Raw genomic sequence first — 115,343 nt, 5'->3', positions numbered from 1 at the left:
GTCAACTGTGGATGGGTCGTATTGGCTGGGGGAAAGGTAGATGGGGGGGGATGAGAAGACATCAAGCCAGACAGGGAAATGAGGAGAACATCCGCAAAGGAAGTGTATCGAGCATCCTGTCGTCTGTCCTTAGCGGAGAAGCACTATGGGTCATCTTGGGGTTCACCATGACGTCGGACCATGTCCTCGAGGGTGTGGGGGAAAGACGTTTCTTCAATCGGTTGAGTTGGAAAATCATTATCGGACCCTAACGTATCGCGATCTCTCCAAAACACCGGTTCTTTTTGCATATATACGACCAATAACTTCGCAATGGCCTCGAGTCCACTCAGATGAGTTCGCTCATAGCCATGGGAAGAATCGACCCCAAATGTGAGAAGAGCGGTCCGAATGTCGTTCCCGGCCTCTACGGCCGACGCACTATCACTTCTATAGTCGCAAAAAATGTCGCGCTGAAACGGAATGTCATGTTCCACACATAAGGCGATGAGGCGCCTGACCAGGTGATAATCAAAAGGCCCGGCTGAATCGGCCATGGCAATTGTCGCACCAAATTCGCTCGAGGCCTGAAAGGGCGCGGGAGTGCCGTTATCAATCGTGATCATTTCTGCAACATCTCCATGTAAGATCGCCGAGGCCCCTGACCCAACCTCTTCGGATATCGTAAACAGTAAATGGCAATCCACAGGAAGCGTGGCCCCTGACTCAAGAATGGATTTGGCAGCAGCCAGGATGGTGGCCACTCCGGCTTTATCGTCCAAATGCCGCGAATTAATAAATCCATTGGGGCCAATTTCAGGCGAGGGGTCAACGGCAATGAAATCACCAATATGAATCCCGAGACGATGGAGATCCTGATCGGTCGATAAGGGTTGGATACGTCCATTGACGTCCGTCACAGTTTCATCGAGTCGAATTTCCAGATTCTTCCACGACACCGGTTGCGTATCAATTTCGTCACCATAGGTGTGCCCGGAGGCTTTCAGGGGCAGGATGGTGCCACGATGCATACTGGTATCGGAAAAGACGGTCACACGGGCACCTTCGGCAAATCGGCTGGACCAGGTTCCGATTGGCACGATCGCCAGCCGTCCGTTGGTTTTGAGCCATTTCACCAGAGCCCCCAACGTATCTAGATGGGCCACAATGGCTCGATCAGGCGTACTGACTTTTCCTGCCATGGTGGCTCGAATGGCTCCGCGCCGCGTAAGTTCGAAGGGAATCCCTAATTGTTTCAGTTCACCCGACACCGCATGGACAATTTGATCGGTATAGCCGGTCGGACTGGGAATCGCCAGTAGTTTTTGGAGAATATGAAGGAGGTACTGCGTGTCAATTTTTGAATGGATCATACAATCCCCTATTAACCCCAAAGGACTACTTCAATTTTGTGGGCGTCTTGGTTTGAGGAAACAACAGGTCAATAAATCGTTCCGCTGTCGGTTGCGGTTCATGATTGGCCAGACCAGGCCGTTCATTGGCTTCAATAATGACATAGTGAGGCTTGGAAACCGCCGTGACGATAAAGTCGAATCCCACCACCGGAATAGCCAGCGCCTTGGCACCAATCACCGCCGCGGTGGCTAAATCAGGATGAAGTTTTCCTGTCACGTCATGGATCGTACCTCCGGTATGCAGATTGGCCGTCTTACGCACCGTAATAGTTTTACCTTTGGGCAAAACCTCCTTGAGGGTATAGCCGCCTTCCTTTATGCACCGCTTGGTTTCTCTGTCCAGAGGAATACGACTCTCGCCGCCGGTCAATCGTGCCCGTCGCTGACTCTGCCGATCAATCAATTCGGCTATCGTATGATGTCCCGTTCCCGTGATCCGAGGTGGTCGTCGAACGGCAGCGGCAACCACTTCATAATTGATCAACACAATGCGTAAGTCCTCGCCCTTCACATATTGTTCCAGAATAACGTGATCACCACTTTTGCCGGCAAGGGCAATTGCGGACTCCACTTCCTTGACCTTTCGCACATCCACACTTACGCCAGCTCCTTGTTCCCCCGTCGCCGGTTTGACCACAATGGATCCGTACTGTCCAAGAAATTCACCATTGGGTTTCCGCCCATTGGCCACCACCTGCGCGGGAACGGATAAACCGGCTTCTTGTAACACGCGCCGGGTGAGCGCCTTATCCGCACAACGGCTCATCGCAATCGCTGTAGTCAATTCGGACAACGATTCTCGACAGGTAATGGACCGGCCCCCAAACGTCAAGCGGAAGTAGCCCTTCTCGGCATCCAACACATCGACGTCGATGCCTCGACGTCTGGCCTCATTAACAATAATGGTGGCATAGGGGTTGAGTCGTTGATCCGGTGAGGGGCCTGCAAACAGCTTTTCATTAATGGTATTTCGCGTTTTCACCGCAAACACAGGAATTCGTCCAAATCCCAGTTTCCGATACAGCGCGATGGCTTCATAGTTGTCATGCAGCACCGAGAGATCCACATAGTTGCACCCCCGGGCCTTCATCCGTTCGGCCGCATGACGAATCAACGCCTCCCCCACTCCGGGATGGTGCGCTTGAGGATCGACGGCCAGACTCCAGATGCTACTGCCTTTTTCGGGGTCGTCAAAAATCAGGCGATGATTCACAGCTAGAATGACCCCAATCACTTCATTCGTGGCCTGGTCTTTCGCGAGAAAATAGCAGAGTTTTTGGGAGCGGCGCTGCCTCATAAGGAGATCGGTGTCGGCCGTGACCATGCCCCGTGCCGCATAGATTCGATTCAACGCCGTGACATCGGCCTCCGACTGGATGGGAGTGATCACTATGCCTGATTGCTGATTGGCAACGGATTGATAATCACCCAACCACAATCGAAATGTATGCGATGGATCCAGAAACAGCTTGTGCGGGCGCAGGGCCAGGACCACGTGAGGATCCCGTAAATAAAAGGCAATATCCCGGTGCCCGGGACGTTCCTGCATCAGCGTGGAAGCCACCTCTTCGGGCCCTGTAAAGGTGTGGGCAAAAATGAGCCGCCCCCAACCGCAATCCAGGACCACTTTGGGCTTCACTCGCCGGCCCTGGTAGGTCGCCGGCCCGACTTCCCAGTTTTTAACCGTCGGCCCGATCGGTCGTTGGCGGGGGCTCGTCATGTGGAGAGCTTGCGGACCCTTCAAAACATCGCGATCCCTAGATGCCATGGGACTGAAGCCACAGTTCCAATAATCCAAGCTGCCAGAGCTTTGACCCACGTAAAGGCGTGAGATGATCATCCGGATTCTTCAACAATTCATCAATATAGTCCCGCTGAAAGATCTCGCGGTTCTGACTGGTTTGTGACAAAAGGGCCTCTTTCACCATGCCCAAATAAGGGCCCCGCAGATATTTTAGGGCGGGGACGGGAAAGTACCCTTTGGGCCGATCAATGACCTCTGAAGGGATCACCCGGCGGGCAACTTCCTTGAGGATACCTTTTCCCCCTTGCGCTATTTTCATTTCGGCCGGCACCCGTGCGGCTAATTCCACGACTTCATGATCTAAAAACGGCACTCGCGCTTCCAAGCTCCACGCCATCGTCATGTTGTCGACACGCTTAACCGGATCGTCGACTAACATAATGGTCGTATCAAGCCGTAAGGCCTTATCAATCGGTCGAGAGGCCCCCGGTTGGGAAAAATGCGTCTCCACAAAACGCTGACTATGATCGTCTCCGTGAAACCGTGGATGAATGACTCGAAGAAATTCCTTCTGGTCGCGATCAAAAAACACCTGGCGATATTCATCAACCGGATGTTGACTGTTCAACAGTGGGGGATACCAGTGATATCCTGCGAAAATTTCATCGGCTCCCTGCCCACTTTGGACCACCGTGACATGTTTGGACACTTCTTTGGAGAGCAAATAAAACCCGATGGCATCGTGACTGACCATTGGCTCGGACATGGCATGAATGCAACCCGGCAGGTTAGGCAGAACGTGCGTCGTATCAACGGGCAGCTTGTGGTGACGGGTGGAAAATTTGTTGGCAATGATATCGGAGTAGGAAAACTCGTCCCCCTTTTCCTCTGCCACCGTTTCAAACCCAATGGAAAAGGTATTCAGGCCCGTGGCACCTTCGGCCGCCAACAGGCCCACGATGAGGCTCGAGTCCAGTCCACCGGACAAGAGCACCCCGACGGGCACATCGGCAATCAGCCGTCGGCGGACAGCCGAACGCAGGACCTCATACAGCCGATCTTGCCAGTCCCGTTCTTTCCACCCCCTTTCATCATCACGCGGCCCGAAAGAGAGTTGCCAATAGTGATGATGTCGCCGTGCTCCTGTTGGTTCGATGACCATCATGGTGCCGGGCGCTAATTTCCGGATGCCTTGAAGCAAGGTATGAGGGGCAGGAACAACGGCGTGAAACATGAAATAGTGATGAAGCGCCACGGGATCCATCTCCGTGGAGACGTTTCCCCCCGCTAAGAGAGCCGGCAAGGTCGATGCGAATCGAAACTGCTGAGATGTCTCAGTAAAATAGAGCGGTTTAATTCCCAACCGATCACGCGCCAGCACAACCCGCTCTGAATCTCTTTCCCAAATGGCGAACGCAAACATACCATTTAAGCGGTGAATAAAGCCTTCTCCCCACGCATGGTAGGCCTTAAGAATGACTTCAGTATCTCCCTGGGAAAAGAAGGTATAGCCTTTCCCTTCCAGCTCATGCCGCAATTCCTTGTAGTTGTATATCGCCCCATTAAACACAATGCCAAGCCCCAGGGTGGAATCCACCATGGGTTGCTGGGACGCCTGGGTCAAGTCAATGACTTTGAGACGTCGATGCCCGAATCCCAATCGCCCTTGAACGTACAACCCCACGCCATCAGGGCCACGACTGCCCATGGTCGCATTCATGGCCATCAAGTCTTTGGGGTCTACAGGACACCCTGAGAAATTTATCTGTCCAAGAATTCCGCACATTTGCTCATCAACCTTTTAATCATCTTGAAATGCTTTTATCGCACATGTAATTGTTGACCATCACATATACATACAAGCATCTCTGGCTCATCCCCTTTGAAAAGGAAATTTTCACCAGGGATAATTTTTTTAAGAATTGGCCCATTGTGAACGGGAATAATGTCCAGAGGATGGGAAAACTTACCCTAATAATTAATCTCAGCTTTGTCAAACAAATCCAATAGAAATGCACTCATCAGAAGACTGAAAATACCCTATGCGAAAGAGGTCTTCTGCGTGATATTTTCAATCATTAAAGAAACATATTTGCGAGGCTCCCCATAGAACTCTTTTGAACAGAGATTTTTGTCGCACATACCTCGCAGGCTGTCGAAAAAAAACCCCAAATATTCTTCTGAGAACTTATCGGGTTCAAAAATTTTACGATGTTCAACGTAGTCAAGCAGGATATTCAAAAAGGCCCATAATGCGAGTCGGTTTAGAAATTCTGAGTTGGCCTACAACAGTGAGACGATTCGAGGCACCGATACCAAGCCAAATGAATGGCCTCCGATTAGATATACTGAATCATCCTCGTGTGTCATTAATGGGCAATCGCAGCGGTAAGGGGTTTTTGAAGTCTTTTTCGACAGCAATAAGGAGGTGGTACGATGAACATCACACAAATCCGGATCGATCCGGATCCCTACGAGCCCTATCGTCTTTCCCAGGGGTATCGGGTCGGTGATCTGCTCTTTATCTCAGGTCAGACTGCCATCGATACGAACGGCCGAATCGTCGGCGCAGGCAACTTTGATGTCCAGGCCAACCAAACTTTTGATAATCTCGAGCGGGTACTGCATGCGGGAGGATCAAGCCTAGGGAACGTCATCAAAGTGACGATCTTTCTGACCGACATGACCCATTTCGATAAAATCGTTGAACTTCGCGGTCAACGGTTTACGGCTCCATATCCGGCAGACACCATCGTGGAAGTCCGCTCACTATATTCTCCCGACGCGATGATTGAGATTGAAGCTATTGCCGTTGCCGACTCTGCGGCTGAGCGGAAGTAAGAGTCATTCGGGTAAAATAAACTATAAATGAAATCTTGAGACTAGAACCGGCGGCCCGCTTGGAAGAATCCGACCAGCTTCTTATGGAACCCCCAGGCGCCGGTACAATGAAAATATTGTCTGGCGGACACTTTCTTTAGACGAACCGCCACATATCGGGATGCACAAATTACACATCAATAAAAATTGCTCTGATGAGGAAAATACACGAGTACGGAAAACAGCGGCAAGCACTGCGAAATGAAGAGTGTAGTTGATGTGACATTATTTTGCTGTTTTTTGAAGATTCCAGCGGCAATCGTCTGGGAATCTGTTACCGCGAATGCGCATAAGTACCCGGATTCGTTTTCGATCGTCCAAGCACAGGGAAGTCGCCTCAACAAAAAAAATGATTGTCACGCTTTCGAAAGGGGTTGATCAATGTCTGAGCATAAGATCACGCTGGAATGGAAGAGGGGATCAGAGAACTTTTCGTACGAATCGTATAATCGAGACCATGAGTTGTTTTTTGAAGGTGGGGTTCGCGTTCCCGCCTCCGCCGCACCGGCCTATCGGGGGAATCCCGCTCATGTAAATCCTGAGGAAGCCTTTGTGGCGGCCTTGTCGAGCTGTCATATGCTGACTTTCCTGGCAATGGCAGCCAAGAAACGATTCGTTGTGGATCGCTATAGTGATCATGCTGTTGGATTGTTAGAAAAAAATCAAAACAACAAGCTGGCGATTACACGTGTCATCTTACATCCTCGAGTGATATTCGGTGGGCCGACTCTTCCGACTCAGGAACAGAGACACGCTCTCCATGAGCAGGCTCACAGCGAATGTTTTATTGCCAATTCGGTGACAACAGAGGTCACGGTTGAAGCAGAATAACGGACAACATTCTCTCTCATCCCACCTCAGCAGAGGCGATCGCTTCCCTGAACGCGCACGCCATACCTCGATGGTCTTTCCGTGCTTCTCAACGTGATGCCTTTCGATCATGAGTGAAAGACCGGCTAGAGAGGTGCGGGAGGTGGTGGAGGAAGTGTACCGCACTGAATCGCGCCGGATTCTCGCCACCTTGATCCGCCTGCTCGGCGACTTTGATGCGGCTGAAGAAGCGTTGCACGAGGCGTTTGCGGTCGCGGTCGAACAATGGACCAGGGATGGGATCCCGGCCAATCCGCGAGCCTGGCTCGTGTCGACCGGACGTTTCAAAGCGATCGATGGAATGCGGCGACGGACCAGATTCGACGCCTCGCTTGCAGAACTCGCCACGCAGTTGGAAGCCGGCATTCATGACACTCATGAAAATCCGGATGAAAGCATCGACGACGACCGGCTACGACTGATCTTTACCTGCTGCCACCCGGCTCTTTCATCTGAAGCCCAAGTAGCGATGACTCTCCGGGAGGTGTGTGGCCTGACGACGGAAGAAATCGCAAAAGCCTTTCTCACATCCCCGCCCACAGTGGCTCAGCGGATCGTTCGCGCCAAGACAAAGATTCGGAAAGCACGCATACCCTATGAGGTGCCTTCTGAGACCACCTTGCCCGACCGTCTGGATGCGGTGCTGCGGGTGATTTACCTCGTGTTTAACGAAGGATACTCTGCCTCTTCGGGGGAATCTCTCACACGTCATGACCTCTCGGCTGAAGCTATTCGACTGGGGCGATTATTGATGGAATTATTACCGGACGCGGAAGCGATGGGGCTCTTGGCATTAATGCTCCTTCATGACTCCCGCCGCGCCGCACGCATCTCCCAAACTGGAGATCTGATTCTGCTTGAGGACCAGGATCGTTCGTTGTGGAACCGGGATCAGATCGCAGAGGGGATTACCCTGGTAGGAAAGGCGTTTGCTTCACGTGAAATCGGCCCTTATACCATCCAGGCCGCGATTTCCGGATTACATTCCCAGGCAACACATCCCACAGCCACGGACTGGCCTCAAATCGTGTCACTCTACGATATGTTGATGCAGGCATCTCCTTCCCCTGTGGTGGAACTGAATCGCGCCGTCGCAGTGGCCATGCGTGACAGTCCCCTGGCAGGTCTTGCCCTCATCGACGCCATTTTCGCACGAGGGGATCTCACGAATTATTACCTGGCACATTCGGCGAAGGCGGAGCTCTGCCGACGATTGGGCCGAATTGCGGAAGCCAAGGCCGCATACAAACAGGCTCTCGGCCTCACGCAGCAGAAGCCCGAGCAGCGATTTCTTGAACAACGGCTGGCCGGGTTACAGGATCGCAATTAATCCTCCTCCCTTAACGGTACCAATAGGTACAACCAGAGTTTTTCCGATTTGTAGTGACCAGAGCAATGGTCACCCACAATATCTTGTTGAGAATTTTTTGAAGCTCTCTATTCCTAGAGTGCCAATGGCGCCCTCAGCATTCAGGATGACCATTGTCGAATTTGATCCTCCTGAACGACTACCTGACAACAATACCAACTCACCACCTAATCGGAGGTCGGAAATTATGAAATATCTTCTTTTTTGTTGCCACGAGGAAGAAAAGTTCGACAGCATGACCAAAGGCGAGGGCGATGCTCTCATGAACGAAACCTTGGCCTACTGCGAGAAACTCAAGAGAAGCGGCCACCTCATTGTTGCGGAACCCCTTGAGCCAATCCAGATGGCCGTAACCGTAAGGGCCCGGAACGGCAACGTGTCAATCACCGATGGCCCTTTCGCGGAAACAAAGGAACAAATCGGCGGATTCTTTCTGATCGAGGCCAGAGACATCAACCAGGCCGTTCAGATCACGTCCAAGTTTCCATCAGTGCGCCTCGGGAGTATGGAGGTTCGGCCGGTGAGGGACCTGCCCCAGCAAGGGATAGAAGCGAAATTTTATCAGGATGAGTAGATTTTTATGAGGAACAAAAAGATCAACACATGGTGACAGAGCTGCGACTACAGAGGTTTTTCAAATGTCGATTTCAGCAGCCCCGTTCGACAAAAAAAGAGAATCAGGATAAGGCTATTTTTTAATTTAGTTCAAGGTACTAAAGCCAAGGAGATTGGGCGATGAGATTCATGATAATTGTCAAAGCTACCAAAGACTCGGAAGCCGGTGTGATGCCGAGCGAGCACCTTCTTTCTGAGATGGGAAAATTCAACGAAGAACTGATAAAAGCCGGCGTCATGCTGGCAGGAGATGGGCTCCACCCGAGTTCAAAAGGTGCGCGGGTGCAGTTTTCAGGAAACAAGCGAACGGTTACCGACGGACCCTTTGCCGAGACCAAGGAACTGATCGCCGGGTATTGGGTTTGGCAGGTGAATTCGAAAGAAGAGGCGATCGACTGGGTCAAGCGTTGTCCGAATCCTGCAGGTGATGACAAAGAAGGCGAGATTGAGATTCGCCAACTCTTCGAGGCGGAGGACTTCGGGCCAGAGTTCACGCCTGAGCTGAGGGAGCAAGAGGAGCACCTACGCAAAAAATTGTCTTCATGAAAGTACCCTCTGAACAGTCACTCACAGCATGACATACTGATCTCAACCGTGTTCATTATCTCATCACAAGGAGGCATCTATGCGTTTTCCTATCATCACATTCACCTGTCTCTGTATTGCCCTGACCGCCAATCCAGTGATCGCCACAGGCACAGACAAAGAAAAGCAGATGGACCCACAAGCCATGATGGAGATGTACAAGAAGCTGGCCGCTCCCGGCGAACCGCACAAGTTGTTTGCCAGCCTAGCCGGGAGCTGGACGACCACATCCAAAGAATGGATGGAACCAGGCAAACCTCCCACAGAATCGACCGGCACCGCAGAAATGAAAATGTTGCTGGACGGACGCTACCTCTACCAAGCCTACACTGGCCAAATGATGGGACAACCCTTCTCCGGGATTGGAATCGACGCCTACGACAACATTACCAAGAAATATGTCACGGCCTGGATGGATACGATGGGGACGGGGATTTTCATCATGGAAGGAACGGCGAGCGACGATGGCAAGACCATTACGCTGAATGGATCGCATCCTGAGCCGGGCGGAGGGCAGATGACGCATCGAGCGGTCTGGAAGATCGTCGACAACAATACCCAGACGTTTGATATGTATGGGACTCATCACGGCGGCAAGGAAATGAGGATCATGGAGATCACCTATACCAGAAAACAGTAGCGGAACCCATAGCGGAAAAAAACCTTCCGTTGCAATCTGTCGCATCGGTCGCCCTTTTGTCCAGCAATGTTTAGGGCTCATTGGGGCATTGGCGTTCGTTCGTTCTAGTGGAGGAATTCATATGAAATACATGCTGTTGATTTACGGAACTGATCAGGCATGGGACGAGGCCGGACGTGAAAAGTGTTACAAAGAATCCACGGAGCTTGCACACCGGCTTAAAGCTGAAGGGAATTATCTGGCGGCCGCTCCTTTGCATCCTGTCACTATGGCGACCAGCATCCGTATACGAGACGGCAAACGGCTCATCACCGATGGTCCGTTTGCTGAAACACGAGAACAACTGGGCGGCTACTTTCTTATTGAAGCCAAGGACCTGGATGAGGCAATGGACATCGCCGCACAAATCCCGGCGGCCCGGGTGGGCACGGTCGAAATTCGACCGGTTTTAGAGATCGGGGGCTTGCCAACGGAATAGGGACATTCCGCTATGAGTACAATGGCATCCGGAAGGTCGCGAAGTTGACAAACAGATCATATTTACACTCAGCGAAGGCGCACAACATGATGCAGAAAATCAGCCCGTGTTTGTGGTTCGATAATCAGGCTGAAGAGGCAGTGAATTTTTATGTGTCGATTTTCAAGAATACCAAGATAGGGAATATCACCCATTATGGAGAGGAAGGCGCAAAGGTTTCCGGTAGACCCAAGGGATCAGTGATGACCGTCACATTCCAGCTCGACGGACAAGAATTTATGGCCTTAAATGGAGGACCGCATTTCCGATTTACGGAAGCCGTATCGTTTATCATACATTGCGCATCCCAGGAAGAGGTAGACGAGCTATGGGAAAAACTCTCAGATGGTGGTGAAAAAGGTCAATGCGGTTGGCTGAAAGACAAGTATGGGTTGTCATGGCAAATTGTTCCAACTGTGCTAAGCGAAATGATGCAAAGCCACGATCATAAAAAAACCAATAGAGTCATGAGTACCCTCCTTCAAATGAAGAAACTTGACATCAAACGCCTACAAGAGGCTTACGAACAATAGTAGGTCACGACGCCTCGATCACAACGGCCAACACGATTGATAGATGGACGGAATAGGCTCTCACTAGTTGTGAAAACTTTATACGATGATCGGCCTAATTTTCAGAAAGGAGTGAGGTATGAGTGGAGTACGAGTGCTTGTTGGAACGCGCAAAGGTGCGTTCGTGCTGACATCGGACGGCAAACGCAAGAAGTGGGACGTTAACGGTCCATTTTTTGGTGGATGGGAGTTGTTTCACGTGAAGGGATCTCCAGCCGACCCGAATCGGTTGTATGCCTCGCAGTCAAGCAGCTGGTTTGGGCAAATCATCCAACGATCCGATGATGGCGGCAAAACCTGGTTTCAACCGGGAACACCACCCGGCGAGCCGACCACGGCACCGGACGATACGCCCAAGGGGGAGAGCAACAAGTTCGTGTATGACAGCTCAACGGAAACGGGACAACCTCTCACCACCCATCAGTGGTACGATGGCACGCAGCACCCTTGGGAGTTCAAGCGTGTCTGGCATCTGGAGCCATCGCTGACCGACCCGGACACGATTTACGCGGGGGTTGAGGATGCAGCCATTTTCCGTTCCACCGATGGCGGACAGACATGGCAGGAGCTTCCCGGCCTGCGCAGCGCTAAAGGGCACCTTTGGCAACCGGGCGCCGGGGGAATGTGCCTGCATACCATCCTTCTGGATCCCGGCAATCCGGAAAGGATATTCGTCGCCATTTCGGCAGCCGGCACGTTTCGAACCGAGGACGGAGGCAAGACATGGCAGCCGGTCAACCGCGGACTGAAATCGCCATATGAACTTCCCGACCCCACTGCAGAAGTCGGCCACTGTGTGCACTGCATCGCCAAACACCCGTCGCGCCCGGATGTGCTCTTCATGCAGAAGCACTGGGATGTGATGCGGAGCGATGACGCAGGCGAGTCGTGGCATGAAATCAGTGGAGACTTGCCCTCCGATTTCGGATTCCCCATTGCCGTGCATGCCCATGAGCCCGAAACCATCTATGTGGTACCGATCAAGAGCGACTCTGAACATTATCCGCCGGAGGGGAAATTGCGCGTCTACCGCAGCCAGACAGGCGGAAACGAATGGGAAGCACTGACAAATGGATTGCCGCAACAGGACTGCTACGTCAATGTCTTGCGTGACGCCATGGCTGTCGACTCGCTCGAACCCTGCGGGATCTATGTCGGCACCACCGGCGGACAGGTGTATGCCTCGGCCGATTCGGGAGATAGCTGGATGGGCATCGTTCGCGATCTTCCACCCGTCTTATCAGTCGAAGTCCAGGCGTTACCGTGAGCACGATTCGAGTTATCCTTCCAGCCCATTTGCGGACACTTGCACGTATCGACGGCGAGGTGAACCTGGAGATGGAGGGTCCTGTCACCCCACACGCAATCCTCAACGCGCTCGAATCCCGTTACCCGATGTTGCGGGGGACAATTCGTGACCAGGCGACACAACAGCGCCGACCGTTTATCAGGTTCTTTGCCTGCGGGCAGGATCTGTCCCATGAACCACCGGACGCCCCGTTACCCGACGCGATCACAACCGGTGAAGAACCGTTTCTAATTGTCGGAGCCATGGCCGGCGGCTAAGAATCGCAAGGGTATTCCTTGTCCCGGCCACAGAATTCCGTTTCGAAGGAGATTCTTCATCCGGTTTACTTGGCGTCGTGGAATATGATCCCGACCGTATAGCGCTGCCCTGAGCGAACGCGGCTGACCCCATGCCGGAGGTTCACACGATACCAGCCCCTTCCCCCTCGCACAGGACGATGATGAACCGCGAAAATGACGCCATCGCCTTGTCGGATCGGTACCACAATGGGCCGGGATTGCATACGTGGCCGCTGCTCGGTCATGACAAATTCACCACCCGCGAAGTCTTTCTGAGGGTCAGATAAAAGAATGGCAAGCTGGAGCGGAAACACGTGTTCGCCGTAGAGGTCCTGATGCAGGCAGTTGTAATCGTCAGCTTCATATTTGAGCATCAATGGGGTGGGCTTATCCTGCCCGGCTTGATGACAGCGGGCCAGAAAATCTTCATGCCTCTTTGGAAAGCGAACCTCAATGCCCATGGCCGCATTCCACCGGTTCGCAACCGGCACAAGATGGGGATATATCGCATTCCGAAGTTGTTCGATGAGATCAGGAAGCGGATATCGGAAGTACTGATATTCTCCACGGCCAAAGTTATGGCGACTCATCACGATGCGGCTACGGAACATTTCATCGCAAGAGTACAACGAAGCCAAGGACTGACATTCTTTCGGAGAGAGCAGGCGTTCGGTCACGGCGTGTCCTTGAGCTTCGACATCACTTGATACCTGCTCCCAATCAATCGCTCTCACTCGCGTGGTTATATTGTTGTGCGATGGAATGGGAGATGTTGATGGCCCGACCATGTTCATGTGTGGGCCTCACGTTCAAGCAACGCTCGTTTCCGTTCGATGCCCCAACGATAGCCCGACAGGTCGCCATTCGTACGCACCACACGATGACAAGGAATCGCCACAGCTATGGCATTGGTGCCGCAGGCCCTGGCGACCGCTCGAATCGCTTTCGGCGCACCGATGCAGGAGGCGATGTCAGCATAGCTTACCGTCGAGCCGGCGGGAATGTTTTGCAATGCTTTCCAGACCCGATGTTGAAACGCCGTACCTTGCACGTCCAACGGCAGGTCCAACCCCCGCTCCGGCGTTTCGACAAAACCGATCACAGTCGCAACCAGGTGTTCGAAGTCACCATCACCCCCGATGAGATGAGCCTGAGAGAACTGCTTCTGCAAATCGCGCGTCAATTGCTCAGGGTCGTCCCCCAGAAGAATCGCACACACTCCGCGCTCACTTCTGGCAACGAGGATTGACCCGAGAGAACATTCCCCCACGGCGAATCGGATGTCTATCCCGGAACCACCGGCACGATATGAGGAAGGTGTCATACCCAGAACAGCATCGGATGTTTCATAAAACCTTCCGTTGGAATTGAACCCGGCTTCGTAAATTGCCTCCATCACGGTGCCTGTATGATTGAGGTGCGACCTCACCCGTTTTGCCAGATGCGCCGCCGTGTATCCTTTCGGTGTCAATCCCGTTACCGCCTTGAACACCCGATGAAAGTGATACCGGCTTAGTCCTGCATGATTTGATAACTCCTTGAGGCCGGGCACATGATCCGAATTCTCGATGAGCCGGCAAGCTGCTGCGACTTTTTCCGCATATCGTTCCTCTAATCCGGGCTGGTTAGGCGTGCAACGCTTGCAGGGACGAAATCCAGCCTTCTCGGCAACTTCCCGTGAAGCATGGAACCGGACGTTTTCAGGCCGCGGCAACCGAGATGGGCAGGACGGGCGGCAGTACACTCCGGTGGTGTTGACGGAATAATAAAATGTACCGTCGGCTGTTGGGTCACGGGAAACCACAATTGTCCACCGTGGATCATGGCGCGTTGCAACGGAACATTTTTCCTGGGTAGCTATATTTCTCATGACACTAGCTGTGACAGACTGCTAAAACTGCACGCATAATTACCAAGAAAAGTCCCCTCCTGACTCCTCTTTTCCGGATGCCAATCTTTTTATACAACAGTCGGGGACAGAGTGCACTCCGTTTCTTGCTTTCCAATTCTTTCCCTGCCGGTTCCAGGGTTCTTACCAGTTCACGTGTGTGAAGGAACAAGATTATTCTTCGATCAAGAAATTGAGGTTTCATTATTTTCGGTGAATAATCATCGGTCATTGACCGGAAAGGAAACAGCGGATGGACATTTTTCAAATTTTAAAAAAGGATCACCAAAAAGCAAAGGACCTATTTAAAAAATTGGAAACCACCGGTCCACGTGCGATGAAAAGCCGTGAAAAATTATTTTCTCAGTTAAAAGATGACCTTGAAGCTCACTCCCATGGGGAGGAGGCCGTCTTCTATCCTGCCCTCAGAGAAAATGCAGAGATGGTAGACCTGATTAATGAAGCCACGGAAGAGCATGCCGAAGTCGCAAACCTTCTGGAAGACCTTGAGGCGTTGGGGGCAGAATCCGAGGAATGGGGCTCAAAACTTGCCGAGCTGAAAAAAAATGTTCTGCATCATGTGAAGGAGGAAGAAGGCGAAATCTTTAAAAAGGCCAAAGAGATCCTGGATAAGGATGAAATACAGAAGATGGGAAAAGAGTTTCAGGAAGCAAAAAAGCAGGCTACGGCAGGCTAACCTTTGCCAAGATCAAATGCCCAAGGGGACCTTTAGATCGGGAGGCTGTTCTTGCATCAGGCAGATCAGCCTCCCGATCGGAGAATGAACTTGATTGAGGTTCAATTATTTATTCTCGATCGATTCCCCTGTGACTGCTTTATGGCCAATCCTAGTGAAAGAAGACATCCGACGCCCGCCACCGCCAACCACGCCCGGTTCATGGAAGCCCACAATTGAAAACTGGTTGATTGGGCCTGATTATCAAAATCGCCATGCGCCCCTCTATCCTGCGGAACAGGCGCAAATAAATTATCGGCGCGATCAGGCTTGATGGGAATATTCGTCTGTTGGCCCGTATAGGCGACTTCGGCCAGATAATGGTCCAATAAACCCGGAATGAATTTTTCTCCGACGATGGTTTTAACTGTCGGCATTCCGACCCACAACTCACGACGATCGTGATCAGCCGCCCAGACGATCGCCCGCGCCATCACCTCCGGCTGATAAATGGGAGGGACCGGCTGAGGCTCATAGGGAAGGCGGCTTTTAATCCAACCAAATTGAGTCGTATTGACTCCCGGCAAATGCACCATGGAAAGTCGGACCTGACTTCCATCGTGAATCAGCTCCGATCGGAGCGACTCCGTGAATCCTTTGATAGCATGTTTAGCACCACAGTAAGCCGATTGAAGTGGAATCGCACGATAGGTCAACGCGCTGCCGACTTGAATAATGACACCCCGATCCCGTGGAAGCATCCGACGAAGCGCTGAAAGGGTTCCATAGACATATCCGAGATAGGTGACGTTGGTCACACGCTGGAATTCTGCAGCCGTCATGTCTTTCACCGGCGAGAGCACGGAAACCATGGCATTATTTATCCAAATGTCGATCGGGCCAAACGCCTTCTCTACCGTGACTGCGGCTGATTCCACCTGCTCGGGATCGGCCACGTCAGTGGGAACCACGATAGCTTGCGCTCCTAGCTTTTCCACCTCCCGACGAGCTCCTTCCAATCCCTCCTGCCCACGGGCCAGCAAACCAATAGATGCCCCCCGGCGAGCATAAGCCCGAACGGTGGCTCGACCGATACCTGCAGAAGCCCCTGTGATGACTACCACCTCTGATTGCCGATTTTTTTTCATATCTTTTCCTCTTGTGTTTCACGCGTTATGGAATGGAGAACGGGGGCGGTGTAGGAATTTCTCCAGCCAGGGTGACGAATAGAATGCCCTTCGAAACTCAAATCTATGATTTCAATAAATCCCTTTCCTTATTATCCGCTCGATCTTTCGAAATTTGCTCAACTATATGATTGTCTTTGGTGACATCGGCTTGGGAATCTGATTGCGCAGCGGGTGATGGAGCATCCTGTGTATGGTCGGTCCGGTCAAAAACGGCCTGGGCATCAAGGGGGGAATACCCCTGCATCTTCAGACGATAGATGGGTTCTGGCATTTCATAATTGGCCAGATCAAAGGCCTCTTTCACCGCACGAATCGCTTCACTTTTTACCTTTCCGAAGTCGTATTGATCCTGGGTCGTCCATGCAAACATTTTCAGGATCACATTCGAATCGCCTAATTTCTCGACCGCGCATCGGACCGGAGGATCAGCAATCACCCCGCGGGTTTCCTCTAAAGTTTTGATAGCCAATTGCAACGCCGACTCGATATTGACAGCGGTGTCGATACCGACCTCAAAGGAGAAACGCCGTTTGGGGTTCCGGGAATAGTTGAGAATAATGCCTTTGTACACCGTCGCATTGGGTATGCGTACATGATTTCCATCTAGCGTCATGAGAATGGTCTCCCGCGAGGTTAGTTTCATGACCAGGCCTTCATAATTTTCCAGAACAATTTGGTCCAGTGGCCGAAAGGGTTGCCTGATACTCAGCAGAATGCTGGCAATGTAGTTTTCCACCGTGTCTCGGAGGGCAAAACCTATGGCCAGGCCCATGACTCCGGCTACACCAACAATAGTTCCCAAAAGAGCCGTGGCGTCCAGGATTTCGAGCATGACGACAAAGCCAATAAATATGACGGCCCCTTGGACGATTTGTTTGGCTAATGATTGTAAAAACGCATGTGGAGTAATTTTTTCATACAGGTTATCCCATTTGGTCATAAAGGATGCGAGGAACCAGAAGAGAAGAAATACGGTGAAGCCGATGATGAGGAGGGGAAGATAGGAGATAAAATTATTGAGTTGGTCAACCATTTTTTCCTGCACGACGGTCAACCGTTCACGGACTTCCCGTTTCTGTGTGATTTCATCTGTCACGCTGACCACACCATCCACGCGTCCGGCAAGCTCAAGAGCCTGTTCGTGGGCTTCTTTGGTGGAAGTATGCCCCGACAGACGTACCACCCCCGCCTTCACCGCGATGTCGACATCGGCAAGCTCCGGCAAATTCTGGAAAACTTCCCTAAGTCGTTGTGTGATAAGCCTGTCTTCAACTTTGTCCACTCCAACCGCAATTTCCTGGGGTTTATCGGTGGGTCGTGAATCCGTCGGGGCCTCTGAATTATCCACGGGTTCCTGGGACCACACTGGTGCACCCCGCGCACTCCAAACGACAATGATGAGGATTACGAGGATTACTGAATAGAGTCTATAGTACATAGCATTACATCCTGTTTTTATTACCATCATTGTCTGCTTCGAAGGACCGACCAACAGATTGCCGGATCTCTCCGGAAAATAGGATCACCGTCTCAGGCAATACCCGATTTAATCCAGCGACGAGAAAAAGCGGTGCTCCTCGCGGTGCTCCCCTTGGAATAGAAATTTGACACTGCGGCAGTTGAGGACACAAGCAAAATCTCATCAGGAGATACATGACGCGACTGGAGAAAGGACATCCATGAAGTTCAAAATAATCTTAAAAGAATCGGCAAATGGCAAAAGGATAAGTAAATCAAGGCTTGTGGAGATTCTTTTTCATAGTTCACTAAGTGCTATGAATGTTTCAACAGACAAATTCAGGCCGTACTATCTGAAAACATCCGTCAAAACCGATCTCTTAATGCGATGGGATTCCAGGTGTAGGGAAGTGGATACTTTAGAGGTTCCGCTTAATGATTTGTCTATAATAAATGAACGGGCCGGTTCCTATCATAAATAAGAGTAAAATTTGCCTGACTACATTTCAACCTAAGAAGTTTTCTAAAATGCAAATACTAGGCGAACGGGAAGTGTTACACTGCAGAAGTAAAACATTCAGGTACTCCTAATGATGATCATTGTTTCCTACTCATCGACCAAGCGGACGGCTTCAGATATGTCGCTACCCTCACCCTTTGCGGCGTCAACATAAATGTCTCCACAAGTTCTTTCAGCGGCCTTCCTTCTGTTGTGTTCCCTCCTGCTGTACGTGTTGGCCCTAATTTTTGCCCCCTTCATGACACCTATTTTGTGGGCCATGATATTGGTTCGTCTCTTCTATCCTCTCTATCAGTGGCTAACCCGTAAGCTGGGAGACAGGACAGCTTCGGCGGCTCTCAGCACACTCAGTGTCATGTTACTTGCAGTCTTGCCCGTGGCGTATCTGGTCTTCCTCGTGGTGACAGAGACCATTAACGCCTATCAGCTTGCCATGACATGGGTGCAGGAGGGTGGACTGGAAAGACTGCCCGAACTTGTCGCCAGACTGCCTCTGATCGGAAATGTGTCTCAAGAATTGTTGGGCCGACTTATTCTGGCCTATGGGGACGTTCAGGGGCACCTGGTTGAAGGAGGGAAAGCCGTCAGCGGGGTCTTGCTGTCCAGTGTCGGTGGGTTGGCCACAAACGCCATTGATCTCGTGATGGATTTCTTTGTGATCCTGTTTACTCTGTTCTTCCTGTTTCGCGATGGGCATCATCTCTATCGTGCATTTTACGAAGCGCTCCCGATCGAAGAAAGCTATAAAGCCGTCATCATGGAGCGCCTTGACAATGTGATGGTCGCCGTCGTTCAAGGAACCCTTCTCACGGCTCTGGCACAGGGTTTCACGGCAGGGCTTGCCTATTGGGCCTTGGGCGTCCCGTTTTCCATATTTTTGGGAGCCCTGAGCGCGATTCTTTCTCTGGTACCTTTTGGCGGCACGGCATTAGTCTGGGCCCCGGTCGCCGCGTATCTGTTATGGACCGGTCCTATTTGGAAAGGCATTGTCATGATCGCAATCGGGGTTGGATTAGTCGGTCTCATGGATAATTTACTAAAACCTTTCCTCGTCGGATCCAAAGCGGACCTACCCGTTCTGTTTCTCTTCTTCGCCTCATTAGGGGGCCTCGCGTATTTCGGCTTCATCGGATTGTTTCTGGGTCCCATTCTGCTTGGGATCGCGCTCGCGGTCTTCCAAATTTACCGAGAAAACTATCAGGAACAGGTCGGTCTTTTGGTTAAAGCAGAGACGGGACACCCAAAAGAACCGGTGAACCCAATCATTAAATAGGAGGGTTGAAGTATGAGTGTCATCGGTTGGATCGTCTTTGGGTTAATTGTGGGAGTGGTTGGAAAACTCTTAATGCCCGGAAAAGATCCTGGAGGGTTTTTCGCCACTGTCGCTATCGGAATCATTGGGGCGCTCTTCGGTGGAATGCTCGGGCGAATGATCGGCATGTATGGACAGGACGACCCCGTCGGGTTTGTGATGGCCGTTATCGGGGCCATCCTGTTTCTCTGGCTCTATCGGGTGATTACCCGACGCGGGGACACATGACGTCAGCAATTATCCCCGGATCGTTGGGAACAGGTTTTTCCCTCGCTGACTCGTCATGTTTTCAGCTACCACGTGAGCAGAATGACCAAAGATGGGATTTCGTCCGGAATCCGGTTGCAGTTAAACACCTATCCCAGAAAGGCCTTCCTTCCTATCTCGCTTCAAAATTAGTGGGAAACCCGGATGCCAGAAGCTCTGCACAATCCTGGTATACAGCCACCGCCCCAGCCGCATGGAGTTCCTCTCGACTAAAGGCTCCTCCGGTTCTAACCGCAATCGTCTGAAGTCCGCAGCCTTGAGCGGATTGAATATCCCAAATCGTGTCACCGATCACAATGCTCTCCTTCGGGGAACATCCCGCCCGCTCCAGAGTGAGTTGAAAAATATCCGGTGCGGGCTTCGCACTCTCTACATCCGCCGAGGACACCAGCCCGGCCAGCTTATCCTTTGCCCCCAGTGCTTGAACATGATGTTCCAATTCTTCTGACTTTGCACTCGTCGCCAGCCAGATGGCGATATCTTGCGATGAGAGAGTTGCAAGGATTTCTTTGGCTCCAGGCAAAGGATAGGTATGATCTTTCAACTCGTCAAAAAATTGACTGTGTAATTCATTGGCCCGTTCGTGTAAAGCCTCATCCGTAAGAAGCGCACCCAGCATCAGGTCCGATCCCTTACCAATCTGCCGATGGATTGCGGCACGTGGTACTGGATGCTTGACGACCGAAAAGGCACGGGCCCAGGCCTCCACATGTAAATAATTCGTATCCATAGGCGTGCCATCAACATCAAAAATTACCGCTTGTATCATTTAGTCAATCTCCTCATCCTTTAATAATTTTGATCTATCGGGCCCTGGGGTTTCCCGTTCGGGAATGTACACATACGGACAACCAGTGGGGGTTGCGTTACATCTTTCCGTTCCTGGATGTATTCTTGTTTGGCCGTTTTTCAGACTTTAATTGCTGTTGAAGCAACGTCAACACAGCCGCTTCCTCCGCAGGTAACCCACGAAGCGATTGAGAAAGTTCCCGATTCACCCGTTTGCGAAGTGTTTGGAGGAGAGTGCCTTCCATATACGCGTTCAGCACATGAGGGTGGACATAACATTTCTGACAGACCGCTTTCGTATTACCCAGTCGTTTGGCCACAGACTCGATGGCCCGTACCACATTTCGTTTTGCCTGAGCTTGAGAGTCAAACGATTGAAACTCCTGAAGGGCTCTGGCCGCCAGGACTGTCCCGGCCCACGTGCGAAAATCCTTGGCGGTAAAATCCTGTCCGGTAATTTCCCTGAGATACGCGTTCACATCCGTGGATTCGATGGATTGCTTGGCACCATTCTCATCGAGATATTGAAAGAGTTCATAGCCGGGTAGCTCTTGCGATTGCCTGACGATTTTCGCTAACCGTGGATCGGTAAGATCGACGGCGTGATCGATGCCACTTTTCCCTTTAAATTGAAATGTGAGGGTGGAGCCCTTCACCTTGACATGCCGGTCCCTCATGGTTGTTAACCCGAAGGACTCATTGTCACGCGCATAGGCTACGTTTCCGACTCGAATCAAAGAAGTTTCAAGAAGCCGGACGATCGTCGCCAGAATTTTGGTTCGCGGTAACCCTTTTTGAGAAAGATCCCTTTTAACGATCCTCCGAATACGAGGCAATGCTTGGGCAAAAGCCGTCAGATGTTCATATTTAGCCTCATCCCGAATTCTCCTCCACTGCGGATGATACCGATATTGCTTACGGCCTTTCGAATCCCGTCCCGTAGCCTGTAGGTGTCCGTCCGGGTTCGAACAAATCCACACATCCTGCCACGCAGGCGGAATGGCCAAAGCTTTAATGCGCCCTAGTACGTGAGGATTACGGACTTGTCGGCCGTTATGTCCAACATAACGAAATCCTTTTCCTGCTCGCTTCCGTACTAGGCCCGGGCATTCATCCGTGACATAGCGTAGTCCGGCAGCTTTCGCCGAAATATTCGGATTGTCTAAAGGCGCAGGTGATGCCTTCACGGTCACACGATTTTAACCTTCTCTGCTCAATTAATCTTTAAGTGGTAATGGACGAGCTAAACGTTTAGAACACGTTGCCCAACTTTCACATTATAAGGTGACGTTCTCATGAGATTGAAATGGATACTTTTCTATTTTCATCAGAAAATTCGTCTGTTCCGGTACCATTCATCAGCCAATATGCCGGCCTCAAGAAACTCTCAAATTATCGCTCGTGCAATGCAAGGAGAGATTACTGCACTGAAACGGCTACGAAACTGCATGGTCTCCTTTATAATGCATGGCGAATTGGAATTCAGACCGTGGAAAATTTAGAGAACTTCCAAGATAGATCCTGGATGTTCGGAATCCGTTAACGAACGATGGTGCGCTGGCCACCATGCTCGCGCATGAAGCCATTTTCACTTTCCTCTCAACCTGGAATCCTCAATGTCATTGGCTTCACGATGTAGGAGCTAAACTCACCACAAGCTGGCGTTCCCGTGGGCCATCTAGTTCAACTAATAAGACTGATTGCCAGGTACCCAAACGCAGTTCACCGTCCATCACTGGCAAGGTCAACGACGCTCCGATTAAAGATCCCGCCATATGAGACCAGGCATGGGAGGGATCATGGGCATGACGAAAGTTGATTTGTGGAATGATTTTTTCGGCCACTTCGAGAAGATCTTCCTCCGTGCCCTCTCCTATTTCACCGGTTGTGAGCGCAGCCGTGGTATGCGGCAAAAAGACGTGGCACAAGCCATTTTGAAAATCCGCATTTTGTATGATCCTATTCAATTTCGGGGTGAGATTCACAATATCTTTAAGGTTCTTTGTTTTCACCTGTAACGTATCCATAATTACCTTTTCGCTGGAGCCAATGAACTTGCCGGGTTCATGGCATATTCTTGAAATAATTTCAGAATTCTTTAATTTCCTCTCAATACCCCACAACTTCATGAAGAGTCATCTATATTCGTCTCCCATTTCCTCGTTCCGGGGGACTAACATGATTTTTGATCTCTACCCTTAAAGGGCTTGCTTGGTTGCATTTCCTCCTTGAAAACCATGACCGAATTCACTCGACCTATCATAGCCATGGGTGGCGACTATCTCGTGACCTGGGTAGATATGATTGCGCCTTACTGTGATGATTTCATGGTAAGTGCCTCTCGCCGCGTGGCCTCTGCTTTCCAACGTGGCTGGGTGGTTCCGTCCTTGGGTGCAGGCCATCCTTCCCGCTGCGCGGCGCGATCACCGTCCCGACTTTCCGTTTGATCATGAAATAGCTGGACCTGCGTTTCGTACGGCATATCGATGCCGGCCTTGTCTAACGCATTTTTGATGGCCGTCAGGACCTCGGCCTGAACTTGTATCACGTCGGCTCGACGACTCTCAGTCCACCATCGCGCCCGGATGGTGACCCAGCTGGTGTCCAGAGCCCATACAAATGCTTCCGGGGGAGGATCACGCTGGACGTTCGCGACGCCTGCCACGGCTTCCCGTATCACGTCGAGAGCATCCTCAATACTATCCCCATATCCAATACCGACATCATATTGACTGCGCCGCTTCTCATGCGCCGTCTTGACCAGGACGGCATTGGTATAAATATCGCTGTTCGGTATGACAATCCGCTGTCCGTCATAGGTTTTGATGATCGTTGCCCTGGTTTCAATTCGTTCCACGGTTCCCTCGCGCCCCTTTACTTCGATCTGATCGTTAATTTCGAACGGTTGACGTAACAGAATGAGCATCCCCGCTAGCCAGTTTTGCAGAATATCCTTAAAAGCAAAACCGATCGCCACAGAACTTACGCCTAACCCAGCAATGAGATCGCCGGGCTTCAAGGTCGGAAGGACGATGGTCGCTGCCATGAGGAAACCCAGAATGACGAGCGCCCACTGCACAAAACTGCCGAGGACCTCGCCAAGATTGTCACGTGAATGACGAGCCATTTGTTTTCGAACGAGGTATCCGGCAAATGTTCCCAGCCCGTAAAATAGGAGGAGCACGACCAGCCCGACAGCGATATTGGGCAACATGCGGAACGCGCCATCGACCCAGCCATCAATGCGTTCCACCAGTACCCCGGGGTCCAGATCGATTGTTTGTGGGGCATCTCCCACGGATTTCGTCATATCAGTATTCTCAGCCATAGGTTCCTCCCGGAGAAAAAGTGGACTGTCGCCGTTCAGTAACCGACCGTTTATGCGTCTCCAGATACGGCGAGCAAGACTGATACCTTTCTCTCTCAAAGCGGTGGTTTTCGAACCATCCACCAGCGATTATCCCCACCGTCCCTCATGAATGGGGGCATGGCGGGTTGGCACTGTCCTCACTTTCCTTGGCCGGCAGAAGCATAAATCGGAGGAGGCCGGTGAGTAGCATCCATCTTAGGCGGTGCAGCTTTTAGTCAATCGACGAAAACCATGACATCTCAGGTATGAAAAACAATCAAAAACGTCAGAAAGTGTTTTCGATTCAGCAACATTCATAGATGAAGTGTGGGGTCCACGGCATTCTATAGGACTTATCCGGCCATCAGACCAAAATCCTTATTGTCCCCTTTCAGGTCAAAATCCTTTGCACTGACTGTTTACCGTCTTTCTCTTCCAGCAAATGCCTACGTGGGCAGGTCTGGTTACTCTGGTTGCTTACGCCACTAGTCTAAAAGTTCCTTCGGAATATTGCCGCCGTTATCGGCAAGTTTTTGCAACACGGTTTTATGCAACCACATATTCATCTGGGCGGAATCCCCCATTTTGTCAGCGGGGCATCCGAGCTCAGTTGCGAGTTCCTTACGAGCTGTGAAACTGCTATCGAGATCCAGGAGCTTCAGCAGATCCACAATCGACGTTTTCCAATTAAGCTTTTGGGGGTTCGAGGCTGCAAGGCCTTCAAGTTTCCCTTTGACATCCACCACCGTGGCTCCAGGTGAAGGAGCAGGAGATGCCGGGGCGGCCTGCGGAGCCGGGGTTTTTGGGGCAGGTGATTGCGGCGCCGGAGCAGCCTGTGCTTCGGAACCACTGAAACCGAGCTTATCAAGGATTTTGCTAAAAAAACTCATGGGAGATCCTCTCGATTAAAGGTGATAGTAATGATTGGCAAAAGAATGGCTGTATTCCGGCCTACTCAGATTTATCAATTAATTCATCGAAGCACCTGAGCGTTTATAAGACCTTGAACAAAACTTCTGTCATCATGAAACATAATCATTCTGAATGTAATGGATACTTTTCTCTTTTCGACCGGGGTTTCGTCTGGTCTCAGAAAACTCCGGGGAATCCCTTATGAACAAAATAAGTGGTTGGATTTTGTCCATTTGTGTCTGACCTGGCAGGAGAAGTCCCCGCCGACCTGTACGCGATCGTTCAAAAGATTATGTGAGGGGTATGGTTAAAAACTTAGAAAAGAGAATCGCCCGGGAACAAGACAATTTGATGAACCTGCCTCCGACGGAAGCAAACAATCGTATTGCATGACTTCATCTCAATAAGTATGGTAGGGGTTCCATGTCAGATGAATGATGAAAGGATGAGGCCAGCATGCCGATTTGTGAAGCTGATCCCTGGAGAATGCAATTTTTCGAGGGCATTCCATGCCCGCCGGAAGTCAACATCCCTACCGAAGACGGCGATGCCTGGGCATGGTACCCACAGTATAAGTGGATCTATAACAAACTGATGATTGCCGAGAGCCAGAACCTGCCGTGTGCTCCGCATGGGCTGGATCCATCCTTCTTTCCCGTGTTTTCCAAACCGATTTACAACATGCGCGGCATGGGTGCCGGGAGCCGCGTGTTGCGTTCATTAAAAGAATACAAACATTTGGAACGGCCGGGACACATGTGGATGCCGTTACTCCAAGGCGATCATGTGTCCAGCGACGTCGCGGTGGTTAAGGGCGAACCCCACTGGTGGCGACATGCCACGGGCAAACCGTTGGAAGGAGGAATGTTCGATTATTGGACGGTGTTGGCAACGCCAATTCCAACCATCGAAGCCTACTGTGACGACTGGCTGCGCCGGCATCTTGCCGGATACACCGGCATGATTAACTTCGAGACGATCGGTGGCAAAATCATCGAGGTACATTTACGATTTGCAGACCAATGGCCGGATTTGTACGGCGCCGGTTGGGTTGGGTCCCTCGTTCGGCTGTATGCGGAAGAACAATGGCAATTTGATGATTCCCATCGACAGGAAGGGTACAGTGTCGTCTTGTTTGGCGCCCATGGCGTCCATTATCAGCATCCACCCAAAGAGGTGATTGCCCAGTTGCGCCAAACACCACACGTCTCCAGCATTCAGATCACGTTCCATGAAGAGAAACCACCGAAGGACCACTCCATGCCGCCAGGCGGATTTCGTCTGGCTATCGTCAACTGCTGGGATCTTGAAACGGGATTTGAAGTCAGAAAAAAGCTGGCATTGAGTTTTTGGTCCACTCATCAGTTTCAACCCAATCGCCCCCCCGCTCCAAAAACTCTCCGCGACTCCGCTGCGGAACGCCATGAACAGACTGTCGAATAACTCAGAGAGTTTTGATGCTTATCGATTACACCATCCTCGACCGCATTACCGAAATCGAAAACACCTGGATTACGATGTCGGACGGATGCCGAATCGCCGCACGCATCTGGTTACCGAAGACCGCCGATACGGAGCCGGTTCCGGCCATTTTGGAATACATCCCCTATCGTAAACGGGACTTTATGCGATCACGGGACGAGCCCATCCACCGGTATTTTGCGGCGCATGGGTATGCCAGTATTCGCGTGGATATTCGAGGATCAGGGGATTCAGAAGGGATCCTGCATGATGAATACTCCCATCAGGAGCATGACGACGCCTTGGAAGTGATCACCTGGATCGCGAAACAACCCTGGTGTTCGGGCGCGATCGGGATGATGGGGATTTCGTGGGGCGGATTTAATGCCCTCCAGATCGCTGCCAGGAATCCGTCGAATTTGAAAGCCATCATGACCTTGTGTTCAACGGATGACCGGTACGCCGATGACGCGCATTATATGGGCGGCTGCCTCTTGAACGAAAATATGCAATGGGGTTCCATGCTGACCCTCTACTCGGCGCTGCCACCCGATCCGGAAATTGTCGGTGACCAATGGTGGGACATGTGGCAACAACGGTTAAACAATCTCGAACCGTTTCCTGTGGTCTGGATGCGGCACCAATCGCGGGACAATTATTGGAAACATGGCTCGGTGTGCGAAAATTACGACGCCATTCGCTGTCCCGTCTATGCCATTGGTGGCTGGGCCGATGGCTATACCAATGCCATTCCCCGATTGATGACCCATCTTTCCTGTCCGAAAAAATCGCTCATCGGTCCCTGGGCCCATGTCTTTCCACAGGACGGCGTCCCCGGCCCGGCCATCGGCTTTCTGCAGGAAGCGGTCCGGTGGTGGAACCACTGGTTGAAGGGCGAGGAAACAGGAATCATGGATGAACCCGCATTTCGAGTATGGATGCAAGAGAGTCAGACCCCACAACCCCAATACGCCGTCTGGCCCGGCAGATGGGTAGCGGAAGAGACCTGGCCGAGTCCTCGCATCAACGAGCAACGGTGGTTTTTGGAACCGGGACATCTCTCCCCTCTTCCTGAGAAACCCACGGAATTGTCGTTTTGCTCTCCCCAGACTACCGGGGTCCGGTCCGGAGAATGGTGCGGTTTCGGCGCGGATGGGGAAATGCCGCGCGATCAACGACCCGACGATGGCGGTTCGCTCGTCTTCGATAGCGATCCACTCACCGAACGACTTGAAGTCTTGGGCGCACCGGTCGTGGAACTGGATTTGTGCGTTAATCAACCGGTGGCAATGATCGCTGTCCGTCTGGGAGAAGTCGCTCCCGACGGATCGGTTCTGCGTGTCACATATGGACTATTGAATCTCACGCATCGGGAGAGTCATGAAACACCTCAACCGCTCGAACCGGGTAAATGGTATCAGGTACGGGTGCAACTCAACGACTTTGCCCATGCGTTCCCTCCGGGCTCCCGGATCAGGCTCTCACTGTCCACCAGTTATTGGCCGATTGCCTGGCCGCCACCTGTTCCCGTGACGTTGACCGTCCGCACTGGCATGAGCCATGTAACCCTTCCCGTGCGCCCTCCCCGCCAGGAAGACGAAGCGCTACGGCCGTTCGGGCCACCCGAAGCCGCGCCCGGCACCCCGCATAAAAAACTCCGGCAGCTCAGCATGCGGCGAACCATTGAAATCGATCTGGCAAGCAACGAAATGGTCTACACGTTACGAAGTGACGGGGGAGAATTTGACGGCGCCTCACACGCCAGGATTGAAGAGATTGATCTCGATGTGGGATACACCCTCTTTAAACGATATCGGATTCTTGAAAAGGATGCGCTGTCGGCTCAAACGGAACTCACACAGACCGCCCACTTGAAACGACGGGACTGGTCGATTTGGCTGGAATGTCGGACACGGCTCACCGCCACGACCGAAACCTTTCAGTTTGCGGGAGAATTGGAAGCCTATCACGGCGATCAACTGATCAAACGACATGACTGGGCACTGGCGATTCCACGGTCGCTTCTCTAATTGGTTGCGACTGATTGCCGGGTAATGGCCGCCTGGAGAATCTTGTGTAACATCTCTCCATATTTGATTCCCGCAAATCCCGCCATAAAGGCCAGCTTCCCGTCGTAAGCCCACGCGGGATTCGGATTCACCTCCATCAGTTTCGGCATATTGTCCGATCCGACACGAAAATCAAACCGTGCATAGTCACGCAACTGAAACCTCCGGAACAAGATCCGAACCCAGTCTTTCATTCGATCCTCAAGACCCGGATCGAGAACAGCCTGTTTGAATTTGATGTCTGTCCAGTAGGGCGAGTCCGGATAGGCCTTCGATTCAAAGGACAAGATCGGATCGAGGCCTGAGGGAAGCCGTGAGAAATCGACCTCAAGGGTGGGCAGGATACAGAAACCCGTTTCAAGATTGCCGATCACTCCGATGCCATATTCCGGGCCGGGGAGATATTCCTGCATCAGCGCATCACGACCTGGAAGTGTCGAGCGTAACCAGTCCAGATAAGTTCGCGCTTCCTCCGGCGACCGGACCACGGCATCCTTCGTAATACCCACACTCCCATCAGCCGCATTGGGTTTAATCAACGCAGGATAAAATTCGGGAAGGGCCTCAAGCGACGCTCCACCCTCGATAAAATACTCACGCGGAACCGGGATGCCATGCGATTGCGCCACGAGTCGGACAATGGCTTTATCAAAACAGATAACCATGGCCGACGGCGGCGCTCCGGTATACGGAATCCCCAGCATCTCCAGATAAGCCGGAATGTTGAGTTCCTGAGCGGGCACATTGCGAAAGCCCGTATCACAAAAATTGACGACTAGATCCGGACGATCCTGCTGAAGCTGCTCAAACAAACGGGCATGGTCGTCATAAAACAGAAACGTATAATCTGAAAGCTCCTGAAAGGCGGCCTTCATCGCATTGTGCGTCGCCGTATCCTCTTCATTATATTGCGCATTGCGTTTGGTCGGATCTGTCAGTCTAGGATCTCCGGTAATCACGCCAATGCGGTGGAAGGATTTCGCCATACGTTACAACCACCTATGCCTTGATTCTGAGAAACAGTTCCAGACACGGACAGTGTTCGGCCCCGCTCAGAGTATAAAACACTAATTTCTGGGATCTGATTCTGCCCAGTTTTTTGACTGTGAAGACTGAATTTTGCGCTGCAGGCCGTAGCTATTATCCTTGTGACCTTGATTGAGTCTGGCCTTCGGTGAATAAGACCAATGCTATTTTCACTGCCCCTTGTTCACTTTGTGCTGGCGTCTCTTTAAATTTCTTCAGATAGCGGTTTTGAACTTTACCCCAGAGCTTTGCTTTAGACCACACTCCCCCCCCCACCATGTTCACCACGCTTTCGTTCCAGCAGATCCAGCGCGAAGACTGCATAAGTCGCGTTCTTCCCTAGTTTTTCATTAATTCTTTCGAGTGTCCAGTTTTGAAAACCCTTCCCACTGTTGGAAATACGGCCTAATCGCCATAAACCATATGCGGCATACTTGGGACATTCTTTCGAACCTGAATTGTCACTATTGCCTCCTAAATCTTTGTATGTCTTTAACCAAAATTTACTCCATGTCTCCATGTCGTCGTTTCCCACGGCATTATTTCTTTCCATGGTTCCTCGCACCCAACGTGTAAGAGGGATTTTATATAATACTTCCGCCATTTTCATCTGATCCTTTACTTTTGAAGATGTGTTCCCAACTGACGGCGCTGGTGCTGGAAAAAGAGGCAAAGGTCTTAATTAATTGGACAGTGTGGCTTTTTGCGCGGGTTAGGTAAAGACTTTGTTAGGCGCTGAGCCTCCGAAAGAATCGGTAAATATAAAATAGTCATTATTATATATTTGGAAGTGCGTTAATGAAACTTCTGCGCAAAATTGCTTCCCGCCTTTAGGAACATACCATTTCATTGCCCTGATCGGTTCGAAGCAATTTCAGATAGAATCTTTCGCACTTCGGCAAGCCAGCTCTCAGGAGTGGCCCAGGCATTAGCTTTTCCCTCGATCTGGATTATGTGATAACGAAATTTGCTTTTTGTCAGATCTTTCTCCATGCGGGTTTTCAAAAACTGACAATGGTCAATCTGAATCCCGCCCATGTCTCCTATAATATGTATCAAAACAATTGGTCTTTCTTCGTGATGTTCTAAGCACCACCTCCAGTACTTGATTAGATTGTTGATCGCTCGGGGCGCATCGTCATCTTCTATAAATAGTTTTCCAGATTCTTCAAATTCGTAACAAAAGTCGGCTCGACCAATACAATCCGAGAGCCTAAGTGGGAACTCTCGTGGGCTCTTTTCCGGATCGCGGAAGAAACCGCTCCAGCAGTCATCCTTAACCAAATTGTGGATCTCATTTTTATAAGGATAACTCATACCTTTTTCCTTCTCTTTTTTTAAAATCGCATTTGAGTAGCGGGTCAAAAGCTCATCTGTTCGAACCGCACGTTCGGCTTCAGCAGACTACTGGAGATCTGCCCCTGCCGCGGGCTGATTTCAGCTGACCGCTCACCAATTTTCCCTCCATCCCACTTCAAGCAGGAACGGCCACCCTCATTCCTTTTTGCCTATGGTCCGCGGCCTGCGGTCCACTAAACGTTGTGATGTTAACAGCGCTTGACCACGACCAACCGGAACAGCAGCGCTGGAAGGGAGCGGACAAGCGTCCTGAACACACTGTTAGAAAACATTTTTTCAATCCTGCCCTACCCAATAAGGAATGAGGGTACCTTCCCGCTCAAAACGTCTCCGACAACGCGCATCTCTAACGCGAATTCCTTTTTCGACGCGTTCTACTGCCTCTGCGTCCCGCATAATTTCGACGTCGACAGCCTTTTTCAAAGCTTCTGCGTTGCCCAAGATCCCCCTAGGTTGGGTCTTCGAATCGCCATCTGCAGTTACAAGAATACTGCAATACTTCGCCGCATTAAATACGATTTCGACGTCATTGCGCTTGTTCTGATCATCTGCCCCTTCGGGGAATAGAATCCTCTCGATTGTCGCTAACATTTTTCGCTCTTGTGATGTAGAGGCTAACGTTTCGGAGTAAATAGAATTGAGCGCTTTCGCCGCCCGCCGTTCGTTTCCGCCTGCCATAGCTTCGGTTTGCGCAACCTCAGCCATCTCCAGCATTATCACATCATTGGCTGCCCACTGTTCCAGCCGATTCATATGCTCCAAATTTTGATTCGCATTAATCCGATTTGTGTCTATGTGAAATCTCAATCCGATAAATCTCTGATTCATTTCCGTGAGCTTCCGTTCTTGCAGTTCCTAACTAGCATTAGACGGACCCGCATAAGCTGCGAACCTGCGACTTCCGGTCTGTATACCTCACCATCGTTTTTCCTGAATACGCGATCTTCAGAGCCACCTCAGGCAATGGCTGTGCGTGTGCTCCTTAATTTCAGTGTCTTATGCGGATCAGCATAACCGCCCTCTTCGCTAGCCTCAACGCTCATTCACCGGGTTGAAATAAACAAGACAAATTCTTGATCAATCAACGAAATAAAGCAAGTTGTCGTTCTATAATTACAAAAACGGAATTGTCATCAGATATCGTCTTCTCACAACTGACGACAGGGTGTGAGTCGGCCTGTTCTTAATCAGCTACCTGCACCAGCACTTTTCCCATTGGCCCCTGGGCCAATCGGTCAAACCCCGTCTTCACCTCCTCGAAAGGGACAATGGTGTCCACCTGTGGCCGCTGCCCCATGGCATCCAATCGACCGACAATGTGTTCCCACGCCGCGAACGCTTCCTGAGCGGTAAAGTCTCCAACCGAGACCCCGCCTATTCGATTCCGGCGGAAAAACAGGGTCGCCGTGTTGAACTTCGGCACCATTCCTCCGCTCCGGCCGACGACGCTGATCCGCCCGCCGTGTCCAAGCAGAGCCACCACCTGAGGAAGCAGTACGCCTCCCACGTTATCCACCGCGAGATCGACTTTACGCGGGCTCAGTGCCGCCGTCACCATTTCAATGAGGTTGTTGTCCATGGGATCAAACACGAAATCAGCGCCTAGCTGCTTTAATTTGGCCCTCTTTTCCGCGCTACGCGACAGGGCCACTACCGTGAGATTCATCGATTTTCCTAGCAGCACGGAAGCCACACCGACACCACCGGAGGCGCCCGTCACAAGCAAGATAGTTTTTGAAGATGGCGGTGCCGGAGGATCGGCCCATTGAGTCAACGCTTGCCAAGCGGTCAAAAAGACCAACGGCGCCCCGGCCATCTCTTCATCCGACCAGCCAGTAGGGATACGCGCCACACTTTTGGCCGGAACAACCACCTTCTCAGCAAGCGTTCCCCACTGCTCTACACCCACCTCGCAACGCAAAATCCCAACGGTCTCGCCTACCCACACGCTTTCGACGCCGGTCCCTACCGCGATCACATCACCCACCCCATCACGCCCAAGAATGTGAGGCAGCGATGGATTGGCCGGGTACATCCTGCGCGCAAGGAAGGCATCAGCCGGGTTCAGTGCTGCAAATTTCACTCTCAGCAGCACTTGTGCCGGACCCGGCTGTGGATCCGGCACTTCACCGAGCCGCATTTTTTCAACACCTTCATAGCCATCCATCAACCACGCACGCATATGCTCACCTCCTCCTGTCACACACTTTCTTAACTATCGTGTTTTGCTAACTCATTTTTCCTATCATAATTTAAAATCATTGGCAGCCGGCAGTTATGGGTTAGTCTTTGTCTTATTTATAGCGTTCGTGATGGCTTCTTCCAGAGCTTTTTTCAAATCTGACTTTCGATCAACGAATGTCGTGGAAAGTACTTCAAAGGCAATACCAGGGTCCTCGCTGTCAGAAACAACAGCCGTAATATTAAAGGCCTCATTCTTTAACGCATTGTCATCAAGACTCGCACTTGCGCCGGTTCCCTTGAGCAGATCTTGGTCATAATGCTTCCCAATTTCCAACCGCCCCATATCATGATGAAAGACGGCAAACGCCTTGTCTTCCTCAATCTCCCCGGCCTTCTTCTGGGCCGTAGTACTTAAGGCGAGCGCGAGTCCTAAATGTTTTTCTCCCGATCCATGATTTTTCGCCACTGAATCGGCATAGCTGAGATACACTGGGGTTAGGGTAAGAGATCCAGATTTCTTTCCTCCATCATTTTTGATTTTTGATTCTACTTTCAGTTCCAGATAGAAGGCTGGGTAATCTTGGAAACCTAGTTTTGGGTAAAGAAAAACGAGTTTATCATCCGTGGGGGTAGGGATGTTTTCAGGTTCGCCTAGGAGACCACGTACGATTCCAATACACCTGATTTTTTCTGGTGTGATATTCGCCGTTCCGGCAGCACCAAAACTTCCTGATAGCCCTTTTTTATATTCATCTATTGCCGCATTGATGCTTTCTATAAAATAGGTTGCAGCAAATGAAACTCCCGCAACGATCAGCGGTGCGGCCAAGACTGCAGCGGCCAGATTCTTATTGCCATCCTTCTGCCCAAAAATTGCCTCAAGTTCCCCGTCGCTAAATTCGGTCAGGCAACCTCTGGATTTTTCGACGTTTGGTAAAGCGGCGTCAGGGATGGCAAATATGACGGTTCCAAATCTGGAATCAGCCGCCGTAGTTTTTAATCCGGTGTAGGTTCTTTTGTCGTAACTGGAACATCCGGTCAAAACCATAAACATGAGCAGACAAACAAGTTGACGCATCATACTTTCACCTGTGGTTGTGATTAGTTTCATTTGATATGACTCACGGCTACTGGTTGCCTTCATCGGAGCCACTCTCGAGTTCTTCCTCCGTGGGTACGACCCACCGCTAATCCAACTCTCTCGATATCCACAAATCGTTTAATCTGGATTCCTATTTCGTCCAATGCTTTCAGGAGACTGCACTCCCTTATTGGGACTTTTTAGCGACGGCAGATACCCAGGCTTGAGCAAACATGCCGGATGGGTCTTTGGCCCACCTCCGAAGAGTTGTCGCGTGACGACTAAACCCCTTTTTTTCAAGTTGAAGGGCAAGATACTCTCCGATGAATTCTAAGGATGGGTAACATTCGTATCGTGCCGCAAGATGTATTTCTGTAAACCCCGCATCCTGAAGAAGAACACCCAAATTCTTACCAATCCGTAGATTACCGCCATTCGCCTGCTGAAGATCAGCATAGGCTGTTACGGCACCCTCCAGCTCAGCCGAGGGAGGAGAAAGTAACCACCCATCGGAATCTGGACTGCAAACACCAAGCATTCCATCCATTTTTAATTTATGAAAAGCCTCCCTTAAGGCAGCCACTGGATCGGCAAGATGTTCCATCAGCGCATGACAAAATATCCGATCAAATGATTGTTCTGTGAATGGCAGTTCGTAGCATGACCCTATCTGAAAATCCACGTTCGACACACCGGCCTCTTCCGCATGCTTGCGCGCCTGCACCACCTGAGATTCGCTGTAATCAATTCCCGTGCCCTTCCCCGGAGCAACCAGTCTGGCAATATCAACACTGATTGTTCCGGGACCACACCCTAGATCCAACACATCGTGGTTCGCACTCAGAAAGGGGGCAAAAAACCGGCCGTGCGATTCCAGGCTTCGTGTTGCCATAAAGTTGATAGCGTTTCGTGTATGACCCGGAGTGTAGACCTCTGATTTCATCGTTTTCCCGACAATAATATACGCTTCCCGCTCTGTGGGTGGATAGATTGACTATCTTCCATCCGGTGACCCTTTCCTTACACTTACATTTTCAGCTGGGCTTTGATTGACAAAAAACCGTAGGTTTTTGGCATAGGTGATCTTCCAAAGGAAAAAATATATTCGTGTGTGTGATAGTACGTTGCACCCGGCCGCCCGAGTGAGATAGCGTCCTCGATCTATCGGTTTCATATCGAAGCCTGAATTCTGGTTATCCCGGGTGGGCATTTTTGCCTGAGTGATTTGAATAACTTGAAATCCCAATAGCACCCATCCACGTATTAACTTAGTTCTGCTATACCTCCACTTGGTTTGCGACGGTGACGCCGTTTTCCTTGAGAACCTCCAGCACCTTTGGAATGTCTGGAGGGCCCGGGGGTATTTCATTGTTGAATGCGGTGAACATTCGGGTGGCCATGCTGCCCTGGCCGGTGAGTTCGAACATCTCTCCGCCGCCTGGGCCGTAGCGAAAGCCGTGCACGGTACCGGCAGGTACATGCACCAGCGTGCCCGGCAGGCACATGACCGTTTTGTCGTCATAACTGAATTCGATCTGTCCTTTAAGGACATAGAAGGACTCGTCCCAGGCGTGACTATGCAGAGGCGGACCCATTCCTTCATCGCCTTGCTGCAGAGTGATCTCATAGCCTTGTGTTGCGTCGTTTGACGCAAGCACGGTCACCTTCGTGCCAATCACATTTAAAGCGGGGGCGTAGTTATCCGGTGAGACAATAAAGGGTTGGGGCTTCATGGCGTTATGACCTCCAGTGGATCAATTAAATGGTTAAAAATTGCAGTAGAAAAAATCAGCTGGGAATTCTTCGTCAACCGACAAAATAAGTCAAGATCCGGCGCTAAAAACAAGGAAGCGGGAGTTATTAGGGACTTGGATTCTGGATGGTTTCAAGAGCCAATAAGTGAATATTCTTAATTGCACGGTTAGGCCTGGCAGGCTGTTGAAACACGCAAAATTCTTCTGAGAGCTTATCGGGATTCAAAATTTTACTTTTCTGATGAGCGAAGCAGGATGTTCAAAAAGGCAGTCCTGTACTGAGTCTGCTCGAAGGAAAGGCCGTAGCGGCTTGGACGTCATGAGCCCGGCAAAGGCAGAAACGCGGCTTGCGGATTTTTTCAACACCCTTCTAGGTCTGGTCGGCAGCTTGCGGAAGCGGAGATGCCGGCAGATGGATCGTCACCGTTAAGCCCCCGCCCGGGAGGTTGGCCAAACTGATGTCCCCGCCATGATTGCGAACGATGGATCGGGCGATGGCCATGCCGAGGCCGATGCCTCCTGTTTGTTTATTGCGGGATTCCTCCAATCGCACAAACGGCTGAAAGACCCGTTCAAAATCCTGCTCCGGAATTCCCGGACCACTATCTTGAATCACAATCTGAAATTCCGTGTCATGCTGTCGAAGCTTGACCCCAACCCGTCCTCCATAGCTCACGGCATTTTCAATGAGATTTCTGAGGGCCCGTTTTAGGCTGATAGGGCGACAGGTGCATGGCGTTTTCTGCGCGCTCTCGAAATTCACATCCATGCCCATATCAGCCAGGTCCTGACAAAGACTATCAATTAGGGCACTGAGATCCACCGAACGCGATACCTCCGTCGAGGCCTCGTCCCGGGCGAAGGCCAGCGTGGCTTCGGTCATCCGTTGCATGTCATCCAATGTCTCCAACATCTTGCCTTTTGCTTCCTGATCCTTCATCAATTCCACTTGCAGTCGAAGAGAGGTAATGGGAGAGCGTAAATCGTGACTGATGGCCGCCAGCATTCTCGTGCGATCCTGGACAAACCGTTGCAGTCGTTCGTACATGCGGTTAAATGCCCGGATGGTCTGCTGAATATCGACGGGACCTTCTTCCGGGATGGGGGTGATGGATTCCCCGCGACCAACCCGCTCCGCAACTTCCGTGAGTTGTTGAAGCGGACGCGTGAGACGTTGCACCATGAACACCACAATCAGGCAGATACTGCCACCGGCAAGCCCCATCGAAATGAGAGTCGGCAGCGCCCAGCGGCCAAGGGATGGGGTGATCCCCATGCCGGCATTCAGCCATCGGCCATCCTGGAGACGCGCGGAAATCAGCAGCCCTGGGGCATCATATTCAGAGAGCGGTAGAGGAAAGGACGGGCCGGATGCCTTACTGCGTAAAATGGAAGGTTGAACACCTTTCGGCGCCTCCCCTATGGTCTTTTTCCAAGACCCGTCCTGTGGGGGAAGCATGAACCGCAGTTCAGACACATCATTCTTGCTGAGCAAATCCGTGAGACGACTGATCCACTCATGGTCGCCTTGTTGCATGGCTTGAGGAATCTGACTGGTATCCGACAACCAGTAGTACAATTTCCGTGAACTGGCGGCTTGGACCATGCGATCGTGCAAACCGGATGGACTGTGTTCAATGAGATCGATGAGAGAAGCGGTTCGTTCGAGAATTTGAGTCCGCTCGACAGATCGAATCGCCGCACGACGTTCATCGGTAAAAATAAGGAAGTTGGCCACTTGCGCAATGACGAGGGCCGCGAGCAGAAGGGCTATCATCTGGCTGGTCAGCCGTTTCGGCAACACCCGTCTGAAAATGTGCAGACCCGATTTCATTGTAATGTGACCTCTGCGGTAAATGTGTATCCCCCTCCCCACACGGTTTTAATCAGGGAAGGAAGCTTGGGATCGATTTCAATCTTTTTTCGCAACCGGCTGACCTGATTGTCGATACTGCGATCAAACACATCGCCCGCGCGATGGCGGGTGAGGTCGAGTAATTGATCACGAGTCAACACCATGCGTGGATGATTCAGGAACACCGTCAACAGCACGAATTCCCCGGTGCTGAGCGGAATGGCCACGCCATCCTCTCCGACGAGTTCTCGTTGCGAAACCTGTAAGACCCATCGGTCGAATTGAATGGTTTTTTCCGCAATGCGCCGTTCTTTCCATGGAAGACTATTCGCCCGCCGGAGCACGGACTTGATTCGTGCCAACAATTCCCTGGGATTAAACGGTTTGACGACATAATCATCCGCACCCATTTCCAACCCGATCACGCGGTCCGTTTCTTCCGCCATGGCCGTGAGTAAAATAATGGGAATGTCCTTTGTTTCACGTAAATGACGGCAAAGAGAGAGACCGTCTTCTCCCGGCATCATGATATCCAGCACAACGAGGTCGATGGCGCTGGTCTCGAGAATTTTCCGGGCCTCCGCCGCGCTTCCAGCCGTACTCAGCCGAAAGCCCTTTTGCGTGAGATAGTTTGAAAGCGGATTGCGGATATCCGGTTGATCGTCAACAACCAGGAGATGCGGTAACGAATCCATATGGCTCATCAAGATCACCCTTCTTCATTATTATGACGCCGGAACGGGGAGTGAGGGGAAAAAAATTGTATCAAAGTTTGTCAAAACAGAATTCTGTCAGGTTTTCTTACAAAAAAGAAGGATGGGGAAAAAATTCAGGGAAATATCCCGGGTATACTAACCGAACAGAGAAGTATGGGGGTGAAACGGTTGGATGGATCGTGTTCGTCCCCAGGACCCAATAAAAGGACGTTCTTCATCTTCGGTCCCATAACGTTCAGACAAGTATCATCCATAAAGGAATCAGAAATTATTTTCCCTCGTCATTCGCAACTTCGTATGAATACCCTCCAGTATTGTCGCGCTATCCTCACAGGAATTTTCCTGATGCTGTTAACCGGGTGTCTGTTCGACCCACAACCCATTGAATTGAAGATTCAGCCGCCCGATTCGTTTTCCCATTCCGGCCAGCATGCGTTACCGGACAAATGGTGGGAAGCCTTTGAAGACGAGGCCCTTGACCGGCTGATTGAACGCGCGCTGGAAGACAATCCGACGCTGTTGGCCACCTGGGACCGCCTGCGGCAGGCGGAAGCCATCGCCGTGCGTGATGGAGCTCCCCGGTTTCCATTCTTAAACGGAAACAGTACTGCCAGCCGGAGTCGCAGTGATTTAGGCACGCAGACCGATCGTTTCGCTGTAGGAGTATCGGTGGCCTATGAGCTGGACCTGTGGGGACGGGTACGAGCATTTGGAAGCGCGGCGAACTTCGACGCGCAAGCCAGTCAGGCCGACCTCACGGTTGCCGCGATCACCTTATCAAGTCAGATGGCGAAAACCTGGTATAACCTGCTTGAACAACGAGGCCAACTGGCTTTGCTGGAGAAACAGATCTCGACCAATGAGAAAGTTCTTCAATTGGTCACCTTGCGGTTCCGACAGGGCGTGGCCGCGGCGGCGGACGTTCTGCGACAGAAACAATTAGTGGAGCAAACACGTGGAAAAACCAAAGACGTCCACGCGCAAATCGGCACGCTGACCCATCAACTCGCCATTCTTCTTGGGAAACCTCCCAAATCTCTGGTTATCCCTGACGATCCTGTGCTGATAGACCTTCCCCCATTGCCGAGTACCGGCCTACCGGGAGAGCTCATTCAACGGCGTCCTGATGTGCAGGCCACGTTTTATCAGGTACAGGCGGCCGATGCGCGTGTCGCGGCCGCCATTGCCGAACGTTTCCCGCGCATTGATCTTGCCGGGTCGATAACCACAAATCTCACCCCAACCCTGACCAGCGGAGCCTTTGCCGTTGCTCCGGGAGGACTGTTTGCCAATTGGTTAGCCACCGTATCAGCACAAATCGTCGCACCGATCTTTAATGCGGGGGCGCGGGCAGCGCAGGTCGATCTCTCCAAAGCCGCTCGGTCCGAAGTCCTTCACAACTACGAATTCACGGTACTTCAAGCCTTCCAGGAGGTCGAAAATGCCTTGGTTGGTGAAACACAACAACGGGAAAAAACAAACAGTCTGGAAGATCAGTTCCACATCGCCACCCAGGTCATCGAACGCTTGCGAGCCCGTTATCTTAATGGTGCAACCGCCTACCTGGACGTACTCAATGCTCTGAACAGTCAACAGGAGCTTGAACGCGAGATCCTGACCGCCCGACGGACGCTCATCGATTTCCGCGTTGATCTGGCCAAGGCTCTGGCCGGTGGCTGGCCCATGACCAAACCTGAAATCCGGGGATTAACCATTTCCAACGGATAGGCTTTTTTCTCGAAACGCTACCAAACCATGTCATCCCCATCCTTTTCCAAAAAATGTCTGATGGTCTTGAAGGCTGTACTGCCGATTCTGATCCTGGTGCTGGCCGGAGGCATCGCCTTTTCGATCGTCAAGAGCGCCCCACAGCCTGAACGTCATCCCAAGCCCAGACAACCCCGGCTGGTAGAAACGATTGCAATCGATGTGACCAAACAGACTCTGACTATAGAGGCTTGGGGACAAGTCCAACCTGTGCATCAAATCACGCTCCGATCACAGGTGAACGGAAAAATCATCGCTGTCAACCCGGAACTCGTTCCTGGCGGTCGTTTCGCCGCACAGGAAACCATTCTTCGTTTGGAACCAGCAGATTATGTGCTGGCTGTCCGCCAGCGCCAATCCGATCTGGCGAAAGCCCGCGTGGCACTTCGCCTCGAGGAGGGCAACCAGGTCGTCGCCAAACAAGAGTTCGATTTATTGGGTGCCACGATCAACGACCAGGAAAAATCCCTGGTCCTTCGTTTGCCGCAGCTAGCCGCGATGAAAGCCGACGTGGATGCCGCCGCGGCTGCCCTTCAATCCGCGAAGCTCTCGCTGTCCCGCACCGTCATCAAAGCCCCGTTCGAGTCAACCGTCGTTAGCCGTCACATTGATTTGGGTACCTATGTGACGACCACCTCAGATCTCGTGACGATTGCAGGAACGAAAGAATATTGGGTCGAGTTAGCGGTCCCCATGGCTCAGTTACGTTGGATCACGATTCCTCGCACACCTGATGAACCAGGGTCCACAGTTAAACTCTTCCAAGAAAATGTGTGGGGAAAAGACAAATTCCGGACGGGCCGGGTGGTCCGGTTGCTGACCGATCTTGAACCCAACGGGCGAATGGCCAGGCTTCTGGTTGCCATACAAGATCCGCTGAATCTTGAAGAACGGCATGCGCAGTTGCCTCGCGTGCTGCTCGGCTCGTATCTTCGCGCGGAAATTCAAGGGCAGGAACTCACCAGGCTGGCCAAAGTCGATCGTCGCTGGATCCATGACCAGGACACCGTGTGGCTGATGAATACAGACAATACGCTGGCCATTCGTCAGGTAACGATCGCCTATCGTGGCCAACATGAGGTCTTTATTTCAGAAGGCCTGGAAACGGGAGACCGCTTAGTAGTCACCGACATTTCCGCTCCCACGGATGGGATGCCCATTCGCTTGAATAACAGTCGTTCCGACACACCAGTGACTCCCCATGGAACCTAACCCTTCCACGACTCCCCCTCACCGGGAATCCGGCCCTCTGGCCTGGATGGTGCACAACCGGATTACGCCCAACCTGCTCATGTTGACGTTACTGCTGGGTGGACTGTTTATGGCCTCCCACATTAAGCAGGAGGTCTTTCCCGAGTTTGAAGAAGACACCGTTACCATTACGGTCCCCTTTCCCGGCGCAAGTCCCGAAGAAGTCGAACAAGGGGTGATTCTGGCGATTGAAGAAGGGGTTCGCGGACTTGAAGGGGTGAACGAGATCCGGGCCACCGCCGGTGAAAACCAGGGAACGGTCATCGTCGAACTCCTCGCCAACTCCAACAATCAAAAAGTTTATCAGGACATTCAGCAGGCGATCAGCCGCATCGTGACGTTTCCCGAGGATACGGAAAAGCCGAGTGTCACATTGGATACCCGCCGTCGCGACGTCCTGACGCTTCAGTTGTATGGTGACGTTTCGGAATGGACCCTTCGTGAGGTCGCCGAACAGGTTCGGGATCGTCTCTTACAAGAACCCGGCATTACCCAAATCGACCTTGAAGGCGCGCGAGCGTATGAAATTCATGTGGAGGTGTCTCAAGAGGACCTCCGGGCCTATGGACTGACATTGGAGGACATCGCACAAACCATAGCCGCGACCGCGCTCGATCGATCGGGTGGAAGCGTGGAAACCTCCAGCGGAGAAATTTTGTTGCGCGTGCAGGAACGACGGGATTGGGCCTCGGACTTTGCCGACATCCCCATCATTGCCAACCAAACGGGAACGCTCTTGCGTCTCGGAGATATCGCCCACGTGTCGGAAGGATTCCAGGAAAGCGAAACGTATGCCACATTTAACGGGGTACGTGCCATTGGCATCGAAATCTTTCGAGTGGGAGATCAAACCCCGATCGGTGTGTCGGAAAGCGCACGCGCCGCGATGGACCGTATTATTCCTGATCTGCCGGCCTCCATCCATTACACCATTCTCAAAGACCGGTCGGAAATCTATTATCAACGGCTTACGCTTCTGCTGAAGAATGGATTTCTCGGATTGTTGCTGGTCCTGGCTATTCTCACCCTGTTTCTGGAATACAAACTGGCGTTCTGGGTGACGGTGGGGATCCCGACGTCATTTCTGGGGGCCATGCTCTTTCTGCCGGCCATGGACGTGTCTATCAATATGGTGTCCCTCTTTGCATTCATAATTGCGCTTGGGATTGTCGTGGATGATGCCATTATTGCGGGGGAAAACATTTATGAATACCGGCAACGCGGCAAATCCTTCAGCGAGGCAGCCATCCTGGGGGCACGGGATATTGCCATTCCCATCAGCTTCAGTATTTTGACGAATATCGTGGCCTTCCTGCCGCTGATGTTCATGCCCGGATCCTTCGGAAAAATCTGGGCCGTGATTCCCGTGGTGGTCTCGACCGCCTTCATTATTTCCTGGGTCGAAGCCTTATTCGTCCTTCCCGCTCACCTGGCACATTCGGGCGCCAAACCGACCGGCACCATCGGCAGAACCCTGCATCACACCCAACAACGGTTCAGTGCATGGTTTTCCCGATTCGTCGAACGGACCTATGGTCCTTTTCTCCGCCGGGCCATTACTCACCGCTACTTGACGATTGCCATCGGGTTCGGGATTTTTGCCATTGTGCTGGCCTATCCATTCAGCGGACGCATGGGCTTTATTCTCATGCCCACTGTTGAGGCTGATTTTGCCAAGGCCTCAGCCGCGCTTCCTTTTGGAAGTCCTCCCGAGGAAATGATCCGGGTCCGGGACGGGTTAATCCGTTCTGTGCAAGAGGTGATCGACCAGTATCCGGGACAACATATTACCAACGGCACCTTTGCGCTGGTGCTGGAAAACACCATCGACGTTCGCGCCTATTTGCCGGATGCGAACCATCGTCCCCTTAGCACCAGCGAATTGACCACCCTCTGGAGGGAACACACGCCGGATTTCCCGGGAGTGGAATATCTGCGATTTGAGGCGGATAGCGGGGGACCGGGGCGCGGGGCCGGGATCAGTGTTGAACTCAGCCATCGGAATATTGACATGCTCGATAAGGCGAGCACCGATTTGGCCGACCGTCTGGCTGAATTCGGCAGCGTCAAAGACGTGGACGACGGGTATTCTCCAGGGAAACCCCAACTGGACTTCCGCATCAAAGAGGAGGCCCGCAGCCTCGGTCTCACCGCCGGGGATATCGCCAGACAAGCCCGCAACGCGTTTTATGGATCGGAAGCCCTTCGCCAGCAACGAGGGCGGAACGAGATCAAAGTACTGGTGCGATTCCCGGAGTCGGAGCGCTCGAGCGAATACCACGTGGAAAATCTGGTGATTCGAACGCCTGCCGGTCCACACGTGCCGCTGTATCAGGTTGCGACGGTCGAAAAAGGCCGGGCGTTTCGGGAAATCACCCGTCGAGACGGACACCGCACCGTGACCGTCACCGCGAATGTCCAACCCGCAAAGGAAACCAACCTTGTCCTGAATAAACTGAAAAGCGACGTGCTTCCGGCCCTGCTTCGTGATTATCCCGGCCTCAGTTACAGCTTCGAAGGACGCCAGGCCGATATGCGAGATGCCCTTCAGAGTTTTCTCTATAGTTCGACACTGGCATTGATCCTGATTTATGTCCTGCTGGCCGTCCCGTTTCGTAGTTACCTTCAACCGGCCATTGTGATGACATCCATTCCGTTCGGGTTGGTTGGTGCGGTGATCGGGCATATGATTATGGGCTACAACATCAGCATCATCAGTATGATGGGGATCATTGCGCTTGGCGGAGTGGTGGTCAACGATTCGTTAATCATGATCGACTATGCCAATACCAAGCGGCGGGAAGGAAATAATGCCTTTGAGGCCATCTGCCAGGCGGGCATCCGCCGGTTCCGGCCCATTCTGTTAACCACCCTCACCACCTTCGGCGGATTGGGTCCCATGATTTTCGAAACATCCCGTCAGGCCCGGTTCATGATTCCCATGGCCATTTCACTGGGATTTGGAATTCTCTTTGCCACCGCCATCATGCTCGTGCTTATTCCCTGTCTCTATCTGGTCGTGGAGGATGTGTTGGGCATGTTCACCGCTACGGTCAACTCACCTTCCCCGGTCCAAGTTCCAAATGAACCGGAAGGCATCGTCGCGGAGTGAGGGAGGGTCTATTTTAGTAGCCAAAGCGCACTCCCTTTATCAGCAGATTTCTGAAACGGTAAATGTGGAACTGTTTTCGTGACTCAATCACGATTTCTCTGAGGTCCGCCCATGCCATCACGCCATCTTCATTCTGCTTCACTCATCGCCTTTCCTGCGAGACAATCCGCTGAATTAGCCACAAACCTGCCCCAGTTTTAACCTCAGATTTAGATGCCGGGTTTCGGCCCGGCAGCCGAGATCCTTTTCTTTCGGGGAAAGGATCCAAAACCATTGCCGCCCAGTTCGGCCATATCAGATTGGGCGGACGCGAGGAATGGAGGGCGCGCCAACTCGCGGAGCCTGTCCTGAGTCTGGCGAAGGGCTCAAACAAGGCCCGCCAATGCTTGAAGAGCGTCCGCCCACAGGACCGAACAGCAGGCGTCGATTCAAAGAAAAGTGTGGAAAAAATCTGTGAGGTCTTGTCTGGATATCACGAAATCTCCTTTGGGCTCCCCTTAACTATCCCAACGCGGGGCAATTCAATGTCCCATGGCAAGCTGATCCCAAGCATAACCCCAAACCACCTTTCTTCTCCCTGATGTTCTTTGCCTGTCTGATCATTTCCGAGTAGACTGAAGCACAGTCTAATATCAGAATGCTGTTGTGCGTGATTTGATGAGAAGAAGAGGTATTGAAACACCATGAAGTTTGCAAAATATCCCATTTCAGATGCTTTGAAAAACAACCTGTCCCGACTCGGGTTTGTAAAAACCACGGACATCCAATTTAAAGCCATGCCCTCGATCATGGCGGGGGAAGATGTTCTGGCCATCGCCCAAACCGGGACGGGGAAAACGGCAGCATTTGCCATCCCGATCATCAATCACCTTGACCAGTGGAAAAGGAGTCAACGCTCAAATGGTATCCAATGCATTGTCATGGTGCCGACGCACGAACTGGCGATGCAGATTGGAGAGGTCTTTGCCCAACTTTCCAAACAGACCAAGGTCAAAGCGTTTGCCATGTATGGCGGCGTTGAGCAGGACCCGCAGATACAAACACTTCAGAATGGTATCGATGTGCTCATAACGACACCAGGCCGGCTGTTTGATTTGATCAGTCAGGGGTATGTTCTGCTCAACCACGTCCAAACCCTTGTGTTAGATGAAGCTGATCACATGCTCGATCTCGGATTCATTGGAGATATTCATGCGATCAAAAAAAAGCTGCCACAGAAACATCAAACGCTCTTTTTCTCGGCAACCATCAATGCCGAGATCAAAAAACTGGCCTATTCTCAGGTGAGGCATTCGGCTATCCGGATTCAAATCTCGCCGGACAATCGTGTCTCCAAAAATGTCTCTCACTACGTGATGTTCGTTGAAATGGACGATAAACGGTTTTTCCTGGAGCGATTCCTGACCGATAATCCTGAGAGCCGTGTGATCGTGTTTGTCCGGACGCGAGTTCGCGCTGAACGGGTTGCCAAGGCGATGGGTCGTGTCGGAATAGCCACGCTGACAATTCATGGGGAAAAGGATCAGCGTGACCGGGCTGGGGTAATGAACGCTTTTAAAACAGGTGCCTGTCAGGTTTTAATCGCCACAGATGTCAGCGCACGCGGCATCGACATTCCCGATGTGCATTATGTGTTGAACTATGACCTCCCGGATAAGGCAGAAAACTATGTGCATCGTGTGGGAAGAACTGGGCGGGGTATCAAAAAGGGAATTGCGATTTCGTTCTGCAGCAGCGAAGAAAAGGGACGACTCGAGGAGATTCAAGTGTTTTTAGATCAAGAGATTGATGTCGTCAAAATCTCGAAAAAGGATTATGCCTTTACGGTGACACATCCCAGCGGGGAACCTACCTTGGAAGAGTTGCTTAAAGAAATAGAGGAGGAAGAGGAGGAGAAAAGGAAAAAAAGGAAAAAAATTAAACCGCAAAAGAAGAAAAAAAAGAATTAATGGCTCGTGAAAGAATACGAATCAATCGAAATTTTGGCGAACTGAGGACTCGTTTCCCGCTCAGGTGGCCATGAAATCAGGTACCAACCCTCAACCAGCCCCTTCACCACCACGTTGGCTGCTCGCACCCATTGTTTCTATCGCCGGGTTTCGGCCCGGCAGCCGAGGTCCTTTTGTTTCGGCAAAAGGACCCAAAACCATTGACGCCCAGTTCGGCCTCTTTAGATTAAGCGGACGCAGGAAACAGGAGGTCGGGCCAACTCGCCAGGCTCAAACAAGGCCCGCCAATGCTTAAAGAGCGTCCGCCAATAAGGCCGAACAGCAGGCGTCGGTTCGAATAAGAGGGGACAAAGAGGTCTCTGGGGGCTGGTCTTGCATTCGCACAATTCTCTTGCGGCTTAACTCAACATCAGAGAATTACCATAGAACTTTTGAAGCGAAGAGGCTCGACAACAAATCATCATATGAACATTTAACAAGATCAACCCCATTGATCATCGCATCAACGTGATACAGCTCGCCTTCGACGTACGTCTGGCAAAATTTAGCTTTGCCGATCACTATCTCGAGGGTATCATCCCCGCAGGCAGGCAAAAAACGAAAAATGGACCGATGAGGCGCTAGTGTCCCAACGGGGTGAACGGTCTCGCATGCCAGGTAGGCAATTGAATCAATGGGCAAATTGGAAAGGTTCTGAATCCTCAGCGTAGATGTGCCAAGCCAGAGGAGATTTGGTGCAAGCAGCAGGAAGAAAATTGCGAAAGCCCATACCAAATAGCGCATAATCTTGGTTTGACGGCTTCATATCCGGAAAAAAACGGCTTCTGCCACGGGGTTTCCAAGCCGATTTTCACTACAGACAAATAACTTATTCTGCAATCAATTGCTTAAACCTTGCCGGGTATTGGCCCGGCGGCCGAGATCCTTTTCTTTCGGGAAAAGGATCCAAAACCATTGACGCCCAGTTCGGCCTCTTTAGATTAAGCGGACGCAGGAAACAGGAGGGCGGGCCAACTCGCCGGGCTCAAACAAGGCCCGCCAATGCTTGAAGAGCGTCCGCCAAAAAGGCCGAACAGCAGGCGTCGGGTCATAGGAAAGGGAACGAAGAAATCTCATTTAGCCAAGAATAACTCCCGCCACCGTTACCGTATTAAGCCATTCCCGAACCAGAAATCGACTAAATTAAATCTGGTTAAATTTTCCTCCCCTTTATTCCTCGGTACGAAACTTTCAACAACAGACTTACCCCCCAGAACTTGTGGGTAGTGATTTTGAAGTTCTGTGACAGTCGCCCATCAGAAAAGTAGGTATCTGATTCGATACGACGTGTATCGTCATTGATACGCCAAGGCATGCGGATTTGAAAGCAACAGCATCAGCAAGGCTGTGAAGTCTCGTGCCGGTAGGAGCTATCAATCCGATACCGGACGGGTCTCTCTCGCACACCAGTATTGAGGGGAATGGGTTTTGCTTATCCGAGCAAAATAGAGAATATTTGGGAATGAGGAAATGAACGGAATGTTCGCAATGGGTAGGTAAGGTAAGAAAGGGATCACGCTATGAGAATGTCTCGTTTAATTTTCATGTCAACACTCTGCGGAATGTTCATCGCGGTGAGTTTCTGTGCGACAGTAGACGTTTGGGCTCAGTTGACGGGTTCAGAAAAACTGGTGCCGGTAGTATGGAACAACGGCAAGGTCTATTTCTTCCAGGGAAATGAGTATGCCCGATACGACATCGCCCAGGATAGGGCGGACAGTGACGATGGCAGTGGCAATCCGTACCCTCGCCCTATCCAGAATATCTGGCCTGGACTTTTTCAAGAGAACATAGATGCCGCAGTCTTCTGGCCAGCGCCGCCTCCGGGAGGTGCAGAACACAAGACGGTTGCTTACTTCTTCAAAGGCAATCAGTTCATGAGGTATGACGTGGATGCTGATCGGGCTGATGCGGCGGATGGCGCCGGCCGGGCCTACCCCCAGCCGATCTCGTTGAAGTGGCCTGGGATCTGGACAGATCGGGTGGATGCCGTTGTGGTATGGCCTGTGCCGAGAAGCGGCAGGACTGTCGCGTACTTTTTCCGGGATGATCAATACATCCGCTTTGATGTGAAGAGGCATCGGGCTGACCCGGGCTACCCGAAGCCCATTGCGGGCAATTGGCCAAATTTCAAGTTTCCCAATGGAATCGACGGTGCGGTGGCCTGGCCAACGACAATCGAGGGGAAGTCGGTTGTCTATTTCTTTAAAGGCAATCAGTATATGCGGTATGACGTTGTTGCTGATCGTGCCGACGATCAAACCGGTGGAGGGCTCGGCTATCCTGCCCCTGTTGCCGGGAATTGGCCAGGCCTCCTAACCACACCGGGAGGAACGGATGCCCTTGCAGCCTTTGCCCAGGAATGCGATCAGGCCATCGGCGTGTCTGTTCCCGATTTCGATGTCGATAGTCCTTTGGGGACAACGGTTCCAACCGATCATCTCACTCCGGCTACTGCGACCTATCCAGACGGCACCTGTGATCGTCCGAACGTGCTCAACGGAAAATGTGATCGTGGGAGCCGCTTCCGGGTGCTAGTCAATACGCCGGACGCCTATGTGGTGGCGCATGCCCGAAAGATGGGCCTACCCCAAGGGCAGTATGGCGACGTGGCCATCATCCAGCACAATAAAGTCAATGGCAAAACGTGTTTCTATCAGGGAGCACTGGAAGACTTTCACTTGAGTCATGACGGTAAGGTCAAGGCGCCTTCCAAGGGAGTGGGCAATCCAGCTTTCTGGATGACACCGTCACAAATTGTCAACAGCAAATTCCCCTGTGTGAGTTGCCATGACAATGGGCCAATCATCCGATCCCCGTATCTTGCCCAAATATCAGGCCCCAACCAGTTACCCGGTGCGGGTGATATCACCTTCAACAGCGACCCCGAGCCCTATTCCTTTGTCGGCGCTGATTTCGCCTCATGGAAAGCCTACAAGGTCGAAGTCAACGACAATCTATGCAACAACTGTCATCGCATGGGAGTCAACAACGTGAGTAACACCGGCATCGTGGGGAACAATGGCACGGCGCTCGATTTAGGTATCAAGGCCACAGACCATTCACAAGAGAGTAAGCACCCCCACTCAGCCACATCGCCGATTTGGATGACGCCCGGGCAGGTCACCTTTGACCAAGGGGCTGCTGATGCTGCACTGGCAATCAAGCAATGCGCCGAGCAGTTCCGTCCAGGAATGCCCTTTCTACCCGATTCACCAAGCTGTAAAATTACGCAGTTTACTACCCCGTAGAGGTCATATCGTTGACGATCGAACGGAGAGCAAGAGGAAAGTCGGGGAAGGTCTGAATAATTCTTTCGCAATCTGTCCAGTCAGGTAAGGGACAGCACCCGATCTACTCTTTGGACGGGATTTTAACCCGCTAGACATAATGCGGTTACTGCATTCGATCCGCTCCTTTTTTCTTTTCTACACATGAAGTTGTTTCGGTAGGTGGTGCCGAAGAGTGCTGGAAAAGACCGTCGGTAAACGGATGCCCTTCTCCATGGAAAGTTGAGCCGGTAACGGGAAGAGAAAACGATATCTGTATGAGCACGCCTGGATTCTAGTCAGAGCCTGGAGTCTTCCCGATAGACCACCCGAAAAACCACTCTAGACAAACTTTCTTTATGACTGTACAGTAATCTGTACATATAGGAGGAGCTAACTATGGATGCGGTGACATATACGACCGTTCGCGCAAATCTAGCCAGCGCCATGGACCGCGTGTGCAACGATCACGAACCCCTGATCATAACCCGCAACGGAGAGCAGTCTGTCGTGATGCTCTCGCTGGAAGATTATAAGGCGTTAGAGGAAACCGCCTACCTCTTGCGAACGCCTGCCAACGCCAAACGCCTCCTTTCGGCCGCGGCCCAATTGACCGCCGGCAAAGGTGTTGAGCGGAAATTGGCCAAGTGAAGCTGATTTTTGCAGACGAAGGATGGGAAGACTATCTCTATTGGCAGAAGCAGGACAAACGCATGCTCGAACGAATCAACAAATTGATACGGGAGACCCAACGCGAACCCTTCACAGGAATAGGTAAACCCGAACCATTGAAGCATGCACTTTCAGGATTCTGGTCACGCCGCATTACTGATGAGCATCGCATGGTCTATCGCATAGAGGGGGATGCCCTTCTCATTGCTCAGCTACGGTTTCATTACTGAGGCCAGCTCAGCCAACAACAGAAACACCACGCCGGTTAGCTGTATCTCCCATACATAACCAAACGAAGTAGAATTGCTCATATACCTAATTTTTCTCGACGCCTGCCGCCCGGCCCCATGGGCGGACGCTCTTATCACATGGCGGGCCTTGTTTGAGCCCTTCGCCAGACTCAGGACAGGCTCCGCGAGTTGGTCCGCCCTCCGTAATGTGCGTCCGTCCCATCCGATGAGGCCGGGCGGGGCGTCAATTTGTTTGTTGCATCTCGTAGAGTGCAACCGCTGTTTGGTCCTTTTGCCGAAACAAAAGGACCTCGGCTACCGGACGAACCCCGGCTTTACCGTGTGGACATGCGACGGAGGATGAGTTCTTTTTTCTTTTCCACGTATGCTGTGGTCTCCGTGGGCTGATGCCGAAGCGGGCTGGGAATGACCGCTGCCAGGCGGGCGCCCTCATCCATAGAAAGCCGGGAGGCCGGCTTGTGGAAATAGCGTTGGGCGGCGGCCTCAATGCCGAACACGCCCGGCCCCCATTCAATGATATTGAGATAGAGTTCCAGAATACGCTTTTTATTCAAGGTCGATTCCAACATCCAGGTAATGAGAAGTTCTTTGCCTTTGCGAATCGGATCCCGGGAGGTCGAGAGGTATAAGTTCTTCGCCAATTGCTGGGTAATGGTCGAGCCCCCCCGAACAATCCGTCCTTTCTCCAAATTGGTTTCAATAGATTCCAGGACCTCATGCCAATCCACGCCGGTATGAGAATAAAATGTTCCATCCTCGGATACCAGAATGGCCAGGCGAACGTGACGCGGAATGCTTGAGAGCGGCGTCCATCGGTAGTCGATTTTCAGCGTGGTGCCTTGAGCGTGTGCTTCGTCGATGCGTTGCCGCATAAGCGCGGATTCTGTGGGATTCTCCGTGGGCAACCGGGCGATCGAGAGAAACGGAAACGTGAGAATCTCAAATAGCACATAAAGGCCGAGGAGAATAAAAATTGTTTTGAATGGAATGATGCGAATCCACCTGAATCGCCGAACACGAGGCTTTCTATGCGAACCGATATTCCAGAGAGGTTTGGGGGGACGGGTTTTGGTGGCTTTCGGTCTTGATCGCTTCATGCTGGTATCTTGACTGCCCTTCACCTGTCCCGACGGATAGGCTATGATGAGGCCCTGGTGGACAGGGCCGACACGGTGATACCCGAAGTAAGTATCAATTTAGCGGAACCGTTGTCCAATGATTTTTCGATACAATGCGATCCCCTCTAAAACAAACACGAGTAAGGTTACACTCACACCGGATTGCGTTTTATGATATCGCGACTCCACCTGGGCACAGATTCTTCGCCACTGGCTCAGAATGATACCTTTGCCGTCAGCACCTGGTCGTTGGCCGGGATCTATCCTAAATAGGATCAAGATGAATTCCCGATCACGAATGTCCGGGACAACTATGATAGATGACAATGCTGGATGGATCGGCCTCACCTGATTGCTTGATACCTGAATGGGACAATCTACATTTTCACCGCATAGGAGTGAATGATGAATGCCATGATCCTCGAACAGGACGCCGATGTCGCGACGGGTCCTTTACGGGCTCGCGATATTCCCAAACCTGAACCGGGTCCCGGCCAAGTTCGCATCAGGGTTCATGTCTGCGGAGTGTGCCGCACTGATCTGCACGTCGTCGAAGGCGAACTGCCCCCGTCTACGCGTCCCATTGTCCCTGGACATGAAACCGTCGGCATCGTGGATCGAGTGGGGCAAGGAGTCAAACAGATCAAAGAAGGTGATCGAGTAGGAATCGCCTGGCTCCAGGGAACCTGCGGAGCCTGTGAATTCTGCAAGGCAGGGCGGGAGAATCTGTGCGCACAGGCCACCTTCACCGGTTATCACGTCAACGGTGGGTATGCCGAATACGCACTGGTCTCTGAACAATTCGCCTACCCTATTCCATCCGTGTTTACGGACGAAGCGGCCGCCCCGCTCTTGTGTGCCGGCATCATCGGCTTTCGTGCCTTACGCCGCAGTCAGGTGAAACCCGGACAGCGCCTGGGCTTGTACGGATTCGGTGGCTCCGCCCATATTACCATTCAAATTGCCCGGCATTGGGGTTGTGAAGTCTACGTGTGTTCCTTACGGGAAGAACATCGCACTTTGGCCCGTCAACTGGGAGCGGTGTGGGTAGGGTCGGCCTCAGAGATGCCACCAAATTCTCTTCACTCAGCGATCATGTTTGCCCCGGCGGGTGAACTGGTGCCTCCGGCACTTCGGGCATTGGAAAAAGGGGGCACACTCGCCCTGGCCGGCATCTACATGACACCTATTCCATCCTTGGACTATACACTCGATCTGTTTCAGGAGCGGACACTCCAAAGCGTCACCGCCAACACCCGCCAGGATGGATTGGACCTGATGGAGGCCGCGGCTGCCATTCCCATTCACACCCACACGGTCCCCTTTCAATTAGAGGAAGCCAATCTGGCACTCCAACAATTAAAGGCCGGAACCATCCAGGGCGCGGGAGTCTTACATGTGCTGTAAAGGCCTAGGAGTCTGTCGGACTTAGGGGATCGAAAGCGAAACAGCGGCTGAGGGAGGCCAGATTTTGACGATTTCGCAGGCCCATAGTGGGGACTATGGGCCAAGAAAGCGGTGAAATATGGACCGCTGAGACACTGTTGCAGCCGATTCTTCCTAAGTCCGACAGGCTCCTAACACCCTCGCTCGAAAAACAGGCCGCGATTGATATCGCCGATGCTGACCATTCCCATCAGTTTGCCGTTTTCCGCGACGGGGATTCTCCTGAAATTCTTCACACCCATATAGGAAGCGGCCTCTAATATCGGCGTGGAGGGCGAGACGGTCATTGGATTCCGGCTCATCACATCTTCAACCTTTTTTTTCAGAGCTTCCGGATATCCTTCCTCCATCTCGGCGAAATCACGGCTGTGAACATTGTCATGGATATAGTCACCAAAATTCGGGAAAAGCGGTAAGATAACGTCTCGAAGAGCCACCAACCCGATCAGATTTTCTTTTTGATCAATGACCGGGATCGCCCCGCAATGGCGGCTCAACATTTTGATCACCACCGTTCGAACCGAGTCCGTGGGAAACGCCGTCAACACTCCTGTGGACATCACTTCACGTACAAGCATACCCACCTCCTGCGTTGAGGGTGATTGAGATGAATTACTGTACTCCCCTCAAATTGGCATTGTCAGCTTAATACCCGGCGGCCAGGGAGTCGGGTTTGCGAGGATCAGATGCCCCATAGAACCCCTGCGGTCCCTTAAGGATGCTTTGAGCCCCACCCATGGTTTCCCCGACCATGATGGTGTGACCCCATTGTTCAAGAAGGGTCAAGGTGTCCGGACTCAATCCGCGTTCCACTCGCACTTGGTCGGGCATCCATTGATGATGGACACGGGGCGCTGCGGTGGCGGAGGCCAGGTTCATGTCATGATCAATGACATTTAAAATAAGTTGAAGCGTTGTGGTGATGATATGACTTCCTCCGGGGCTTCCCGTGGCCAGGAAGGGTTTTTCATTGCGTAAAACCAAGGTCGGAGTCATTGAGGAGAGAGGGCGTTTTCCGGGTTCAATCGCATTGGCCGCCGATCCCATCAGGCCATAGGCATTGGGCGTTCCAGGCTTCGCCACAAAATCATCCATTTCATTGTTCAACAGAATACCGGTTCCCTCAGCCACAATGCCGCTGCCAAAGCTGAAATTGATGGTAAAGGTGTTCGACACGACATTGCCGTCTTTATCCATGACCGAAAAGTGTGTGGTATCCCGCCCCTCGTAAGGCAAAGGGTTGGAGGGCCGAATACTTGATGAAGGACGAGCTTTCTGGGGATCAATGGAGGCATGTAAATGTTTCGCATATGCCTTGGAGATCAGACCTTGCACGGGCACCTCGACAAATTCAGGATCGCCCAGCCAACGGCTCCGGTCTGCATAAGCAAGCTTCATACTCTCAACCAGCCAGTGAACCGTCCTGGCGCTATTGTGGCCGAAAATCTTTAGTGGCTCGTGTTCCAGGATGTTCAGCATTTGAATCAAATGAACGCCCCCGGAACTGGGCGGAGGCATCGACACAATGTCATACCCGCAATACGTTCCCCTCAGCGGCTGACGCCAGACCGCACGATAGCGACCCAAATCTTCTTTAGTCATCAATCCTCCGTGGGCACGAATCTCGGCGCTCACACGGTCCGCGATTGGACCGTCATAAAAAGCACCGGCCCCCTGCTCGGAAATTTGTTGAAGCGACCACGCCAGATCGTTTTGGATCAACCGATCCCCGGACCGATACGTCCTCCCATCCGGCCGAGAAAAAATGCGGCGAGTGGAGGGCCACCGGGAAAGCTGTGTCGCATGCTCTTGCATCGCTGCGGCCAAATCAGCGGAGACGATGATTCCTTCCCTGGCAAGTTGAATTGCCGGAGCCAGCACGGCCTGTAGAGAAAGGGTGCCATAGGTTTCAAGCGCTTCCACCAAACCTGCGACCGTGCCGGGAACGCCCACAGATTGATGGCTGTAGCGAAGGCGTGACCGGTCTACCATGCCTTCCTCATCAAGAAACATCTGTGGGGATGAAGCAGCAGGAGCGACTTCGCGGTAGTCGAGGGCCATCGCGACAGGCTTCTCAGCTGCGTAAATCAGCATAAACCCGCCGCCGCCGAGATTCCCGGCCTGAGGAAGCGTGACAGCCAGCGCAAATCCCACTGCGACCGCGGCGTCAATCGCATTCCCTCCGGCTTTTAATATGTCTACACCCACACGAGTTGCCATGGTCTCTTGACTGACGACCATTCCATGTTCGGCATAGACGGGATGAAAGATTTCCCGGTGGGAAAAGATGGGCGTGTCTTGTGCCAACCCCTCATCCAAGACAGTTCCCACCAACACACAAGAACACACTATCCATGCCAGGGATGTTCTGCTGGCCAGTGTCCAATGAGGTGTAGTGTTCATGTGGGAAACCTTGGACTTCATCATGCCGGAAAGCCTTTTGATACCTTTCACAGACCCCACAAAAAACCATGTGAAGTAGTGGGTGGACCCATCTTTCTTTGAACCGTTAGGTCGGTGGAGGAACCGGATCTCAGAATACCTTGAAAAGTTCTGAAAACAAAACCGGGCCTTTCACCCGACCGGATACCATTTCATGGCCGCCGAAGCATTTTCTTTTTAGCCCGTTTCTTGCTTCTCGCATCATATTAAGTGAGTATTGGATGAACAACAAAGAGATGAAGATTCCTCATTCTGTTTCTTTGAACTTCCTGTTTTAATAAGATATGCCCGTGATGACTATTGAGGAATCTTTTCTCGGCTTTCTCGTAGCCCTTGCCGCAGGGGCATTGATTGGCTTGGAACGTCAGCAGGACCTGAGCGTAGAGCGCAAAACCGGCATCGGCGGCGTACGGACCTTTCCCGTAGCCCCTGCCGGAGCCCTGTCGGGGTACATCTCCCAAACCCTTGGCGTATGCCCTATTATTACCACTCTCCTGATTCTTTGCGTGCTCCTGGCTGTAGCATACTAAAATGAATGGGGTCGGAAGGAGCCACCGTGACCGTCTTTAGGTTCACACACCCTTAACGATATAGTTTCGAAACGAATGATCATGAATCCTCACAACGACGATCGTAAACATACTCTGCTCAAAGTTCTCGTGGGCTCCCATGCCCATGGCTTGGCATCCGACAAGAGCGACCGTGATTACCGGCGGGTCTATGTCATTCCAACGGAGGAGATGTTTCAGTTGGGATTTAAATTGCCCGGCGCGCTGTGGACCAAAGGTGATGGGGATGAAACGGCTTGGGAGATCGGCCAATTTCTTCTGCTGGGGACACAAGGCCATCCCCTGATTCTTGAAACGCTGTTGGCCCCCGTCATCACAGCTGATGCATGGGGAGAACAACTGCGCATGCTGCTGCCGGCACTTTGGTCCCCCCAAAAAGCCTTTGAGGCCTTTACCAACTATGCCAACAATCAACGCACCAAATTGCTGGATAAGAAAGATGGACGTCCGGCAAAGTATGCAGCTGCCTATATCCGGGTTCTTTACAACCTGTGTGAATTGCTCAAGTCAGGAAGCTTTCACATCCGCATTACGGACACATCGGCAGGAGAACGGCTGGCTCGCATCAAAAATGGACAATACCGATTAGGAGACGTGATGGATTGGGGGGAAGAGCTCACACAGAAGGCACAGGACTTAAAGGTTGTCCGACAGGATGAAAGTGATCTGCCACGCATTAATGAATTTCTGGTGGCCCTTCGCCGGGCCTTTCTGACCCCTTAGCCGTCGGATGTAACGCATGCCCTTGCCAACGATAATCTTTCAGCTTCTCAGGCCTTTCGACCATCCCTCATAAAAAGAGGGGATCAAATGATCCCCTCTTTCAATGCCCCTGTTCCTGACTCCAGATTGATGGTGACATAGGGACCCGTCATACCGCCATTCACTTTTTGCTCTTTTCATTATTACCGGATCCCGTGGGAACGGTCTTCTGCGTGTCATACACGATATTCGGTCGAGTCTCCTCCATGGGGTTGATGGCATGGGCATCATGAAACGCAGCGGCTTGTTTCAATGACTCTTCAAGCGATGGGGGACTCTGCCCCGGGTCATTTGCCGTCGGCATGCCTAAAACGGGGTCTTTGAAATTACCCATGGGATAGCCCGGATGCTTCGGGAGTAGACCGGGATTTCCAAATGCCAGTGACCCAATCAACACCAGATTTAACACTACTGTTGCAACAACGCTAAATTTTTTCATAATTGACATTCTCCTTTCTCTCTTGACCGAAGCAGGAACAGAAGCAAGGAAAAAATCAATTAAGGCCCGCCACTAAGCGGGCCTGAAGATCTCTGCGTTAGGCAGCAACCCGCTCATCACTGGGGAGAATGGTACGGGATTTCCGGTAAGACCCTTTCAGCTCTGATGAGCTTGGACCATCGCCAACTAACAAAGCCGTGAGGGCTACGATCACTCCCGCCAATAGTCCCACACTGGCAAGCACGCCTTCAATAATACCACCCATAACATTCACCTCCTCTCATCCTAGCTTTTCAAGCATTTCTAATTTTAATCCTTAAAATAATTTCAGGTCCAAAAAAGTCAAGAGGTATGAAGACCGCCTCGTCTTCCTCCCCAACCGGCCTGGTGTTCCTGCCGCCCTTCCCTCACCTCCATTCAGATGGCTTGACTTTGTCGAAACATGAATTAGCTCTGTTTTAAATAAAAAATATTTCGTCAGCGGATTTGGTGCGGCGGAGAAAATAGGTCATGCCGGGTTAATTAGCACAAGGTTGCCATCTCCGGTGTGCCAGGCATGAACAATCTTCTTATTCAAATTATTCGACGAAAGGAGGACATCCATCATGGAACTCAAAAATCTTCTTACCCCCTGGAATTGGTTCAAAAAAGAGGAAGAACAATCTCAATCAGCACGAAGTCAGAACGTATCCAGGTCGACCGACCATCCTCTGGCTCGGTTCCATCGTGACCTCGACCAACTGTTTGACAACGTCTTCCAAGGATTCCCTCTATCGCCGGGACAAAGGGAAAACGGAAGTTCGTGGGGAGGCTTCATTCTGCCCCATGTTGATATCAGTGAAGACAAGAAGCAGTACACCATTACCGTGGAGGTGCCGGGCGTTGCTGAGAAAGATATTCAAATGACGCTCGCGGACGGCACCTTAATGATTCAGGGCGAAAAGCGTTCCGAGCAAGAAGACAAGAATAAACACTACCACCGGGTCGAACGCTCGTACGGGTCGTTTCAACGTATGCTGTCTCTTCCAACGGATGCGGATGAAAATAGCGTCGAAGCAAAGTTTAAGAATGGCGTCTTGACCGTCACTATCGCGAAAGATCCAGGCGCAAAACCGGCTGTGCGAAAAATTGCCATAACGTAAGATACTTCTGCCTTCGTTCACTTTATTTCCCGGCAGTTGGCAGAACAACGCCAACTGCCGGAAATCGCAACTGCTTTCACCCGGGCAATCCATTCCTTTTTTCCGCAATTTCAGCAGGGGGTTTTTCCTTAGTGCCGTAGGACGTAAACGGCCATGATTGGGAAACATGGATTGAAATTTTCTATTCTGATTATAAGTTTTTTCAATTTGCCTCTTTTATTTTAAGGCTTATCTTACTTTACAGAAGGCATGATAAATGCCCAGTCGAAACGATGATGCAAGACAGCACGCAGTGGGGAAATGAATTTGAACATCAAGTCCTCAACTCAAAGGAAGGAGGTCATTCAATGAAGAATATTTTAATGTTATTCGCTGCATTGGTCTTCATGGTTGGAACGGTGGGCTATGCGTCCGGTGACACGACGAAGCCTTCGTTTCAGGTTGACCCCAAAGAATGGTCAATCAATACGGCTGAGTTTCATCTGACCCAGGCCCTTAAACTTGAACAAGAGGCCACAGACTTGACGGCCAAAGTGAGAGAGTTGAATCAAAAAGTCGCCAAGTACGAAAAGAAGCCCTACCTGGATACCAAGGGATTTCACCGGGATGGCCTAAAGAGGATTATTGGGACAACTTTACAAAAGGTAAGCGCCCTTCGGGACCAAGTAGCCTGGCATCGTGATGAAGCCTCACGGTTAGCGGCTCTTGAACAAGGGCCTCAAGACAGTGCCTCTGAGTCGGAAGACACGACCACTACGTTGCGTGATACTTCTCGCTCACGCTCGCACAGTGAAAGCCCATCATGAATAAACCATGATGAATTAGATTGTCTGGTTAGGTTGTGAGGAAAAAAAGCTTTGGTGGCAATGAGTATTGGAAATCGATTAGAAAGAAAGGAGGATGAGCTTGTTAGGAGAAGCCATCATCGCCATGCTGACGCTCATGTTTCTGATCTGGAGTGCCGCAATCTGGGCTTCCTTTAAGGAGGAAACCGAACAAAAACCCGGGTCCCTCCATACAAGGAAAAAAGTGGCATAGTCGGATAAGGGAGGGAGCCGGACCTCATGTTATGAACGGAGCATTTCTCTTGGGACAAGGAGGATAACGTCATCTTCACAAAAGTAAATTATCACATGACCGGTCCGGCTCTTTCTTATGATTCCTTTATTTTCCAACCAATCCAAATGTTCTCTGTTTGGCCAACTCTGAAATCGCCAGCACTGACGGGTGTTTAATCCGGCGTTCAACTGTGTGCGCATAAAATCGTTGCTTAACGTGACCCGCATCTCCCACCACCTCCACCTGGTATTGGCGACAAATTTCAGCCTTCATGATTGAGGAACCGGGGAAAACCCCCTTTCCTGCCTGCCCAAAGGCCTTTTGCATGGCACTATCTTCAAACTCTCCCACCAGTTGCGGATGAATATCATGACGAGCAAACCAATTTTCTAAATCTTGGCGAAGGACTGTATTGGCTTTGGGTAATAAGAAAGGGGCTGAATTTAAGGACTTGGGATACCCCTTTCGATAAACCTTGGCCAACTCGGAAGTCGCAAAAAAACATACGCCGGATTCGCCAAGAAGATGATTATAGGCTTGAACCCGAAGAGTCGGAGGAATCGGGGTATCGGCCAGCACCACATCAAGTTCATGAATGACTAAATCCGCCAACAGGCGTTCAAGCTTTCCTTCTTCACAAACAATTTGAGTGGGACTTTCTGACTTGAGAGCCGCCGCCAGAATTTCATAGACGACCATTTTGGGCAGGGAATCTATCACTCCCACCATGAGCCGGATCGGACGATCAGGCGGTTGCCCGCTCAGCGCCCGGGTCATCTCGCGACCCAGCGAGAAAATTTCATCGGCATAGCGAAAAACCAGACGACCGGCTTCCGTGAGAAGAAGGCGACGCGGCCGTCGAATAAAGAGTTGTTGCCCCAAGGACTCTTCTAAGGCTTGCAGTTGACTACTGATCGTGGGTTGCGTGACGTGCAGTTCTTCGCAGGCTTCTTTAATGCTCCCTTTTCGAGCCACCTCCCAAAAATAAAGAAGGTGGTGATAATTAAGCCAATCCATCGGGTAGGGATTACTCACTTAAGAATAGTTCGGGCAATTTCCCGGCTCTTATTCAAAATTAAGGCGTATGCTTTCTTGTAGCCACATCTGGCTAACGGAATAGGCCCCTCCAATTCCCCCAACCAGGTCGGGTTGGTCCAACTATTTCCTCAAAATCATCACAAGAGAGGATAGACAGTACAAAGAAGCCGGAGCAAAAGCAAAAGGTAATGTGACGAAGATGTTTGCCCAATCTGACTCAGTCACTCACATCGAGTTGGAATTCATGCATTGAATGTAGATTAGATACCCATTTTTCTTTGGAATTCTTTGGCATCTCCATAAGGAGCAAAATCGATGTGATGAGCCGGGGGATGAAATTTCCCGCCGCTCTGGTGTTGAATGGGACAGAATACTTTTTCTGTTTCGGCTGCAATTCGAGAGGCATAGTGGAGCAATCCATTGGCATATCCACAATACAGACAACCGGCTTTCTGAAACGGATTCAGATAGGGAAGTCGATGCCGGTCAAGCCGGATATACTCTCGACGCGATAGGAGCGGGAGTCCGAGTAAAGGGAAAACCACCCGGTGGTACAATTCCACACAGAAATCAAAAATCAATAGAGGGATGATCATCGCATAGATCAATGGTGTGGCCAGAATAGTTGTCGCATGAGGGAGGGATTTTGGCCATTCCCAATCTCTACGTTTCCTTTGGCATTGGATCTGTATCACAACCTTGTTCATTTCATGATACCCCCTCGGCAGCTTCGGTTGGCCTGGCACTGCCCAAGAGAACCTATTCAAATTTCTACAACTTGCACACTCCACCGCTTGGATTCAAATTGTTTATCCTCAGGAGTCCCAGGGTAATGAAACACATCCATGTGCATCATTCACGTACGTGCCCCATTTCTCATTTCCTCTTTCCAATCAGCTATTGTCATAAATCTGTGACGCGAGGATAAAATTATTCTTCAAAAAGAAATCGCTTAAACTGAGATACTGACCGCTTCAAAGAGGCAAATATCCCTTGCGGGCTTTCCTCACCATGCACCTTTACCTCAATCTCCTCAATGGACTCGTGAAATTCCTTGTACCGATCCTCTTCTAACCCGTATCCTAAGGCCTCAGCCATTTTTAACTGACGTCGAGCGTTCTGAAGCTGTTCCAGAACTTGTTCTTTTTGGGATTTTCCATTTTCCGAATTTTTTGCCTCATCCCTCTCATCACCACTGTTCGCCTTGATCAACGCTGGAGTCTCTATTTGTTTAGCTAAATCGTCAGCCTTTTTGATGAACGCTTCAGCCCGAAGAATGGGCAGTGGAACGACGCGCTCATTGGTCACGACTAAGGTTTCTAATACCGCTTGAAGAGCCGCCTTCGCTTCCTCAATTTTCCCTTGATCAATCAATGGCGCTACAGCTTTGATGGCACCAGGGTAGGTAGCAAGCGGAAGACTGACCGTAGTCATGACCAGCTCACTGGCAAGACCTGAGAGGAGGACCCTGGCTTGCTGCACTTCCCCGTTCTGGAGAAAATCTTCCGCTTGATCTTTCGCTTTTTTAATACTGTCAAGATCGGCATAGATGTCAATCGTAGTCACTTCGACATCGACGGGAACAAACGCCAGATGGGGATCCCGCGAAATAACGATTTCCAATTGTCCGGTCACTTCGGCCAATGCGGCCAGAGCATCTTTGGTGTTGCCATCTTCCAAAGCCTTCAACGCTTTCTTGGTCTCTGCAAGAGCATTGAGGGCTTCTTTTACCAAAGCTTTCCGTTTTTTTTTGACTTCTTCTTTTCCTGTAGATTCCACCTCTGATTGAACAGCGGAAGCTACCTCTTCATGTTTTGTCGATCCGTTGGCAATCTGTTTTTTCGTCGTTTCATTCGCCCATAAGTGTTGCCCCAGGCTTACTCCCAGCACGAGAGTTCCCATTATTAGACTTTTGATAGCTTGATGAAGACTCATGTCGCCTCCTTTCTTTCCCTTCATCTCTGACATAAATTTAGTTGAAATCCGTATGTTTCTACGATTCTGTGCTTGATCCTCGAAGGGTCTTTGAATTCAGGAAACCATTACAACTCTCCTTTGCTCAATATAAGCTTTTTCCTCTCTGATTAGAGGTAAAGTAAAACGGCTTCGAAGAATCCACAGTATCGTCTTCAATTAAAAATTCGATAATCATTTTTTAGATCAAGTCAAGAAAATGCTTCGGACCGGCAATGTTCCGTGGTGTTTTTAAGAAAAAATATTTCAGCATAGAAATTTTTTTATATTCTTCATATAACCTTATCTCCAATAGAGAAGCATAGCGAGATCATGTTACGCCGCCCATTCACCTGTAGTGTGAATGGAGGGAACCTTCTTCCCCTTCAAACCGGAAGGTTGGCCTTGCGTATGGAAAATACAACCAATTCCTTTCTCCCTACTTTGATCTTTTGAACTATCCGCCGTGTTAAACGTTTTGTTCCAATCTCCAATCTTCAGAATTTCGTGCAAATAATTATCTCGAATATGCCGGACCACCCTGAGTCGCTCCGGGCGATCCATTGACCACCATTTGAGCGGGCGAGCAAATTGGACCGGCGGCGGCGAGTTTTTTTTCCGTTGGGGCATTTCCAAAATTATATCCCTTCATCTCATGACCGCGTTCAAACACCTGCTGATAAAGATGTGCATAGGGGCTATACAGATGATCCATGCTATAACTCATCTTGCTTTCCTCCAATGTCTCCTCTTTTCTTGGCCCTCTCATGAACTTTAAGCAAATACAGTATCCTTCCTTCTCTAACTCAGGAAGAAAATTCAGTCCAACAAGCTTAGAGCTAGTCTTATTTTTTAACGAAATCTCTCTTTTTTTTGGAAAAGAATGATTTCTTTACCTTGCTTTTTTGAATAATCCCTGAAGGCAAAAAGTCAAGGATCTCTGTATTTTATGATTGGCGGGCTCATTGAGTGAGGTGCAGCGCCTGCCAAAATGGCGCGCATGTGGAACCCTTCGTTTTTTTTCGAATTCTACAGGGTGCCTACTTTCTTCGATTGCCATTGTGTTCTTTTACCCTTCACGAAGCCTCACTTCGCCTTCTGTTGTCAAAGATGTTTTTATGAGGGTCCCGTGGAATCGCTTGAGTTCCCCAAGGACTTAATCCGGCATGCCTTTAACCAACACGAATTATTTTCTCCTCAACCTGAGGAACTGCCATTAAAGAGGCGATTGAGGGATGGGCAGATTGTGCGGATATTTTTCGGCTGGGAAGATGAGAACAATGAAGCTGCCATCCGACCTCATGGGGGTCGGAGCAATCCATTTATCCGTGGAAAGAATAGTTTGGCAATGAAAGTAAAGACAAATTGATGTGCAGGTTTTCGAGAGGAAATTCACCATACCCATTTCAATTTGATACTGTATTCATTTTCACCTGTACGAACTATAAAAAATGTAGGTCGTTTTACGGAAGCTTGCAAGGATTGTCCTGGTGGTCAAGAAACTTGGATTCCAATTTTTCCCAATCGACGGATACTTTTCCGTTTTGGCGTTCATGAAATTCCTTCCACGATCTCAAAAGAGTAAGGCAGGCGTGGTCGATATACAAAAGATTTTCAAAACCTATGTGGACCTCTTTCCCCATCGGTATTTGATCCAAGGCATTAGCCAATTTGGGAAGGCTGATAAAAGTTGCCGTTCCTGAAAGATGTATGCAAGCAGGACCGTTGTTTAACCCCTTATCAAGCGAAATTTCCAACGCGTGGGTTGTATAAATTAATCTCGCAAGTGCTACCCCCAAGCCCATAAGCACCCCGGTGAGTAAGTTTGTCGCAACAATGGTTACCAGGGTTACTCCATACACGAGAATTTCTCCATAACCGTATTTGGAAAGGGATCGAATTGCCTGCACATTAATCAGGGTATAGCCGGTATAGACCAAGACGGCTGCCAAACTGGCGATTGGAATCAATCTCAGAACCTGAGGCATAAATGCCACAAAGAGGAGTAGCCATACACCATGAAAAATAGCTGACGCCCTCGTGCGGGCTCCACTTTGTATATTCGCTGTACTTCGAACAATCACCCCGGTCATGGGTAAGGCTCCTAGAATCCCGCAAAGTAGGTTCCCGACCCCCTGAGCCATCATTTCACGGTTATACCGCGTTCGGGGCCCTGAATGTATTTGATCCACGGCGGTGGCGCACAACAGAGTTTCCGCACTGGCTATAAAGGCCACCGCTACTGCAGTTGCCAATATGGAAGTATCCAGAAGATGAGTCAGGCCATCCACTGAGGGAAAATTAATCGCGCTAAAGATGTTATCCCGAATATGGATATACTCAATGGGAAGATGTTGGATGTACGCTTCTCCACTCGCTATGAGCACGCCCGCCAAGGGGGCAGGAAAAAATTGAAATCTTTTGGGCACGAGAAGTTGCCAGAGAATCATTGAAACAATCGTGAGCAGTCCGATTCGTGCTGCCACCCAGTGAGTGTTGGTTTCTCCTGGTTGAGGAAATAAGCCTTTCCATATGGCTTCTGGGATCGCCCAGATATTCTCAATCCCACTCGGTCTAGGGGTATCCCCGACCATAATATGGAATTGACTGGCAAAAATGAGAACCCCGATACCAGCCATCATACTCTGAATAACAGCCGGGGAAACGGCTCGGAACCATTGTCCGAGCTGAAGTAGGCCCGCCACAATTTGTATTCCTCCTGCCAATAGAATAATGACGCCGAGTTTGGCCATGCCGAATCGCTGAATAACATCAAAAACAATCACGGATAGTCCGGCCGCCGGCCCGCTGACCTGAAGAGGGCACCCTGTAAGGAATCCAACAACAAGACCCCCAATTATGCCCGTGAGAAGTCCAGCTGCAGGAGGGGCACCTGAAGCAATGGCAATTCCCATGCATAACGGCAGCGCCACGAGAAAAACCACAATTGACGCTAAGAAATCATGTCGGAAATCGTCCCATCCCATCATGAAAAAATTTCCACAATCCTGGTTTAGCTGTAAAATTCCTGCAAAAGCACCTTCCAACTTTTCTTTCCAAAACCAACCCTTTCGGAAAAATTAACGTTCCGTTTTGAGAGGCATACACCCACACCTCAGCAATGGAATAGACCCACCCATGGAGCATGAGATCCCCGCGCCGCAACCGGTGCGCTACCGCTGGGTGAGTACGTCAATGCTTGAGCCGAACCAACACATTTCCTTGAATCGTTGCCGTAAACAGTGGCGGTTAGGTCATAACTATTTGTTTCACTGAGGCACCTACCTCCGACTTGTGGACGCCCAGAGTTCGAGATTCAATTTGCGATTGCGATTAATCCAAAAGCCCGACTTACGAAGAACCCTCTCAATGGATCATCAATAATAATTAGAAATAATTTTGATTAAGTTCAAAGTCAATATGGCCCAAGCCATCTGTTCAGGCATTAGAAGAGTCTAAATTCATAAGCTTCCGAATGGGCACCTACATCAATATAGGCCGGATATAGAATTTCGAACGTGTCCGTGGAACGGAATTATCAGGACGCCCACCTCTTGACCATAGGAATCTTTGGTCTTATTTGAAAAACATGCAGGAGCGTTCCTCCAGTTCTAAAGAGCGGCATTCGGGACGCAACCGGCTCCCCTATGTATCAAATAAAGGGAGGTGTCCGATGTTTGAATTGCTTACCATTGGTTGTATTGTCGCGATCATATTTATCGATGCGCTGATTCTGAAATGGTTCATTGGATTTATTGAATGAACTATCCAGAAAACAGACATAAACTTTTATTTATTTCAGAGCTTTAAGGCTTGGGGATTTTTGATGTGAAACAAGACTGCTTGTATGAAAGTTCTTTCCACATAGTCGAATTTTCTTTGTGAGGTCCAATGATGAGTCAATCCCGACTAAATCAAAAATGGAACGGACGAAGCGTGGGTTTCTTCACCTTCATTGGCATGGCCCTGCTCATCGCTGGTATATGTTTGGGCCTGGGAATCGCTGGGGACTCCAGTCTCCTGCCAGGCCTCTCATCACAATTGAAAGTTAGCGGGACGCCTCTTTCGAATTCCTCATCACAACCCTTCGTGTCTGGTGCACTCTCATTTGGGCAACAAGACGCCCAGGCTCAGAGCACCGCCCTTATTCGGGTGGCCAAGCTGGCGCGCCCCGCTGTGGTCAATATTTCCACAACCGGCACCGCCAAAAGTCCGGAAACATTGCGATCACCATTTTTTGATGATCCCTTCTTCCGTCGATTTTTTGGGGATGAATTTGAGCGGCGGTTCGAACCGCCTCCCTCCCCTCGTCAAGAAGGAGGAGGTTCGGGAGTTATTGTGAGTGACGATGGGTATATCATCACGAATAATCATGTGATCGAAAATAGTGATGCCATTGAAGTGCTGTTATCCGATAAGCGAACCTTTTCAGCCAAGGTCATGGGCACTGATCCCAAAACGGATTTGGCTCTACTCAAAATAGATGCCAAGGATCTGCCTGTCTTGCCATGGGGAGATTCCCATCAATTACAGGTCGGTGAAATGGTGATGGCCGTTGGCAATCCATTTGGGCTGAACCAAACCGTCACCATGGGAATTGTCAGTGCGGTGGGTCGGGCCAATGTGGGGATTGTCGATTATGAAGACTTCATTCAGACCGATGCGGCGATCAATCCCGGTAACTCGGGTGGGGCCCTAGTGAATCTCCAGGGAGAGTTGATCGGGATCAATACTGCCATCTTTAGCCGCTCCGGGGGATATATGGGCGTTGGCTTCGCCATTCCCAGCAACATGGCCAAGTCTATTCAGGCCAGCCTTATTCAGCATGGAAAGGTGGTTAGAGGATGGCTGGGCGTTTCAATTCAGGACCTCACCCCGGATCTCCAAACCCAATTTGACACTCCTGATACGCAGGGGGCCCTGGTCAGCGAAGTGATGGAAGACAGCCCTGCGAAAAAGGCCGGTATCCAACGCGGAGATATCATTCGGAAATATGATTCGCAGACTGTGGCCGACACTCGGCATCTCCGATCTTTGGTGGCGGAAAGTGTGCCCAATTCCCCCGTAACATTACAGGTCCTCCGGGATGGAACCCCCCGTGAAGTACAAGTGACCCTTTCGGAAATGCCTAAAGATGTCAGAGCACTCGCCTCGACCGGAGAATTGAGAGGACATCATGCCTTATCGGGGATCACCGCGGAATCCATGCCCTTAGGGGAAAAGGGCGTGAAAGTGACAAAGGTTGATCCCGAGAGTTCCGCTTTCCGGGCCGGCATACGGGAAGGTGACATTATTCTTGAAATTAACCGTGAAGCCGTCAACAATGCGGATGACTTTCAACGGTTAACGGGGAAACTCAGATCCAAAGATAGAGTTTTGCTGCTCCTCCAACGCGGACGGAGCACAATCTTTTTCTCGATTTCCCCTTAATTTGATGAGGCAGGTTTCTACATCATCCTGGAAAATGGGGGCACTCCATTAGTGCCCCCTAAACCGAAAAACTGAGCCACCACAAATACAAATTTAGTCATGAAATTTATTAAGCGTGCGTATCCTGCGTCGTACGATACGAATTATCATCTGAGTCCCCCGGCCCATAGTTACCCCGCTACGAAATTTTCTCAAAGAGGCGTTTACAGCCTCATCCTGGGCTCTTGTATTCTTTTAGGGAAACACGCTAGTTTTACACCTTGTTGTTCTCCATAAGCCTAGCCCTTTCTTAAATTAGTCAAGGATTTTTATTTATGGCATCCGCACAACGCGATCTTTACGACATACTGGGGGTCAAAAAAACCGTTGACGCCAAAGAGCTTAAAAAAGCCTATCGTCGGCTGGCACGCCAATATCATCCGGATTTACATCCCGGCGAAAAAAAGACGGAAATGGAAAAGAAATTCAAAGAGCTGAATGAAGCCTATGAAGTCCTTGGGGATGAGGAAAACAGAAAAAAGTACGATCAATACGGCATGAACTGGAAGGAAGCCGAGGCCTACGAACGGGCCCGCCAACAGGGCGGCGGAGCGTATCCGGGGGGAGGTCCTGGTGGATTTACCCAAGGGGGCGCTGATTTCAGTGATATTTTTGAGAGCATGTTCCGGCAGGGAGCTCAACGGGAAGGGGCCGGCTTTCGCGGCTTCGCGATGGCGGGGGCCGACCTGGAAGCCAATCTGCCGATCTCACTCCGGGAAGCCTTCACCGGCACGCGCCGCGCCTTAAATCTTTCTGATGCCGGGGGAACGCCCCGCTCAATCGAAGTTCGCATTCCGGCCGGAGTTCGAGATGGCGAACGTTTACGGGTGAAAGGAAAAGGTGCGCCTGGTCGCGGAGGAGGACCACCAGGGGATTTATTTTTTCATGTACAAATTGCCCCTCATCCCGTGTTTCAACGCAAAGATTCAGATATTGTGGTCACGCTCCCGCTTTGGCCGTGGGAGGCCGTATTGGGCACCGACATTCCGGTGCCCACGTTATCAGGAACGGTCCGTTTGAAAGTTCCCGCCGGGAGCCAATCCCAACAACGAATGCGATTAAAGGGAAAGGGTCTGCCCAAACGAACAGGAGGGCATGGAGATCAATTTGTAGTTCTGGACATCGTCACCCCCGAGACTCCTTCTTCCGAGGAACAACAACTCTATGAGCAATTAGCTAAGTTCGATCACCCAGATCCCCGTTCAACTCTTCTTCGTGAGGCCGCCAATGACTGACGACTCAGAACCATCCTTAGAACAGGTTACCGCGGAAATCATCACCTTCGGAAGAATTCGCCGTGAAGAAGTCTGTACACGATTAGGGATCGGCGAAGACATGTTGGAGGTCTGTTTGCAATGGGAAATTATTCAACCACCGGAACCGGACCCGGAGGGAATGGTGTTGTTTCCCGAGGACGCCATTGACCGGTTAAGCCGCGGACTCCGGTTACATCGAGACTTAGGGATCAACTGGCCGGGAGTCAGCGTGGCTTTGGAATTGTTGGACCGCATCGAGGAATTGGAACAACAGATCCACAATCTTTCCAGCCAGTAAGCTCAAGCGGTCCCTGTTCTCAAGAACAATTTTCGAGACCGACTCAACAGGCCCTCCCTTCATAACCGCCGACCTGAGAACGATCCGGTCTTCCTCCCCGCCCCTTGTCGAAATCGAATAAGAACACAGAGCGATTGCCGCGCCAACGGGTGTGGCCAATCATCTAGGAAACCAAGCCGAGAAGCGAATCCCGCTCTTCACTTTTCTCTTTGTCAGTTTCTCTCCGGAATGCCCCAAACCTCTATCCGGTTTGCCTCCCCCTCCAATCACGAAACTTCCCCGGACTCCTGCCCAGCACACGCGAGGCCTTAATTCCCCATCTTTTGAGGCATGTTCATGTCAGTTCCCCCCACGCTATAAATTGTAGCCAATACAGCGCTTCATATAATCGGAAATCATTTGAATTTTACCTCTGGCACTCAAGTAAATAATGGAAAAGCTCAATGAGACCATCCAACAATCAACCCGTACGGTACGGCCATCATCATAATAAGGAGCCCTTCATGAGGTTTCTCTTCATCATTTTCATCGGCATTCTGTTGTCAGCGCTGGTGGCCACTGCCGTCGGCTCCCTATCGGGCGAACTGATTAATCGACTTTTTTCAACCGTGAATGAGACATTGATCCGCTAATAATGTGCCTTTCTCTCCAAGCAAGACAGCTCATATATCAACGCCGTTCCCATGAAGCCCGGACAAAGGCTCTCACCCCTCATCTTGAACCCACCCGTGACATTCTAAAGTCTGCGATCTAAACCGACAGTGGCCCATCCCCCGCAACTGCGAAGCTGCCTGACGGGACATTTCCCTTTCCGAATTCAACAAACATGAGTTGAAAAATCCTCACCTCCACCATGTGGATTGGGGCAAAGTGGGACGGATGACCTCTCTGGCTATGTGGCAGGATGGGACTTTTTAAATCTGCATTCTCATTCAAAAAATAGTCAACGACACCATTTTTTTCTTGTGGGTAACATTTTCATTCTTTCTTGTACAGAAAGATTCGATCACAAACGGCGGCATGAATCTTGGACTCACTACCTTCATAAGGTTTGGCGTCACACCGGGAATGAATTCTCTAGAAAAACCGAGGCACTGATGGTGGCAATATCAACATACCACTGGTCACATAAAGACAAATTGGCGAGAGGGAATGGCAAGGCCCCAACCGCTCGGTACGTCCCGGCCAAAAATCCAAACCATCGCAAACTAAAAAATAAGACGGAACGCGTTCGTACCCCGAGCCTCACCAGAATAATGCCTTTTGGACACTCACAAGGAGAGACATCTCATGAAAGCTCGCATCATGGTTTGGAGTGTGATACTGCTGATCGGGTGGGCCATACCCACCGAAGCCCAGGAACCGCAAGTCGATCCCTTGCAAGGCGAGATTGTGTATCAGGCCCACTGCCTGAGGTGCCACGGTATCCAGGGAAAAGGCGATGGACCGGACGCTGCCGCGCTTGTCGTCCCGCCCGCCAATTTTCAACGCATGGAATCCCGGGCCAAATCGGAGACGGACCTTCGTTCAGCAATCATCTGGGGACTGGCCTTCAGTCCTATGCACGGGTGGTGGGACAAGCTCACTGTCGAAGAAATCCGGGCAGTCACCGCCTACATCAGACGACTCGCGCCTTATGAACCTTCAGTGCCTTAAAATTTGATGGAAAAAGGACCGCCATCAAATTTTAAGAGAGGGCTAGCTTTAGGGGATTCACTCAGGGTTAAATACAACATCCTTGAAGTAGGTACGGCTTGTTTCTCATTTTTATACCAGAGAGGAATTCTTATGAGACTTACAATTCTACTGCTTATCATGATGGGACCCCTTACCGGATTCAACATCCTATGGATGACCGAAGCAAATGCCCAAACAGGCCTTCCCTCCCAAATGGCCACCACCGATTCACCTTCGGTCTCTAGTGAGGAAACAATCAAGGCGGATCCGGTTTGTGATCCAAGCCGCCGGCCAAAAATTACAAAAATTGAACCCGATGAATTTCAGGCAGGTGCTAAAGTGGTCATCATTGGAGAAGATTTTGGGCAAAAAAAAGAATGCCTGCACTCGGTCACCTTCGGGTACGAAAATGCGAAGGATTTCACCCTCAAGGGAAATGAGAGAATAGAAGCAACGGCGCCCGACAACCTTTCCACAGGAATAATTTTTGTGAATGTGGAGACCGGTGGCGGTTCGGTACGGTCCGCAGTGCTCATCCAGAAAAAGGAATAGACCCTAAACGCGGCGAATCAGTATTGACCAAGAGCAAAAAGGTTCCCAGTGGAACAGGAAGTGCCAACTGGCAAGGAGGCCACTGGTGTGACGATGGATAGGCCCCAAAGGTTTTTAAAGATGTGGGGCTCTGAACCCTTTATCTTGATGTTTATCCACATGAAACCTTTGCATTCATCTAAGGGAGCGATCCTCATCTCGACGATCATGAGCCTGATATTTTTTCTCCCGGCCCTAGCCATGGAAGAGCAGGCCCAACCCGGCAAAGCGCTCTTTCAACAATATTGTCAAGATTGCCATGGTCCTCAGAGGGACGGGAGAGGCGTTCTACGTCCTTTCCTTGAACAGGATCCTGCCAATTTGACCTCGCAAATGACACAGGCCAAATCCGACCAGGAACTCTTTTCCATGATCAAAAAAGGGGGAGGCGAAATGCATGGCTGGACGGACACCTTCACCGATGAACAGGTTCTGGACCTTGTGCATTACATCCGTGCACTCTCACCGTAAACGTTTTTTGCCGCACAAAAGCGCTGTAACGCATAAAGCGGGTCATGAAGTTTCTGCAACACTCTCCTACCTCACACTCCATTCAAGCTACATGGCATAGACCAGCGTTTGGATAATCGTCAATGGCGCTCCGATCCGAGCAAAATTCCTGAAACTCTAAGATATAACCTTCTTCCTTCGCCCGCTGGCAATCATCACATTCCTGGCCACAGCAAGCATCATCAGATTACCCGCAATCCTGCTTCCGACAGCCAAAGCCAGAAGGCCCGTAAGGGAACCACCGGTTTCGGATCCAGAGCAGGATACAAGGCCACGAATAGCTCCTATGTCAAAAAGTTAATTTTGAGGATTCTCAGTTGGTCACAATGTTTTTCCAGGCACACTCAACCACACAATCATGAGGCCTGCATCGATTATTCAGGTGGAAACTTGCCTTTACCGTTTATCAAGAAATTTTATGATATCGTCCTGGATGTCCGGGGTCGTGACCAACTCGGTATGTCCAACCTCATAGTCCCGTACGGTGGGGTGAAAGCTCCGATGAAAGGCCTCCGGAAGCCAAGCGGATAACACCGTCACTGTCCCATCTCCATCCGCATAGACAGTGGGATGATTCACTGCCAGACCAGAGGCTACGGGATCAGGATCCTCAAACATCAAGGAATCAGGGCCCTTTCCAGGATTACCCGTCCACACCCCTTTAGCCAAGGTCGATGTGCCTTTCCCATACAGGTACAGAAGGGAAAGTTGATGCGGGTTTGGCGAAGAGAGAGGTGCGTGAAGAAGTTCCAAAAACTGTTCCGATCGACGAAGCCAAAAGGACAGGTAGGCGGCCCGCCCATCAACGACTTCTTTGGTTAAGGTTTGTTTATCCTTCAGCAATCCCCATCCGGACTGTTGCCACTGTCCGGCATTTCTGATCACACCCTGTAAGGGCTTCAGTTCCTGTGTGATCAGTTCATCAGAACCGGCAACCGGTAAGAGATAGTAACTGGCCGGGAAAGACGCGTATGCCTCATGGCTGAGAAGCGAGGAATTCCAACCGATGGTCGCACCAAAGTTCATATTCCGAAACGAGTTCATGGCCCCCAGAAAGGGCACCCCGGCCATCACCACGCGGCTGAACTCTTCAGCTCCCTCCCAGGTCTCGACGGCAGTGTCAATATTCTGTGTGCCATACCGTAAATAGTAGCTGACAATCAGGCCACCCATACTATGTGCAACAACAGAAATATCTTTCTTGCCTTGGTCCCGAAGTTTTCGGATATGACCATCAAAACTTCTCACGGCATCCATTAGGTCCCCCCGCCAATCATAGGTAAAGGGAATCACCTCCCCGCCCCTGGGTTTGGAAGCCCGTAGTCGGTCCAGGAGGGAGCCATACACGTCAATGGAATAGACAAGCGGGACGACGCGAAACGTCTCAAAGATGCCATCCGGTTGCAGATCAATCGTTTTTTGAAAGCCCAAGCCGGGCACAGGTATTGTCAAGGACTGATCTCCAAACAGCACCTGGCTGAGCGTAATAAACACCAGACTGCCATCCGACTCTTGAACCAACTGCGTCCCATAATAGCCGGGTACGACAATGACGGCTGAATCGACGTTCCCGGTATGATCAGGCGTGGGAACTGAGTTCAGGCTACAGCCTGACAACATCATGATCTCCAATAATAACGGCAGACATTTCATGTAGAAATTGATATTTCGCTTACGTATAGGGGGAACCGGCGGCTTACTCATGGCGAAAAGAGCCTGGATAGAAGAGGATTACCGAGTGTGGAATACAAGCAGTAGGCCGAAGTGAACGATCTTCAGAACCACCATGAGGTAAGGTTGTCGTTAATGGCTTTTGCACCAGTATTCAGCTAATCCAAAGCGTCATGACGGCTTTGGAAACAGAGCACAGATGGCTTGGTACAGCTCTGTGACGGTGCCATTTTTCTGCAGATAATCGACCGCGCCGGCATCCAGCATCGCCGCCCGAATCTCTTTCCCATCGTACATGGACAAACCAATGACCTTGACAGCCGGCCATTCGCGGCAAATCTGTTTTGTGGCGTCAATGCCGTTGAGTCTGGGCATATTGTTATCCATCACCACGACATCGGGCATGAGCTGAGGGACCACCATCACCGCTTCCTCTCCATCATTGGCATTTCCCACAATCTCGACATCCGGATACCGTTCCAGTAATTTCTGCATACCTGTTCGAAACATCACATGGTCGTCGACTAACATCACCCGGATCCGTGGTCTCACTGAAGTATGTCCGATGCCAGCGACCTCTTCGAATTGTGGATTGACGGTCGTGTGCTCCAATCCGCGTGACTGTGCAGAATTTTTTTCGCGTCGCGATTCCGTGTCATCCTCTACTGGAATCGACCCGTCGATCGGCAACACCAACCGCACAGAAGTGCCTTTTCCCGGAGCCGAAGTGAATTCCACTCTTCCTCCCATGGCCTCCATCCGCTCCTGTACCGCAAACAAACCCAGATGCCCGGGTTCCATGGCTTGTTGCATCGCACCGGCATGCAGTCCCTTTCCGTGATCCACCACAGCAATACACGCCTTCCCGACCTGTCCCGAAGACATCCGAACTGTCGCCTCATACACGCCGGCATGCTTGAGCACGTTAAATAATAATTCGCGTACCGACTGAAACAACAGGATCACCCGATCCTCGGACAGATGGATAGGCTGATAGTCACTGGTGTTGACCTCCACCCGTAGACCATGTTTTTCCATTCTTTCAGCCAGCCACTTTAATGATACCGCCAAACCGGTTTCATGCAAGGCGGGAGGACTCAGTTCCGCGATAGTCGTTCGCGAATAGGTCAACGCCTGCTGTAGCACGTACTCCACTTCCCCGGTCAGCACCTCCGCCTCAGGCGAGAGCGGCACTCCCTCCTTCAATTCATGTAATTTCATCCTCCCCACCACCAGCAATTGCACGAGATAATCGTGCAAATCTCTCGCCAGCTTTCGACGTTGGTGCTCTTCCGCCAAACTGAGTTGGGCAGCCAATGAACGCAGGCGATTCTTGGAAGACAGCAACTCTCCGGTTCGAGTTTGCACACGGACTTCCAATTCATCCTTCCAACGTCGCAAATTCTCCTCAGCCTGCTTGCGTTGGGAAATATCCTGAAAAACGATGACGACACCTGCAATCTGGTCATTCTGGTCACGCAGGGGTGAGGAGGAATAGGAAACCGGAAAGAAACTCCCGTCTTTTCTGATAAAGGTATCTTCGAAGTCTCTCAAGACCTTGCCGTTGGCTAAAACTTGAAAGCCCGCGCATTCTTCAATCGGAAATGGTGAACCGTCCGGATATTGGTAATGTACCATCCGGTGCATCGAGCGACCCAGCAATTCTCCGGATGTCCATCCCAATAATCGCTCCGCCTCCGGATTCACATAGCTGACGAGACCCTGGGAGTCGAGGGTGTACAGACCCTCCCCCATATTCATCATGATTGTCTGATTCAGCGCTAAAAGACGGCGCGCCTCACTCTCGCTTTCCAGGAGCAACTGCTCAGCCTGCTTCCGCGCGGTAATGTCAATAGCCATTCCGCCGATCAGGACCGGTCGCCCATCGGCGCCCAGTATCGGAAATTTGCTCACAATCGAATGATGGAGCACCCCATCCTGATGCCGGAGCGTCTCAACCACTTGCACACCCGTTTCGCTGATCAGGGCCTGCCGGTCGTTTTCTTTAAATTGGTCAGCGACGTCCTGAGGAAATATTTCCTCATCGGTTCTTCCATAGAGCCGCTCCCGCGGAGTCTGAAACACCAGTTCCGCAGTCTCATTGGCGTAGACATAATGTCCCTGCAAATCCTTGATCCAGGCCAGGCCGGGCAAATGTTGCATGAATTTGCTGAATCGATGTTCGCTCTCCTGCAAGGCTTTTTCGGCTTGCGAACGGTCTTCCACGTCAAGACATTTACCGATCCATTCCCGCACCGTACCGTCCGCATTCCGAATCGGCACACCCCGTGCTTCGACATGACGATAGGCATTGCTTGAGGCATGCCACAACCGCCCGGAAAATTCAAAGAACGTTTCGGACATGCAGGCCGCATTCCAGACCCGTTGAATGGTCTCCCGGTCATCGGGATGAATAGCCTCATTCCACCCGAATTCCCGCAATTGTTCCCAGGACTGGCCGGTATAGGCAGCCCACCCCGGTTGAGGGGTCACGAACCGGCCCCTGGCATCGGTGGTCCAGACTAAAGACGTGATCGCCGCCGTCAGCGAGCGGTAACGCTCCTCGCTTTCGCGCAGAGCCTCTTCCGCACGTTTGCGTTTCGTAATGTCCGTCAGGGTTACCACGATGCGATCAAACGATTGATCGGGAGGAGGGAAGGTGATGGTGAACAAGACATGGAGACGGTCACCCCGCAGCGTTTTCAGGACCGTTTCCGATTCAAAAAGCTGTTGATGTTCAGCAATGCTAACCATTTCCTCTAGAAACATTTCATGGGTCTCAGGCAGAAAAATTTGGTGAAGCGATTGCAAAAGCTCCACACGGCTTGTCGCTGCAAACATCCTGACCATGGCAGAGTTCACATCGAGAATGCTGACCAGTCCGATTGCCCGTTCCACCACATCCGGATGCTCAATAAAATAGCGACGAAAATCTCTTACCCCCTCTCTAGCAAGGTCATCGATCAACGCTTTGACGCGAGTGAAGTCTTCCTCCCAGATGGAAATTCCCACTCTCTCAACGATATTCCGGAAATGTTCTTCACTCATGGACAAACCCGGCCCTTACGGTCGGGAGCTTGTACGGGCTCATCTCGACAGACTTTCCACAGACGATATGTCCGGCAAAAGATGACAAGAAACATTCGAACGTTTGAGGAAAATTGGAAGTGAAGGACTCCCAGGAGTGGAGTGAAAGGAAATCCGGCAGAGTACAATCCATGGCGATGCTTCCTACAGGAACCTGGCCGTACTCGGGAAATGTCCTTTCAAGATGTTGTCACAGGCACATAGATCAAGGTGATCTCAAAAAAACCATGCACGTGAGCCTTTTCAATGTGGTAGGCGCCGACATTGTAAATGTTCCCACTGTTAAACACAATCTGTGTTGATCCGAGAAACCCAATTACCACAGTCACGAGAAGAGACCAAGGGGCGGAGAATTCATTTCGGAAACCCGCATACAAAGATGACCGTTAGCAGATTCGACCCGATACCTCCTGCATCAACACATCATAGCTCAACACCTCTCTCCATGCGAAAAATTGATCGATCGTCTAGGTTTCCTCATCACCCTCAAGACAATTGGTACATTCATCCAATTTTGGGTCGCCATGACGGCTACAAAAATGACGGGCGCATTGCCGGCAGGTCATAAAACTCATTCGAATTAAATCCGCATTCTCACACACATAACAATTCTTTTCTCGTTTCGCTTTTGGCATCAATCGTCTCCTTAATTGGCAATTTCCTCAACGAATCTTAAAACATCGCGCGCACAAGCCACATCCCGAAGACACAGATACGGCGCCAAGGTTTTCGGTGCGTCATGGCCAAGAGTGGCCTTAGACCATCTTCATGAAATTGACATGGATGTCAGGAAGGGCGTGCATCTCGCAATGACGAGGGGAGCGGACGCTGATCCGTAACAGGGAGGGGGAGCCTACCGCATGTTTGAACCTCCTGGCAATGTTTCACAACGCTTTGACACTTCTACTCCTTCTGCGGGATGGAGGGCGGAAAAAATTCCCAGGGGTCTTGGCCTCCTGTAGAAGATGGGTTTACAATCTAGCCCCCACGTCGAAAGACATCTTAGACCTTCTGCGGAATGTATTTGGGATTGCGATCCTACGGATCGCGTAATTTTTAAGGCAGCGCGTCATTATTCGATTGCAAATTGACGACATTTTGGGTATGTCTATTCACCCTGAAATGTTCCCTGTTTGGAAAAGTTCTTACTTGTTTAAGAATATTCACGAAAGGCTAAGGCAGAAATTGGTACAGATCAGGTAATTCCCCTACGGTGGCCTTATGAGTATGGCCACATGCCGGCAAAGAGCGTGACACTGACCCCGGTTTCCGGGTCCATGCCATGAACAGTTGGATCCCTAAGAGAGGGAAAACCGCTTCGCTCTCCATGTGCGTTTCCCAATCATCAATTGCAATTTTCTCAATGTTTCAAAGAGGAATGGGGACCAAGAAACCTTCCGGTACATCTCTGTTACTTTGGTACCGGTCGTCTGTTTCTTAAGAGAAGTGATTTCGGACTTCAGTCGTCGGAAATGCCCGGCATCAGATCAGAGAAGATCTCAGGGAAGGACTCGAACAGCATGAGGCACAACCCTGTCACAACACATGTCTTTTTTTTGAAGAAAGGAAGTTCTTTATGGCCTGTAAGCGATGCGGTGGACTGATTGTGAAAGAGTCCGTTTATGATAGAGAGGGCAGCAGTCAGTTAGTCCTCATGGACCGTTGCCTCCAATGCGGAAACATTGAGGATCCCGTTAGCGCGAGTAATCGCTCGAAATCGCCAGTTCCCCCATCCCAAAAGAACAAAGCCCGTCGAATCCCAGAGCATCCCAGGACCCCATTGGAGATGGCCGAGGGATAATTATGAAGCTACGGCGGCATCAGAAGGAATTAGCGGACATCTGCGACCAAATTCTAGGCGGGCGAAGACTGACAGACATTGTCTGTGCTGTCACACCCGGTGGAGGCAAAAGCCTGCTGCCTCAGATACTGGCGTCCCGCTTGATTCCGGCCATTGCCGACGCCCTATGCTGGATTGTCCCGCGTAGCGTCTTACAGGACCAGGGAGCGCGAGGCTTCCAGGATCCCAGCCACCGGGCTCTCTTAGGCCATCGGCTGGAGGCCATGATGACCACCAACCAGGAACATCCGACGAGAGGATGTGCGGCCTATGTCACGACCTATCAGGCCCTGGCTGCCGATACCCGCAAGATCAACGCCAAAGAATTCCGCCGAAAGCGGTATATCCTCGTTCTGGATGAACCGCACCATCTCGAAGAGGGCGGACTATGGCATGAGGCCATTCAGCCCCTCTATGAACGGGCGGTTCTGCGAGTGTTGATGAGCGGGACCTTCGAACGTGGTGAAGGCACACCGATAGCCTTTCTGCCGTATTCGACCACCGACCGAGGAAACCGGCTTGACTGGGACAGCACGGAATCCCGGGCCGTCATCCACTACACCCTAGCCGATGCTTTGCGGGAACATGCCTGTATTGATTTGACCGTCCATTACGCGAACTGTCAGGCAACCTGGTTGGATGCTCAGGGAACCGAGCACCACGTCGAAAGCCTGGCGCATGCCGGGAAGCAGACGGCAGCAGCACTCCTGACGGCGTTGAAGACGGAAGCGGCACTGGAACTCTTGAGCACGGGCGTGAAAGATTGGCAGGTCCATCGCACCACCCATTCACGCTCGAAGCTGCTGGTGGTGGCCGCGAACATTGAGCAGGCGCAGAAGTATACGGCTTGGCTTCAGGAACGAGGTGTGCCGGCCAGAATTGCCACAAGTGAGGATTCCACTGCAGCCTATCAGGCCATCAAAGCGTTTAAACGACAGGGTAGCGGAGCCGTGGATTGCCTGATTACGGTGGCCATGGCCTATGAAGGCTTAGATGTGCCGGCCATTACCCATCTTATCTGCTTGACCCATATCCGGACCAAGCCATGGATCGAACAGGTCGTTCATCGAGCCACCCGCATGGATCCGCTGGCGGGACCTTATGCCGAGCAACGGGCCTACATTTACGCTCCGGACGACCGGCCATTCCGGGAATGTCTGGGATACATTCTGGACCAACGCACAACCGCAATTGCCGACAGCCCTTCATCGACTCAAATCCTCGGAGAAGGAGCATACCCTGATGCGCAGGGCCTTCTCCCGACGGAGCGGGCGGAATCAAGTATTCAACCTCTACGGTCCGGCGTCCTGGAAATGCGGAACCAGGGGTTGTGGGCGAACCTGGCGACACAGGGCCAAACAGAAATGCACCAGGAGACCCCGAAAGAACGATTAGATCGATTGCGGAAAAAAATTGAACAACATGTCCGCGCGCACGAGCAATCGCGGAAACTGTCACATGGTACGGTCAATCGGGCGGTCTATTCGAAGTTTCGGAAATCCCGCGCCGCCATGACCGAATCTGAACTCCATAAAGTCATGCAATGGGTCCATAAGATCTATCCGCTCTGAGGTCATTTTTACAGGAAGCCTCGTCCCTATGTCCATACAATGGTTTCCCGGCCACATGAATGTCGCGCGCAAGGAAGCGGCCAAAGCGATGGAAGCCATCGATGTCCTGGTCGAAATACTGGATGCGCGCATGCCGGATGCCAGCAGCAACCCGTTGATCACGGAACTGCGGCTGCACCGACAGCGCCCTTGCCTGAAGGTGCTCAACAAAGCCGATCTTGCCGACCCCGCCGTCACTCAAGCCTGGTTGAACGAATTCAACCGGGAATCTGACGTCAACGCCGTCGCTCTCTCCTGTCACCAGGCCGGCCAGGCCGCCAAAGTACCCGGGCTCTGTCAGCTCCTGGCCCCGCATCGTCATAGCACCAGCAAGCCGCTTCGCATGCTGATCATGGGCATCCCCAATGTGGGAAAATCCACGCTCATGAATAGCCTGCTCAAACGCCGCCTCGCAAAAGTCGGCAACGAACCCGCCGTGACGAAAGTCCAGCAACGCCACACTTTGAACGACCACATGACGCTCATTGACTCACCCGGCCTCTTGTGGCCAAAAATCGAACATCCTGTCGTGGGACTCCTGCTCGCGACTATCCACGCAGTCACCGCCAAGGTGATGGTCGAGGAAGAAATTGCCGAGTTTCTGGCCACCATCCTTCTCTCGCGCTACCCTACTTTGCTGACGAAACGCTACGGCTTTCTCACAGAGGGTCTGGATAGCACGGGCGTGCTCGAAGCCATTGCCACAAAACGCGGTTGTTTGCGGAAAGGCAAAGGTGGAGAATTGGATCGGGAAAAAGCGGCGAAAATTCTCTTGACGGAATTTCGCAATGGCACGCTGGGCCGGATTAGCCTGGAGACGCCGGAAACTCGAGACGCTCGCCTCTAAGGTCAGATTGCATTTTCGGCTTTTCTGCAGACGAAGAATATTCCTCAGTCGTGCGGGGCCTCAACCTGGACACAGATCCTTCGCCATGGGCTCAGGATGACAAATGAATCAAAGATTATTTTACTGAGAAATTGGCCTCTCATGAACTCAATCCTGGAAGACTGACCTTTTCAGCACACCTCTAGGGAGTGTTGAATAATAATTTCCAAGGGCATATTGACCCACAGGCACGTTGCATATTAGAGGCCTCGGGGGGGTTCAAAAAAGCATGCCCTGAGCATTTCGAAGGGTTCGTCCAGTCCTGCCCTGAGTCACGTCGAAGGGAAGGCCGGAAATTGCCTGCCCTGTCCCGAAGGGCACAACTTTTGTTTTGCGCGCAGAGCGTACTTCCAGTACGTGAGCACGGAAAAATGCCGAGAACGCCGCTGGCGGCTTTTTTCAACAGCCCCCTCTAGGTTTCTTCGTTGCCTTCGAGGCATTTAATACATTCATCCATTTGCGGGTCACCATGAAGACGACAAAAATGCCGGGAGCATTGTATACACACCAAATAACTTAAACTTTCCGACCCTGCTTCCTTACACAAATAGCAGGGCTTTTCCCGTTTCGCATTGGGCATATCTTTTCTCCGGCAATGGGATGGAGCGGAGATATCTCTCGACATCCGGGATATCCGCTAATTTACCGAGAGGACTGGCATTCCACCAAAGATCAGTGTGAGACATATCCAAAAGAACATGGGGAGGGCATGGCTGAATGCACGTTCGGAGGGAATTAGCACCATGACAGAATTGGACAGACCGGAGTCTCATCAAGCCAAAGGCAGATTGTCTGAGACGAGGAGGTCTCCTGTGGCCTTCATGAAAATCGCTATTCAACATGATCGTCCCAGGCGAATCAGAAGAAAAATTCATACAGGATCGCGGACGAACACCTCGCTCAACTTTCCATCATCTCCAAGCGGGTATCAAACTCATGGCCGCAGGACACGCACCGGATACAATCGGATTCGACGACCGGTTCATCATCCCGGATCCCCATACCGCCACAGTCCGGACATCGTGCCAGATGCAACACTTCGTCCTTGAGGTTTTCATAGCGGGTGCCACGTAGGCAAAAAATCGGTTGGCCATCGAGCAACCATGGTTGACAGTCTTTATTGACCACAGGGAGCACGAGATAATGATGAGCAGCATAATCCTGGATCGACTCAGGGGTAGGAAACCCATCCTTAATCAAATTCCCGGTTTTCGCATCATAGATCCCACAGTCTTTTACGACAGCTTTCGTTGGCCCCATAAAGATACCTCCCGACAGGATGAATCTGTTCGTCAACGGTGATCACCGACAATTATGCTCCAAAGGCCTGATGAAAGATTATGAGGGGAAATGGCCTAGCTGCACAACCACGAGCATGCCATGAAATGGATACGCAAGGGAAGACAATCTAGGCCTCACCCTTAGAGACCGGAAAAATCACGCATTGCCCGGCCCGATGCCAAATGACTTGAAGAGCAGGTCACCCTCGCTTCTTCTTTTTGGGTTTGCCCCACGTTTCACTCAGGACCGATTTCCACTCATCGCGGGATACGGCCGGCATCGTCTTAATGCGAATATGTCCCATGGAGGCATTGAGCACACCGGCCTTCATGGCCGCGCGATTATTGGGAAATTCTAAAATGGCCACCACATCATATTCCCCCAGGCAATAAAAGGCGTGTAGCATCTTCCCACCCAAGGATTCGACATTTTTCTTTACCATGTCCGACCGCTGCACACCCTTAGCCTTCATGGTCATCAGCCCGTCATGGGTAAAATTCACTAAACTCACATAGATCGGCATAATATACCTCCCCGGGAAAAAGTGAATAATGATGAAAATGTTTGTCCTAGAGACGAGATACATCTATCCTAATTGAAAGAGGCAATAAAAAACAGCCATGCTCTGATTACCTGAAAAGGTTCACGGGCGACTTCTTGGCCCATGATGTCATCATGGGCCAAAAACCGAATTGAATGGTTCCATCCTTAAATATCATGACGCGGAAGGAAGCTCCTCAATGGCATCCATCTTTTCGGGATAAAAAGCCACGTAATTCTTGATGTCGGCCACGGAAGCTAAGGGAGTCTCATACGTCCAGACCGCATTCTCGGCGGTTTTGCCCTCCACGCTTACGCTGAAATACGACGCGTCCCCCTTAAAAGGGCAGTGCGTGGAATGAGTCGTGGGGCGAAGGCAGGACATCGTCACATCTTCACGCGGAAGATAGTGAGCCGGTGGCACAGGTCCCTCCCGCAATGTCAGGGCTCGCCTGGTATCCGCAATGACCGTCCCGTTAAAGGTCACTTTGACCCGATTCGGATTGGGCGTAATGGTAATGGCATGAGGATGGCTCGGTGCAGTCATGGTGATTATTCCTTTCCTGGGTTTAAAAATTCCGGCTGAAGCAATAGCGGTGAAAGGAGGTGGCCGACAATCTCTGATGTTAAAAAAAACATGGTCCGGTTTCTTACTGAAGCTGTTGAGCAACCTCCAGGAATGTCTGAAGATTAGCGGGGCTGCTAAACCGATGATCCCCGGTTTTCAAAAGCAGCTCGATCGGATGTTGAGGATCTTGTGTGAGCAGGTGTTCGGTAAATTGCCAGCTTCCTTTCGGAAGGATTACGACGTCCTGAAGTCCATGCACAATGCGCGTGGACACCCTTTTGGGTGAATCTATTCGCCTGGCCCATAACGCTTCGCTTTCTTCCACCCATTTCCACGAGAGCGGAAAGTCCTTATGCAAGGCGTCGTCGTCCCACGGCATCCATCCGGTCTCCTGCCACCGTTGGCGTCGTTCAGGAGCAATATCCTGCGCGCGTTTTCCCATCATATTAAATGCCGGAGCCAGGAGCACCAATTGTTGCACGTGAGGAAATTCCTGTCCCAGAAGCCATGCCAGCCAGCCACCTAACGATGATCCGATAATGGTCACAGGCGGACCATCGGCCAGCATTGTTGTCACGCTTCGCGCGTCCGCAAGCCAGTCCAACAACGTATAGTCGGCGAAGGCGCCCTCTGATTCGCCATTACCACGAAAATCAAAACAGCAAAAGCCCCAGCCTCGCTCCTTACACAAACCGGCCAGAGCCTTGCTTTTATTGCCCCACCGCTTGGATAGAAAACCGGTCACAAAAAGTAATTGTCGTTCCTGGCCGGAAATGCGGTCACCGACAATGCGTTTAGAATCTGTTCCGGGTATTTCAAATCTGGTTGTTTGATTCATTATGTTCCATCTGCTGTCAGGTGAATAAGAAGTTGAAGTAACCATAGAAGAACGTGAATGGAATGATCCACAGTAAGAAGAGGAATAATCATCGTTCGGGTGCGAAGCGAGGAGGCTCGCGGCAGGTGAAGGGAGCAGTGCCATTCCAGTGCGGAACCACAGGAGTGATTCCCAGAGCGCACGCCCCTTTCAAGGCCTGCCCGACATGGTCGACCAAGACAAAGTCCACTCCACGGGCGAACAGTTCCCCCAGATCTTGCCTGAGCTCCCCCTCGTCTTCATCTCCGAGCCACGAATAGTTCACACGGATTCCTGCCTGATTCAGTTGCTCCATGGTCTCGACGCTTGGCCGCCCACGCAAAAAGGACAGCTGGATGAACTCATCACAGGAATTAATAGTGGTGTCAACGTACTGGGAGCGAAAGATCTCCCGGCTCATGTTGGCGACCCAGCTCTCTTCTTCGGCCTTTCCTGCCACGCGGCGCACGGCCGGAGCGGTACCCTCACGCGCGCCGAAGATAATCTGATTGAAGCGTTGGGCTTTGGCGACCGTCTCGGCAACGAGCCTCCCGACCAGAGGATTGTTCTGTTTGATATCCACATTGATCCAGATATTGTGCGGCATAATGGCAAGAGCCTCTTCAAATGTGGGAATACGCTGTCCGGCCTCCTCGCCTGGACACGGCCCGAGCTGCAGGCTTTGGACTTGGGCGAGAGTCGACTCGGAAATGCGCAGGGTTCACCCCTGCTCGTCTGTCACGCGATCATCATGTGAAACAACAAGTACGGCATCCGCAGTCGATCGCACATCCAGTTCAATCTGGTGAACGCCAAGGCAGATGGCCCGCTGAAACGCACCGTTCGTGTTCACCGGACATCCCAACTGCCCCCCGCGGTGAGCGGAGATTCCCCGCTCAGGAAGATCGGCCGTCTGCAGGCGAGAGACTTCACAGGAAACCGGAGCCATTCCGGATGGCGACGAAGCACATCCCAGCCAGAGTGTCATGCCGGCGAGTGCGGCTATGTAAAATCGCCACGTGGCTTGCGGTGACTTCGTACGGGACCAAGCGCATGGCATCACACACCTCGGGAGGGCCGATCATTTTCAAAAAATCTGTTGGGAGAAGTCACGGTTGCTCCAGCATGAGTTCAGGCACCCCGCCCATCGTAGTCACCAGCAGCGCGAGCAGGATAGCCTGAATAATCCAGCCGATAAGACACACCCCAATGGCGCGGTAGGTGCTCTGATAATCCAAGGCTTGGCGCACCGCAATGACCATGGCCACGAGCATCCAAACACCGGCAAGAAGATTCACAAACCCGCTCAGACCCGGGATAATGCCGAACACTCGAATGAGGCCAGGAGCACTCGAAAAGCCGATCGTCCGTAAGAGTTCACCATGATCCGCGCGGGTTTGCGGTTCAGGAAGAAGTTTCGTCCCAATAAGGTAAGTCATGAGCGCCCAGACATACCATCCGAGCAGGGACCCGACTGTTCCAATGACCAGCCCCATCAAACGGGCCTCTTGCATAAATCCGATACCACCAGCCAGGCTGGATAACACCACAACTCCCATCGCCTGGCCCATCGAACGCCTATCCGCTTCCACCTCTTCATAAAGGCGAACATCGAGTTTAGCCGCGCGTATCATCCGGTCAACAAACAGACTCATATGGATTATTTCCTTTCCCTGACTTGGGATAAATGTCATTCCAATCACAAGAGATTGTGCCCGAGGAGGAAGACCACAAGCAATTATGGGCAAAAATTGTGTTTTCCTCTTGGCTCAGAGGGGTCAGGAAAATTCGAGTCCCACATCAATAACTGATGTTGAACTTTTTAAATTGGGGGGGAATAGGCTGGCTTATAAAAACTCTGGAGGAGAAATACCTCTAATGAAGGGACCAGGTGCTCCTTCAGGAACCTGGAGATGAGCCGGAAATTTCGTTGGTGTCCAGCAACACTCCCTTATTTTCAAAGGGTAAACGGGCACCTTGGCTATAGAGGACGCCGTGGACCTGGTAGGAGACTTCCTGCCGTTGTGAGAGTTGAAGGAGTTGGCGTATGACATCGAGTGTGGAGGTCGTGGTCTCCACGGAAATGACGGCATCCCCCAGTCTCGGAAGAATCGAGGCCTTATTCGTCAGACCTCGGGCAAGTCGTTGATCATTAAGATGCAGGGTGAAATCGAGGCCGGTAACCTCTAGGTCAAAATCATTGGGATTCCGAACACGCAAGTCGACTTGCAAGCGTTGTTCAAACATCGTGGCGTCTAACGGAGTGATATTGACCAGCAGAACTTCCGGCGACTCAGGTTGGACAGATGATGCGGGGAGAGAAGTGCACCCGATAAGAAAGATTCCACACAGGAAAGAGAATACGAGAGAAAGTCGGTTCGTCACCATAAAGAATCATACCTCAATCCAAAGTACAAAGCGATGACAATCCCAATCATTCCTGGCTATCACTCTTAAGGACCCATCGACCATCTTCCACAGGCAGTGCCCGAGGGGGCCAGCAGGCTAGTGTCCCAGGGCACATTCTCAGAGCAGTCGCCATTTTCATGTCCTCAATTCTTTGATAACTAAATACATTTCCGTCAGAAGCTAGCGGGAATGAGTCAGAGAGAGACGATGCATTCCCGATTGCGAATGCCGGAGAAGACCCATCCGAGAGTTATTGCTGGACCGCTTGCTGAATGAACTGTTTTGCTTCATTCACCTCGGGGAGATCCGAATCGGCCTGATTCCATATGTCTAGAAAATTGCTATAGGCTTGACGAGTCGCTTGTATATGGCCCATTTGTGCTGCCGCCCGTGCCAGACCTAGAAGTGAACGTGCCCGCTTGGGATGCCTTAACAGTGATTGTTCAAATTGTTGTTGCGCTTCTTTCGGCCGGTCGATGCCCAACAGTAACTCGCCATACAGTTCATGTGAGGGTTTGATGAGATCAGGCGGGCCGGAAGGAGGCGGGAGGGATTCTTCCAGGGCGGTGGCGCGATCAAGCATACGAATGACATCTGAGTGGTCGCCGTTGATGAGATGCTTCAACCCTGCGTTTTGCAATTTCCAGATTTGTGAATTGATTGGATCAGACGATTCCGTGGAAGGTTCCGGGACCGGAGGATTTAACCCGGGATGTACCTGGTAAGCGATTGGTTGATTCCGCAGTGTGGCCATGCTCTGCGCGAATTCCCGGATATAGACGGACATGGATGGGGACTCATTGCCAAAGCGGTGGTCATTCACATTCCAGGCTTGGTCCGCGAGCTCCCATCGTTCGGTTTCTATAATAAAGGCGGCCACCATCTGATCGTAATTCCGGCTGACCTTCCGGTCATAGCCAAGGACCGGTGTCTGTTCGCCGGATGACGATTGCGCCATATCCTGTTGCTTCTCCAATATCAGGGCGGCAGCGGCGTTGTATCGGCCTTGTTGGAGGTAGGCATACTGCAACCAGTACAGGCTGTGATAATCCTGAAGGGATAATGGTAACTGCTTGTCCTTGACCCATGCCTGTGAAATTTTCCAACCGTTTTTGTTGGAGGCCGCTGCATGGTCCCACATGCCCAGTTGAACAAATATGTGGGCGGGCATATGTTGCGCATGATGCGCTTCGGGAGCGATCTGGGCATAGCGACGGGCTTGAGGAAGGGCCAGGATGGCGTGGATGGGATCGTCAAAGGCATGAATGGTGTAATGCGCGGCGCACGGATGATTGGGATTCACTCCATACACCCCTAAGGCCAAGGCACCTGCCTGGACGCGATATTTCTCCTGAAGATACGGCTTCTCATCATAGTGGACGGCTAACCCGAGCAGGGACAGAGCATACAAGCAGGTGGCTTCCAGATCTTCGGGATACTCGCTGGCAAGGTTTTCCATGCGCGCCGCATACCCCTGATCACGGGCAAACTTGTCTCCCCCCCCAAATAACGTGTTCACGGCCTGGAGATACTGACGCTCTCTAACCGTTGCCGGCGCCGAATCGGATACTTTTCCCAGCGCCGCCCGTGCCGACTCAACATTTTCTTCCTGCCAGACGGGATGGTTATTCGCCATCGCTTCACCCCAATATCCCATCACAAAATTTGGATCAATCGTGGTCGCTCGACGAAAAGCCTCGATGGCTTCTTCGTACCAGAACGAATGCAGGGCCGCGACACCCCTTAGGAAATGGGGATGGGCTTCCCTGGACCCTGATGCGGGAAATTCAATGCTTCCCAATTGACCTAAAGCCGCACTCCCCTCCGATGAAGCCGAAGCGTCGCCCATCTCGCCAAGGCTTAACTGTGGAAGTGCCATGACGAAGATGGCGATGAGAAAGTACCGGAGACAGGATCGTCCCGGCGCATATTTCGACGAATATCGCTTCATGAACATGAAGACTCCTTATTTAATGCGGTTGCCCTTCATTGCTTTTTTAATGATGCTGTTTCACCTTATCATTTTTGTTCAAAAAAGAATAAGACAAGAAGGAATAATAGGCATGGTTCTTCATGATTTGAATTCACACTCAAGATTGTCATTCCGAACGAAGTGAGGAATCCTGAAATTCGAGACTTAAATCCCTCCATTGTGGATTTCCGCCGTTTACTAAGGAGTCCTTTTTCTCTCTCCTCCATTTTTTAATTTCTTTTTCTCGCATGATGGCTGCATTCACTTTTTGAGATTCTTCAAAATACACGAGTTTGTTTATGTTGTATTTTTGGGTAAACCCTTTCACAAGCTTCTTCTTATGTTCGAACAGTCTGCGTTCTAAGTCGTTGGTCCTTCCTACATACATGAGATTGTTGGTCCAATTGGTCAGAACATAGACATAGTAGGTATGTGCCATAGAAAAAAGGATTTCTCCCTCTGGTCGAAATGACAGAAGGGCCAAGGAGGAGATTCTAGGGCATTCTGGCGCGACCGATGGTGTTGGCATCCGTGCCGAACCAAATGGTTTTGGTTGGTTGGTGATAGACCATATGTCGGATGCTTCCACCGCCGCTGGGAATATCCGTCAGACTTATGAACGTGTGGGTTCGTGTATCGAACCCGACGAGGCGATTAGGATGCGAGCCGGTTTCCACAAACCACACCCGGTCCTGATCATCGACGGTCATCCCGTATGGTTTGGCATCAGTTTCTCCCGGCGCCAGCCATTCCTGAATGTCGCCTGTTTTGGCGTTGTAGGATCCAAGATACCCTTCGGCATAATCCACATACCAAATGACCCCGTCCGAGGTCACCACCAGTCGTCGTGGTCGTGTTTCGGTCCGTGAGAGCGCAAATTCTTGAACGGTCATTGTCGCCCGATCTACCGTCCCCAACTTATTGGTACCAAACTCAGTAAACCATGGGGAGTGGGTGGGATCCAGGACCATGCCATAGGGGCGAGCTTGTGCGGTTGGGAGGGGCATGAGTTGAATCGTTCCGGTGGCCATATCGAAATGCCCTACGAAATTCCCCTGTTGTACCGTAAACCAGATGTCCCGATCATGGCCAAACACCAGAGTATGCGGATCGTGGGCTTTTGGATCGGGCATGGGATATTTAATGATCTTGCCGGTGGACGGATCTAGTTTCCCGATGTGGGCGGCGCGATTGCCCGCATACCAGACCTGACCTTCCTTATCCACAATCAGATTGTGCGGACCGGTCCCGGGATCCAGTTTAAATTGGTGAAACTGCCCGAGCTCAGGGTCCAGCACGGCAATATAATCACCTCCCTGCCCTACGAACCACACGCGTTGCTGTTGATCCACATACGGATCACGCGGTCTCGTCTGGTCCCAAGGCACCTGCCATTCTTTAATCTCCACCGGTTTGAGAGAGGCGGCTTCGGCTTTCGTGGGATGATTGGTGCATCCGGAAAAAACCAGTGGGATGATCAGCCCAATGATGACGGTGCTTATTTGGTGTAGACGATCCACCATGGTCCCCCTCATTGTATTATCCTCGATGACGCGTTCCAGAGTCTTCATGTGCATATGTTGGCATGTCTGAAATTATTAGGCAATCAACGAATGAACGGGCAGGCCGTATGGACTTGATGGTCAGGTAAGGAGAACGGATGCCGGGTCTTTAACAAACCATTTCTGTTTTAACCAGAGCGCGACATGGACGAGAGCTAAGAGTACCGGTACTTCAACTAAAGGTCCGATGACGGTGGCAAACGCGACGGACGATCCCAGGCCGAATGCCGCGATGGCCACGGCGATGGCCAGTTCAAAATTATTGCTGGCTGCCGTGAAGGAGGTGGCCGTGGTTTTGCCATATTCGGCCCCGATGAGCTTGCCCATACTAAAGCTGACAAGAAACATGATGACGAAGTAGAGAATGAGTGGGAGGGCAATGCGAACCACGTCTCCGGGCAGCCTGAGCACCATGCCGCCCTTGAGCGTAAACATGGCAAAGATAGTGAACAGCAATGCCATTAGCGTGAGAGGAGCAATTGTCGGGAGAAATCCCTGTTCATACCACTCGCGGCCTTTTTGCCTGATCCCGATCCAGCGGGAGAGGAACCCGAACACAAAGGGAATACCCAGATAGATGAAGACACTTTCGGCAATCGTCTGAAAACTGACGTCGACGACTTCCACAGCCAGCCCTAATACCCCCGGCAGAATGTCCAAATAGAACCAGGCCAATCCACTGAAGAAGATCAATTGAAAGAGGCTGTTGAAGGCCACCAGGGCTGCCACATATTGATTGTCGCCTTCAGCCAGTTGATTCCAGACCAGCACCATGGCAATACAGCGCGCCAGTCCAATGAGGATGAGCCCGGTCAGATATTCCGGCGAATCGTGGAGAAACATGACGGCCAGGCCAAACATGAGCAAGGGGCCGATGACCCAGTTTTGAACGAGTGACAGGAGGAGAATTTTCCAATCATGAAAGATCAAGGGCAGCTCTTCATACTTCACACGAGCAAGGGGGGGATACATCATGAGCATGAGGCCAATGGCGATAGGGATGTTGGTAGTTCCAAGCGAAAGGTTGTTCACCAATGCCGGGACCTCGGTGAAAACCGAGCCGATCGTGACGCCGGCCGCCATGGCCAGGAGGATCCACCCCGTGAGATAACGGTCGAGAAATGATAAACGGCGTAGGGTGGACGGGGTCATGACAATACCTCTTCGATCCTTGACTTGAGCAGGAAAAAGGCCTGGTCAAAGGCAGCGTTAATCTCTTCTTTCGTACCTATCACTCTGCCCGGATCAGGAATACTCCAATGCTGCTTACGCGGGTGACCTGAAAAGATCGGGCAGGCTTCTCCGGCCGCTTGATCGCAGACCGTGATGACCAGGTCAAAAGACTGTGAAATCATATCATCCCACGATTTGCTGTATGGCTTGCCCGGATCAATTCCATGCCGCTTCAAGGTCGAGATGGAACCCGGATGGACGTATTTGGCCGGATGACTGCCTGCACTCCACGCCCGGAATCGTCCTTGGCCCATATGGTTAATAAGGGCTTCGGCCATGATGGAGCGGCACGAATTACCTGTGCAGAGAACCAGGATTTTTTTTGGCTCAACAGACATTAGCTACAACAACCGCTGGATTCCTCTACCGGTATGTTCGTCTCGGCACTCGCAGAGACCGCCGGTGCGCAACAGGCGGGTTCCCTGTCCGCCGAATGGGTTGAAAAGATTTCCGCGTCTTCCATCGTGCGGTAGGCTTCCCACGGGACTCCGGCAGGATCCACTACCCAGGATTTATCCGATTTGGCATAACAGCAAAGAGTCTCCCCTTCTTCCCCCACCGGGAGATCCCCGCCTTTAAGCCGTTGCCGAATGTCCGCCAACTCCTGCCCCTCCTCGACCTGAATGCCCAGGTGATCCACGCCTTTCGTGGATGTCCTCGTAGAGATAGCCAGGTTAACGCGGGGATCTTCGAGCATCCATTTGGCATAGTCCGGTTTAGTTTTAACCGGTTCGGCCCCGAACAACTTGCTGTAAAACCCGATGGCTTCTTCCAACTGCTCGACTCCGATATGAATATGAAGACGCTTCATGGATATGCCTCCTTGTGAGTGGGTGAGCAACAATTCGAGAGTTCGATAATGCTGCACTTCTTTTTTTTATTATCCCGGATACTGGCCATATCTTTGCGGCAACAGTCTTTGACCATATAGCGAATCAGGTCGGTGAAAAATTCAAAGTTGGCGCTGTAGATGATGGACCGGCCTTTTCGCTGAGAAAGGACCAGCCCCGCGTTGCTCATATGCGAGAGGTGAAAAGATAAAGTGTTATGGGGAATGGCCAAGGCCTCGCTCAGCGTCCCGGCGGGTGCCCCTTCCGTACCATATTCCACCAGCAGACGAAAGACACGTAGCCGCGTATCCTGGGACAAAGCCGTAAAAGCGAGAAGAGCATCATTTATTTCCATATGTCCAGAATAATGGACATAATAAAAAAAAGCAAGCGCCTGAAACATGGCCAGCAATCCAATTGAGAACTACGAACTTCTTTTCTAAGTTGATCACACGACTATTTTGCTCCCCCGAACGTTCTGATATACGCCAGGACTTCTTTCATTTCCTCCTCCGATAAGGCATATTCCCACTTTCCCATGGCCGTGTTGGGATGTCCGTTCCGGATCGTGTCCAAGAGTCCCTCATTCGTTTTTTCCTGAGTTGCCGGAGCTTTCAAATCTGCGGGTGGCGGATTAAAAAGCCCACCTCCATCCCCCATTCCGATTATCCCGTGACAGGCACTACACAATCGTAGATGTTCAGAAACCATGTTCAGCCTCCCTCCGTCCCTGCGGAAGAAAAATGACTCTTCAGTTCGATGGTTGCCCGGTGTGCAGACACCCCTGCAACCAGTGCTGTAGCTCAACCACCAACTTCCCAACAACTTTTTGGGCAGCTTGCACGCCACCATAGGCATCTTCGCTGGGTGCCGCTTCATAAAATTCAAAACTCCGCGTTCCGATGACACGAGGTGCCAACACCGTCGTCAATTGTGCCCGCAGGCTTAAGCGAATTCGACTCGCCTGTTGCGTGAATTCCTGAACCAACGCCACCTGGGAGAGGTCCAAGCGATAGTCCCCTCGAAGCCCGGAAGGCAGTTGAATCACCGCACCCCATTCCCCACTGCCTTCAAGTGCATTCATGATTAACGGGGCCAGCATTCGGGCGGGGGAATCCACCCATTGGCTGGTGGCAAAATAGCGAATTTCATAGGGAACCTGTTCATAGGCCATTCGTTGCGATTCATAGCCCGACGCAGGCTGAGGGAGTGAAACCAGCAGACTCGGCAAATTCGATGGACGGGATCTATCCGTTCCCCGCTCTTCCCCACCTTCCCCAATTTCCAGGACATACGACCGCATCGGCTCATCCGTCCCTCGAGAGAGTGCACAAGCGGAAAGTGCGGTCGAAAGACATATTGCCGCCAGTAGGAACATGACTTTCATGTCATTACTCACCGGGTCCTCTGGGTTGAGAGGGTCGACCATAAATCAGTGAATCCGGTTCCTGCTCGATTTGATGAGCCACTCGTTGCAACGTATTTGTCAGCTGCCGGAGTTCGATGACTAATAGCCCGGTTTCACCCAATGTTTGACGCGTGAATTGCTGAATCTCCGGCTGGGTTTCCTCAACGATGGATTCCACTGTTTTACCGGTTCGGGCCAATTCTTCCGCCACCGTCTTGACCGCTGTCACACTCTGGTGAATTCGCGCGACCAGCCTTGGCATGTCCTGGTTCACCGTGGAGGTCAGGATGGCCAGATTTTCGGCAGCTTCAGTCGCCCGGTCAATGCCCAGGACGATGGCTTCCTGTTGCCTACTCAATGTGTGAGACACCCTGGCAAGATCATTCAGAATGCCTTCCATCTTTACCCGGTTTTCCTCATTCATGAAAGCCGCAGTGTTTTCACTCAACCCATGCAGGCTACTCAAAAGCTTGGAAAGCCCCTGCTCTGAGAGGAGACGCGAAATGGCCATATCCAAACGAAAGAAGAGCGAGGGTTTCGTCTGAATGACCGGATATTCTTGACCCGGCTCGGGTTCCAATCTCGGAGCCTCGCGGCTTCCTCCTTCCAAATTCATCGTCGCCAATCCGGTTAATCCTTGCGTTTCCAACGTCGCCACCGTATCGGTCTTGATAGGCGTGCCCCGAAGAATATCAAGCGTCAAACGCACCTCCTCGGCATTATCCGGATTCAACGCAATCTCCTTCACACGCCCCACATTCACCCCACGATACTTTACCGTCGAGTCGACGCTTAACCCGGATACGGATTGACGCATGTAGGCATGGTACTGGTCGTACACACCGCGGTAATCTGATTTCCCCAACCACAACACCATTCCCACCGCAATCGCACCCAGCACAAAGACGAACACTCCGACAATGACGTAATTCCCTCGCGGCTCCATCATGAAACCTCATATTGACTCTGGGCCGACCTCCCCCGGGGACCATGGAAATATTCATGAATGAGGGGGTCGCTTGATTTCGCCAGTTCGTGCATCGTGCCTACCCCCAGGATGGTGCCGTTCCCGAGCACGGCAACCCGATCGGCGATGCGCCAGAGAGAATCAAGGTCATGCGTGACCATAACCACCGTTAATCCTAGTACCGCTTTCAGTTGCAGGACCAAGGCATCAAATCCCGCCGCAATGATGGGATCCAAACCGGCAGTGGGTTCATCTAAAAACAGGAGCTCCGGATCCATGACAATCGCCCGTGCCAACGCCGCTCGTCTCCGCATACCCCCACTTAATTCACTGGGGAATTTATCGGCACTGTCCCTGGGCAATTCGACCGTGGATATTTTCATGGCCACAATATCGCGGATCAATTCCGCTGAAACATCGGTGTGCTCTCTTAGCGGCACGGCCACATTTTCGGCCAGCGTCAGCGAACTGAATAAACCGCCCTGCTGAAACATGACCCCCAATCGACGGTACACATTGTGAGCGCCCCGCTCTCCCAACCCTGACACGTTATGTCCGAAGAGGCGAATCGCTCCCTCCACCGGTGTATGTAATCCAATGATTTCCCGGAGGAGTGTGGATTTCCCTGAACCATTGCCACCGGCGATGGCAAATATCTCTCCCGGCATAATCGTTAAATTGACGTCCTCATGGACAACGGCGTCACCAAATCGGGTACACACGTGGCTCACTTCAATGACAGGATCTGAAGTATGAATAGTGCCTGAAGCCATCGTTAAATATTCCACCAACTAAAGACAATGCTGCATACCGCATCGAACACGATAACCAGAAAAATACTTTGGACCACGCCAATCGTGGTTCTCTTTCCCACATCATCGACATTACCCCGGATCTGAAACCCCTGATAACAGCCGACCATGGCAATGATAACGGCAAAACACGGGGCTTTCCCAATCCCGATGAAAAAGTGCCGGAGCGCTACGGACTCTTCGAATCGACCTACAAACTCCACTCCGCTGACATTCAGCTGACTGGAGGCAACCAATGCCCCTCCAATGACTCCCAGAATATCCGCATACACCGTCAAAAGGGGAACCGCGAGGACAAGCGCAAAGACCCGCGGAAGTACCAGCAATTGCATGGGCGAAAGTCCCAGGGTCCTGACGGCATCCAACTCTTCCGTCACCTTCATTGTTCCAATCTGAGCGGCATAGGCTGATCCCGAACGCCCGGCAATCAGAATAGCCACGATCAAGGGAGAAATTTCACGAAACAATGAGATGCCGACGAGATCCACCACAAAAATATTGGCTCCAAACTGACGCAATTGTTCGGCACCCTGATACGCAATCACCACTCCCATGAGAAAGGCGAGTAATCCGGTTATCGGCAACGCATGATATCCATCCCGGTCCAGGCTGTGAAACAACGCCCTCCACCGGATTAATGAAGGTCGACGGAGTGAACGGAAGATATGAACTGTCGCTTCTCCGACAAACGCGAGAGCTTTCACCATAAGACCGGTATGCCGGGACACCCACCATTGGAAGGTTTCCTGCTTAGGCTCTTTCCCAGGCAATGCAGGATGGACTCGATCCCAATGGCTTGCGATTAATTGCACCAGTTCCTCAAACTCGGGACGGAGGCCTTTAAGCGAGACTTGATATCCTTTGGCACGAAGCTCCATAATCGTCCGATAGAGCACAATCGCCCCACCCGTATCCATGGCCCGAATATTCACCACATCCCAAACCAGATCTCTCACCAGTGGCCACTGGATGTCCGTCAGTACCGTATTCAGCATTGTGAGATGCGGTATGATCCATGATCCTTCACAACGAATGATGGAATCATCCATGATGAGGACATGAGGCTCTCTATCTTGAGGTGTTCCAGTCATAGGTAACCGGAAAATTGCGTCAGAAGATACCCAAAAGGTTTTGTGAACCAAAGCCGGGCCTGGCGTTCTTCTCTAGGACAAACCAACTGCAATGGGAATGCCCGGCAACATGGGCAACGTCACACCTTTCCTCCCGCAACGTGATTTCTTGAAAATCCCTGCTAGAATCCCAGACTTAGGATTTTTTCGTAAAATCTCTTAGAAATCCTACCCAACAATCATAATTCCCACATTTGAGGCAATGGCGCGAAATGCCACATCGGAGAGGTTATCCATTTTCAATATTCTCTGAAAAACCCTCAGTCCTGAGTGTTTTACCCTTTGAGCACAACCCTTGCTGTCGCTTCTTTCACAGGAGTAAAGATGAATATTGTTTGCCAAAAGATTTCAGACATATAAGGATAGGCTTGAATGGAGGGAGAGATTTGTTGGAAAGAAAGACCAAATTTCTCAATTGGAGTTAACTTGTTGTGGAGAGAGGAATCCAGGCAGTAACAGTGGTGCCTTTGCCCTGTGAGGCTTTGACCTCAAATGTGCCTCGCACCACACGAATTCGTTCTTTCATTCCAATGAGCCCTAACCCGCGAGTGCCTCGCAAGCCGGACTCAGGGATGAATCCTATACCGTTATCCGTAATGACGAGCTGGAGGCCACCCTCTACCCCTCTCACCTCCACAGACACTTGAGACGCCTGCGCATGCTTCGCCACATTTCGTAAACATTCCTGCGTCACCCGATACACACACGACGCAATATCCTGAGGCAGGAGCTGAGGGACATCACGGTGCTGAAACATGACCGCAATGTTCTCCCATTGGGAAAATTCTTTAATTGAGGACTGGAGTGCCACGACTAAACCCAGGTCATCCAAAATCGAAGGATGAAGCTGATAGGCCAGATGCAGAACGCTATCGGAAAGCGCAGACACTTGATCATTCAGGTGTTGAAGAGGCTTTTGCATCGGATCCGACTCCGGCAGAGACCTCTGAATAGAATCAATCTCGAGCGAGACCATGGCTAAGCGTTGATTCATATCATCGTGCAATTCACGAGAGAGACGGCGTCGCTCATCCTCCTGAGCGGAAATGAGCTGTGCACCAAGAGCCCGAAGCTCTTCCTGGCTCTGCTCGAGTTCCCGCTCTCTATGCTGGAGGGCCCGTCCTGCCTCCTTGCGTGCCGTGATATCCCGGACAATACCCGTAAAAAAGATCTCTCCGTGCTTGTGCCAATACCCTAAAGACAGCTCAAGAGGGAATTCGCTGCCGTCCCGTCGAAGTCCCATCAGCTCAAACATTTCTCCCTCAACGGTCTTTCTCCCCGCCCGCGATGCCCGCAAGATCCCCTGTTGATGAGCCAGACGAAACCGTTCGGGAATAATGCACTCTAACGTCTGACCTCTCATCTCCTCCATCGAAAAGCCAAACAAGGCTTCCGCTCCTGTATTCCACAGCATGACCTTCCCCTGACTATTCAATGAAATGATCCCCTCATCGGTTGATTGCACAATGGAATGTAACTGTTCCCGGCTTTCCCGAAGAGCCACCTCTGCCTGTTCACGTTGACGAATTTCGCTTTGTAATGATTGATTGGCCTTTCCCAATTCAAGATTTAAGGTCATTGAAGCCAACGTGACAGTATGGTTGCGTCGTAAGGTGACAAACATCATGGTCACAAAAAGGAGACACATACCTCCCATGGCCATATGCTGTTTATCACCCAGGACCAAGAACCGAACGAGAAGCGGGGTAATGGTCGGGAGAGCATAGGCCAGAAAAGCTCCTTGTAAGGCCGCATACACAGCGGTCGCACCGGCAATCATGCCTCCTAACACAAAGGCCAAAAAAATCTGATGCGGAATAGAACTTTCGGGAAAGAGTACGACACCGGTTGCCCCCCAAAGAATGCCGGAGGCAAGGGTCCCGCCTAGAAAACTACGCCCCCAGCGATGGGAGTCCTGCGGATGTCGAGATGCGTGGCTAAATTGATACCAGAGCAGGGCCCATACCCCGTTGAGCAGAACCAAGCTGGCGAACCAGGTAAGTAACAGTCCATGTGAGATTACGTTCCATTGAATAACAGTCAGAATTGATCCATTAACCAGAGAGGCAATAATCCCAACCGGTGCAAGGGCATAGAGTTGCTTTATCTGCTGCCCATACAAGAGATCGTGTTCGTGTTTAGCCAACACGGAACCTCCACACACTCTCCAGGGAACGTTGTAAGACCCTTGTCAGTTTCCAACGTCATACGGACATTCGCAAGGCCAATTCTGTGTATCTTCTAGAAATATGTTACTTTAAAACTCTTATTCATTTATCACAAGGATTCTTCAATTCTTTTCCTCCGCCAGTTTGAGATTAGAATAATTGCCTTGGGGCGAACAGCAGAAGCAAACCCAACCCCAGCATCACCAACCCGATCAATCCTTGACAAAGTTTGCATATTACTCAAGAATCCTCTTCATCATGGCCGACCTCTTTGTGGGGACGGGAGTTCCACGGTAACTAAACAAAAATTTTCCACAGAAGTACAATACGATTTTTTTCACGCCTCTACTCGAAAGCGGTTTTGACCTTCGAACCGTCCAGGATTTGTTGGGAGATTGGGAGGTAAGCGACCATGATCGATACCCATATGCTCAACCATCGGCCGACTGGTGTTCTCCTGTGGCAACTAGCGTTGATGATCAAGATTATATATTTGACGAGATCGTGAGGGAATTTGATTTTCTTAGCAGAGAGATAGAGTTTGCTCGATCATCGGTGAATATAGATGATGAAAAAGTAGAAGATTTTCTTGTAAATTTGAGTCAAGTGACTCACGCCATCAAGGCTGCGGAAGCCAACACAGATGATTACAAGCATTTCTGCAGAACTCTTTGGAGTATCTTCACGAGATGAAACTTTAATGATGGTCAATTAGATGAAGACATCTTTGAATCAATGATCGAGAGAATTTAGCCATACATAACCAGCCCATCAAGCCGATGCTCTCTTCGCTGTGCTTCGATCGCGCGGCTAATGGGTAGGGTTGTGAGATGACCAACATTCGGCAGACCGGCCATCTGACAGACCGCACCCGAATGCCACCCATCTTTCAGCCATACGTTGAGATACCCACCGTACACAATCAATGGAGTCCGTCATGACAGAAAGGAATCTTCAAGAGGTGGATCTGCCTGCTCTCAGTGACCGGAAGTTTTTTCCTTCTCCCGCCGCATGGGAGGATCAGGTCTTATACTTTTTAATGCTCGACCGTTTTTCGGACGGACAGGAAAAAGGCTACAAAAGCAATGACGGGACCATCGTCCGGCGTGGCTCGACTCCCCTCTTTCAGTCAACCGATGCAGGCAATGCGGATGCATCGCATTGGAAGGCAGCGGGACAGAAGTTTTGCGGAGGGAATTTATCCGGATTGACGAGCAAGCTGGGATACCTTGAACGTCTCGGTGTGACCGCCATTTGGATCAGTCCCATTTTCAAACAAGTGAAATTTAAAGACACCTATCATGGATATGGGATTCAAAATTTTTTGGATGTCGACCCGCATTTTGGTCAACGAGAAGATCTGAGAACACTTGTCCGGACCGCTCACGCTCACGGGATCTACGTTATTCTGGATATTATCCTCAACCACACGGGAGATGTGTTTCGATACAATCCCAACCGCTATCGGACCGAACATAACGGGCAGATCTTCAACGATCCCCGCTGGGATGGCCAACCCTATGACGTACAGGGGTTCCATGATCAATTCGGAGAACCGACTCTCCCCTTCCAACAACTCGACATCGCAAGCCATCCTGCCGCCTGGCCACATGGCGCCATCTGGCCGCAGGAATTCCAAGACCCTCAGGCCTTTACCCGAAAAGGCCATATCACCAATTGGGATTTTTCACCTGAATTTCTTGAGGGGGATTTCCTTGACCTGAAAAATATCCAACTCGGTTCTGGCGACGTTGATCAATATCAACCGTCCGATGCCCTGAAGGCCCTGGCCGAGGTGTACAAATTCTGGATTGCCTTTGCGGACGTCGATGGGTATCGGGTTGATACTGTCAAACATATGGACCTGGGAGCCACCCGGTACTTCGCATCGGTGATCCATGAATTCACCAAATCCATCGGCAAAGAAAACTTTTACCTCATTGGAGAAATTACCGGTGGCAGAACCCGCGCGTTTCAAACGTTGGAAACCACGGGTCTGGATGCCGCACTTGGCGTCGACGACATTCCGGACAAAATGGAATACCTGGTGAAGGGCTATCGCAACCCGGAGGAGTATTTCCAGCTATTCCGGAACTCCATCCTGGTTCAGAAAGAATCCCACGTCTGGTTTCGCAACCGGGTGGTTACCCTGTTTGATGATCATGATCAAGTACGAAAGGGAGAAGACAAAGCCAGATTTTGTGCTGATCCTGACGGGCAGGACGGACTCTTGAATGTCCTTGCGCTGAACGCTCTCACGATGGGCATTCCCTGCATGTACTATGGCAGCGAACAGTATTTTGACGGGCACGGGCAGAGTGATCAATTCATTCGCGAATGTATGTTCGGAGGAGAATTTGGCGCCTTTCAAAGCCATCAACGGCATTTCTTTAATGAAGAGAGTCCGGCATACCGGCAACTCTCGATCCTTTTAGGCATTCGCCGTAACAAGCTTGCGTTACGACGGGGTCGACAATACCTGAGAGAAATTTCCGGAAATGGGATCGACTTCGGGCTCCCGCGCATGCTGGGTGGGCAGATTCGATCAGTGATTCCCTGGTCCAGAATTTTCAATGACCGGGAAATTCTCCTGGCGATGAATACCGACTACGCGGCACCCCGAAGCGCCTGGGTGACGGTTGATGACGGACTGCATCAGGCCGGCCACACACTCACGTGTCTCTATTCAACCAATGCGGGACAGATCGGTCAGGAGACGACCGTTGAGTCGAGAAATGGCAAAGCAGTCGTGCTCACCCTTCCGGCGGGCGGATTCGTCATCTATGAGTGAAGAATGTGGTCACCGGGGGAGAAGTTCGTCAAGGCCCGGTTGCGGGAGGATTCGTTAAGGCTTCGCCCGTCATGGGCACAAACACCACGGGTAACAACTCGGTTTCCTGGTATCCCTCCTCAGTACGACGAATGAACAGAAGACGTTGAGGGTAGTCTCCGACGGGAAGAATGAGACGCCCGCCGATCGCCAGTTGTTCTAAGAGTGGTTCGGGAATATGATTCGGCGCCGCCGTCAAAATGATCGCATCAAACGGGCCTTCGCCCGGCCAACCCTTATAGCCATCACCAGACCGCACAATCACATTGTCGTAGCCAAGTTCTGCCAGAGTTTTTTTTGCACTGACGGCAAGTGGTTCGACAATTTCTATGGTAAATACTTTTGAAACTAATTCAGCTAGTATGGCGGCCTGATACCCGGAACCCGTGCCTATCTCCAGGACCTTCTCATCCGGCTTCAACTTCAGGGCTTGCGTCATATACGCAACAATGAAAGGCTGAGAAATCGTCTGCCCATAACCGATGGAAAGTGGAAAATCTCCATAAGCATCTTCAGCCTGTGACTCAGGCATAAACCGGTGCCGTGGAACCCGGCGCATGGCCGCGACAACAGCTGGATCGGTGACACCTCCCCCCACGATTTGGGTATCCACCATCGAATCCCGTTCAACCTGTCGTGAGTGATTGCTCTCCTGGGTCATAGCCTGCTTTCCATTTTCACATCCCGCCCCAATAGACCATACTCCACCAAGTATCACAAAGAAGGCAAGTGTATGAATTTTTCTCCTCTGTGTGATTGCTATGTTCATCTGGCCCCAGATACTCCATTATGCTTTCTCATCAGGAAGTACAGGGGAATCCCAGCACTCAGGGTCAGACAGGCCCAAAGGGTTTCAACCGGTTTTTCCACACTGAGAAAAAGCATGATCACTCCCGCAACCAGGATATACCCCACGGGCAAGACAGGATAGAAGGGAACCCGGTAGGGACGAACTAATTGCGGACGCCGTTGACGAAGAATGATCACGGCCCCGACTGTCAGCGCTGTGAAGGCAGTGATCACCATTCCGCTGTAAATCACCAACTGCTCAAAGGTTCCTAAAAGCACTAATACAGTCACCCACAGACTTTGGAGAACAATGGAACGAACCGGGGTGCCATGATGGTGTTCCGTATCCGAAAAGAAGGCCGGCAGAAACCCGTCTCTGGCCATGGCATAGTAGACCCGAGGCCCGGTCCATATCATCGCGCTCACCGCGCCGGCGATGGAAATACACAACATGATAGTGACAAATTCAGCGGCCGCCTGACCAAACATTCCCACCGCGACTTTTTCCGCCACCGGCATGAGTGGAGGTGCGGCCAAAGCTTGAATCGGTAAGGCGTAGAAATATACCACGTTCAGCACCACATAGACCGTGCCAACCAGCAGAGTCCCTCCTATCATCGTTCGGGGAATAGAACGGGTCGGATTGAGTATTTCTCCGGCAATGTACCCTGCGGCATTCCATCCCGAATAGGCATAGGTCACAAAAATAAAGGACACCACCAGCGTTCCCAGCCCGACATCCGGCTTTCTCGGTGGCACGACTAAATGTTCCCAATCACCATGACCTACCGTGAAGGCTCCAACTATGAGAAGCAGGATTGCTCCAACTTTTAAGACGGTGAACAGCTGTTGAAGGAGCCCGCCAGGACCAACGCCTGCCACATGAACCGCAGTCAGACTCCAAATCAAGCCTAAGGCAAATCCCTTGATCAGGAAAGTGGAAGCCGGTTCATATGGGATGAGTTGAACCACATAGGAGGCAAATCCCATGGCGCCTGCGGCAATGGCGGCTCCAAAGCCCACGGTAAATGAAGCCCACCCACTTAGGAATGCAAAAAATGGATGGTAGGCTTCCCGAAGATACACATAGTCTCCCCCGACAAAAGGGAATGCTGCACCCAGCTCGCTGTAACACATCGCCCCCGTGAGAGCCAATAACGCGCCCGCTCCCCATACCAGAAGAATCAGCCATGGATCCCCGATGTCCCGGGCCATAAAACCTGTCGTGGTGAAGACCCCGGTGCCCACCACATTGCTGACCAGCACGCACGTGGCGGTAAACATGCTGATTCGATGAACACTTTTCGGTGAGTTTGTCTGCTGGGGAGGCTCCTCAGTCACGTTCATTTTCACTGGGAAATCTTTGATTGCAGTTGACAGATACCCCGCTTGAACTCTTTCCGGACAAATATCAGTGCAAAACTGGGGTTTCCCGTTCTACTTCCGACATTAAATCAGGAAGCGCCTTCCGCAGGAGCAGCAACCCGGCCGGGAGCTACAGGGACTGAAGGGAAATGAGAAACAGCTTGCAATCACATTATGACAAAGTCTACGCTTGGCGACCTATGAATACAAACGATAGCCAGCAATCGAAACTACGGACGGATCCCAACCAAGCCACGCATATTGCCATCGCAATCATTCTGGTCGTCGGAGCCGTGACGACGACCGCCTTTCTCGCCACGTTCGGATTGGTTCCATATGAGGCGCTGATTTTTGTATCCGGAACCGTAGGCGGAGTGGTTAATAGCTTTCGTCGGATTCAGAACCTGAGCACAGCCAAAACCCATGAGTCCAGTCCGAATCCAAATCTATGTGTCCCCATTTGTCGGCGGGATCTTTGCCTTTGTGTTGTATACAATTTTCATGGCGGGCTTGATACAGGGATCGCTCTTTCCGGAGTTCGTAGAGCCGGCGAAATACGTGAGCTACAAAGATTTTGCTGCTTCGAGCATACCGGCTACGAATGCCGATGTTGCCAAGGCCATCGTCTGGGCCTTCCTCGCCGGCTTTTCAGAAGGATTAGTCCCAAATTTCATAAGCAAGATCACCAAGGATGGAGGGCAAGAAAAACAATCGGAATCCTAAACCAGCGTTGGGATCGCGATCAAAGATTACTGATCTCCGATTCTCTTGGTGAGAGCCGCGCGTCGAACCATTTCGCCTATGGGGTATGACCTCAACCACATCTATGCGAATCATCAAGGTGAAGTCTCGCACCAACCCACCCGGTAACACGAGCAGGCGATGGCTTTCCGTTCGGCCATTTCAAGAGGTTGCGCGTTGACCGGTAGGATTCTGGTCCTCGATGAATTAAAATACGGGTTTTCATCCTAAGCATCCCTTAGGGAGCCGTGATGGCACCGGACTTGTCTCGCAAGGTCTTCACCAATTCTTCGTAGGAGGAATCCCGAATAATGCGATCGAATTGCACCCGGTAATTTTTCACAAGACTCACTCCATCAACCACTACATCATAGACCCGCCAGTCGCCATCTTTTAGTAGGAGCCGGTAATCGAGAGAGATTTCCGTTGTATTTGACACAATGGTGGTCTGTACTTCTGCATAGGAATCTTTCAGCCGTTCCTTAAGATACTGGACTTTTTCTCCGGAATAGTTCTCAATTTTCCCTGCATAGGTTTTTGAAAGAAGCGATTGAAACAATGCCGCAAATTCCTGATGTTCCGCCTCACTTCGATCTCTCCAATGTGCGGCCAGTGATCGTTTAGCCATCTCTTCAAAATCAAAATGTTGTCCAATAATCTCCTCCAACAATTGCCGGCGATGGGTCGCTTGGTCTGCCGCCTTGAGACCTTCGTCGCTCACCAATCGGATGACCTCATCGATTGTGCCTCTGACTACCCCGGTTGGAGATTTCACACACAGGGCAACACTCACCATACTGAACGCGACCAAAAGAAATAGGGCTCCGAGAAAAATTCTTTTCTCCCTGGAACATGTGGTGGTCACGCAGAACCTCCTTAACTTTGCAAACCCATAGACCCTTCCTCCTGATGATTGGTACGTGAATCTCTCATTCATGTACAAAAGAAATGGGAATCAGTGGCCCAATTTTTTACCTCTACTAACAACAATGCCAATTAGGATGAATAATGTCCAGGGAGTCAAACTGCAACTTTTATATTTTCCTCATGACTGACGGGGAAAAGGAAAAAGGTCTGTCATGCCCCCGGTTCATCCGACATCCCTCAGGTCTTCGTTGTGGATAAGTCACCGATGACCACCGGCAGGATGACGAAAGAGAGAGGTTGTTCATAAAGGCACGGGGCTTGCTTCAATAACCATATAGAAGCAAAAATTCTGATTTCAGGTGATTACGGAAACAATACCATGTACACGTCTTACCCATTACCGAACAGAGGGCAACACATAAGGTAACGTAGAACGGATAAAGGTAAAAATTTGTGGAAAAATAATATTGTCCATTGAACCATCCAGATGGTCCGGAGAAGTCAAATCTTTCATGAAGCGGGCACTGTGTGGGGTTCATCAGCCAATTTGACGTGCTAGCCGTGCTGGAAGCGGGGATGTCAGGCAATTAACCGCAAAGGAGATCATGGTGCCGGACCCTACCGCTATTCCTAGTTCCTTAGCGGAGGCTGTCAAAATCATGAAAAACCATCATTTTCTGGTACTTCCAGTAGAAAAAAAATTGTGTGGGGATAGGATGCCTTACCCGGCAAGATCTTTTAGGGGCATGGGTAGGTTTGGAATTAGAGCAAAAAGACTTAGTGAAAACTGAACATTGGAAAAGTGTTGCAATTTGGGTCCATAAAAAAAGGGAAAGGGTGTTGCAAGGTGCGACAGGATCGCATTTCCATGAAACTTACTAATTTTACCCGATGAAAAAAAAACAAGGCCTTCTCAGTCTGGTCATACCCGTTATCAGTTGTGTCGGCATCTTGCTATGGCCTGGAGAAGTCCGGGCTCAGCAGACCACGATGATCTCTGCGGGAGAAACAATTTATCGTCTGCATTGCCTTCGGTGTCATGGGAAGGCGGGCGACGGAAGAGGCCCGGATTCATCCGCATTAATCGTGCCCCCAACAGATTTCCATTCTCCGGAATCCACCGGTAAAAGCGAGTTGGACCTACGTGCAAGCGTTATTTGGGGCTTGGTCTTTAGCCCAATGCATGGTTGGTGGGATCGATTGAGTTCAGAGGAGATTCGGGAGGTAATCGCCTATATCCGGCAAATAGCCCCTTATCAACCCAGGATCTAACAATGTAGTCGTGGAGAATCCAAGGTTCGGAAACAGCCTTCACACACATTCCCTAGGAAAAATAACGCAACATGGACGAATTGAATATTCCTTTTTCACAGTTGTCTCCAACAGTAGTATTCTCCCAACCATTTTTGGATGCGTTGCTCAACAAAACTGGGTGCCGGAGCAAAATCCTTCGCCTGAAAACTTGGTGTGGGGTGACGAAATGAATTGATTCACATTCAATCGCTCGAAGGGTATTGTTATTTTTTCAATTTTAAATTTCCCCCTTCTTTTACTCCCATAGAAAAGATATGGCACCCGAAAGGATCGAGACGGACGTACAATCCGCTTTGAATGAGATCCTTTCGCTTACCCTCAAAGGATAGATCGCTGAACTCGTCATACAAGGTGTAGTGAGGGGAGGTGTTCGATTCCATCCCAAGCGCTCCATTCAGACGAATATACGCGTGGGCAACCATGGGACTCAGGTTTACCGCGATAAGCCTAAAATCCCGGTCGGATGTCCATTGATACGCCACGACATTATTGAAAGAATCATCCCCGGCCGAACGCACAGTGAGCATGGCCCATTTCCCGGCGTGAAACACGTCTTCATTGGTGATCGCAAGAATTCGGTCATAAAACGCGACGGTCGCTTCATCAGGGGGTTCGTCCTGGGCTCGACAGAGTTGAACCGGAATCCGGATACGTTTTCCAGTGAGTTGGCCTTGGTGATACATACGCATGCCCGGCAATGTGGCCATCAGGACCCCGACCGCGGGGAGACGGACGTTACCAAACGCCACAGCACTTCTCGGCTCATCGTGATTTTCCAAAAACCGCACAAGTTTGCTTTGAAAGCTCGTATCAGCCTGAAGATGCAGGGCGACCTCATGTGGGGTCGAATGGCGAAGCCGATCATACAATCTTTTGTCGTAGGTAAACTGAAAACCAAGTTGTTGAAGCTCCCATTCACGATCCCAATACACCTCTGCAATCCACATACAATGCGGCAGGAGGGAGATGGCTTCTGTCCAGAACTCCCCGGCAGGCCAGACATTGCCCTTCACATGATTTTTCCATGTCTGTGCGAACACCTCATTGAGCACTAACATGGCCATATCACAGCGAACGCCATCGCAGTAATTGGCAACTTGTTGCAATTCACGAATCAACGCCTTACGGGTATCAGGATTGAAGTAGTCTAATTGTGCGGTGTCCGTCCAAGAAGGGCAATTGGGATCCTTGCCATGTGCCAGATATCGAATGCCTTGTGATGTTTCGATGGGAAAAAATTGCGAGGGGAAGTTTGTGACATCCCTGGAGGTTCCTTGGACATAATACTCCGGATGACTGGTGGTCCACTCATGATCCAATGCGGTGTGATTGGGTACAAAATCCAGAATCAATTTGATTCCGCGGTCATGAAGTTTTCCCAATACGTCCTGCAATTGCTCCCAGGACCCCAGCTCAGGATCAGGCTGATACGCCCGAATGGCATAGGGGGAACCCACGACCTCAAATTCCTGCCAATCGGGAAGCGCTTTGGCGTATTCTTTCTGCAAGTCAGCATGTTGTCTTGCAATCCGCCGGCCCAGAGGACTGCGCTCCCAGAGGCCCATGAGCCACAGACAATCAAATCCCTTTGCCTGAAGCTCATCCCATTCATGATCAGGCACGTCACCAAGACGAATCGTTCGGTTCAATTTCTGAGAGAGGTCATGCAACCACACCCAGGTATTGATTTCATAGAGATGTGGGTGCGAGCGAAATGAAAAAACCGAAGATTGCGGTTTCATAAGATTCCATCCCTGCGTCTCATTCAAGTCGACTGAGAAATTCTACACGATCAGGGATATGATGCCATCGACAGTGCTCTCTGCCATAAAGGTATGGGAGGAAAGGCACGAAATCCAACAGACAAACCGGACAGTCCCTGAAATAAAAAAAATCCATTGTGAATAGATCGGGGGCAAGGATCTCTTTATAAATACGACACCCTCCATAATGATAAGAAAGCATATTTCCCGGAAGACCTACTCGATAGGAAAGATGTTATTGGAAATTCTATCCCTTGTGATGACCGGCAGCATGAATCATAAAGCATTCCTCCCGTCCGGTGCAGCTAATCGTTTGTTGATCTTAATCTAAGCACGTTTTCATGTGGTTCATGTGAATTGATAGAGCAATTACAGATGGAAATCTCCAGCAGCCTCGGGTTGATAGAGAATCTCTTCTATTTTCAACTTCCGTGTTCCGATAGGCACCTGCCATTCAATACTGTCCCCGACCCTATACCCGAGAATGGCTGTTCCAACCGGAGCAAGAATCGAAATCTTACCCGTCGCCGTATCCGCATCACGCGGAAAGACCAGCGTATACACCAGCTCTTCCCCTTTGCTCATGTCTGATAGCCTGACGCGTGAGTTCATCGTGACGACATCAGGCGGAATATCCTTTGGGAGAACGACATGTGCCCGTTCCAATTCTTCCATTAAGCTTTCCAGATGGATGCTTGTACTTTTGCTGCCTCTGAACGTTTGCCAGACTTCTAAGAGTTCACTGAGTCTATTCAGATCGAATTCAGTAATATAAATGTCTCGGCGCTCCATCGTATGACTCCTTAAAAGATTCATCAGGGCAAACAAAAATTCTAGATCATGCACATGAGAGAGGATACCACAATAATCGAGCCGGTCGAATTATGGTAACGGAGCAGGCCATACATCGACACACGCATCGTTATCGTAATGGGGCGTGAAAAAACTAAAACGGCCATTTCCAATCTTTAATTTCCGGCATATCGTCGCCGTACTTGGCGATGTACGTCTTATGATCGATTTTTTTATCGCGAATAGCCTGCTTGGCATAGGCCGCAAGGTATCCTAGTTTCGGCACACGATCGATCACATCCGCCACGAGATGATACCGGTCAAGGTCGTTAAGAACAACCATATCGAACGGTGTGGTCGTCGTGCCCTCTTCTTTATAGCCTCGAACGTGAAGATTTTTATGATTCGTTCTCCGATACGTCAAACGATGAATCAACCAGGGATATCCATGAAAAGCAAAGATGACGGGTTTATCCGTCGTAAAGAGCGTATCGAACTCCTTGTCCGACAACCCGTGCGGATGTTCGCTCTGAGGTTGCAGTTTCATGAGGTTCACAATATTCACCACCCGAACCTTCAGATCGGGGACCTGCTTGCGAAGTAAGTCTACGGCAGCCAAAGTTTCCAAGGTTGGAACATCACCGGCACAGGCCATGACCACATCGGGTTCTCCCCCTTTATCGTTACTGGCCCAATCCCAAATCCCGATACCGGCGGTACAATGCTTGATGGCTGCATCCATGTTGAGAAATTGCAGACCCGGTTGTTTTCCAGCCACAATGACATTGACACGATTTCGGCTCCGGAGACATTTATCCGTCACGAATAGCAAACTATTGGCATCAGGGGGGAGATAAATACGAATCACCTCGGCTTTTTTATTTGCCACGTGGTCGATAAATCCAGGATCCTGATGAGAAAACCCATTGTGATCCTGACGCCACACATGGGACGTCAGGAGATAGTTGAGGGAGGCAATGGGTCTTCGCCACGGGATCTCACTCCCCGTGACTTTCAGCCACTTGGCATGCTGATTGAACATCGAATCGATGATGTGAATAAACGCCTCGTAACATGAGAAAAACCCGTGTCGTCCCGTCAGTAAATATCCTTCCAACCACCCCTGGCAGGTATGTTCACTGAGTATTTCGAACACCCTCCCATCCAGGGCTAAGTGATCGTCCCCCGAAATGGTGTCGGCAACCCATCGCCGCCCTGTTACCTCAAACAGCGCGCTTAGCCGGTTTGAAGCAGTTTCATCAGGACCAAAGACCAAAAAATTCCGATTGCTCATGTTGTGTTTCATCACATCCCGGAGGAAAGCGCCCATCACCCTCGTGGCTTCAGCCACGACCTTCCCGGGTTTAGGAACATCCACGGCGTAGTTCTGAAAATCGGGGATCTTGAGATTTTTGAGCAGCAGGCCACCGTTACTATGAGGATTCGCGCCCATTCGTCGTTCGCCCTTCGGAGCTAATTCCGCCAGTTCTGGAATCAGTTTGCCGGTCTCGTCAAATAATTCCTCAGGTTTGTAGCTCTTCATCCACTTTTCAAGCAGTTTAATATGATCCTTCTTGGTGGCCATCTCGGCAAAGGGGACTTGATGAGACCGCCAGGAATCCTCGGTCTTCTTCCCATCGACTTCTTTTGGACCGGTCCACCCCTTGGGGCTGCGCAAGACGATCATCGGCCAGCAGGGCCGGGAGGTCTCCCCCTTTTCCCTGGCCCGATGCTGAATGGCATGAATCTCCTTCATCACCTCATCCAGTGTGTCCGCCATAATTTGATGCATGGCCTCCGGGTCATCCCCTTCCACGAAAAAGGGCTTATAGCCGTAACCGACCAATAAGCTGTTCAATTCGTCATGATTGATTCGAGCCAGCACCGTGGGGTTGGCGATTTTGTACCCATTGAGATGCAAAATGGGTAACACGGCCCCATCCAACTTCGGATTCAAAAATTTATTGGAATGCCAGGCCGTCGCCAGGGGACCGGTTTCGGCTTCGCCATCACCCACCACACAGGCCACAATCAGATCCGGATTATCAAACGCCGCCCCAAATGCATGCGACAGCGAATAGCCGAGCTCACCACCTTCATGGATGGATCCCGGCGTTTCGGGAGCCACGTGACTGGGAATTCCGCCTGGAAAAGAGAACTGTTTAAAAAGTTTTTTCAAGCCTTCGGCATCCTGGGAGATGTTGGGATACACCTCGGTGTAGGTCCCTTCTAAATACGTGTTGGCCACCAACCCCGGACCGCCATGTCCGGGACCGGCAATATAAATCATGTTGAGATCATGATTCTTAATAACCCGATTCAGGTGGACATACAGAAAGTTTAATCCCGGAGTCGTCCCCCAATGCCCCAGAAGCCGCAATTTAATGTGGTCGAGCGTCAACGGCTTTTTGAGTAACGGGTTATCATGAAGATAGATCTGCCCCACGGACAAATAATTCGCCGCACGCCAATAGGCATCCATACGCTGAAGCTCGTCCCTGGTCACTGTTGATTTTTTTGACACACCGGTTCTCATTTTCTTTCCCTCCATTTCACCCTTTTATCAAAATCAGTCTTTTCCCTTTGTACGAAGCACAGATTATGGTGATGTCTCCTCTCCGGGTATTCCCAAATGCTTTCCGATGCCTACTCAAAAGCCATTCTGACTCCCGACGCATTTGTCAAATTTTCACATCGGGAGTTCTGAGTTTCAGAATAATCCGAAACACACATTTTTCCAATTCGACCAGCAAATAAATCACCACACCTATTCCAATAATTCGAAGCCAGGCAAGTCCATCAATGCCGGTAGTATGAAAAAGCGTCTGCATTACTTCGGTATAGGTAAAGAGGCCCTGAATGCCTAACACCATTCCTATGGTCAGGGGCACATAGGGGTTACCAAACAATCCGTTCCGGGACAGAACCGAACCATAAAAAGACCGGGCATTTAATAAATAAAAGGCTTCAAAGACCACCAGCATGTTGACGGCTATCGTCCTCGCGGTTTCGATAGATGCCCCCTGGTCAGTCTCCCACAGGAACAGTCCAAACGTGCCGGCCACCGCTAAGGTGGATACAAAGCCGATTCGCCACAGCAGAAACCGTGACAAAATGGCTTCCCCGGGGCTTCGAGGGGGACGTCGCATGACATCCGATTCAGGAGGTTCGACGGTTAAGGACAAGGCCAACGTCACGGCGGTGATCATGTTGACCCACAGGATTTGTACCGGCGTAATCGGCAACATGGTCCCTAACAGAATAGCGGCTACAATCACTCCGGCTTCGGCGACATTGGTGGGAAGAATAAACAGAATGGACTTTTGAATATTGTCATAGACCCGACGGCCTTCCTCAACGGCATGCGCAATCGAGGCAAAATTATCATCGGCCAGCACCATTTCCGCCGCTTCCTTCGCCACTTCCGTCCCCTTTACTCCCATGGCCACTCCGACATCCGCCCGCTTGAGTGCCGGCGCATCATTCACCCCATCTCCGGTCATGGCCACCACTTCCCCACCGGCCTGGAGGGCTTGCACCAGCCGTAACTTATGCTCCGGACTCGTCCGGGCAAAGATATCGATATCCCTTACCACACGCTTCAATTCCTCATCGCTCAACGTTTCCAGTACCTGTCCCGAGAGAGCCTGTTTCCCATCTCCAATATGCATCTGCAAGCCAATCGTTCTGGCCGTCACCAGATGATCCCCGGTAATCATTTTGACTCGAATCCCGGCTTGTTGGCATTGTCGGACCGCTTCAATGGCTTCAGGCCGTGGTGGGTCAACAATGCCAAAGAGGCCTAACAGTGTCAGGCCCTGCTCCACATCTCGAAACCGTAACTCTCGATGTTCGTGATTGGTGGATGCAACGGCCACCGCCAGCACTCGTTGACCACGACTCGCCATCTGTTCGATCCGATCATGCCACGACCGGCTATTCAACGGATGATCCTCCCCCAGACTCCGCTGAAACGCGCACATCTCTAACACCCGTTCAGGGGCACCCTTGATATACATAAATCCATGCCCGGCATGGTCGTGATGCAACGTCGACATAAACCGATGTTGCGATTCGAAGGGGATCACATCCGTTCGTGGCCACATCTCATGTTCGAATCGGTAATCCAATCCGGCTTTTCTCCCAAGAGTCACCAACGCCCCCTCCGTCGGATCTCCGTTGATCCGCCAGACCCCCTCCACGTGGTCCAGATCCGCATCGTTACACAACATTCCGGCTCGAGCGAGTTCCATCACGTCTGGAAGGTCAGCCAGCACAACCGGGTTGCCAAGCAGAGAAAATCCTCCATGCGGATCATAGCCGACACCACTGACCTCCACGGTATAGGGCGCAGTCGCCAACGTTTGAACGGTCATTTCATTTCGTGTCAGCGTGCCGGTTTTATCTGAACAAATAACGGTCACAGAGCCAAGGGTTTCAACAGCCGGCAGCCGTCGAATAATCGCTTGACGTCGGGCCATCGCTTGAACCCCGATGGCAAGCGTGATGGTCATAATGGCCGGAAGGCCTTCGGGAATGGCGGCAACGGCTAATCCTACGCTGGCCAGAAACATATCACTGAACCCATACTCCCGGAAAAACACTCCGAAAAGGAACACACCAACCGCTCCGGTGATAATGGCAATACTCAATCGGCTCCCGAATTCTCCGATCTTTCGGAGAAGTGGGGTGGTCAAGGTCTGCACCCTGGCCAGCATGGCGCTGATCCGTCCAATTTCGGAGGCATCTCCGGTCGCAACCACCACCCCGGTTCCCGTTCCATAGGTCACCAGAGTTCCCGAATAGGCCATGCCCCTTCGATCACCAATGGACGCGGTTTCCGGGACCGGTTTCATGTGTTTGTCAACCGGGACGGACTCACCGGTCAAGGCGGCTTCTTCAATACGCAAATCTTTCACCTTCAGAAGACGCAGATCCGCCGGAACTTTGTCTCCGGATTGCAGAAACACAATATCCCCAGGCACAAGGCTTTCCGCGGGAATCGGACAACGGGTTCCATCACGAAGTCCACAGGCCTGCACCGACAACATCCGGCGAATGGCATCCATCGCCCTTTCGGCTTTGCCTTCCTGAAGAAATCCGATAACGGCATTGATGATCACCACGCCCAAAATCACACCGGTATCCACCCAATGACCCAGAATGGCAGTCACGACACCCGCTCCGAGAAGGATATAAATTAAAATATTGTGGAACTGGGCAAGAAACCGCTGCCAGGAGGATTGCTTTTTAGGGGGACGTAATCGATTGGGGCCATAGAGCGCCAGACGTTGGACAGCAACATCCTGCGTTAAGCCCCCAAACTGACTGGCC

106 protein-coding genes (2 of these 106 only partly in view) are annotated in these 115,343 nt (G+C 51.2%); 41 read left to right on the top strand and 65 right to left on the bottom strand.

Going from position 1 to position 115,343, the window contains the following annotated elements:
* From PP769_RS10475 to PP769_RS10460, 4 genes are all read right to left on the bottom strand, one after another.
* A protein-coding gene (locus PP769_RS10475) for an OPT family oligopeptide transporter (protein ID WP_312639999.1) crosses the window boundary here: on the bottom strand, nt 1-62 show its beginning. The gene continues 1,756 nt to the left of window position 1, outside the view; only the first 62 of its 1,818 coding nucleotides appear in the window; the start codon lies at nt 60-62; its stop codon lies beyond the left edge, outside the window.
* An 81-nt stretch (nt 63-143) separates the two neighbouring features.
* Nucleotides 144-1,352, bottom strand: coding sequence for an osmoprotectant NAGGN system M42 family peptidase (locus PP769_RS10470; RefSeq protein ID WP_312639998.1), 1,209 nt, complete (start codon nt 1,350-1,352; stop codon nt 144-146).
* 25 nt (nt 1,353-1,377) lie between these two features.
* Nucleotides 1,378-3,114: an N-acetylglutaminylglutamine synthetase gene (gene ngg / locus PP769_RS10465; RefSeq protein ID WP_312639997.1), complete on the bottom strand. Its 1,737-nt coding sequence runs from the start codon at nt 3,112-3,114 to the stop codon at nt 1,378-1,380.
* Between the two features lie 37 nt (nt 3,115-3,151).
* Nucleotides 3,152-4,924: an N-acetylglutaminylglutamine amidotransferase gene (locus PP769_RS10460; protein ID WP_312639996.1), complete on the bottom strand. Its 1,773-nt coding sequence runs from the start codon at nt 4,922-4,924 to the stop codon at nt 3,152-3,154.
* A 650-nt stretch (nt 4,925-5,574) separates the two neighbouring features.
* Between PP769_RS10460 and PP769_RS10455 the strand changes: the two genes are divergently transcribed.
* The 10 genes from PP769_RS10455 to PP769_RS10410 all read left to right on the top strand — a co-directional run bounded on the left by PP769_RS10455 (nt 5,575) and on the right by PP769_RS10410 (nt 12,752).
* Nucleotides 5,575-5,979: a RidA family protein gene (locus PP769_RS10455; RefSeq protein ID WP_312639995.1), complete on the top strand. Its 405-nt coding sequence runs from the start codon at nt 5,575-5,577 to the stop codon at nt 5,977-5,979.
* 420 nt (nt 5,980-6,399) lie between these two features.
* Nucleotides 6,400-6,849, top strand: coding sequence for an OsmC family protein (locus PP769_RS10450; protein ID WP_312639994.1), 450 nt, complete (start codon nt 6,400-6,402; stop codon nt 6,847-6,849).
* 109 nt (nt 6,850-6,958) lie between these two features.
* A complete protein-coding gene (locus tag PP769_RS10445; protein ID WP_312639993.1) occupies nt 6,959-8,218 on the top strand; it encodes an RNA polymerase sigma factor in 1,260 nt (419 codons plus the stop codon).
* A 226-nt stretch (nt 8,219-8,444) separates the two neighbouring features.
* Complete coding sequence (locus PP769_RS10440; protein ID WP_312639992.1) at nt 8,445-8,831, top strand: YciI family protein; 387 nt, start codon at nt 8,445-8,447, stop codon at nt 8,829-8,831.
* Nucleotides 8,832-8,992: 161 nt separating this feature from the next.
* Nucleotides 8,993-9,418 carry a YciI family protein gene (locus tag PP769_RS10435; protein WP_312639991.1) on the top strand — a complete coding sequence of 142 codons (426 nt, stop codon included), beginning with the start codon at nt 8,993-8,995 and terminating at the stop codon, nt 9,416-9,418.
* Between the two features lie 79 nt (nt 9,419-9,497).
* The gene (locus PP769_RS10430; protein WP_312639990.1) at nt 9,498-10,097 is read left to right on the top strand and encodes a DUF1579 domain-containing protein; all 600 of its coding nucleotides are present in this window, start codon (nt 9,498-9,500) and stop codon (nt 10,095-10,097) included.
* A gap of 121 nt (nt 10,098-10,218) precedes the next feature.
* A complete protein-coding gene (locus PP769_RS10425; protein ID WP_312639989.1) occupies nt 10,219-10,575 on the top strand; it encodes a YciI family protein in 357 nt (118 codons plus the stop codon).
* 89 nt (nt 10,576-10,664) lie between these two features.
* Complete coding sequence (locus PP769_RS10420; protein ID WP_376753437.1) at nt 10,665-11,147, top strand: VOC family protein; 483 nt, start codon at nt 10,665-10,667, stop codon at nt 11,145-11,147.
* Nucleotides 11,148-11,265: 118 nt separating this feature from the next.
* Nucleotides 11,266-12,453, top strand: a complete 1,188-nt coding sequence (locus PP769_RS10415; RefSeq protein ID WP_312639987.1) for a WD40/YVTN/BNR-like repeat-containing protein — start codon at nt 11,266-11,268, stop codon at nt 12,451-12,453.
* Nucleotides 12,450-12,752 (top strand): ubiquitin family protein, encoded by a 303-nt coding sequence (locus tag PP769_RS10410; protein ID WP_312639986.1) that lies wholly within the window; start codon nt 12,450-12,452, stop codon nt 12,750-12,752. Before PP769_RS10415 ends, PP769_RS10410 begins: the two co-directional genes overlap by 4 nt.
* Nucleotides 12,753-12,817: 65 nt before the next feature.
* Here PP769_RS10410 and PP769_RS10405 read toward each other — a convergent pair whose 3' ends face one another.
* Together PP769_RS10405 and ada are read right to left on the bottom strand one after the other, a co-directional pair.
* Complete coding sequence (locus tag PP769_RS10405) at nt 12,818-13,561, bottom strand: 2OG-Fe(II) oxygenase (protein WP_376753436.1); 744 nt, start codon at nt 13,559-13,561, stop codon at nt 12,818-12,820.
* 2 nt (nt 13,562-13,563) lie between these two features.
* Nucleotides 13,564-14,643, bottom strand: coding sequence for a bifunctional DNA-binding transcriptional regulator/O6-methylguanine-DNA methyltransferase Ada (gene ada, locus PP769_RS10400; RefSeq protein ID WP_312639984.1), 1,080 nt, complete (start codon nt 14,641-14,643; stop codon nt 13,564-13,566).
* Between the two features lie 271 nt (nt 14,644-14,914).
* Here ada and PP769_RS10395 point away from each other — a divergent pair, with 271 nt between their 5' ends.
* On the top strand, nt 14,915-15,358 hold the full coding sequence (locus PP769_RS10395) for a hemerythrin domain-containing protein (RefSeq protein ID WP_312639983.1): 444 nt from the start codon (nt 14,915-14,917) through the stop codon (nt 15,356-15,358).
* A gap of 101 nt (nt 15,359-15,459) precedes the next feature.
* On the opposite strand, the gene PP769_RS10390 is transcribed toward PP769_RS10395, so the two are convergent.
* Nucleotides 15,460-16,485, bottom strand: coding sequence for an SDR family oxidoreductase (locus PP769_RS10390; RefSeq protein WP_312639982.1), 1,026 nt, complete (start codon nt 16,483-16,485; stop codon nt 15,460-15,462).
* A gap of 103 nt (nt 16,486-16,588) precedes the next feature.
* Complete coding sequence (locus PP769_RS10385) at nt 16,589-17,965, bottom strand: mechanosensitive ion channel domain-containing protein (RefSeq protein ID WP_312639981.1); 1,377 nt, start codon at nt 17,963-17,965, stop codon at nt 16,589-16,591.
* A gap of 694 nt (nt 17,966-18,659) precedes the next feature.
* On the opposite strand from PP769_RS10385, the gene PP769_RS10380 reads away from it, so the two are divergent.
* Both PP769_RS10380 and PP769_RS10375 read left to right on the top strand, forming a co-directional pair.
* A complete protein-coding gene (locus PP769_RS10380) occupies nt 18,660-19,778 on the top strand; it encodes an AI-2E family transporter (protein ID WP_312639980.1) in 1,119 nt (372 codons plus the stop codon).
* 12 nt (nt 19,779-19,790) lie between these two features.
* Nucleotides 19,791-20,045 carry a GlsB/YeaQ/YmgE family stress response membrane protein gene (locus tag PP769_RS10375; protein WP_312639979.1) on the top strand — a complete coding sequence of 85 codons (255 nt, stop codon included), beginning with the start codon at nt 19,791-19,793 and terminating at the stop codon, nt 20,043-20,045.
* 151 nt (nt 20,046-20,196) lie between these two features.
* On the opposite strand, the gene PP769_RS10370 is transcribed toward PP769_RS10375, so the two are convergent.
* The 5 genes from PP769_RS10370 to PP769_RS10350 all read right to left on the bottom strand — a co-directional run bounded on the left by PP769_RS10370 (nt 20,197) and on the right by PP769_RS10350 (nt 25,112).
* Entirely contained in the window at nt 20,197-20,853 is a 657-nt protein-coding gene (locus PP769_RS10370; protein WP_312639978.1) for an HAD family hydrolase, read from the bottom strand.
* Nucleotides 20,854-20,950: 97 nt separating this feature from the next.
* Nucleotides 20,951-22,066, bottom strand: coding sequence for a DNA topoisomerase IB (locus PP769_RS10365; protein ID WP_312639977.1), 1,116 nt, complete (start codon nt 22,064-22,066; stop codon nt 20,951-20,953).
* A gap of 435 nt (nt 22,067-22,501) precedes the next feature.
* Nucleotides 22,502-22,900 carry a secondary thiamine-phosphate synthase enzyme YjbQ gene (locus PP769_RS10360; protein WP_312639976.1) on the bottom strand — a complete coding sequence of 133 codons (399 nt, stop codon included), beginning with the start codon at nt 22,898-22,900 and terminating at the stop codon, nt 22,502-22,504.
* A 284-nt stretch (nt 22,901-23,184) separates the two neighbouring features.
* Entirely contained in the window at nt 23,185-24,201 is a 1,017-nt protein-coding gene (locus PP769_RS10355; protein ID WP_312639975.1) for a mechanosensitive ion channel family protein, read from the bottom strand.
* A gap of 506 nt (nt 24,202-24,707) precedes the next feature.
* A complete protein-coding gene (locus tag PP769_RS10350; RefSeq protein WP_312639974.1) occupies nt 24,708-25,112 on the bottom strand; it encodes a DUF3597 domain-containing protein in 405 nt (134 codons plus the stop codon).
* A gap of 478 nt (nt 25,113-25,590) precedes the next feature.
* On the opposite strand from PP769_RS10350, the gene PP769_RS10345 reads away from it, so the two are divergent.
* Together PP769_RS10345 and PP769_RS10340 are read left to right on the top strand one after the other, a co-directional pair.
* Entirely contained in the window at nt 25,591-26,577 is a 987-nt protein-coding gene (locus PP769_RS10345) for a hypothetical protein (protein ID WP_312639973.1), read from the top strand.
* 14 nt (nt 26,578-26,591) lie between these two features.
* The gene (locus PP769_RS10340; protein WP_312639972.1) at nt 26,592-28,625 is read left to right on the top strand and encodes a CocE/NonD family hydrolase; all 2,034 of its coding nucleotides are present in this window, start codon (nt 26,592-26,594) and stop codon (nt 28,623-28,625) included.
* Here PP769_RS10340 and PP769_RS10335 read toward each other — a convergent pair.
* The 10 genes from PP769_RS10335 to PP769_RS10290 form a co-directional block, all read right to left on the bottom strand.
* The gene (locus PP769_RS10335; protein WP_312639971.1) at nt 28,622-29,650 is read right to left on the bottom strand and encodes a D-alanine--D-alanine ligase family protein; all 1,029 of its coding nucleotides are present in this window, start codon (nt 29,648-29,650) and stop codon (nt 28,622-28,624) included. The genes PP769_RS10340 and PP769_RS10335 overlap by 4 nt on opposite strands.
* A 293-nt stretch (nt 29,651-29,943) precedes the next feature.
* Nucleotides 29,944-30,300, bottom strand: a complete 357-nt coding sequence (locus PP769_RS10330) for a DUF6979 family protein (RefSeq protein WP_312639970.1) — start codon at nt 30,298-30,300, stop codon at nt 29,944-29,946.
* 236 nt (nt 30,301-30,536) lie between these two features.
* Entirely contained in the window at nt 30,537-31,007 is a 471-nt protein-coding gene (locus PP769_RS10325) for a hypothetical protein (protein WP_312639969.1), read from the bottom strand.
* Nucleotides 31,008-31,325: 318 nt separating this feature from the next.
* On the bottom strand, nt 31,326-31,877 hold the full coding sequence (locus PP769_RS10320) for a hypothetical protein (RefSeq protein WP_312639968.1): 552 nt from the start codon (nt 31,875-31,877) through the stop codon (nt 31,326-31,328).
* A 355-nt stretch (nt 31,878-32,232) separates the two neighbouring features.
* Entirely contained in the window at nt 32,233-33,231 is a 999-nt protein-coding gene (locus PP769_RS10315; RefSeq protein ID WP_312639967.1) for a quinone oxidoreductase family protein, read from the bottom strand.
* A gap of 93 nt (nt 33,232-33,324) precedes the next feature.
* Nucleotides 33,325-34,314, bottom strand: a complete 990-nt coding sequence (locus tag PP769_RS10310) for a hypothetical protein (protein ID WP_312639966.1) — start codon at nt 34,312-34,314, stop codon at nt 33,325-33,327.
* A gap of 187 nt (nt 34,315-34,501) precedes the next feature.
* Nucleotides 34,502-35,206: a class I SAM-dependent methyltransferase gene (locus PP769_RS10305; protein WP_312639965.1), complete on the bottom strand. Its 705-nt coding sequence runs from the start codon at nt 35,204-35,206 to the stop codon at nt 34,502-34,504.
* 385 nt (nt 35,207-35,591) lie between these two features.
* Nucleotides 35,592-36,047, bottom strand: a complete 456-nt coding sequence (locus tag PP769_RS10300; protein WP_312639964.1) for a cupin domain-containing protein — start codon at nt 36,045-36,047, stop codon at nt 35,592-35,594.
* A 391-nt stretch (nt 36,048-36,438) separates the two neighbouring features.
* The gene (locus PP769_RS10295; RefSeq protein ID WP_312639963.1) at nt 36,439-37,902 is read right to left on the bottom strand and encodes an ATP-binding protein; all 1,464 of its coding nucleotides are present in this window, start codon (nt 37,900-37,902) and stop codon (nt 36,439-36,441) included.
* Nucleotides 37,899-38,618, bottom strand: coding sequence for a response regulator (locus PP769_RS10290; protein ID WP_376753435.1), 720 nt, complete (start codon nt 38,616-38,618; stop codon nt 37,899-37,901). The genes PP769_RS10295 and PP769_RS10290 overlap by 4 nt, the downstream gene beginning before the upstream one ends.
* A gap of 318 nt (nt 38,619-38,936) precedes the next feature.
* On the opposite strand from PP769_RS10290, the gene PP769_RS10285 reads away from it, so the two are divergent.
* The 7 genes from PP769_RS10285 (at nt 38,937) to PP769_RS10255 (ending at nt 50,928) form a co-directional block, all read left to right on the top strand.
* Complete coding sequence (locus PP769_RS10285; protein WP_312639961.1) at nt 38,937-40,367, top strand: efflux transporter outer membrane subunit; 1,431 nt, start codon at nt 38,937-38,939, stop codon at nt 40,365-40,367.
* A gap of 27 nt (nt 40,368-40,394) precedes the next feature.
* Nucleotides 40,395-41,618: an efflux RND transporter periplasmic adaptor subunit gene (locus tag PP769_RS10280; protein ID WP_312639960.1), complete on the top strand. Its 1,224-nt coding sequence runs from the start codon at nt 40,395-40,397 to the stop codon at nt 41,616-41,618.
* Nucleotides 41,608-44,769 carry an efflux RND transporter permease subunit gene (locus tag PP769_RS10275; RefSeq protein WP_312639959.1) on the top strand — a complete coding sequence of 1,054 codons (3,162 nt, stop codon included), beginning with the start codon at nt 41,608-41,610 and terminating at the stop codon, nt 44,767-44,769. Before PP769_RS10280 ends, PP769_RS10275 begins: the two co-directional genes overlap by 11 nt.
* A gap of 683 nt (nt 44,770-45,452) precedes the next feature.
* Nucleotides 45,453-46,718: a DEAD/DEAH box helicase gene (locus tag PP769_RS10270; RefSeq protein ID WP_312639957.1), complete on the top strand. Its 1,266-nt coding sequence runs from the start codon at nt 45,453-45,455 to the stop codon at nt 46,716-46,718.
* A 1,565-nt stretch (nt 46,719-48,283) separates the two neighbouring features.
* Nucleotides 48,284-50,008, top strand: a complete 1,725-nt coding sequence (locus PP769_RS10265) for a hemopexin repeat-containing protein (RefSeq protein WP_312639956.1) — start codon at nt 48,284-48,286, stop codon at nt 50,006-50,008.
* Between the two features lie 417 nt (nt 50,009-50,425).
* Nucleotides 50,426-50,677 (top strand): type II toxin-antitoxin system Phd/YefM family antitoxin, encoded by a 252-nt coding sequence (locus tag PP769_RS10260; RefSeq protein ID WP_312639954.1) that lies wholly within the window; start codon nt 50,426-50,428, stop codon nt 50,675-50,677.
* Nucleotides 50,674-50,928, top strand: a complete 255-nt coding sequence (locus PP769_RS10255) for a Txe/YoeB family addiction module toxin (RefSeq protein WP_312639953.1) — start codon at nt 50,674-50,676, stop codon at nt 50,926-50,928. The genes PP769_RS10260 and PP769_RS10255 overlap by 4 nt, the downstream gene beginning before the upstream one ends.
* 335 nt (nt 50,929-51,263) lie before the next feature.
* Here the strand turns inward: PP769_RS10255 and mtgA are convergent, their stop codons facing one another.
* The gene (gene mtgA / locus PP769_RS10250) at nt 51,264-52,046 is read right to left on the bottom strand and encodes a monofunctional biosynthetic peptidoglycan transglycosylase (protein ID WP_312639952.1); all 783 of its coding nucleotides are present in this window, start codon (nt 52,044-52,046) and stop codon (nt 51,264-51,266) included.
* Between the two features lie 435 nt (nt 52,047-52,481).
* Here mtgA and PP769_RS10245 point away from each other — a divergent pair, with 435 nt between their 5' ends.
* Entirely contained in the window at nt 52,482-53,474 is a 993-nt protein-coding gene (locus tag PP769_RS10245) for a zinc-dependent alcohol dehydrogenase family protein (protein WP_312639951.1), read from the top strand.
* A 170-nt stretch (nt 53,475-53,644) separates the two neighbouring features.
* Here the strand turns inward: PP769_RS10245 and PP769_RS10240 are convergent, their stop codons facing one another.
* Nucleotides 53,645-54,091, bottom strand: coding sequence for a CBS domain-containing protein (locus PP769_RS10240; RefSeq protein WP_312639950.1), 447 nt, complete (start codon nt 54,089-54,091; stop codon nt 53,645-53,647).
* A 67-nt stretch (nt 54,092-54,158) separates the two neighbouring features.
* Nucleotides 54,159-55,916 carry a gamma-glutamyltransferase gene (gene ggt, locus PP769_RS10235; RefSeq protein ID WP_312639949.1) on the bottom strand — a complete coding sequence of 586 codons (1,758 nt, stop codon included), beginning with the start codon at nt 55,914-55,916 and terminating at the stop codon, nt 54,159-54,161.
* A 329-nt stretch (nt 55,917-56,245) separates the two neighbouring features.
* On the opposite strand from ggt, the gene PP769_RS10230 reads away from it, so the two are divergent.
* Together PP769_RS10230 and PP769_RS10225 are read left to right on the top strand one after the other, a co-directional pair.
* A complete protein-coding gene (locus tag PP769_RS10230) occupies nt 56,246-56,485 on the top strand; it encodes a hypothetical protein (RefSeq protein WP_312639948.1) in 240 nt (79 codons plus the stop codon).
* A gap of 81 nt (nt 56,486-56,566) precedes the next feature.
* Complete coding sequence (locus tag PP769_RS10225; RefSeq protein ID WP_312639947.1) at nt 56,567-57,247, top strand: DNA polymerase beta superfamily protein; 681 nt, start codon at nt 56,567-56,569, stop codon at nt 57,245-57,247.
* Nucleotides 57,248-57,407: 160 nt separating this feature from the next.
* Here PP769_RS10225 and PP769_RS10220 read toward each other — a convergent pair whose 3' ends face one another.
* Both PP769_RS10220 and PP769_RS10215 read right to left on the bottom strand, forming a co-directional pair.
* Complete coding sequence (locus PP769_RS10220; protein ID WP_312639946.1) at nt 57,408-57,725, bottom strand: hypothetical protein; 318 nt, start codon at nt 57,723-57,725, stop codon at nt 57,408-57,410.
* A 97-nt stretch (nt 57,726-57,822) separates the two neighbouring features.
* Complete coding sequence (locus tag PP769_RS10215) at nt 57,823-57,990, bottom strand: hypothetical protein (RefSeq protein ID WP_312639944.1); 168 nt, start codon at nt 57,988-57,990, stop codon at nt 57,823-57,825.
* A gap of 340 nt (nt 57,991-58,330) precedes the next feature.
* Here PP769_RS10215 and PP769_RS10210 point away from each other — a divergent pair, with 340 nt between their 5' ends.
* The 3 genes from PP769_RS10210 to PP769_RS10200 all read left to right on the top strand — a co-directional run bounded on the left by PP769_RS10210 (nt 58,331) and on the right by PP769_RS10200 (nt 59,905).
* Nucleotides 58,331-58,867: an Hsp20/alpha crystallin family protein gene (locus tag PP769_RS10210; protein WP_312639943.1), complete on the top strand. Its 537-nt coding sequence runs from the start codon at nt 58,331-58,333 to the stop codon at nt 58,865-58,867.
* A 347-nt stretch (nt 58,868-59,214) separates the two neighbouring features.
* On the top strand, nt 59,215-59,673 hold the full coding sequence (locus tag PP769_RS10205) for a hypothetical protein (RefSeq protein ID WP_312639942.1): 459 nt from the start codon (nt 59,215-59,217) through the stop codon (nt 59,671-59,673).
* A gap of 94 nt (nt 59,674-59,767) precedes the next feature.
* Nucleotides 59,768-59,905 carry a hypothetical protein gene (locus PP769_RS10200; protein ID WP_312639941.1) on the top strand — a complete coding sequence of 46 codons (138 nt, stop codon included), beginning with the start codon at nt 59,768-59,770 and terminating at the stop codon, nt 59,903-59,905.
* A gap of 126 nt (nt 59,906-60,031) precedes the next feature.
* On the opposite strand, the gene nhaR is transcribed toward PP769_RS10200, so the two are convergent.
* From nhaR to PP769_RS10180, 4 genes are all read right to left on the bottom strand, one after another.
* On the bottom strand, nt 60,032-60,943 hold the full coding sequence (nhaR, locus tag PP769_RS10195) for a transcriptional activator NhaR (protein WP_312639940.1): 912 nt from the start codon (nt 60,941-60,943) through the stop codon (nt 60,032-60,034).
* A gap of 281 nt (nt 60,944-61,224) precedes the next feature.
* On the bottom strand, nt 61,225-61,671 hold the full coding sequence (locus PP769_RS10190; RefSeq protein WP_312639939.1) for a hypothetical protein: 447 nt from the start codon (nt 61,669-61,671) through the stop codon (nt 61,225-61,227).
* 223 nt (nt 61,672-61,894) lie between these two features.
* Nucleotides 61,895-62,899, bottom strand: a complete 1,005-nt coding sequence (locus PP769_RS10185; protein ID WP_312639938.1) for a YfdX family protein — start codon at nt 62,897-62,899, stop codon at nt 61,895-61,897.
* A 535-nt stretch (nt 62,900-63,434) separates the two neighbouring features.
* Nucleotides 63,435-63,644, bottom strand: coding sequence for a hypothetical protein (locus tag PP769_RS10180; protein WP_312639937.1), 210 nt, complete (start codon nt 63,642-63,644; stop codon nt 63,435-63,437).
* Nucleotides 63,645-64,046: 402 nt separating this feature from the next.
* Here PP769_RS10180 and PP769_RS10175 point away from each other — a divergent pair, with 402 nt between their 5' ends.
* Nucleotides 64,047-64,286, top strand: coding sequence for a hypothetical protein (locus tag PP769_RS10175; protein WP_312639936.1), 240 nt, complete (start codon nt 64,047-64,049; stop codon nt 64,284-64,286).
* 94 nt (nt 64,287-64,380) lie between these two features.
* Here the strand turns inward: PP769_RS10175 and PP769_RS10170 are convergent, their stop codons facing one another.
* A complete protein-coding gene (locus PP769_RS10170; protein ID WP_312639935.1) occupies nt 64,381-65,907 on the bottom strand; it encodes a SulP family inorganic anion transporter in 1,527 nt (508 codons plus the stop codon).
* A 901-nt stretch (nt 65,908-66,808) separates the two neighbouring features.
* Here PP769_RS10170 and PP769_RS10165 point away from each other — a divergent pair.
* The 7 genes from PP769_RS10165 to PP769_RS10135 all read left to right on the top strand — a co-directional run bounded on the left by PP769_RS10165 (nt 66,809) and on the right by PP769_RS10135 (nt 72,679).
* Nucleotides 66,809-68,347, top strand: a complete 1,539-nt coding sequence (locus PP769_RS10165) for a DegQ family serine endoprotease (RefSeq protein ID WP_312639934.1) — start codon at nt 66,809-66,811, stop codon at nt 68,345-68,347.
* Nucleotides 68,348-68,661: 314 nt separating this feature from the next.
* Nucleotides 68,662-69,621, top strand: a complete 960-nt coding sequence (locus tag PP769_RS10160) for a DnaJ C-terminal domain-containing protein (RefSeq protein WP_312639933.1) — start codon at nt 68,662-68,664, stop codon at nt 69,619-69,621.
* Entirely contained in the window at nt 69,614-69,940 is a 327-nt protein-coding gene (locus PP769_RS10155) for a chaperone modulator CbpM (RefSeq protein ID WP_312639932.1), read from the top strand. Before PP769_RS10160 ends, PP769_RS10155 begins: the two co-directional genes overlap by 8 nt.
* A gap of 503 nt (nt 69,941-70,443) precedes the next feature.
* Nucleotides 70,444-70,572 carry a hypothetical protein gene (locus PP769_RS10150; protein ID WP_312639931.1) on the top strand — a complete coding sequence of 43 codons (129 nt, stop codon included), beginning with the start codon at nt 70,444-70,446 and terminating at the stop codon, nt 70,570-70,572.
* Nucleotides 70,573-71,230: 658 nt separating this feature from the next.
* Complete coding sequence (locus PP769_RS10145) at nt 71,231-71,596, top strand: c-type cytochrome (protein ID WP_312639930.1); 366 nt, start codon at nt 71,231-71,233, stop codon at nt 71,594-71,596.
* Nucleotides 71,597-71,728: 132 nt separating this feature from the next.
* Entirely contained in the window at nt 71,729-72,169 is a 441-nt protein-coding gene (locus PP769_RS10140) for a hypothetical protein (RefSeq protein WP_312639929.1), read from the top strand.
* A 159-nt stretch (nt 72,170-72,328) separates the two neighbouring features.
* On the top strand, nt 72,329-72,679 hold the full coding sequence (locus PP769_RS10135) for a c-type cytochrome (protein WP_312639928.1): 351 nt from the start codon (nt 72,329-72,331) through the stop codon (nt 72,677-72,679).
* A gap of 435 nt (nt 72,680-73,114) precedes the next feature.
* On the opposite strand, the gene PP769_RS10130 is transcribed toward PP769_RS10135, so the two are convergent.
* From PP769_RS10130 to PP769_RS10120, 3 genes are all read right to left on the bottom strand, one after another.
* The gene (locus PP769_RS10130; RefSeq protein ID WP_312639927.1) at nt 73,115-74,371 is read right to left on the bottom strand and encodes a lipase/acyltransferase domain-containing protein; all 1,257 of its coding nucleotides are present in this window, start codon (nt 74,369-74,371) and stop codon (nt 73,115-73,117) included.
* A 189-nt stretch (nt 74,372-74,560) separates the two neighbouring features.
* Complete coding sequence (locus PP769_RS10125; RefSeq protein ID WP_312639926.1) at nt 74,561-77,437, bottom strand: PAS domain S-box protein; 2,877 nt, start codon at nt 77,435-77,437, stop codon at nt 74,561-74,563.
* A 506-nt stretch (nt 77,438-77,943) separates the two neighbouring features.
* Complete coding sequence (locus tag PP769_RS10120; RefSeq protein ID WP_312639925.1) at nt 77,944-78,111, bottom strand: hypothetical protein; 168 nt, start codon at nt 78,109-78,111, stop codon at nt 77,944-77,946.
* Nucleotides 78,112-79,279: 1,168 nt separating this feature from the next.
* Between PP769_RS10120 and PP769_RS10115 the strand changes: the two genes are divergently transcribed.
* Both PP769_RS10115 and ylqF read left to right on the top strand, forming a co-directional pair.
* Nucleotides 79,280-80,887, top strand: coding sequence for a DEAD/DEAH box helicase (locus tag PP769_RS10115; RefSeq protein ID WP_312639924.1), 1,608 nt, complete (start codon nt 79,280-79,282; stop codon nt 80,885-80,887).
* 28 nt (nt 80,888-80,915) lie between these two features.
* Nucleotides 80,916-81,773 carry a ribosome biogenesis GTPase YlqF gene (gene ylqF / locus PP769_RS10110; protein WP_312639923.1) on the top strand — a complete coding sequence of 286 codons (858 nt, stop codon included), beginning with the start codon at nt 80,916-80,918 and terminating at the stop codon, nt 81,771-81,773.
* Between the two features lie 939 nt (nt 81,774-82,712).
* On the opposite strand, the gene PP769_RS10105 is transcribed toward ylqF, so the two are convergent.
* The 22 genes from PP769_RS10105 to PP769_RS10000 form a co-directional block, all read right to left on the bottom strand.
* A complete protein-coding gene (locus PP769_RS10105; RefSeq protein WP_312639922.1) occupies nt 82,713-83,072 on the bottom strand; it encodes a hypothetical protein in 360 nt (119 codons plus the stop codon).
* Between the two features lie 220 nt (nt 83,073-83,292).
* A complete protein-coding gene (locus PP769_RS10100; RefSeq protein WP_312639921.1) occupies nt 83,293-83,616 on the bottom strand; it encodes a GYD domain-containing protein in 324 nt (107 codons plus the stop codon).
* 192 nt (nt 83,617-83,808) lie between these two features.
* Entirely contained in the window at nt 83,809-84,180 is a 372-nt protein-coding gene (locus tag PP769_RS10095; protein WP_312639920.1) for a DUF427 domain-containing protein, read from the bottom strand.
* 103 nt (nt 84,181-84,283) lie between these two features.
* The gene (locus PP769_RS10090; protein ID WP_312639919.1) at nt 84,284-85,039 is read right to left on the bottom strand and encodes an alpha/beta hydrolase; all 756 of its coding nucleotides are present in this window, start codon (nt 85,037-85,039) and stop codon (nt 84,284-84,286) included.
* A gap of 88 nt (nt 85,040-85,127) precedes the next feature.
* A complete protein-coding gene (locus PP769_RS10085; RefSeq protein WP_312639918.1) occupies nt 85,128-85,664 on the bottom strand; it encodes a hypothetical protein in 537 nt (178 codons plus the stop codon).
* A 114-nt stretch (nt 85,665-85,778) separates the two neighbouring features.
* On the bottom strand, nt 85,779-86,117 hold the full coding sequence (locus PP769_RS10080) for a glycerophosphodiester phosphodiesterase (protein ID WP_312639917.1): 339 nt from the start codon (nt 86,115-86,117) through the stop codon (nt 85,779-85,781).
* 49 nt (nt 86,118-86,166) lie between these two features.
* Nucleotides 86,167-86,712, bottom strand: coding sequence for a YIP1 family protein (locus PP769_RS10075; protein WP_312639916.1), 546 nt, complete (start codon nt 86,710-86,712; stop codon nt 86,167-86,169).
* A gap of 244 nt (nt 86,713-86,956) precedes the next feature.
* On the bottom strand, nt 86,957-87,445 hold the full coding sequence (locus tag PP769_RS10070; RefSeq protein ID WP_312639915.1) for an LEA/WHy family protein: 489 nt from the start codon (nt 87,443-87,445) through the stop codon (nt 86,957-86,959).
* Between the two features lie 271 nt (nt 87,446-87,716).
* Nucleotides 87,717-89,417, bottom strand: coding sequence for a tetratricopeptide repeat protein (locus tag PP769_RS10065; protein WP_312647019.1), 1,701 nt, complete (start codon nt 89,415-89,417; stop codon nt 87,717-87,719).
* 148 nt (nt 89,418-89,565) lie between these two features.
* The gene (locus tag PP769_RS10060) at nt 89,566-89,877 is read right to left on the bottom strand and encodes a GIY-YIG nuclease family protein (RefSeq protein ID WP_312647018.1); all 312 of its coding nucleotides are present in this window, start codon (nt 89,875-89,877) and stop codon (nt 89,566-89,568) included.
* A 55-nt stretch (nt 89,878-89,932) separates the two neighbouring features.
* Complete coding sequence (locus tag PP769_RS10055; protein ID WP_312647016.1) at nt 89,933-90,961, bottom strand: Vgb family protein; 1,029 nt, start codon at nt 90,959-90,961, stop codon at nt 89,933-89,935.
* A gap of 120 nt (nt 90,962-91,081) precedes the next feature.
* A complete protein-coding gene (gene arsB, locus PP769_RS10050; RefSeq protein ID WP_312647015.1) occupies nt 91,082-92,152 on the bottom strand; it encodes an ACR3 family arsenite efflux transporter in 1,071 nt (356 codons plus the stop codon).
* Nucleotides 92,149-92,571 carry an arsenate reductase ArsC gene (locus PP769_RS10045; protein ID WP_312647014.1) on the bottom strand — a complete coding sequence of 141 codons (423 nt, stop codon included), beginning with the start codon at nt 92,569-92,571 and terminating at the stop codon, nt 92,149-92,151. Before PP769_RS10045 ends, arsB begins: the two co-directional genes overlap by 4 nt.
* Complete coding sequence (locus PP769_RS10040; protein WP_312647013.1) at nt 92,571-93,044, bottom strand: ArsI/CadI family heavy metal resistance metalloenzyme; 474 nt, start codon at nt 93,042-93,044, stop codon at nt 92,571-92,573. The genes PP769_RS10045 and PP769_RS10040 overlap by 1 nt, the downstream gene beginning before the upstream one ends.
* Entirely contained in the window at nt 93,041-93,466 is a 426-nt protein-coding gene (locus PP769_RS10035) for an ArsR/SmtB family transcription factor (protein WP_312647012.1), read from the bottom strand. The genes PP769_RS10040 and PP769_RS10035 overlap by 4 nt, the downstream gene beginning before the upstream one ends.
* A 53-nt stretch (nt 93,467-93,519) precedes the next feature.
* Nucleotides 93,520-93,774 (bottom strand): c-type cytochrome, encoded by a 255-nt coding sequence (locus PP769_RS10030; protein ID WP_312647010.1) that lies wholly within the window; start codon nt 93,772-93,774, stop codon nt 93,520-93,522.
* A gap of 40 nt (nt 93,775-93,814) precedes the next feature.
* Nucleotides 93,815-94,450, bottom strand: a complete 636-nt coding sequence (locus PP769_RS10025; RefSeq protein WP_312647008.1) for an ABC-type transport auxiliary lipoprotein family protein — start codon at nt 94,448-94,450, stop codon at nt 93,815-93,817.
* Between the two features lie 4 nt (nt 94,451-94,454).
* On the bottom strand, nt 94,455-95,420 hold the full coding sequence (locus PP769_RS10020) for an MlaD family protein (protein ID WP_312647007.1): 966 nt from the start codon (nt 95,418-95,420) through the stop codon (nt 94,455-94,457).
* Nucleotides 95,417-96,211 carry an ABC transporter ATP-binding protein gene (locus PP769_RS10015; RefSeq protein WP_312647006.1) on the bottom strand — a complete coding sequence of 265 codons (795 nt, stop codon included), beginning with the start codon at nt 96,209-96,211 and terminating at the stop codon, nt 95,417-95,419. Before PP769_RS10015 ends, PP769_RS10020 begins: the two co-directional genes overlap by 4 nt.
* A 2-nt stretch (nt 96,212-96,213) precedes the next feature.
* On the bottom strand, nt 96,214-97,299 hold the full coding sequence (locus tag PP769_RS10010; RefSeq protein ID WP_312647005.1) for an MlaE family lipid ABC transporter permease subunit: 1,086 nt from the start codon (nt 97,297-97,299) through the stop codon (nt 96,214-96,216).
* 502 nt (nt 97,300-97,801) lie between these two features.
* On the bottom strand, nt 97,802-99,529 hold the full coding sequence (locus PP769_RS10005; protein ID WP_312647003.1) for a sensor histidine kinase: 1,728 nt from the start codon (nt 99,527-99,529) through the stop codon (nt 97,802-97,804).
* A gap of 768 nt (nt 99,530-100,297) precedes the next feature.
* Nucleotides 100,298-100,474 (bottom strand): hypothetical protein, encoded by a 177-nt coding sequence (locus PP769_RS10000; RefSeq protein WP_312647002.1) that lies wholly within the window; start codon nt 100,472-100,474, stop codon nt 100,298-100,300.
* 11 nt (nt 100,475-100,485) lie between these two features.
* Here PP769_RS10000 and PP769_RS09995 point away from each other — a divergent pair, with 11 nt between their 5' ends.
* Nucleotides 100,486-102,339, top strand: coding sequence for an alpha-amylase family glycosyl hydrolase (locus tag PP769_RS09995; protein WP_312647001.1), 1,854 nt, complete (start codon nt 100,486-100,488; stop codon nt 102,337-102,339).
* 28 nt (nt 102,340-102,367) lie between these two features.
* Here PP769_RS09995 and PP769_RS09990 read toward each other — a convergent pair whose 3' ends face one another.
* Together PP769_RS09990 and PP769_RS09985 are read right to left on the bottom strand one after the other, a co-directional pair.
* Nucleotides 102,368-103,147, bottom strand: a complete 780-nt coding sequence (locus PP769_RS09990; protein WP_312646999.1) for a protein-L-isoaspartate(D-aspartate) O-methyltransferase — start codon at nt 103,145-103,147, stop codon at nt 102,368-102,370.
* On the bottom strand, nt 103,144-104,508 hold the full coding sequence (locus PP769_RS09985; protein ID WP_312646997.1) for an APC family permease: 1,365 nt from the start codon (nt 104,506-104,508) through the stop codon (nt 103,144-103,146). Before PP769_RS09985 ends, PP769_RS09990 begins: the two co-directional genes overlap by 4 nt.
* A gap of 447 nt (nt 104,509-104,955) precedes the next feature.
* Here PP769_RS09985 and PP769_RS09980 point away from each other — a divergent pair, with 447 nt between their 5' ends.
* Nucleotides 104,956-105,255, top strand: a complete 300-nt coding sequence (locus PP769_RS09980; RefSeq protein WP_312646996.1) for a hypothetical protein — start codon at nt 104,956-104,958, stop codon at nt 105,253-105,255.
* A 256-nt stretch (nt 105,256-105,511) separates the two neighbouring features.
* On the opposite strand, the gene PP769_RS09975 is transcribed toward PP769_RS09980, so the two are convergent.
* Nucleotides 105,512-106,138: an MlaC/ttg2D family ABC transporter substrate-binding protein gene (locus PP769_RS09975; RefSeq protein ID WP_312646995.1), complete on the bottom strand. Its 627-nt coding sequence runs from the start codon at nt 106,136-106,138 to the stop codon at nt 105,512-105,514.
* Nucleotides 106,139-107,031: 893 nt separating this feature from the next.
* On the opposite strand from PP769_RS09975, the gene PP769_RS09970 reads away from it, so the two are divergent.
* Nucleotides 107,032-107,412 carry a c-type cytochrome gene (locus tag PP769_RS09970; protein ID WP_312646994.1) on the top strand — a complete coding sequence of 127 codons (381 nt, stop codon included), beginning with the start codon at nt 107,032-107,034 and terminating at the stop codon, nt 107,410-107,412.
* 245 nt (nt 107,413-107,657) lie between these two features.
* Here the strand turns inward: PP769_RS09970 and PP769_RS09965 are convergent, their stop codons facing one another.
* The 4 genes from PP769_RS09965 to PP769_RS09950 form a co-directional block, all read right to left on the bottom strand.
* A complete protein-coding gene (locus tag PP769_RS09965; RefSeq protein WP_312646993.1) occupies nt 107,658-109,196 on the bottom strand; it encodes an alpha-amylase family glycosyl hydrolase in 1,539 nt (512 codons plus the stop codon).
* A gap of 390 nt (nt 109,197-109,586) precedes the next feature.
* Nucleotides 109,587-110,009, bottom strand: a complete 423-nt coding sequence (gene rnk / locus PP769_RS09960; RefSeq protein ID WP_312646992.1) for a nucleoside diphosphate kinase regulator — start codon at nt 110,007-110,009, stop codon at nt 109,587-109,589.
* 154 nt (nt 110,010-110,163) lie between these two features.
* A complete protein-coding gene (locus PP769_RS09955) occupies nt 110,164-112,545 on the bottom strand; it encodes a phosphoketolase family protein (protein ID WP_312646991.1) in 2,382 nt (793 codons plus the stop codon).
* Between the two features lie 145 nt (nt 112,546-112,690).
* Nucleotides 112,691-115,343 carry the 3' portion of a cation-transporting P-type ATPase gene (locus PP769_RS09950; protein WP_312646990.1) on the bottom strand. It continues 74 nt past the right edge of the window, so only the last 2,653 of its 2,727 coding nucleotides appear in the window; the start codon falls outside the window, past its right edge — the gene reads right to left on this strand; its stop codon occupies nt 112,691-112,693.

The organism is Candidatus Nitrospira allomarina, assembly GCF_032050975.1.
GTDB lineage: Bacteria > Nitrospirota > Nitrospiria > Nitrospirales > UBA8639 > Nitrospira_E > Nitrospira_E allomarina.
Note: the sequence above shows the minus strand (reverse complement) of the source record. Positions and strands in the feature narration are given on the sequence as shown.

Bases quoted from the DNA above. Each gene is read 5' to 3' on its own strand.
- PP769_RS10430 (WP_312639990.1), top strand. From the start codon at position 9,498: ATGCGTTTTCCTATCATCACATTCACCTGTCTCTGTATTGCCCTGACC.
- PP769_RS10390 (WP_312639982.1), bottom strand. From the start codon at position 16,485: ATGAAAAAAAATCGGCAATCAGAGGTGGTAGTCATCACAGGGGCTTCT.
- PP769_RS10435 (WP_312639991.1), top strand. From the start codon at position 8,993: ATGAGATTCATGATAATTGTCAAAGCTACCAAAGACTCGGAAGCCGGT.
- PP769_RS10035 (WP_312647012.1), bottom strand. From the start codon at position 93,466: ATGTTTCAGGCGCTTGCTTTTTTTTATTATGTCCATTATTCTGGACAT.
- PP769_RS10155 (WP_312639932.1), top strand. From the start codon at position 69,614: ATGACTGACGACTCAGAACCATCCTTAGAACAGGTTACCGCGGAAATC.
- PP769_RS10450 (WP_312639994.1), top strand. From the start codon at position 6,400: ATGTCTGAGCATAAGATCACGCTGGAATGGAAGAGGGGATCAGAGAAC.
- PP769_RS10165 (WP_312639934.1), top strand. From the start codon at position 66,809: ATGATGAGTCAATCCCGACTAAATCAAAAATGGAACGGACGAAGCGTG.
- PP769_RS10330 (WP_312639970.1), bottom strand. From the start codon at position 30,300: ATGAAAATGGCGGAAGTATTATATAAAATCCCTCTTACACGTTGGGTG.
- PP769_RS10065 (WP_312647019.1), bottom strand. From the start codon at position 89,417: ATGAAGCGATATTCGTCGAAATATGCGCCGGGACGATCCTGTCTCCGG.
- PP769_RS10280 (WP_312639960.1), top strand. From the start codon at position 40,395: ATGTCATCCCCATCCTTTTCCAAAAAATGTCTGATGGTCTTGAAGGCT.
- PP769_RS10370 (WP_312639978.1), bottom strand. From the start codon at position 20,853: ATGATACAAGCGGTAATTTTTGATGTTGATGGCACGCCTATGGATACG.
- PP769_RS10215 (WP_312639944.1), bottom strand. From the start codon at position 57,990: ATGGGTGGTATTATTGAAGGCGTGCTTGCCAGTGTGGGACTATTGGCG.
- PP769_RS10285 (WP_312639961.1), top strand. From the start codon at position 38,937: ATGAATACCCTCCAGTATTGTCGCGCTATCCTCACAGGAATTTTCCTG.
- PP769_RS10385 (WP_312639981.1), bottom strand. From the start codon at position 17,965: ATGTACTATAGACTCTATTCAGTAATCCTCGTAATCCTCATCATTGTC.
- PP769_RS10070 (WP_312639915.1), bottom strand. From the start codon at position 87,445: ATGGTGACGAACCGACTTTCTCTCGTATTCTCTTTCCTGTGTGGAATC.
- PP769_RS10405 (WP_376753436.1), bottom strand. From the start codon at position 13,561: ATGGTCGGGCCATCAACATCTCCCATTCCATCGCACAACAATATAACC.
- PP769_RS10245 (WP_312639951.1), top strand. From the start codon at position 52,482: ATGATCCTCGAACAGGACGCCGATGTCGCGACGGGTCCTTTACGGGCT.
- PP769_RS10355 (WP_312639975.1), bottom strand. From the start codon at position 24,201: ATGGCTGAGAATACTGATATGACGAAATCCGTGGGAGATGCCCCACAA.
- PP769_RS10295 (WP_312639963.1), bottom strand. From the start codon at position 37,902: ATGAAATCGGGTCTGCACATTTTCAGACGGGTGTTGCCGAAACGGCTG.
- PP769_RS10455 (WP_312639995.1), top strand. From the start codon at position 5,575: ATGAACATCACACAAATCCGGATCGATCCGGATCCCTACGAGCCCTAT.
- PP769_RS10210 (WP_312639943.1), top strand. From the start codon at position 58,331: ATGGAACTCAAAAATCTTCTTACCCCCTGGAATTGGTTCAAAAAAGAG.
- PP769_RS10095 (WP_312639920.1), bottom strand. From the start codon at position 84,180: ATGACTGCACCGAGCCATCCTCATGCCATTACCATTACGCCCAATCCG.
- ggt (WP_312639949.1), bottom strand. From the start codon at position 55,916: ATGAACACTACACCTCATTGGACACTGGCCAGCAGAACATCCCTGGCA.
- PP769_RS10395 (WP_312639983.1), top strand. From the start codon at position 14,915: ATGGACATTTTTCAAATTTTAAAAAAGGATCACCAAAAAGCAAAGGAC.
- PP769_RS10305 (WP_312639965.1), bottom strand. From the start codon at position 35,206: ATGGCAACACGAAGCCTGGAATCGCACGGCCGGTTTTTTGCCCCCTTT.
- PP769_RS10345 (WP_312639973.1), top strand. From the start codon at position 25,591: ATGCCGATTTGTGAAGCTGATCCCTGGAGAATGCAATTTTTCGAGGGC.
- PP769_RS10075 (WP_312639916.1), bottom strand. From the start codon at position 86,712: ATGAGTCTGTTTGTTGACCGGATGATACGCGCGGCTAAACTCGATGTT.
- PP769_RS10085 (WP_312639918.1), bottom strand. From the start codon at position 85,664: ATGCCGCACAATATCTGGATCAATGTGGATATCAAACAGAACAATCCT.
- PP769_RS10150 (WP_312639931.1), top strand. From the start codon at position 70,444: ATGAGGTTTCTCTTCATCATTTTCATCGGCATTCTGTTGTCAGCGCTG.
- PP769_RS10320 (WP_312639968.1), bottom strand. From the start codon at position 31,877: ATGAATCAGAGATTTATCGGATTGAGATTTCACATAGACACAAATCGG.
- PP769_RS10205 (WP_312639942.1), top strand. From the start codon at position 59,215: ATGAAGAATATTTTAATGTTATTCGCTGCATTGGTCTTCATGGTTGGA.
- PP769_RS10340 (WP_312639972.1), top strand. From the start codon at position 26,592: ATGCTTATCGATTACACCATCCTCGACCGCATTACCGAAATCGAAAAC.
- PP769_RS10445 (WP_312639993.1), top strand. From the start codon at position 6,959: ATGAGTGAAAGACCGGCTAGAGAGGTGCGGGAGGTGGTGGAGGAAGTG.
- PP769_RS10220 (WP_312639946.1), bottom strand. From the start codon at position 57,725: ATGAAAAAATTTAGCGTTGTTGCAACAGTAGTGTTAAATCTGGTGTTG.
- PP769_RS10360 (WP_312639976.1), bottom strand. From the start codon at position 22,900: ATGGATACGTTACAGGTGAAAACAAAGAACCTTAAAGATATTGTGAAT.
- PP769_RS10115 (WP_312639924.1), top strand. From the start codon at position 79,280: ATGAAGCTACGGCGGCATCAGAAGGAATTAGCGGACATCTGCGACCAA.
- PP769_RS10080 (WP_312639917.1), bottom strand. From the start codon at position 86,117: ATGCCATGCGCTTGGTCCCGTACGAAGTCACCGCAAGCCACGTGGCGA.
- PP769_RS10130 (WP_312639927.1), bottom strand. From the start codon at position 74,371: ATGAAATGTCTGCCGTTATTATTGGAGATCATGATGTTGTCAGGCTGT.
- PP769_RS09955 (WP_312646991.1), bottom strand. From the start codon at position 112,545: ATGAGAACCGGTGTGTCAAAAAAATCAACAGTGACCAGGGACGAGCTT.
- PP769_RS10310 (WP_312639966.1), bottom strand. From the start codon at position 34,314: ATGATGCGTCAACTTGTTTGTCTGCTCATGTTTATGGTTTTGACCGGA.
- PP769_RS10120 (WP_312639925.1), bottom strand. From the start codon at position 78,111: ATGCCAAAAGCGAAACGAGAAAAGAATTGTTATGTGTGTGAGAATGCG.
- PP769_RS10105 (WP_312639922.1), bottom strand. From the start codon at position 83,072: ATGGGGCCAACGAAAGCTGTCGTAAAAGACTGTGGGATCTATGATGCG.
- PP769_RS10030 (WP_312647010.1), bottom strand. From the start codon at position 93,774: ATGGTTTCTGAACATCTACGATTGTGTAGTGCCTGTCACGGGATAATC.
- ngg (WP_312639997.1), bottom strand. From the start codon at position 3,114: ATGACGAGCCCCCGCCAACGACCGATCGGGCCGACGGTTAAAAACTGG.
- PP769_RS09965 (WP_312646993.1), bottom strand. From the start codon at position 109,196: ATGAAACCGCAATCTTCGGTTTTTTCATTTCGCTCGCACCCACATCTC.
- PP769_RS10200 (WP_312639941.1), top strand. From the start codon at position 59,768: ATGAGCTTGTTAGGAGAAGCCATCATCGCCATGCTGACGCTCATGTTT.
- PP769_RS10190 (WP_312639939.1), bottom strand. From the start codon at position 61,671: ATGAACAAGGTTGTGATACAGATCCAATGCCAAAGGAAACGTAGAGAT.
- rnk (WP_312646992.1), bottom strand. From the start codon at position 110,009: ATGGAGCGCCGAGACATTTATATTACTGAATTCGATCTGAATAGACTC.
- PP769_RS10375 (WP_312639979.1), top strand. From the start codon at position 19,791: ATGAGTGTCATCGGTTGGATCGTCTTTGGGTTAATTGTGGGAGTGGTT.
- PP769_RS10275 (WP_312639959.1), top strand. From the start codon at position 41,608: ATGGAACCTAACCCTTCCACGACTCCCCCTCACCGGGAATCCGGCCCT.
- PP769_RS10020 (WP_312647007.1), bottom strand. From the start codon at position 95,420: ATGATGGAGCCGCGAGGGAATTACGTCATTGTCGGAGTGTTCGTCTTT.
- PP769_RS10015 (WP_312647006.1), bottom strand. From the start codon at position 96,211: ATGGCTTCAGGCACTATTCATACTTCAGATCCTGTCATTGAAGTGAGC.
- PP769_RS10040 (WP_312647013.1), bottom strand. From the start codon at position 93,044: ATGAAGCGTCTTCATATTCATATCGGAGTCGAGCAGTTGGAAGAAGCC.
- PP769_RS10325 (WP_312639969.1), bottom strand. From the start codon at position 31,007: ATGAGTTATCCTTATAAAAATGAGATCCACAATTTGGTTAAGGATGAC.
- PP769_RS10055 (WP_312647016.1), bottom strand. From the start codon at position 90,961: ATGGTGGATCGTCTACACCAAATAAGCACCGTCATCATTGGGCTGATC.
- nhaR (WP_312639940.1), bottom strand. From the start codon at position 60,943: ATGGATTGGCTTAATTATCACCACCTTCTTTATTTTTGGGAGGTGGCT.
- PP769_RS10140 (WP_312639929.1), top strand. From the start codon at position 71,729: ATGAGACTTACAATTCTACTGCTTATCATGATGGGACCCCTTACCGGA.
- PP769_RS10170 (WP_312639935.1), bottom strand. From the start codon at position 65,907: ATGATGGGATGGGACGATTTCCGACATGATTTCTTAGCGTCAATTGTG.
- PP769_RS10350 (WP_312639974.1), bottom strand. From the start codon at position 25,112: ATGAGTTTTTTTAGCAAAATCCTTGATAAGCTCGGTTTCAGTGGTTCC.
- PP769_RS10240 (WP_312639950.1), bottom strand. From the start codon at position 54,091: ATGCTTGTACGTGAAGTGATGTCCACAGGAGTGTTGACGGCGTTTCCC.
- PP769_RS10090 (WP_312639919.1), bottom strand. From the start codon at position 85,039: ATGAATCAAACAACCAGATTTGAAATACCCGGAACAGATTCTAAACGC.
- PP769_RS10185 (WP_312639938.1), bottom strand. From the start codon at position 62,899: ATGAGTCTTCATCAAGCTATCAAAAGTCTAATAATGGGAACTCTCGTG.
- PP769_RS10440 (WP_312639992.1), top strand. From the start codon at position 8,445: ATGAAATATCTTCTTTTTTGTTGCCACGAGGAAGAAAAGTTCGACAGC.
- PP769_RS10260 (WP_312639954.1), top strand. From the start codon at position 50,426: ATGGATGCGGTGACATATACGACCGTTCGCGCAAATCTAGCCAGCGCC.
- PP769_RS10380 (WP_312639980.1), top strand. From the start codon at position 18,660: ATGTCTCCACAAGTTCTTTCAGCGGCCTTCCTTCTGTTGTGTTCCCTC.
- PP769_RS10470 (WP_312639998.1), bottom strand. From the start codon at position 1,352: ATGATCCATTCAAAAATTGACACGCAGTACCTCCTTCATATTCTCCAA.
- PP769_RS10145 (WP_312639930.1), top strand. From the start codon at position 71,231: ATGAAAGCTCGCATCATGGTTTGGAGTGTGATACTGCTGATCGGGTGG.
- PP769_RS10045 (WP_312647014.1), bottom strand. From the start codon at position 92,571: ATGTCTGTTGAGCCAAAAAAAATCCTGGTTCTCTGCACAGGTAATTCG.
- PP769_RS09990 (WP_312646999.1), bottom strand. From the start codon at position 103,147: ATGAACATAGCAATCACACAGAGGAGAAAAATTCATACACTTGCCTTC.
- PP769_RS10300 (WP_312639964.1), bottom strand. From the start codon at position 36,047: ATGAAGCCCCAACCCTTTATTGTCTCACCGGATAACTACGCCCCCGCT.
- PP769_RS10265 (WP_312639956.1), top strand. From the start codon at position 48,284: ATGTCTCGTTTAATTTTCATGTCAACACTCTGCGGAATGTTCATCGCG.
- PP769_RS10415 (WP_312639987.1), top strand. From the start codon at position 11,266: ATGAGTGGAGTACGAGTGCTTGTTGGAACGCGCAAAGGTGCGTTCGTG.
- PP769_RS10425 (WP_312639989.1), top strand. From the start codon at position 10,219: ATGAAATACATGCTGTTGATTTACGGAACTGATCAGGCATGGGACGAG.
- PP769_RS10160 (WP_312639933.1), top strand. From the start codon at position 68,662: ATGGCATCCGCACAACGCGATCTTTACGACATACTGGGGGTCAAAAAA.
- PP769_RS10100 (WP_312639921.1), bottom strand. From the start codon at position 83,616: ATGCCGATCTATGTGAGTTTAGTGAATTTTACCCATGACGGGCTGATG.
- PP769_RS10335 (WP_312639971.1), bottom strand. From the start codon at position 29,650: ATGGCGAAATCCTTCCACCGCATTGGCGTGATTACCGGAGATCCTAGA.
- PP769_RS09995 (WP_312647001.1), top strand. From the start codon at position 100,486: ATGACAGAAAGGAATCTTCAAGAGGTGGATCTGCCTGCTCTCAGTGAC.
- PP769_RS10315 (WP_312639967.1), bottom strand. From the start codon at position 33,231: ATGCGTGCGTGGTTGATGGATGGCTATGAAGGTGTTGAAAAAATGCGG.
- PP769_RS10420 (WP_376753437.1), top strand. From the start codon at position 10,665: ATGCAGAAAATCAGCCCGTGTTTGTGGTTCGATAATCAGGCTGAAGAG.
- ada (WP_312639984.1), bottom strand. From the start codon at position 14,643: ATGAGAAATATAGCTACCCAGGAAAAATGTTCCGTTGCAACGCGCCAT.
- arsB (WP_312647015.1), bottom strand. From the start codon at position 92,152: ATGACCCCGTCCACCCTACGCCGTTTATCATTTCTCGACCGTTATCTC.
- PP769_RS10125 (WP_312639926.1), bottom strand. From the start codon at position 77,437: ATGAGTGAAGAACATTTCCGGAATATCGTTGAGAGAGTGGGAATTTCC.
- PP769_RS10010 (WP_312647005.1), bottom strand. From the start codon at position 97,299: ATGGATGATTCCATCATTCGTTGTGAAGGATCATGGATCATACCGCAT.
- ylqF (WP_312639923.1), top strand. From the start codon at position 80,916: ATGTCCATACAATGGTTTCCCGGCCACATGAATGTCGCGCGCAAGGAA.
- PP769_RS09970 (WP_312646994.1), top strand. From the start codon at position 107,032: ATGAAAAAAAAACAAGGCCTTCTCAGTCTGGTCATACCCGTTATCAGT.
- PP769_RS10225 (WP_312639947.1), top strand. From the start codon at position 56,567: ATGAATCCTCACAACGACGATCGTAAACATACTCTGCTCAAAGTTCTC.
- PP769_RS10025 (WP_312647008.1), bottom strand. From the start codon at position 94,450: ATGAAAGTCATGTTCCTACTGGCGGCAATATGTCTTTCGACCGCACTT.
- PP769_RS10460 (WP_312639996.1), bottom strand. From the start codon at position 4,924: ATGTGCGGAATTCTTGGACAGATAAATTTCTCAGGGTGTCCTGTAGAC.
- PP769_RS09980 (WP_312646996.1), top strand. From the start codon at position 104,956: ATGAGTCCAGTCCGAATCCAAATCTATGTGTCCCCATTTGTCGGCGGG.
- PP769_RS10270 (WP_312639957.1), top strand. From the start codon at position 45,453: ATGAAGTTTGCAAAATATCCCATTTCAGATGCTTTGAAAAACAACCTG.
- mtgA (WP_312639952.1), bottom strand. From the start codon at position 52,046: ATGAAGCGATCAAGACCGAAAGCCACCAAAACCCGTCCCCCCAAACCT.
- PP769_RS10135 (WP_312639928.1), top strand. From the start codon at position 72,329: ATGAAACCTTTGCATTCATCTAAGGGAGCGATCCTCATCTCGACGATC.
- PP769_RS10060 (WP_312647018.1), bottom strand. From the start codon at position 89,877: ATGGCACATACCTACTATGTCTATGTTCTGACCAATTGGACCAACAAT.
- PP769_RS10180 (WP_312639937.1), bottom strand. From the start codon at position 63,644: ATGAGTTATAGCATGGATCATCTGTATAGCCCCTATGCACATCTTTAT.
- PP769_RS10290 (WP_376753435.1), bottom strand. From the start codon at position 38,618: ATGGATTCGTTACCGCATCTCCTGGTTGTTGACGATCAACCGGATATC.